Origin of the sequence: Curtobacterium sp. MCLR17_044 (assembly GCF_003234435.1) — a bacterium.
GTDB classification, from domain to species: Bacteria; Actinomycetota; Actinomycetes; order Actinomycetales; family Microbacteriaceae; genus Curtobacterium; species Curtobacterium flaccumfaciens.
Genome location: NZ_QKTC01000020.1, coordinates 1 through 82,873, shown reverse-complemented (window position 1 = coordinate 82,873; position 82,873 = coordinate 1). Strand labels below are relative to the sequence as shown.

Genomic DNA, 82,873 nt, shown 5'->3' with positions numbered 1-82,873 from the left:
AGGCTGTTCAGCTCGTAGCCGAGGATGACGATCAGGAAGATCCCGTCCTTCAGCAGCGGGGTCCGCGTCTGCGGGCGGCGCCCCTGACCGACGGTGAGTGGCACCGCCTGCACCCGCTCACCCCGCTGCTCAAGGGCGGGATCTTCCTCATCGTCATCCTCGGCTACGTGCTGAACAGCCTGCGGGACCAGCTCGTCGAGTTCTTCATCCCGGGCGAGCAGCAGGAGGACGGTGACCCCGTCCGGTACGTGTACGAGCACGGCGTCGTCGGCTGGGTCCTGCTCGGCATCGTGGTGCTGCTCCTGGTGCTGATCGGGCTGTTCTACCTGTCCTGGCGCATGCACGAGTTCCGCGTCACCGGCGAGATCGTCGAGGTGCGCTCGGGCGTGCTGTTCCGGAACCACCGCAAGGCCCGGCTCGACCGGATCCAGGGCATCAACATCCAGCGGCCGCTCGTGCCCCGGGTGTTCGGCACCGCCAAGCTCGAGATCGCGCAGGCCGGCAACGACGCCAACGTGCAGCTCGCCTACCTCGGGGCCCGCGCCGCCGACGACCTGCGGCAGCGCATCCTGGTGCTGGCGTCCGGCGCGAAGGACGACGACGGCCACGGTGGCTCGTCGCGGCAGTCGCACGGAGCGCTGCAGGACCGCGTCGACGAGATGTTCTCGCCCGAGCTCGACCCGGCAGCCGTGCACGCGACCCGCATCGTCAGGGTGCGCCCCGGTCGGCTCATCGCGTCGATGCTGCTGTCCGGCACGACGCTGTTCCTGCTGCTCGTCATCGCCGCGATGATCGTCAGCGTCGCCGTCACCGGTGAGTACGGCCTGCTGTTCGGGCTGTTCCCCGCCGTGCTCGGTGCCGGTGGTTACTACGTCCGCAAGTTCTCCCGTTCGCTGCAGTACACGATCGCCGAGACCCGCGACGGCATCCGGATCGGCTTCGGGCTGGTCTCGACGTCGAACGAGACGCTGCCGCCGGGGCGCATCCACGCCGTCAGCGTTGCGCAGCCGCTGCTGTGGCGCCCGTTCGGCTGGTGGGACATCCGCATCAACCGTGCGACGAGCGCCGGCAACGGGGCGTCGAGCAACCAGCAGGTGTCCTCGATCGTGCTGCCCGTGGGCACGACGGCGGACGTCCGCGAGGTCCTCGACATCATCCTGCCCGGGCTCGTCGGCACCGTCGTCGCCGGCCCCGAGGCGTCGCAGGAAGCCCTGCGCGAGGGTGCCGCCGAAGCCGTGGACGTCGTCGACGACAGCCTCACCACCTCGGGCGACCGCGGCGGCTTCGTGCACTCCCCACGCCGTGGCGCCTGGCTCCGTCCGTTCGCGTTCCGCCGCAACGGCTACCGGTTCGTGCAGGGTGCGGTGCTGCTGCGGCTCGGTGCCGTGTGGCGCTCGCTCGTCATCGTGCCGCTGCCCCGGGTGCAGAGCGTCAAGGTCGAGCAGGGTCCGCTCGAGCGTGCCCTGCGGCTCGCAGCCGTCCACGTCCACACCGTGGCCGGCCCGGTCTCGGCCCGCGTCGGCGCGCTCGACGCGCGGGACGCGCAGCGCCTGTGGGCGGAGACGACGCAGCGTGCCGTCGAGGCGGCCGCGGTCGACACGACGCACCGCTGGCGCGAACGGGAGGCCCGTCCCGCGACCGCCACGCACGCTGCGGCCGACACCGTGCCCGGGTCCGGAGCCCCTGCCGGACCGACGGCGGACCACCGGCCCGGTGCCGTCCCCGCCGGCTGGGGCGACGTCCCACCGACCGGAGCCGCACGATGAGGGCCGGGCGCCTCGGGGTCGGCATCGTCGGCGCCGGACGGGTCGGCCCCGTCCTCGGAGCAGCCCTGGCGAACGCGGAGCACGCCGTCGTCGGGGTGACCGCCGTGTCCGACGAGGGCCGTGACCGCGCCGAGGCCATGCTGCCCGGCGCCCCGGTGCTCGCGACGCCCGACCTGGTCGAGCGGAGCGAACTCGTGCTGCTCGCGGTGCCGGACGACCAGCTCGCCTCGCTCGTGCAGGGGCTGGCGGATGCCGGGATCTGGCAGCCGGGGCAGCTCGTCGTGCACACCAGCCCGGACCACGGCGTCGGCATCCTCGCCCCGGCGATGGCGGCCGGTGCCATCCCGTTGGCGATCCACCCCGCGATGGCCTTCACGGGCACGAGCGTCGACCTGTCCCGGCTGCGCGACGCGTACTGCGCGGTGACCGCCCCGGCGCCCGTGCTGCCGATCGCGCAGGCGCTCGTGGTCGAGATGGGCGCCGAACCGTTCGTCGTCGCCGAGGCGGACCGGCCCGCCTACGCCGATGCGGTGCGGGCCGCCGTGAGCTTCTCGACCGCGATCGTCGACCAGTCGGCGGGCACCCTGTCCGGCATCGGCGTCGAACACCCGGGTCGTGTCCTCGGTGCGCTCGTCCGCTCCGCCGTCGACAACGCGCTCACCGCCGCCGACGGGCAGTCGGCGCTCTAGCGGTTCGGGGGCGGGACCGCGGCGCGGGTAGCATTTCCCCCGACCCCCACGACCATCGGAGCCGCACCCGCATGACCGACGAGACCGTCACCCCCGACACCGCGATCGCCGCCGCCGCCGCACTGGCCGAGCAGGAGACCAGCGAGCAGCGACAGGTCCGACTCGACAAGCGGGCGAAGCTGCTGGAGTCGGGCATCGAGGCGTACCCCGCCGAGCTCCCCATCACCACGACGATCCCGGCCGTGCGCGAGCAGTACGCGCACCTGGAGACCGGCGAGGAGACCCAGGACGTCGTGGGCATCGCGGGGCGTGTGGTGTTCTCACGCAACACCGGCAAGCTCTGCTTCGCGTCCCTGCAGTCCGGCGACGGCTCGCGCATCCAGGCGATGGTCTCCCTGGCCGAGGTGGGGGACGAGTCCCTCGCCCGCTGGAAGGAGTTCGTCGACCTCGGCGACCACGTGTTCGTGCACGGACGGGTGATCTCCTCGCGCCGCGGCGAGCTGTCGATCATGGTCGACGACTGGGCGATCGCGGCGAAGGCGATCCTGCCGCTGCCCAACCTGCACAACGAGCTCAACGAGGAGACGCGGGTCCGCCAGCGCTACCTCGACCTCATCGTCCGCGACGAGGCCCGCGCCACCGTGCGTGCCCGCGCTGCCGTGATGGCCTCGCTCCGTCAGACCTTCACCGCGCACGAGTACCTCGAGGTCGAGACCCCGATGCTGCAGACCCAGCACGGCGGCGCCTCGGCCCGACCGTTCGTGACGCACTCGAACGCCTTCGACACCGAGCTGTTCCTGCGCATCGCACCCGAGCTGTTCCTCAAGCGCGCCGTCGTCGGTGGCATCGACCGGGTGTTCGAGATCAACCGGAACTTCCGGAACGAGGGTGCCGACTCGTCGCACTCGCCCGAGTTCGCGATGGTCGAGGCGTACCAGGCGTACGGCAACTACGAGCAGATGGCCGACCTGACGCAGGAGCTCGTGCAGAACGCGACCCGCGCGGTCACCGGTGGTGCGCTCGAGGTCACCCTGCCCGACGGCAGCACCTACGACCTGGGTGGCGAGTGGCCCCGCATCGACATGTACGGCTCGCTGTCCGAGGCCGCGGGGCGCGAGATCACCCCGGAGACCCCGCTGTCCGAGCTGCAGGCGCTCGCCGAGGCCGAGGGCGTCGAGGTCGCCCACGCCACGCACGGCAAGTACGTCGAGGAGCTCTGGGAGCACTTCGTCATCGACTCGCTCGACCGCCCGACCTTCGTGATGAACTTCCCGGTCGACACCTCGCCGCTCACCCGGCAGCACCGCACCCGTCCGGGCGTCGTCGAGAAGTGGGACCTGTACGTCCGCGGCTTCGAGCTGGGCACGGCGTACTCGGAGCTCGTCGACCCGGTCGTGCAGCGGGAGCGGTTCGTCGAGCAGGCGAAGCTCGCGGCCGGCGGTGACCTCGAGGCGATGCGCGTCGACGAGGACTTCCTGCGGGCCCTGGAGCACGCGATGCCCCCGTCGGGCGGCATGGGCATGGGGATCGACCGCCTGCTCATGGCGATCACGGGCCTGGGCATCCGCGAGACGATCCTGTTCCCGCTGGTCAAGTAGCTCCCGGTCCACCGGGGTACGATGCTCGGGTGCCTGAAGGAGTCGTAAGCGGGATCGTCTTCGCCCTGACGCCGACCATCGTCGTCGGCCTGATCTTCTGGTTCGTGATGCGCGCGATCATGCGTGCTGACCGGACCGAGCGAGCCGCGTACGCCAAGGTCGAGGCCGAGGAGCGCGCCCGCTTCGAGCGTGAGCACGGTCGCCCCGCACCGGCTCCGACGTCGGCCGAGTAGCCGCCCGCGCACGATCCACTTCACCCCGTGTTCACCGCGCGGTGTGATCCTGTCGCGCATGCCCACCATCCCGGAGTCCGCCGCCGGCGTCGATGACCTCGACGACCTCGACGTGGAGGACGCCTTCGGACACCCGGCGTCCGGGGCGTCCGTCTCGCCCGTCGGCAGTGACGACGGACCCCTCGACGACGAGGGTGACGTCGACGACCTCGACGTCTGAGCGCCGACGGACCGACACACACCGTTCACCTCGCCGACGCGTGCCGGGGTGAGCATCGTCCGCATGGCAACCACCGCACATCCCTTCACGGGCCGCAGCCTCGTCGGTGACATCGAGAGCGAGTACGACGAGTTCGACCGAGACGCAGACCTCGAGGTCTCCAAGCGCCGGGACGGGTGGCTCGAACCCTCCTGGTGACCCCCACCCATTCGGTATTCGGGGTACGACGACCAGATCGCACTGATCCGGTCGGACGTACCCCTTTTGCATGTCCGGAGTACGCAGTCGCCTGGGGTACACGATCGGAAACGCTGGTGAAACACGCCTGCAACGCCGGAAACACGGCGTTATCCGCTTGATCCAGGGCCGATTGGGGGACCAGACTGTCGGTGGGCTGTACCCCGCGGGGGACGCTTTCGATGATGAAGCACGGAGAACCCTGAGAATCGCTCCGAACGATTTGTGGGGTACACCTCCGGGCCGCTTTACTCATCAGCACCCCCCGGCAACGCCCCACGAAGCCATCACCGTCGAACGCAGGGAGAAACACCATGACGATCGCAACGGCTGCACCCAGCACCACCCGCCGCACCGCCACCAAGAAGGCATCGGCATCGAAGACAGCGACCGCCGAGTCCGCCACCACCTCCCTCGACACCGAGGTCGAGGCCGACGAGCAGCTCGCCGGTGTCCGCGGCGCCTCGGTCGACCAGGTCGGCGACTACCTCCGTCACATCGGCCGTCTCTCGCTCCTCACCGCCGAGGAAGAAGCGCAGATCGCACGCCGCATCGAGGTCGGGCTCTTCGCCGAAGAGAAGCTCGCCACCGAGAAGGGTCTCGCGAAGACCCTGCAGCGTGAACTCCGCTGGCTCGTCCGTGACGGTGAGCGCGCCAAGGAGCGCATGATCACCTCGAACCTCCGCCTCGTCGTGAGCATCGCCAAGCGGTACTCGCAGCGCGGCCTGCCCTTCATGGACGTCATCCAGGAAGGCAACCTCGGCCTGGTCCGTGCGGTCGAGAAGTTCGACTTCACGCAGGGCTACAAGTTCTCGACCTACGCCACCTGGTGGATCCGCCAGGCCATCTCGCGTGGTCTCGCCGACAAGGCACGCACGATCCGCATCCCGGTGCACACCGTCGAGCTCATCAACAAGATCTCGCGCACCGAGCGTGACCTGACCGTCGACCTCGGCCGTGCGCCGATGCCGGACGAGGTCGCCGCCGAGCTGAGCATGAGTGTCGAGGAACTCGTCGACCTCAAGGGCCGCTCGCACGAGCCGGTCTCGATCCACACCGTGGTCGGCGACTCGGACGACAGCGAACTCGGTGACTTCATCGAGGACGAGGACGCCGCGAGCCCGAACGAGCTCACCGAGACGACGCTGCTGCACCGCGACATCCGCTCCATCGTCGCCGAGCTGCCCAGCGACGAGGCGAACGTCATCCGCATGCGCTACGGCCTGGACGACGACAAGCCGATGACCCTCGACGAGATCTCGAAGATCGTGCACACGACCCGCCAGGCCGTCAGCCGGGTAGAGTCGCGCGCCAAGCTGCGTCTGTTCGCCAAGGCGGTCTCGCAGGACATGCAGCTGTACCTGACCGACTAGGTCAGTGGACTTCGGCCGGCACGTTCACCCGTGCCGGCGCGGGGAAACCGGGTCGTTCTGTGGGAAGACGATCCGGTGGGGTGATGGGACGGCCCGCTCGAGCACTGCTCGAGCGGGCCATTCACGTTCCCGGAGCCAGGGCCAGGACCGGCCAGCGCCAGAGCCGGGGCCAGCGGCGTCAGTCGTCGATCTCGCGCCGGAGCTTCTGCCGCAGGTCACTCGGGATGAGCTCGACCAGCTGGTCGGGCCGCACCGGCAGGTCGAGCAGGCTGAGCTTCACGCGTCCGGTGCGCCCGTGCCGCTCGGCGTCGAGCCGCACCACGCTGCCGGCGTCCTTGCGGAGCCGCATGTCGATCTGCGCCCCGGTGGCCACCTCGCCGACCACGAGCCCGTCGACCTCGAGCGCGGCGCTCCTGGTGCCCTCGGCGATGTCGAACCGGTAGCGCTCCCGCGCGGCGAGCACCACCGAGCGGTCGATCCCGGCCATCGGCGCGACCGGCGTCACCACCGAGCCGGACAGCGCGGGGGAGAGCACCGGCCCACCGGCGGCGTAGTTGTACGCGGTGGAGCCGGCCGGGGTGGCGGCCACGATGGCGTCGGCGCGGTAGTACCCGTACCCGAGGCCCCCGACGCTGAGGTCGGCCGACACCTGCCCGGAGCCCGGCCGTCGCACGATGGTCAGGTCGTTGAACGCCAGGTAGTCGGTGCGGGCGCCACCCCAGGACAACCGGGCTTCGAGCGCGTGGTGCGGCTCGAGCTGGTACTCGCCGGCGGACAACCGCTCCAGCGCGCTCTCGAGCTCGGGCGGCTCGATCTCGACCAGGAACCCGACGTTGCCGTAGTTCACGCCGAGGACGGGCACCGGGCGCTTCGCCACGAGCCGCATCGCGCCGAGCATGGTGCCGTCGCCGCCGAGGGCCACGACCAGGTCGACGCGGTCGGTGAAGTCGTCGTCGTCCACCACGTCGACCCCGCCACCGATGCGCTGGGCGTCCGCACGCCGGGCGAGCAGCTCGCCCTGGCCGGACGCGTTCCAGCGCTGCAGGGTCGTCACGGACTCCTGCACGTTCTTGGTCGGGTGGACGACGAGGCCGACGACGGGCTGCTCCATGACCGGATCGTACCGAGCGGACCTCCGATGCGGGCTGTCCCTTCGCAGAGGCATGCGATATTCTGAATACATGCAGACCGCTCAGCTCTCCGTCGCCCTCCCTTCCGTCCGGCACGGCCGCGAGATCGTGCTGCTCGCCGACCTCGAATCCCACGAGTCCGGCTTCGGCTTCGTCGACGCCGAACACCTGCTGCTGGCCGCCGTCACGCTCTGCGCCGGCATGCCCCGCTTCCGCCCCGTCCTCGACGCCCACCGGATCACCCCGGACACTGTCCGCTCCGGCATCCGCGCCTTCGTCGGCGCCCACACCACCTGCCCGGGCGAACACGATCGGGTCGCGTGCACGCCCGCTGCGATGCGCGTGCTCGCCCGAGCCGCGACGATCGCCGGCCGTTCGGAGCGCATCCGACCGCCGCACGTCGTCCTCGCCGTGCTCGACTCGGTCGACGATCCGCTCGCAGGATCGGCGCACGACGTCCTCGACGCCCTGGGCGTCGACGCGCGCCGCTTCCGACGCGACCTGCGTCGCGCGGTGCGGCGCACCTGACCCAGCGCGACCGACAAGCGGACTGGAGGCCCGTGGCGATCCCGCCACGGCCCTCCAGTCCGCTTGCCGTTCGCTCACTGCGCACAAGACGCACCCTGGTCACGCCCACGGCGAACAGGGGCAGCCCCCGGGGGGAGCGCTGGTTACTCTCGAAGTACTTGGCCGGACTCACACGAGACCGGCACAGCGTCGGCTCCGCTCATCAGGGGCCAAGGGAGAGCACATGTTCGAGAGATTCACCGACCGGGCCCGTCGTGTTGTCGTCCTCGCTCAAGAAGAAGCGAAGATGCTCAACCACAACTACATCGGCACCGAGCACATCCTCCTCGGCCTCATCCACGAGGGCGAGGGCGTCGCCGCCAAGGCGCTGGAGTCGCTGGGCATCTCGCTCGACGCCGTGCGCGAGCAGGTCCAGGACATCATCGGGCAGGGCCAGCAGCAGCCGACCGGGCACATCCCGTTCACGCCGCGCGCCAAGAAGGTGCTCGAGCTGTCCCTGCGCGAGGCGCTGCAGCTCGGCCACAACTACATCGGCACGGAGCACATCCTGCTCGGCCTGATCCGCGAGGGCGAGGGTGTCGCAGCCCAGGTCCTCGTGAAGCTCGGCGCCGACCTGAACCGGGTGCGCCAGCAGGTCATCCAGCTCCTGTCCGGCTACCAGGGCAAGGAAGCGGTCGCCGTCGGCGGCGAGCAGCAGCAGAACGCGCAGCAGGGTTCGCAGGTCCTCGACCAGTTCGGTCGGAACCTCACCCAGGCCGCGCGTGACGGCAAGCTCGACCCCGTCATCGGGCGCGAGAAGGAGATGGAGCGGGTCATGCAGATCCTCTCCCGCCGCTCCAAGAACAACCCCGTCCTGATCGGTGAGCCCGGCGTCGGCAAGACCGCCGTCGTCGAGGGCCTCGCCCAGGCGATCGTCAAGGGCGACGTGCCCGAGACGCTGAAGGACAAGCAGCTCTACTCGCTCGACCTCGGGTCGCTCATCGCCGGGTCCCGCTACCGCGGTGACTTCGAGGAGCGCCTGAAGAAGGTCACGAAGGAGATCCGCACCCGCGGCGACATCATCGTCTTCATCGACGAGATCCACACGCTCGTGGGTGCCGGTGCAGCCGAGGGCGCGATCGACGCTGCCTCGATCCTCAAGCCGCTCCTCGCCCGCGGTGAGCTCCAGACCATCGGTGCCACCACGCTCGACGAGTACCGCAAGCACTTCGAGAAGGACGCCGCACTCGAGCGTCGCTTCCAGCCGGTGCAGGTCAACGAGCCGTCGCTGCCCCACGCGATCAACATCCTCAAGGGCCTGCGCGACAAGTACGAGGCGTTCCACAAGGTGTCCATCACCGACGGCGCGATCGTCGCCGCGGCGAACCTGGCGGACCGCTACGTGCAGGACCGCTTCCTGCCGGACAAGGCCATCGACCTGATCGACGAGGCCGGCGCTCGCCTGCGTCTGTCGATCCTGTCGGCGCCGCCGGAGCTCCGCGAGTTCGACGAGAAGATCTCGACGGTCCGCGGGTCGAAGGAAGCCGCCATCGAGGAGCAGGACTTCGAGAAGGCCGCCAGCCTGCGCGACGAGGAGAAGAAGCTCCTCGGCGAGCGTCTCCGCCTCGAGAAGCAGTGGCGTGCGGGTGACGTCGCCGCGTCCGGCACCGTCGACGAGGGCATCATCGCCGAGGTCCTGGCCCAGGCCACGGGCATCCCGGTGTTCAAGCTCACCGAAGAGGAGACCTCGCGTCTCGTCTTCATGGAGAAGGCACTGCACGAGCGCGTCATCGGTCAGGAAGAGGCCATCTCGGCCCTGTCCAAGACCATCCGCCGTACCCGTGCCGGCCTGAAGGACCCGAACCGTCCCTCCGGCTCGTTCATCTTCGCCGGCCCCACGGGCGTCGGGAAGACCGAGCTCGCCAAGGCCCTCGCCGAGTTCCTGTTCGACGACGAGGGTGCGCTGATCTCCCTCGACATGTCGGAGTTCGGTGAGAAGCACACCGTGTCCCGCCTGTTCGGTGCCCCTCCCGGGTTCGTCGGGTTCGAGGAGGGCGGCCAGCTCACCGAGAAAGTGCGCCGCAAGCCGTTCTCCGTGGTCCTGTTCGACGAGATCGAGAAGGCCCACCCGGACATCTTCAACTCGCTGCTGCAGGTGCTCGAGGAAGGCCGTCTCACCGACGGTCAGGGCCGCGTGGTCGACTTCAAGAACACCGTCATCATCATGACCACGAACCTCGGTTCGCAGGGCATCGCCGGTGGCCCGGTGGGCTTCCAGGTCGAGGGTGACTCGGCCGTCGGCTACGACCGCATGCGCGGCAAGGTCAACGAGGAGCTCAAGAAGCACTTCAAGCCCGAGTTCCTGAACCGTGTCGACGACACGATCGTGTTCCCGCAGCTGTCGCAGCCCGAGCTGCTGCAGATCGTGGACCTGTTCGTGAAGCGTCTGGCCGACCGCCTGCTCGACCGCGACATGACCGTCGAGCTCACGCTGCCGGCCAAGGAGCAGCTCATCAAGGTCGGGTTCGACCCGTCACTCGGTGCTCGGCCCCTGCGTCGCGCGATGCAGCACGAGGTCGAGGACCAGCTGTCCGAGCACATCCTGCAGGGTGAGCTCAACGCCGGCGACCACGTGAAGGTCGACTTCGTCGACGGTGCGTTCCACTTCGAGACCGGGCGTCAGCCGGGCCGCGAAGAGGTCCTCGCCGGTGCAGCCGCGGTCGAGGCCGCGACCGACACGCCCCAGGGCGAGATCGAGTCCTAGGACCTGACACCCCACGGACAGGAGGCTCGGTGCCAGCTGGCACTGGGCCTCCTGTCCGTTCTCGGGTCGCGTTCGGATCCCGCATCGCCGATCTGCGCGTCCTTGCGGCCACGGACCCCCGTCCGGGGGTACTGTGATGACAACGCGCGAGACGTTCCCCCCAACTCCTCGCGCGTCGCGCTCGATCGGTTCCCCCCAACGGATCGAGACGCAGCCGGCCCCGGTCTGTTCGCAGACCGGGGCCGTTGCACGTTCGGGGACGGTGTCGGTCGTCCGTGCGGGCGGGCGCCCGTGGCGTCAGGCGGCGTCGGGCAGCTGTGCGGCGAAGTCGCGGACGGCGCGCTCCCAGCGCTCCGGGTCCTCGTTCCACTCGAGCGTGTGCGGTGCCGTGCGGAACGTGACCGTGGTGGCGCCCTGCCGCGCGGCGACGTCGTCGGCCGCGACCAGGGCGTCGGCCTCGGAGTGGATCAGCAGCGTCGGTGTCGACGAGTCCTGCCAGGTGGTCGTCGTGACGGGAGTCGGGGCCGCGGCGAGCCGCGACAGCACGTTCGTGGTCGCGATGCGGGCGGCGACGGTGCCGACGAACGCGGGCAGGTGCGCGCCCCGGACGGCTCCGCGGAGTGCCGAGGCGACGTCGAGCAGGGGCGAGACGGCCACGAGTCCGTCGACGTCGACGCGTGCGGCGGCGACGGAGCAGGCGAGCGCGCCGGCGGACCAGCCCTGCAGCACGACGCGCTGAGCACCACGGGCCCGGGCGGCGCGGACGGCGGCGACGATGCGGTCCGCTGCCCCGGCGTCGAGGGAGCGGAGCGGCAGGGCGGTGGTGTCGACGACCTCGGACGAGGCGCCGAGCGAACGCCAGACCCCGACACCGCGCAGGACCTGGCGCGGGCCGAGGGACTGGCCGTGCACGTGGACCACGTGGGTCGTGGCGGCCTCGGGCTCGGTACCGGGCACGTCGTCCGGTCCGTCGTACCGCAGGGCGTCCCAGCCCCACGCACCGGTCGCCACGGGGACGGTGACGCTGCGGCGGACGGTGTCGCCGTCGCTGCCGGCCCCGGTCTCCGTGCTCGCGGTGGTGATCGCGCCGACCTGCACCCGGGTGTCGTCGCGCTGCAGGTCGTAGGTGCCCGGCAGGCGGGTGTCGCGGGTGGCGGTCAGCTCGACCTCGGTGTCCGTGGCGCTGCGGACCGTGGCGGTCGCCGTGTACGGCGTCGGGAACAGCAGCCGCCGTGCGACGAAGGCACCGAGTCCGAGCGTGCCGACCGCTCCTGCCGCGGTACCGAGTGCCGTGATGCGTGCGCCGGTCATGTGATCTCCCTGAGTCGTGCCGTGGTGAGCGTCGCAGCGGCCGGGACGTCCTGCCCGGCCTCGCGCGCGCGGTCTTCGATCTCGACGGACAGTCGGTGCTGCCGACTCCGCCACTGGCGACGCTGCCACACGATCGTGAAGTAGAGCCCGGTGTTGCCCGATGCCGTCTCGAGCCGCCGGAGTTCCGGTTCGAGCACGCGGAACCGGCGTCGGGCGGCCCGCCAGTCGCGGAACTCCCGCGCGGCGTCGGGCAGGACGCCGCCGGCCGCGCCGACGGCGAGCAGGACCATCGAGCCGAGGAACACCGGGGTGTAGAGCTTCGACAGGACCCCGACCGCGCCGTCCGCGCCGGCGACGTGCACGGCGTCGAGGGCGATCGCGATGCCGGCGAGCAGCACGAGGCCGGCGGCACCGACGACGAAGAGCCAGTACAGGCGGCCGAGCCCGTCGCCGCTCCGGAACCCACGCAGCACGGCGACGGCCGACCGGGCGATCACGATGGCGATGTAGGTCATCTCCACCGCCGAGTAGAGCGCGGTCGGCAGCTGGTCGCCGTAGGCCACCATGAACTGCGCCGTGGGCGTCGGTGCGTCGATCAAGCTGAACAGCACGACCAGGGCGACGAGCACGAGCACGCAGCCGATGATGCGGCTGGCGCGCAGGAGCTTGGCGGAGCGTGCGGCGGCCTCGACCGACTGCGCGAGGGCGAACATGCCGCACACCATCAGGCAGCGGCCGATCAGGTCGGCGATGTTCGGCACGTGCGTCACACCGGCGAGGAACGTCGTGACGTCGGGCTGGTTGATCGTGAGTCCGACGGCGACGCAGCTGCAGCAGACCATCAGCCAGGTGACGCTGGCCGACTGGGTGCGCACCAGGAGCAGCCGGGCGACCAGGACCGCCAGGATCAGCCAGACCGGGATCGACCCCCAGACGTGCAGCGTCACCGCGTCACCGGAAGATCCCGGGCTGGCCCTCGGGGTCGAGCAGCCCGATCCGCAGCGCGAGCTGGTCGGCGACGAGCTCGACGGCCTGTTCGTGCGGAGTGTCCAGCGAGCGGGTGAACGCCGTCCGGCCGCTGAGCAGCCCCGTGTACGCCTGGTGGTCGCAGCCGGTGTCGTCCATGAACACGTGGGCGAGCTCGTGCAGCACGCACGCCACCCGCGAGCGCTCGGACAGCCCGGGACGGGTCTCGAGCAGGGCGTGGTCGGTGCGCTGGATGAGCCGCGCGGACAGGTCGCCCGGCAGCTCCGTGGTGCGCACGTGGATCGGCTTGCCGAGCGCCGCCTCGGCACGGGCGGTCAGCTCCGGCAGGGACAACCGACGGGGGAGCCCGAGGCGCTGCACACGGCGACGGGCCTCGGTCTGCCGACGCAGGGCGTCGAAGCGGTCGCGGTACCCGCTCACGGGGTGCCGCCCGATTCGTCCAGGCGACGCAGGTGGTCGGTGAAGTCGCGGATCTCGTCCGCCGAGGCGAACTCGCCCAGACGCCGGGTGGCGAACGCGACGACCTCGCGCTTGCGGAGTTCGAGCACGAGCTCCAGCTGCGCCTGCACCCGCTCCGGCACGTCCGTGTTGCCGGCCGCGTCGGTCAGGTACTCCGCCGGGACACCGAAGTAGGTCGCCAGGGCGGCCAGGAGTCGCTGGTCTCGGACGGCCGGACCGTTGCCGCCGAGCATGTAGCCCCAGCGCGGTCGACTCATCGACGCACCCTGCGCCTCGATCTCGGCGGCGATCTCCTTGTACGGGGGTCGCTGGCCCGAGTTGGCCTCGACGACGTCCATCAGGAGCTGCAGTTTGCGCGACAGTTCCCGACGGTGTGCGTCGTCGTCGTTGTACTCGATCACGTGTCCCCACTCTCACATCTGTCTCAGACATGATAAAACTGATCCAGCGCGTCGGCCGGTGTCACCACTCTGCCAGGCTCGCGCTCGCTCGTCAGGTCGGCATTTCGATGGGGGGATGCCGAACGGGGGACGAACGAACGGGAGGCGCGGTGCCAGCTGGCACCGCGCCTCCCGTCCGTCGTGTGGTGCGGACTACGCCTGCACGTCGCCGCGCCAGCCCGGCTGGGTCGGTGCGTTCTCGACGCGCTCCTTGTAGTTCTGCAGGTCCTTCTTGACGGCGTGGCCGCCGACGCCCACGACCGAGCCGAGCTTCTCGAGGATGCCGGAGGGCTCCCAGTCGATCTGCACGGTGACACGCGTCTCGGCGTCGGAGAGCTTGTGGAAGGTGACGACACCGGCGTGGTCGGTCTCGCCGTCCTTCACGGTCCAGGCGACACGCTCGTCGGGGTGCTGCTCCGTGATGAGGGCCCGGAACTCGCGCTCCTGGCCGGCGATCTTCACGGTCCAGTCGGTGGTCTTGTCGTCCACCTGGACGATCTTCTCGACCTCGTCGAGGAAGTGCGGGAACTCCTCGAAACGGGTCCACTGGTCGTAGGCCTGGCGGACGGGGACGTTGACGTCGACGGTTTCGATGATCTGAGGCATGCACCGGACGGTAGGCCGATCGACCTGGGCGGCACTCAGCAGCGCTGTCCCCCTGCGGCTTCGGCGGATGCGGGTCCGTCCGTCGCTGCGCAGTAGTGTGGGGCGGATGACAGAGCACGGCAAGCACGCGTTCCACGAGCGCGACGACCACGGGATCCTCGTGCGTCCGGCGCTCGCCTCGGACGTCCCGCACATCCAGCGGCTCATCGCCCCCTACGTCGACCGGCGCATCCTGCTCGGCAAGGAGAACGTCGCCCTGTACGGCTCGATCCAGCAGTTCCGGATCGCCGAAGGGCCCGACGGCACCCCGATCGGGTGCGGCGCACTCGCCGTGTTCTGGGACGACATCGCCGAGGTGCGCACGCTCGCCCTCGACGAGCAGTGGATCCACAAGCGCGTCGGGCACCGGATGCTCGAAGCGCTCGAGCACGATGCCCGTGAACTCGGCGTCGCTCGGATCTTCTGCCTGACCTTCGAGGTCGACTTCTTCGCGAAGCACGGGTACCTGGAGATCGGCGAGAGCGTCGTCTCACCGGACGTCTACGCCGAACTGGTCCGCTCGTCGGACGAAGGGGTCGCGGAGTTCCTCGACCTCGCCCGGGTCAAGCCGAACACCCTCGGCAACACCCGCATGCTGAAGAACCTCTGACGCTTTCCCGTGCCGCCCGGCGGGGTGGCCGTGTGCGGCCCGCGCCGTTGTCTACCCTGTGCGCATGTCGTCGTTGCGTCACCCCGTCGGGCCCGAGAAGCCGGTCGTCTACTGGCGCCGCCGGGCGCTCGTGCTCGGGGCGCTGCTGGTCGTCGTCCTGGTCGTCGTGCTCATCGTCGTCGGGCGGGGGAGCGGGGCCACCTCGGCGGCGCCGAGTGCGTCGGCCTCTGCTGGTGCCGGGTCTGCTGCCGGCGCATCGTCGGACGGGTCTGCGGCCGGTTCCGGGTCCTCGCGGTCTGCTGCGCCGAAGCCGTCGGCATCTGCCTCGGCTTCTGCGTCGAAGCCCGCTGCTGCCGACGGGTCGACCTGCACGAAGGACCAGATCGTCCTGACCCCGGTGCTCGACAAGTCGGCCTACGGCCCCACCGAGGACCCGAAGATCGCGATGTCGATCAAGAACTCCGGCACGAACTCCTGCCACCTGGACCTCGGATCGGCGCAGCAGGTGCTGACGATCAGCTCCGGCCAGGAGCAGTACTGGTCGTCGAAGGACTGCCAGACCGGCGGCACGAACCAGGACGTCACGATCAAGTCCGGTCAGACGCTCACGACCCCGGCGATCGCCTGGGACCGCACCCGCTCGTCCACGTCGACGTGCGACTCGTCACGGCCGGCGGTCACCGCGGGAGGCGCGAGCTACCACCTGCAGGTCGCCGTCGGGAACCTCGAGTCGAAGAGCTCGGTGCAGTTCATCCTGCAGTAGGCGGCGGGTGTGTTCCCGGTTCCCGGTTCCGATCCGTTCCGGCTGGGCTGTGCCGAGCAGAGGCCCGGGGAACAGCAACAGGCCCCGTCGTCCGAAGACGACGGGGCCTGTTCAAGCTGATGTGATCAGCCGAGGACGGTGATGTTCTCCGCCTGCGGGCCCTTGCGGCCCTCGGTGATGTCGAACTCCACCTTCTGGTTCTCCTCGAGCGACTTGTAGCCGTTGCCAGCAATCGCAGAGAAGTGCGCGAAGACGTCAGCGCTGCCGTCGTCCGGGGCGATGAAGCCGAAGCCCTTTTCGTTGTTGAACCACTTGACGGTACCGGTAGATGCCATGATGGCGTTTCCTTAGCTTTCTTGCTTCCGCCAAGGTGCAGATGCACCGACGGAGACCCCGACGTACGTCGACGGGGGTGATGCGCCACGCGGGCAGGTGCCGGCGGGACGGGTTCGGGGCCAGGCCTGTCGGCCAGTGACCCTGGGGCCCGGGTTGAGGGGCAAACCACCTCGCCCGGACGTTGAGCGCCGCCGAAGCGGTTCCATCAGGCTAGCGTGCTCTGGGCCGACTGGCTACCCGTGCGTCACGGAACGACGAAAATCTGGTGGAATTGAGCTGATGGCAGACAAGGAACAGCGCTTCCGGAGCGAACAACTCGAGGAAGCCCTCGCGAAGCAGGACGTCGCTGCGGTGGCGTTCGCGCTCCGCCACGACATCGTGATCGTCCCCCGACTCGTCACCGGCAAGAAGGACATGCAGGTGCGGGTGTTCGGCCGTGAGGGGTCGGACAAGCGCATCCTGCTGCTGTTCTCGTCGGCGGACGCCTACACGGCGATGGTGCCGGACGAGAAGATCCGGCAGGTCATGGTCTACGACGGGCCGCGGCTCGAGGAGTTCCTGGCTGCCCACCTCGACATGCTCGAGGGCGTGTTCTTCGACATCGCCGGCCCGCACACCATGCAGGCCGCGCCGGCGGACCTGCTGGCCGCTTTGCGCGCGTAGCCGCTCAGAACGCGCGGTCGAGCTCGCGTTCGCGCGGGGACTGCGTCATCGAGAACGCCACACGCAGGGCTTCGCGCAGGTGCCCGGAGTCCGAGCCGAGCACGGTCGTGAACCCGAGGCGGGTGGCCTCGTTCACGCGCTGCTTCGTGCCCGTGGCCGGACGGATCTCGCCGGCGAGGCTGATCTCGCCGACGGCCGCGAGCGTGTGCGGGTACGGACGGTCTCGTGCGGCGCTCGCGAGGGCCAGTGCGATCGCCAGGTCGGCGCCGGGCTCCGTGAGCTTCATGCCGCCCACCGTGGACACGTAGACGTCGGCGTCGGACAGCTTGAGGCCGGCGCGGCGTTCGAGCACCGCGAGCAGCATCGCCACGCGCGAGGCATCGACACCGTTCACGACCCGGCGTGGCTGTGGCGCCGAGCTCGGGACGATGAGGGCCTGCACCTCGACCGGCAGCGCGCGACGCCCCTCGAGTGCGACGGTGACGCAGGTGCCGGACACCGGCGTGGCGTTCTTCGACATGAAGAGGCCGCTCGGGTCGGGGACCTCGTGGATGCCGTCGCCGCCCATGTCGAAGCACCCGACCTCGTCGGTGGGGCCGAAGCGGTTCTTGAGCGCCCGGACGAAGCGCAGTGCCGTCTGCCGGTCGCCCTCGAAGTGGCAGACGACGTCGACCAGGTGCTCCAGGAGCCGCGGGCCGGCGATCGTGCCGTCCTTCGTGACGTGGCCGACGATGAGGACGGGCAGGGCGCGGTCCTTCGCGATGCGGATCAGGGTCGAGGCGACCTCGCGCACCTGGGACGTGCCACCCGCGATGCCGTCGATCGAGCTCGACGAGATGGTCTGCACGGAGTCGGCGATGAGCAGGTCGGGCTGGACCTGGTCGATCTGGCCGATGATCACGCCGAGGTCGACCTCGCTCGCCAGGTACAGGTCGTCGTGCATCGCCCCGGTGCGTTCGGCACGGAGCCGGACCTGGTCGACGGACTCTTCGGCGCTGACGTAGAGGACGCGCTTGCCCGAGGCTGCGGCTCGGGAGGCGACCTCGAGCAGCAGGGTCGACTTGCCGACGCCGGGCTCGCCGCTCAGCAGGACCGCGGCACCCGGCACCACGCCGCCGCCGAGGACGCGGTCGAACTCGCCGATGCCGGTCTGCCAGCGCTGCACGGAGGTGCCGCGGGCTTCGGTGATCGGTCGCGCGGCCCGGGCACCGGTGACGGCGACCGCCGACGTGCCGCGGGTGCTCGCCGACGCCGCAGAGCTGTCCTCGACGGTGCCCCAGGTCTGGCACTCACCGCACCGGCCGACCCACTTGATGCTGGTCCAGCCGCACTCGGTGCAACGGTAGAGGGACTGCGGGCGCGCCATGTCGTCGAGGCTAGGCCGTACGGCCGACATCACCGGCGTGGCCGCCCGGCTCGTCTGGCTGGTCTCGGTCATCGGGCAGCGCGATCGACCCGGTCATCCGGTGGCGAAGTCGCTCGACCGGCCCCGGGCCCTGGCGCGAGGCGTGGTCGAGTGCCTCGGCGCCGTCGGTGTCCTGCTCGGCGCGGGCGTTCGCGACCGCCCCGGCTTCGCGACCGAGGTTCTCGGCCTCGCGCACGGACAGGTAGTGCCGGATCGCCGCCACCGTGTCGACCCGCGCGTCGACCGCCGGCTCGAAGGCGCTCGCCCAGACCTCGTAGCCGCGGTCGTTCGGGTGGAACAGGTCGCCGTAGCTGTTGAAGAAGGTGCGGCGGACCCCGACGCGCTTCGTGATGGTGTGCAGCGGCGCCACGGTCAGCCCGAACTCGTCGGCCACCCGGTGCACGATCTCGTTCGCCACCGCCACCTTGCGCTCCCGGTCCGGTACGAACATGCACGGCAGCTCGGCCACCACGGCGTGCGAGGGGACCGCGCCGTAGATCGCCCGGATGTTCCGCTCGAACTTGTCCGGGTCGAAGTCGGCGATGTCGTTCGCCCCGATCGACACCGTGCAGACGTCGGGCGCGTAGTGCCGGAGCTTCGGCAGCTGGTCACGTTTTGCGCCCCACGTGGTCGAGCCGGAGACGCTGAGGTTCACCACCCGCACCGACATGTGGGAACGGTGCCGGATGCGCCGTGCGAGCAGCCCCACGTAGCCACGGCCGGGTGCCGTCGCACCGACGCCCTGCGCTGCCGAGTCACCGATCGCCACGTAGAGCAGCTGCCCCTCGTGCTGCTGTCGTTCGCGCCACCAGTCGGCGTGGATCGGGAGCATGTCGACGACCCGTTGCGCCGCTGCCCGTTGGCCCTTCACGCCGGCGCGGGCACCGACGGCTGCGGCACCGACGACGCCGAGGCTGCCGACGACGGAGGTGAGGAGTGCGATGAGCGTGCGGGATCTCATGCCGTGGACGGTACGCCCGCCGGTCTTGCCGGAGACGAGGAGGACCTGTGGGTGTGGGGAGAGCCCTGCAGGTGACCCCCTGTGGAGGGCGACCCGGCCCGGGGTGTCATCACGGGCCTCCCGGATCGTGTAAACTTTTTCCCGGTACCGTGTCCGAGCGGCCGAAGGATCATGTCTCGAAAACATGTGTGGGGGCAACTCCACCGTGGGTTCAAATCCCACCGGTACCGCCAACGCGAAGAGCCCCAGATCCCCGTCACAACGGGGATCTGGGGCTCTTTCGCTCTGTCCCGGGAAGGTGTGAGCAACCGCAACTTCCGGGCCGTTACTCGGTGGCCGTCGTCTTCCTCGACGAAGGTGACACCCGACTCCGTTGCGGTCGTGGGCTCCGGAACTTGCGATAGGTGGCACTATGCGTTGGTTTGAGTCCCACCCTTTGAAGTGACCTGATGCTGCGTCTGTCTGCGGATATCGACGACGTCGATCGCTCCGGCGGTGGTCGGTCGAGTGCCCGCGGCTCCTAGGCTCGACGCATGGGGATGCACAGGGACCAACGACTCGCCGTGATCATCGGGAGCGCCACGGCGGTGCTCGTCGGTGGCGGGCTGATCATCGCAGTGGCTCTCGGCCTGATCGGCTCGTAGCCTGAGCAGCGAGCACGAGGAGGGGTGATGGCGCAGACGGCAGAACCGCCGGCGGCCGCGGATGGTCATCAGCAGCTCGGCTCGAGGCACAAGAACGGCGATCGTCGCTTCGGTGTCGCGGGGCTCATGGCAGGTGTGTACGCCGGCCGAGGAACGCCGATGCTGTCGCGCCTGTACCACTCGACGGTCACCGAGCACATCGGATCAGTCCGCGTCGGCGACGAGCTCCACGTCGAGTGGCGAGGGACCCACTGGTGGGCGTCGTCGGACGAAGGCGCCGTCGGCCTGCTCTCCTGGTCGAAGGGGCTTCGCGAGCAGACGGCGTACGCACCGGACGGGCCCAGCCCCTACGACTTCGACGACGGGACGCTGTACGTGCAGCACGTCACGGTGAACGCCGCCGGCGAGGTCGTCGACTGCGGCGGGTACGTCGTTCCGGACAACTACGAGCCGTCGGACTGGCCGATGACGCCGATCCCGGACCCTGCGGAGCGCGAGCTGACCATCACGATCGGCGCGCCGGCGCCCATGACTCGGCCCGTGCCGGCGGCGGGGAGTCACCACCCCAGGCGAGTAGCGAGACCACTACGCGCTCCGGCTGGCTTCGGCGGCTGCGCGGGCGCGGCTGAGAGGGAGAGCAACCGATGACGACGTACACACCGCGAGAGCTGGCAGCCGAGCTCGGCTACACGAACGAGTCTCGTCCGGGGCGGGCCGTGCGGGCCTACCTGCGGGAGCGTTACCCGGAGCACACCGGATTCTGGGTACTCGACGAGGCGCAGGCCGACGACGTGCGCGCGAACGTGCCCCGCGCGTCGTGACGTGCGTCAGCCGCTGCGACGGTGCAGAGCTCGCCCGTCCGAGGGCTTCACGGCGCGGCATTCGGACACGTCATCGGAAGCCGACGAAGGTATCCACCTTGCTGGTGCTGCGCATCCACGACCGATAGACAGTGAGCCACGTCCAACGAAGGAGTTGTCGATGCTGGTTCAGGTCTGTGGTCTTCCCGGTGCAGGGAAGTCGACGCTGTCTGCTGCGATCGCGGAGCTGACACCTTCACTGACGCTTCGCGTTGATGCGATCGAGGGCGCGATGTGGAAGTACCAGATTCCGCCCGAGCAGTCCGGGATCGCCGCCTACTCGGTCATGCATGCCATCGCGGTGCCGAATCTGCGGCGAGGACAGGTGGTCATCGCCGACGCGGTGAGTGGTGTGGAACCCGCTCGCGCTGGATGGGCGTCGACAGCGGAAGCCGCTGGGGTTTCGCTGCGCGTGATCGAGGTCGTGTGTGCGGACGTCAACGAGCACCGTCGCCGGGTGGAGCAGCGTGCGAATGACCTGCCTGGGTTCACCTTGCCGACGTGGGACGAGGTACAGCGCGTCGCCGACGAGTACGAGCCCCGTACGGACGATCGACTCGTCATCGACAGCACCCGCCCGCTTGAAGAGACGGTGCGCCAGGCCCTTGACTACCTCGAGCTCCACGTCCGGTAACGGACAGTTCAACGGTCCGGCAGGAGTGACGGGTGCGCGGCTACTTCCTCTCGTACCTGCTCCAGGAGCGCGCGAGCGCCGCCTGACCCGGTCGCGCCGTTGTGAACAGGAGCAGAGCAAACCCGACGAAGATGACGAGAACCGCCGCCAGACGGTCGAACCTGCCGGCCGAGTGGGCCATCGACACGAAGCCGATGATGATGACCAGCAGCCCCAGCGTCATGAGTACAACGCGTCGAGGGGTCACGAGTGCGAACCCATCGTCGCCGTACCCGGAGGCGTCCGTGGTGAGCAACAGCAGCGAGTACGGCAGCGGTTCACGCACCTGCCACTTCCGGTTCACGGGCCTGCGCCACGCTTCTGCTCTGTGTCACCGAATCGTGTGACCACGCCCCGAGTGGAGAGAACGCCATGCGCCGGTTCCTGATCGCTGTTCCGAGACGTCGGGCCCGCACGGTGCTGGGGGTCCTGGCGGTGGCGTGCGCCGTGTCCTTGATCGCTCCGGCGGGAGCGTCCGCGGCGACATCGCGAACCGCGCCGCGTCCAGGGGACTACGGGTACTTCGTGGACACCTACAAGACGAACACCCCTGCCGCCACGACGCCGGAGACGAACGCCGCGACCGGGGTGCTGTCGCAGTTCGGCACCCTGTGGCGCCCGGGATCGTCGTGGGACAACGGGGTCGCCACCAGTGCTGCAGCGCAGCGGATCCTGGACTCGAACATCGCGCAGGCAGCGCGGACCACGCAGACCCGCACGGATGCGCAGGGGCACGAGGCGTACCTGATCGACCGACGGAACCAGAGCTACTCGGCCATCGCGGGTTTCGGTGACCTGTCCGACGCGGTGCGGACCGCGACGAACGCCGGCACCACGATCCCCGACGAGATCCCGGCGGACGCCACGACGAAGCAGTACGTCGACCAGGGCAACGCGAAGGGCTCGTGGGCGGACACCGATTCGGAACTCGGCGAGGTCGTCCAGCTGGTGAACACGCTGCGGGGCGACTACTCCTCGGCCAGCAACGCGAAGAAGTACTACCAGTACGCGCGGCCGTACCGGCAGAGCCAGGACGTCAAGGTGCTGCCGCAGCTCGTCCCCGAGAAGTCGCCGACGCCCGCCACCGACGGCGGGTTCCCCAGCGGACACACCAACGCCGGCTACCTGGCCTCCCTGGCGTTCGCGTACGCGTACCCGGAGAAGTACACCGAGCTCCTCGCCAACGGCTCGGAGATCGGCAACAGTCGGATCGTCGCGGGGATGCACTCACCGCTCGACGTCATGGGGGGACGAGTCCTGGCGACTGCGCTGGCGGCGGCCGTCCTGAACGACCCGGCCAACACGCAGCTCGAGCAGCAGGCGCACCAGCAGGCGGAGAAGGTGCTCGCCGCTGCCGGCCCCAGCGCCGTCGATCGGGACGCGGATTACGCAGCGGACAAGAAGGACTACCGCGGGCGTCTGACGTACGGGTTCACGCGGACCGGCACGAAGACGATCTCCGCCACGGTGCCGAAGGGTGCCGAGGCGCTCCTGCGGACCCGCCTGCCGTACCTCAGCGACGCCCAGATCCGAGAGGTGCTCCGGACGACCGCGCTGCCGTCGGGCTACCCCCTGCTGGACGACGCGGAAGGGTGGGGGCGACTCGACCTCTTCTCGGCAGCGTCCGGCTACGGAGCCTTCGACAGCGCGGTGACGGTCTCGATGGACGCCGCCGAGAAGGGACTCGACGCCGCCGACACCTGGCGCAACGACATCGGCGGGAACGGGTCACTGACCAAGCGGGGGACCGGCACCCTCGCCCTCGCCGGCTCGAACCGCTACACCGGCGGCACCGTCGTCCGCGGTGGGACGCTGATCGCGGACTCCGCTGCTGCCCTGGGCAAGGGGTCGGTGACCACTGTCTCCGGCACGCTCGCCGAGGCCAGCACGAGGGTGATCCGCATCGGCGGCAAACTGACGCAGCGCTCGCACGCCGCACTGTCGCTGAGTGTCTCCGGACCCCGTCCTGCCCTGCGCGTCGAGGGCACGGCGTCGTTCGGTGGAACGCTGCGGGTGCGCGTCGCCAAGGGCACGGCCGTGGCGAACGACCTGGTCCTGATCACGGCGGACCGGATCGCGAAGGGCTCGAGTTTCAGCCGGGTCCGCGTCGCCGGCCTGCCCGCCGGGTACAAGCCCGTGGTGGAGCGCCACGGCAACGAACTGCACCTCGTCAACGCCAACGCGACGAAGCCCGGCCACGGCCGGGGCCACGGCGCCGCCTGAAGCGGAGCGCGTCAGGTCGTCTCCGAGTGCGTACGCCTGGCTCACGCTGGTCGGTGGTGCCCTGGCCTACAGCCTCTGGTTCCGAGGCGCACGGGCGCTGCCGTCGGCCCGGATCGCGTTGTTGGGCGTCCTCAGTCCGTTGACCGCTGCGGTGCTCGGGTGGGTTGTCCTCGGCCAGGCGCTGTCGCCGCTGCAGATCGTCGGCTTCGTCGTCGCGCTCCTCGGTTCCCTGGGTGGGCAGCTCGGACAAGCGGGGTCTCGGGGGCGTTCCTCCGAGCCGCTCAGCCGTAGATCGAGTCCGGGATCTCCGGGCAGGCGGTGACGAGCTCGTAGTACTGGGACTGCGGCAGATCGACCGACCGGTACGGCGACCACGCCCCGTCGCTGTCGACGAACTCCTGCTCGCTCGGGCCGCGCCCCACCGCGATGCCGTGGTCCTGCAGGCACTTCGTGAGCTCGCCCGTGGAGTAGCGGTAGAGCCACTCCAGCTGGGACTCGTTGAAGGCAGTCTGGTACTTCGCGGCCATGGGGTACTCGACCCCGCACGTGTACTCAGCGACCGCGAACGCCTCGGACCGTGCGTCCGGGACCTGCCCGGAGGTGAGGCTCGCATCGGGCATCGCCTTCGCCTGCGGGAACCCCGCCGCGGTCATGCACCGTTCCTGCGTCGGGGCCCAGTCGGCGTGCGAGACGGTCCGGACGCGGTCGACCACCGGCCGCTCGAGCCCCGGATGGCGTGACGCGACCAGCTGCCATGCCTGATCGGCGTTCGCGTCGAGGATGGTCTCCGCTCGCACTGCGCTCAACGCATCGGGCTCCGGCCCGGAGGCAGCCCCAGGCGTGGCACATGCGGACACCCCGGTGACCACTGCGATGCAGACCACGCCCGCTGCTGCAGTGAGGAGCTGATGGTCTCGTCGTCGCAAGGGTCCCCCAAAGAGTTGCGATCGTCAGAACTGCCGGTTCGCCACATCCGCCCGGTGCGACACCGCCAGTATGTCCCGCAGCCGCTCGGCCGGCAACGGTGCTCCCCGATCCGCCAGGTAGTCCGCCGCGAATCCCTCGGCACTCGCCGCGTAGATCCCCGTGTACGCCCCGGACTCCGGCTCGAAGCGCCACGAGTCGGCCAGGGTGCCGGCGTCCACGGTGTCGAACCCGAGCAGCTGCACGAGCTCGCCGACCACGGCCTTGGCCTGCTCGTCGTTGCCCGCGATCGGCAGTGCGGTGCGGGGCGTGGAGCCGGCGAGGTTCGGGATGTGGTGCGCGACGATGTTGTTGAACGCCTTGACGATCCGCGTGCCGGGCAGGAGCGTCTGCTCGTACTCCGCCGTGGTCGTCGCGAGGCTGTCGAGCTGCTCGATCCGGCCGTCGCGACCGGGGTAGTAGTTGCCCGTCGACAGCACGGTCCGCCCGGCGAAGGCGTCGAGGTCGGGGGCGAGTGCCGGGTAGGCGGTGAGCGGGATCGCGAGGACGGGCACGTCGCCGAACTCGACGGCCTGGCGCACGGTGCCGGCCTGGGCGCGCGGGCCGAGCTCGGCGACGAGGTCCTGCAGCGACTCGGGGCCGCGCGAGTTCGCGATCAGGACGTCGAGGTCGGCGGCGACGGCCAGGCGTGCGATCGCGGTGCCGATGGCGCCGCTGCCGATGATGCCGATGCGGTTCATGTGGTGCCCTTTCAGGGAGGTGGACGTCAAGGGAGGATCGGGGCTTCCCAGCCGCGCCGCGACAGGGCGGAGAGTGCGGCGGACGACGAGTCGTCGGCCATCGCGGCACCCCGGACCCAGCTGGTCGCCAGGGCGGCGAGGAACAGGTCCCGCGCGCGGACGTCGGCACGCGCACGACCGGAACGCTGGGCGGCGCGGAGGAACTCGTCCGTGGTGGTGATGAACCCCTGGCACGTCAGGGCGAGCGGCGACGAGTCGGACGACGCGGCGGCACGGAGCGGTTCGGGCAGTCCGTCGAACGTTCCGGCCCACTCGGTGACCGCGTCGAGCCAGCCGTGCAGGGCATCGCCGGTGTCCACGGAGTCGTCGCGCAGTGCCTCGCGACGGGCCACCAGGTGCTCGTCGCGCGCGGCGAGGAGTTCGGCGAGCAGGGCCTCGCGCGTGGGGAAGTGCCGGTACAGGGTGCCGGCGCCGACACCGGCCCGCTTGGCGATCGCGTCGAGCGAGCCGGTCACGCCGTGCTCGGTGAACGCCCGCTCCGCGACCCGCAGGATGTGGTCCCGGTTCCGCAGCGCGTCAGCGCGCGGGGCGCGCCCGGCGGGAGCGGTCTGCTCGGGCATGGCGGGCCTCCAGGCTGCGGCGTCGAGTACCGGAGAGGCTCTCCGGAATCACCACAGTACAGGAGACCCTCTCCGTTTCGTCGCGGAAGCGCGACGCCCGGGCGTCAGGACTCCTCGGCAGCCTCCGCCGCGTCCGCCAGGTCCGACCGCGTGTTCGCGTGGATCGGCTCGCTGTGCCCGAAGGTCTTCGCGGCGGCGCGCAGCCGCCCGACGAACTCCCCGTTGTCCATCTCGAGTTCGTCCTCTTCCGCGTCCTCGATGACGATCTCGCTCGAGGGTCCGATGAGGATCTTCGTGGTGGTCATCGTCCCGTCGTCGGCGACGGCGGGCACGTCGACGGTGTCCGCTCGGTCCCCGCCTGCGAGGGCCGCGGCGTACTCGATCACGGCGTCGGCGACGTCGTCACCGACCAGGATCGTGGTGGCGTCGTAGTGGATGTGCTTCATCGCGTACTCCTTCCCGGACCCATACAAACGCGCGGCGCGGGAACCGGCTTCAGGATGACCGCTGCACGCGGTGGTCCGGGTCCGGGGACTCCAGAGCGTTCCACACGTCGGCCCAGATCAGCTCGAAGTCGACGGGGCGGATGCGGTCGGCCCGGAGCGCCTGCTCCAGGATCGACAGCGCGTCCAGGGAGCCGGTGAGCAGGCGTTCGTCGCCGTGGACCTCGCGGCGGCCGTCGCCCAGGAACGTCGTCACGGTGACGGACCGCACGCGCGGTCGCAGCGAGCGGGTGGCGCGGGCGAGGACCGCGAAGCCGCCGCCGTAGAGGAGCAGCGCGGTCGTCGTGCCGACGGCGGGGACCGAGACGGCGAGCACCAGGGCGGCGAGGGCGACGACCGCCCCGACGGCCGGCCAGACGTGCCAGGCACGCAGCAGCAGGCGCTCGCCGGTGGTCGTGCCGGGCGGGAACACGACGAGGGTCCGCGAGCTCCACAGCGTCCGCCCGACGGGTCGGATCGTGTACCGGCCCCACAGGTGGGTGCCGTCGAGCAGCCGGGTGCGGACCGGCAGCGCGACGGTCATCGATCAGCCGGCGCGAGTTCGGTGCGCACCGGCGCGAGTTCCGCCCGGACCGGCTCGACGACGTCGCGGTGCCGGACGGTCGCCAGGCACGGGAAGCAGACCAGGTCGCCTTCGCGGACGTCGGCGGGCAACGGAGCCGGGAGGCGGTGGAACGGACCGTCGGCCTGACCGTCACAGCGGGTGACGACGTACATCGGGGAGAGGGGAGCGGTGCTCCGGCGTCCGATCAGGCGCACCTGGTCGAGCACGGCGCAGTTCGGCAGGACCGCGTCCAGTTCCAGGAGCACCACCCCGGTGCGCGGTCGCCGCACGCGGGTGACCGACGCGACGGCGACGCTCACGTCGCGGGGTGCCCAGCCGCGCGGGCGGTACCGGGGCGGGGACTGCTCGGCGGTGTGCACCGTCGGGGTGCCGGTGAGGTCGGCGAGCCGGACCATCGAGATCGCCGAGACCAGCAGGTCGTCGGTGGTCGCGACGGTGTGGGCCGGCCAGAGGAACGGGTCCATCGGATCGGGGAGCGACGCGCGGAGCGTCGGCATGATCGCAGTCAGTGTCACGACCACACGCTCTCGCGCGATCGAACGGCGCGGAAGGCCTCCTGACGGAACCCCTACGGCCGGGGGCGGAGTCCTGACGGAGCGCTCACCGGCGGGTGGCCGAGCGCAGGGCTGCGGTCCACCCGAGCGAGATCACGCCGGCGCCGATCAGGGTCTTCACCACGCCACCGAGGACGAACGGGTAGAGCCCGTACTGCAGGGTCTGCTGCAGGTCGAGGCCGAGTGCCACCGCGAGCCAGGCCATCCCGGCGACGAAGGTGACGACGGTGCCGAGGGCGAAGGACAGCAGCGCGTTCCGCAGCGGGCGGTCGCCGAAGCGCTCGGCGACCCAGCCGACCAGGGCCGCGGCGGCGACGAAGCCGACGATGTACCCGCCGGAGGGGCCGACGAGCACGCCGACCCCGGCCGAACCGTCCGCGAAGACCGGCAGCCCGACGACGCCGAGCACTGCGTAGACGAGCATCGACAGGGCACCGCGACGGGCACCGAGGGCACTGCCGACGAGCAGCACGGCCAGGGTCTGCCCGGTGATCGGGACGGGCCAGATCGGCACGGACACCTGCGCGGCACCGGCGGTCAGCAGCGCGCCGCCGAGGACCAGGGCGGTGCTGACGACGGCGGTGCGGGGGAGCAGTGCGTCGGCGAGCGGACGGTGTGCGGCGGGGGTGATCGTGGTCATGGTGACTCCTTGCAGAGGGGAGAGGGAGGGTCAGACCGCGACGGCGGCCAGCAGGGACTCGGCGTCGCGCCGGGCCTCGGCCACGGCGGCGGTGTCGAGGCCGCAGGCGCGCAGGCAGGTCGCGACGAGGGCGTCGCGATCGGCGTCCTGCACGGGGCCGGACCGGCGGAGCTGGATGACGGTCTCGGTGATCTGGATGAGCACCGCACCGAGACGCGACGGCGAGACGCCGGCGGCGACGTCCGGGGTGGCAGCGCGCGAGCCGAGGCGCCCGTAGGCCTCCTGCAGTTCGACGCGCTCGGCCCGGAACCCGTCGTAGCGCTCGCCCTGCACCTCGGGCAGCAGGTACAGCGTGCCGATGTTGTGCGGCGTGCGGGCGAGGGTGTCCACGTCGGCGACGACCAGCGCGGCGAGGGCACCGGCTGCCGAGGCCGACTCCGGCACGAGCTGCTCGAGGCCGCGGACCAGCTCGAGGCTCGGGCGCACCGAGGTCGTGAGCAGCTCGACGAGCATGTCGTCCTTGCCGGCGAAGTGGTAGTACAGCGAGGCCTGCCGGATGCCGACCCGTTCGGCGATCGCCCGGGTCGAGGTCGCGCTGATGCCGTTCTCGACGAACAGCGCGGCGGCGGCGTCGAGGATCTGGTCGCGCGGGCTCAGCGCGGAGTCGGCGTTCGGCACGACCCGCGGTCGGCCGGGGCGCACGGGCCGGTCGTCGGGGGTCATGCCCCCATCCTGACAGCCGGTGTCCGTCACGACTGCTCCCGGTACGCGCGCCAGCCGCCGTGGGGGGTGATGTCCTCGGCGCCCTCGACCGCGAACGGCTCGACCAGGAACCCGGTGACCTCGGTGCTGTCGTCGAGCGCCACGGTGCCGATCGCCATCGGTGCCGGCAGGGCCGCGACGAAGGTGCCGAAGCCGGCGGCGGGCAGGCGCCAGACCTCCCCGACGATGCCCGAGCCCGAGCCCGAGCCCGAGCCCGAGCCCGAGCCCGAGCCCGAGCCCGACCCAGGCGCAGCAGCGCCGGACGGGACCGGACCCATGCGGACCAACCCGGGCTTGGGCGGCACCGTGTCGAGGGCGTACAGCCGGTAGTCGGACGCGGTGCGGGCCTCCCGGACGAACGATCCGCCGGACGCGACCAGCTGCCCGTTCAGCGGCTGACCGCGCAGGTGTGCCCCGACGACCAGCAGGTCGACGGTCGGGGCGGCGAACGCGGACGCCAACGCCGCCAGGCGCCGGTCGCTGAACGCCGGGCCGGTGAGCATGACGCCGAACGGCAGGCCGTCGACGAAGCCGGCGGGCACGGCGAGCGAGGCCATGTCGAGCAGGTTCGCGAAGTTCGTGTACCGACCCATCCGGCTGTTCGCGCCGATCGGGTCGGCCGCGACCTGCTCGAGCGTCGGGTGCCACGTCGTCGTCGGGGTGAGCAGGGCGGTCGTGCCCTCGAGTGCTGCGCGACCCGCTGCCCCGAACGCGTCGAGTCGTTCCTGGTCGGCGAAGAGCTCCGCGGCGGTCGGTCGTGCGCCACCGAGCACGATCGCGGCGACCGACGGGTCGAGGTCGGCACCGACCTCGTCGCGGTGGGCCTCGATGTGGGCGCCGACGGCCGCGTACCGCTCCGCGACGAACGCGCCGTCGTAGAGCAGCGACGCGGCGTCGAGCAGGGGTGCGATGTCGACCTCGACCACCTGGTGTCCGAGCGCACGGAACCGGTCGACGGCCGCGGCGAACGCCTCGGCCCAGCCGGGTGCGAGCCCCTGGAGCTGCGACGGCAGCGGCACCGCGATGCGCGGGACGGCCGGCAGGTCGGCGAGGGCGAGGTCGGGCCGCGCGAGCGGGTCGACGCCGTCCGGACCGGCCATCAGCTCCGCCGCCGTGCGCGCCAGGTCGAGCGACCGGGCGAACACCGTGACGCAGTCCTGCGACCGGCAGGCGGGGACGACCCCGGTGTTCGGCACGAGCCCCTTCGTCGGCTTCACCCCGACCAGGTTGCCGAGCGCGGCGGGCACCCGGCCGGACCCGGCGGTGTCGGTGCCGAGCGCGAAGTCGACGATGCCCAGGGCGACCGCCGTGGCGGAGCCGCTCGACGAGCCGCCGGATATCCGCGTCGGGTCCCAGGCGTTCCGGACCGCGCCGAAGGGCGAGCGGGTGCCGACCAGGCCGGTGGCGAACTGGTCGAGGTTCGTCTTGCCGACGACGACGGCGCCGGCGGCGCGGAGCCGGGCGACGGCGGTGGCGTCGGCGGCGGGGTCGTGGGCGTAGGAGCGGGCGGCTGCGGTGGTGGGCAGGCCGGCGACGTCGATGTTGTCCTTCACGGCGAACAGCAGGCCGGCCAGGGGCAGCGTCGGGTCGACGGCTTCGGCCTCGGCCAGCACGTCGGCACGGTCGCGCAGGGTGATCCAGACCTCGGGGCGGTCGACGGCGTCGATGCGGGCGAAGGCGTCGCGGACGCGGGCGGCGGCGGCGACGGCCCCGCTCACGCTGCCGCTCCGATCGCGGCGAGGACCTGGCCCGGCGCGACCTGGTCGCCCGGCTTGATGTACACCTCGAGCACGTGGCCCGGAACGGGTGCGTGCACCATCGACTCCATCTTCATCGCCTCCACGGCCAGCAGCTTCTGCCCCTCGTCCACACGGTCTCCCGGGCGGACGTCCACCTGCCACACGGTCGAGGTGAAGGGGGCGTACACGGCGGTCGACCCCTCCGGCACGGTCACGGCGTCGGCCACCACGGCGGCCGGTTCGTCCCGGACGTCGAACTCGCCCGATGCCCGCCACCGCTCCTTCTCCTCGCCGAACGCCTGTGCCTGCTGCGCCCGGAAGTCCGCGATGGACCCGGCGTTGTCGGCCAGGAACCGGTTGTACGACGCGATCGAGAACTCGCCCTCGACGGTCTCGAACGAGCCCCGTCCGGCGTCCGTCTCGGCGCGCAGCTCGAGCAGCTCGTCGGCACCGACCGGGTACCACTCGATCCGGTCGAAGAACCGCAGCGCCCACGGGTTCTCCTGGAACAGCCCGCCCCGGCGGAACCGGTTCCAGATCTGCACGGTGCGGCCGACGAACTGGTAGCCGCCCGGACCCTCCATGCCGTAGATGCAGAGGTACGCGCCGCCGATGCCGACGGAGTTCTCGGCGGTCCAGGTGCGGGCCGGGTTGTACTTCGTCGTGACCAGGCGGTGCCGGGGGTCGAGCGGGGTCGCGACCGGGGCGCCGAGGTACACGTCGCCCAGGCCGAGCACCAGGTAGCTCGCGTCGAACACGGTGCGGAAGACGTCGTCGACGCTCTCCAGCCCGTTGATGCGACGGATGAACTCGATGTTCCACGGCGTCCACGGGGCGTCGTTCCGGACGCCGTTCATGTACCGCTCGATCGCCAGGCGGGTGGCCGGGTCGTCCCACGACAGCGGCAGCTTCACGGTGCGCGACGGCACGACGAGCTGGTCGGTCGGCGGGATCTCGTCCTCGAGCTCGCGGAGCAGCCCCGCCACGTCCCGCGCCTTGAGCACGGACGCGTCGGTGTGCACCTGCAGCGAGCGGATGCCCGGCGTGATGTCGAGGATCCCCTTCGGCGTGTGCTCCTGCAGCTTCGTCATGAGCGCGTGCACGCGCATCCGCAGCGCGATGTCGAGGGTCATGTCGCCGTACTCGACGAGCACGTTGTCGTCGCCGTCGCGTCGGTACGCGACGCTCGGTCGCACGTCGGTCGCCTCCAGGCGGGCGATCACGCCGTCGTCGCCGTCGGTCCCGGTGCGCGGCACCGTCCTGGAGGCCCGGTGCGCGTCGAGCGCGGCGGCGTCGGCTTCGCGGACGGGGACGAACCGGACGGTGTCACCCGGTCGGAGCTGGCCCAGCTTCCACAGGTCGCCGCTGGCGACCACGGCGGGGCAGACGAAGCCGCCGAGCGACGGCCCGTCCGGTCCGAGGATGATCGGGGTGTCCCCGGTGAAGTCGATCGCACCGACGGCGTACGGGGTGTCGTGGATGTTCGACGGGTGCAGACCGGCCTCGCCGCCGTCGGTCCGCGCCCACTCCGGCCGCGGCCCGATGAGCCGGATGCCGGTGCGTGCCGAGTTGTGGTGCACGGCGTAGTCGGTGGCGTAGAAGACGTCGAGGTCGGCGCGGGTGAAGAAGTCCGGTGCGGCGTGCGGCCCCTCGGTGACGGCGATCTCCCACGCGTCGGTGAGCGCGGTGCGGCGGTCGGCCGGGGTCGGACCGCCCACCAGGCCCAGACGGGTCCCGGACGGGAACGCCGGGTGCGGGGCGTCCGAGTCCGGGGATCCAGGGCGCAGGACGTCGCCGGCGAGCAGGGCCCGCCCGGCGTGGCCGCCGAAGCCACCGAGCGTGAAGGTCGCGGTCGAGCCGAGGTAGGTCGGCACGTCGAAGCCGCCGCGGACCGCCAGGTAGGTGCGGAGGCCCGGACCGGGTGCTGTGCCGATCGCCAGGGTCTGCCCGGCGCCGACCTCGACGGGCTCCCACAGCGCCACGGGTTCGCCGTCGAGGGTGACCGGCGCCGGCGCACCCGTGAGCGCGACCACGGCGGCGGCCGAGAAGCGGAGCGTCGGGCCGGTGGCGGTGACCTCGAGCGCGGGGGCACCGTCCGGGTTGCCCACGGCGCGGTTCGCCTCGGCGAAGGACGCCGCGTCGAACGGGCCGCTCGGCGGGACGCCCACCTGCCAGTACCCGACCCGGCCCGGCAGGTCCTGGATCATCGTCATGGTGCCTGGGGCGACGACGTCGATGCGCGGGTCCGGGTCCTCGGTCGCGTCGAGCGTCGAGGTGGAGTGCGTGGCGGTGCGGAGCTCGAGGTCGTCGGTCAGCGCGCGGAGGAGCCCGGCGTTCGTGACGATGCCGTCGATGCGGGTGGCCGCGAGCCCGTCGCGCAGCAGGTCGAGGGCGTCGTCGCGGGTCTCCCCGGTGGCGATCACCTTGGCGAGCATCGGGTCGTAGAACGCGGACACCTCGGAACCGGTCTCGACCCAGCCGTCGACGCGGATGCCGGTGCGCTCGCCGGATCCCGTGGTCGCGCTCGGGAACACGGCCTGGGTGACGAGGCCGCTCGAGGGCAGCGAGCTCTTCGCCGGGTCCTCGGCGTAGACGCGGGCCTCGACGGCGTGGCCGTTCGGGGTCCAGGTGCGGTCGAACACGTCGGGGTCGATGCCGGCCGCACCGTCGCGGGCCAGGCGGAGCATGAGCTCGACGAGGTCGACGCCGAACACTTCCTCGGTGACCGGGTGCTCGACCTGCAGGCGGGTGTTCACCTCGAGGAACGACGCCTCTTCGCGCACCGGGTCGTAGACGAACTCGACGGTGCCGGCACTGCGGTACCCGACGCTCTCGGCCAGGCGGCGGGCGGACGCGTGCAGCTCGGCGCGGACGTGCTCGGGGAGTGCCGGTGCCGGGGCCTCCTCGATGACCTTCTGGTTGCGGCGCTGCAGGGAGCAGTCGCGGTCGCCGATCACCGCGACGCGGCCTTCGCCGTCACCGAAGAGCTGGACCTCGACGTGCCGGGCCGGCCGGACGAGTCGTTCGAGGAAGATGCCGGCCGACCCGAAGTTCGCGGTCGCCAGACGGACGACGCTCGTGTAGGCCTCGCGGACCTCGTCGAGGGTCGAGCACGCCTGCATGCCGATCCCGCCGCCGCCCCCGGTGGCCTTGAGCATGACGGGCAGCCCGATGCGCTCGGCCTCGGCCACGGCGTCGTCGACGCTGGCGAGCAGTCCGGTGCCGGCGAGCATCGGGACCCCTGCTGCGGCGGCCAGCTCGCGGGCGGTGTGCTTCGCGCCGAACCGGACGATCTGGTCGGCGGTCGGCCCGACGAACCGGATGCCGGCGTCCTCGCAGGCCCGGGCGAAGTCGGTGTTCTCGGACAGGAACCCGTAGCCGGGGTGCACGAGTCCGGCGCCGGTGTCCTTCGCGGCCTGCACCACCGCGTCGATGCGCAGGTACGAGTCGCGGGCGGGTGCGGGACCGAGCCGGACTGCGGTGTCGGCCTCGCGCACGTGGGGTGCCGCGCGATCGGCGTCCGAGTAGACGGCGACGGTGCGCATGCCGAGCGCCTTGGCGGACCGGATGATGCGGCGGGCGATCTCGCCGCGGTTCGCGACGAGGACGGTGTCGGTGCTGAGGGGGGTCTGGTTCACGGTGGCGGTCCCGGTGGGGTCGGGCGCGGCGGTCACGGCTGGACCACGATCATGCGCAGCGGTGTGCAGGAGAAGTCGTTGCAGGGGTTGTTCATCTGTGGGCAGTTCGAGACGACGACGAGCACGTCCCGCTCGGCACGGATCGCGACCCGCTTGCCGGGGGCGCTCATGCCGTCGACGATCCCGAGGGCGCCGTCGGCCTCGACCGGCACGTTCATGAACCAGTTGAGGTTCGACACGATGTCGCGGGCACCGAGTCCGTGGCGGCCTGCCTCGGCCAGGAAGTTCTCGCGGCAGCCGTGCTGGTACTGGGTGTGGTGCCCGTACCGCAGGGTGTTCGACTCCTTCGAGCACGCGCCGCCGATGGTGTCCTGCCGGTCGATCTCGTTCGCGACGACGGTCATCAGCGGGCGGCCCTCGTTCGACATCAGGACGGTGCCGGTCCTGACGTACGCGTTGCCCTGTGCGGCGAGGGTGTCCGGCACGCTGTACCGCTCGTCGGGGTCGTGGGCGTCGTAGAGCAGGCAGTCGGCGCTCTGGTTGCCGCCGACGTCGACGATGGTGAGCACCTCGCCGGCGCGGACCACGGTGGACCACGGTGCGAGCGGGGCGACCCGGTCGTCGCGGACCACGGTGCCCGGCACCAGGGACTCGCTCCAGTCGAGGGCGACGTCCGGGTCGTGGACGGCTCCGACCGGGACGGTGGAGGTGGGGGTGTGGGTCGTCGTGTCGGTCATCACAGGCCTCGGGCTTCCGCGTGGTCGATCGAGTTCAGGTAGGCGCGGGTGAGCTCCGGCGTCGCGGTGAACCGCTCGTCGGCCGCGGTCGTCGGGGCCCCTCGCCAGGCGTGCACCCGCAGTGGTCCGACCAGGTAGTCCGGGCGCGGGTCGATCGGGTGCGCGACGTTCGCGACCAGCACGAGCAGCGGCAGCTCGGCGACGAGCGTGACGTGGGTGCCCGCGCCGGCCGAACCGGTGAAGGTCATCGCCCCCTCGGCGTCGATCCGCACACCCTGGAAGAACGAGATGCTCGGCGGCAGGTCCCGCTTGGTGAGCCCGTGCTTGGCTGCGGCCTTCGCGAACAGCGACCGACCGCTCGGGGTGCGCCCCTCGGGTGCCGCGTCGCCGTACTTCCGCTCGTTCCAGGCGTCGGTCGAGGTGCCGCAGAACGCGTCGTGGTGCCCCGAGGTGTCCTCGAGCACGGTCGCCAGTGCCCGACCGTCCCCGCTCATCAGGGGCGAACCCTGGCCCAGGTACGCCTGCCACGGGATCTTCTGGGTGTCGGCGACGTTGAGCCGCTCCCACGGTTCGAGCGCGTTGAACACCAGGACGTTGGCGCAGGCCTGACCCGTCGGGTCGTCGAACCGCAGTCGTGACCCGCGGGCCAGCACCTTGTGCGTGTACCCGCCCGGCGCCACCGTCTCGGCCCAGACGAGTTCTGCGGGGTCGACGCCCTCGGGGGCGAACGGTGACGACGACGCCGGCAGGTACGGCATGTACTCGGACTGCGAGCCGGCCTGGGCGCGTGCGTCGGACCGGGAGGCGAGCACGCTGTCGGTCTGGTGGAGGTCACGCATGGGGTTCCTTCCGGATCAGGCTTCGACGGAGGCGGCGGTCGGGCTCGCCGCAGTCGCGGCTGCGGGGACGGGCACCGCCGCGGTGGTGGGGACCTCGGCCAGGGTGATCGGCCCGTGCGTGCGGTGCCGCCAGCTCGACCACGCCCAGCCGACGAGCAGCACGCCGCCGATGAAGAGCAGGGCGCTGTACTGCAGCCACCACGAGGTGCCGGTCAGGTCGTAGATCTCCGGCCGGGGCCAGATGAGGTTGATCGCCATGCCGATCTGGAACGCCACGGCCAGGGCGTTCAGCGGGATGCCCCAGCGACCGAGGGTGAACAGCGGCTTGCCGTCCTCGTCGACCCCGGTCGGCAGCCCCGTGCGACGGAGCTTGATCCGCTGGACCAGCAGCGGCCCGGTGACGCCGAGGTAGGCCAGGTAGAGCATCGCGATGCACAGGCTCGACAGGGCGGTGAAGATCGCGGACTGCCCGATGTTGACGGCGAGGGCCAGCCCGGCGCCGACCCCGACGACGATCGACGCGGCGATCGGGGTGCCGGTGCGGGGCGAGACCCGGGCGAGGGTGCGGTGGAAGGGCAGCGCCTTCTCGCGGGCCATCGAGTAGACCATCCGGGCTCCGGCGGTCTGCACGGCGAGGGTGCACGCGAAGACGGCGACGGCGACGGTGCAGAGCAGGAGCCGGCCGAAGACGTCGCCGAGGGTCGAGGTGATCACCCAGGCGAGACCCTGGGTGGCGAGCTTGCCGTCGGTCAGGCTCGGGGCGGCGACGAGGGCGCCGATGATGAGCAGCCCGCCGCCGAGGCCGGAGACCGTGAGTGCCCGGACGATCGTCTTCGGGGTGGTCCGGCGCGGGTTGTGGGTCTCCTCCGCGAGCTCACCGGCCGAGTCGAAGCCGACCATCACGTACGCGGCCATCAGCGAGGACGCCAGGAACGCCCACACGTACGGCTCGGTGCTCGTCGACCCGGTGGTCGTGAACACCACCGATGCGCTGCGGTGCGGCAGCAGGAACAGGGCGCCGATGAGCACGACCACGCCGATGATCTCGATGAGCACGCCGAAGCTCGTCACGCGGGCCATCAGCCGGACGCTCGTGATGTTCACGATCGTCGTCACGGCGAGCATCACCAGCCCGAGGACCACCGCGTTCGCGGCACCGGTCGGCGACGCGACGGACGGGTCGGCGCCCGGACCGCCGACGACCTGGAACCCGTCCCAGATCGCGGGGAGCACGGCCTGCACGGCGATGGCGGCCACCGCGACGGTGAGGATCTGGCCGATGATCATCGTCCAGCCGGTGAACCACCCGAACCGGGCTCCGGCCAGACGGCTCGACCACTGGAAGATCGCGCCGGAGATGGGCCAGCGGGCCGCGAGCTGCGCGAAGTTCAGCGCGACGAGCAGCTGGCCGCCGAAGACGAGCGGCCACGCCCAGAAGAACGCAGCACCGCCGAGCCCGAAGCCGAGTCCGAACAGCTGGAAGACCGTGGTGAGGATCGAGACGAAGGAGAAGCCCGCCGCGAAGGAGGAGAACGAGCCGACCCCGCGGTGGAGTTCCTGCTCGTAGCCGAGGCGGGCGAGCCCCTGGGTGTCGACGTCGGACGTGGCGCGCGGTGCGTGGAGCGGTGCTTGCGGAGAACGCATGACTGCAGACCTTTCGCGGAGTACCTGTCGGGTGACAGGTAGTGCGACAAGTGTCTTGCGGCCCTGTGTCGTCGCCGTTGCCCGTCTGTTTCGAGTGCGTGACGGCAGGCCTCGGCGTGTAAACGTTCCGAGTCGGCGGGCGGATCAGCGGCGGGGGATCACCGGCGAGGGATCACGGGTGAGCGGGGCAATCACTCGACGTCGACGTCCCGCTTGCCGCGGCGGACGATGAGCGGGTCCGGCTTGCCGATGACGTCGGCGGCCTTGTCCGGGTAGTCGAACTGCGTCAGGAAGTACCGCATGGCGTTGAGCCGCGCGCGCTTCTTGTCGTTCGACCGCACGATCGTCCACGGCGCGTAGCGCTTGCTCGTCCTGGTGAACATCGCCGTCTTCGCCTCGGTGTAGTCCTCCCACCGGTCGAGCGACAGCAGGTCGATGTCGGACAGCTTCCACCGTCGCACCGGGTCGAGCTGGCGCATCGCGAACCGGGTCCGCTGCTCGCGCCGGGTCACCGAGAACCAGAACTTCGTCAGGTGGATGCCGGAGTCGACGAGCATCCGCTCGAACTGCGGCACCTGGGTCATGAACGACTCGTACTCGTCGTCGCTGCAGAATCCCATCACCCGTTCGACGCCGGCACGGTTGTACCAGGAGCGGTCGAACAGGACCATCTCGCCGGCGGCCGGCAGGTGCTGCACGTACCGCTGGAAGTACCACTCACCGCGCTCGCGCTCGGTCGGCTTGCTCAGCGCGACGACCCGCGAGGTCCGGGGGTTGAGGTGCTCCGTGAACCGCTTGATCGTGCCGCCCTTGCCCGCGGCGTCACGACCCTCGAAGAGCACCACGACCTTCTGGCCGGTGTCCTCGAGCCAGTACTGGCACTTCAGCAGCTCGATCTGCAGCAGGTACTTCTGGTACTCGTACTCGTCCCGCGGCAGGCGCTCCGAGTACGGGTAGTCGTCCTGCCAGGTGAGCACCGGGTTGCCGTGCGGGTCGATCAGCTCCGGGTCGGCCGTCTGACCGTCCGCGACGCTGTACCCCTCGGTCCGCAGCTGTTCGATGTACTCCCGCAACGGCTGCGAGTACGGCGCTGTGTCCACGGTGTCCTCCCTCTGCGAGCCGATCGGCTGTCGGCCCAAGGGCCATCCTGGCCCGGCCACCCGCACGACCGCCCCACGCCTCGCCCTGGACGCGACCCGATGACGGCCTGGAGGCGCGGTGCGGGCCCGCCCCGTGCCTCCCGACCGCATGTGGCCCTTCACAGGCATGATGGGGCCATGACGGACCAGGCCGAGATGATCCACCCCGAGATCGCACCGAGCGGAGACGGGTGCGTCGAGTGCGACGCGACCGGTTCGTGGTGGGTGCACCTGCGCCGCTGCGCGGCGTGCGGCCACGTCGGCTGCTGCGACGACTCGCTCAACACGCACGCGACGCGGCACTGGGAGGAGACCGGGCACGCGGTCATCCAGAGCTACGAGCCCGGCGAGACCTGGGCGTGGGACTACCGCGACGACACCCGCTCCGAGGGGCTCGAGCTCGCAGCACCCACCAGCCACCCCGTGACGCAGGCAGTCCCCGGGCCGGCGGATCGCCTTCCCGGGGACTGGTTGGAACTGCTCGGCGGATCACGCTGATCCGCGGCGGTCGTCAGGTCAGACGGCCGCGGCCGCCTCGTCGCGGTGCGGGAGCTTCCAGCCCGGACGCACGAAGTGGCAGGTGTAGCCGTGCGGGTTCTTCTCGAGGTAGTCCTGGTGCTCGTCCTCGGCCTCCCAGAACGGGCCGGCCGCAGTGACCTCGGTGACGACCTTGCCGGGCCAGATGCCCGACGCGTCGACGTCCGCGATGGTGTCGAGCGCGACCTGCTTCTGCTCGTCCGAGGTGAAGAAGATCGCCGAACGGTAGCTGCGACCGATGTCGTTGCCCTGGCGGTCCTTCGTCGACGGGTCGTGGATCTGGAAGAAGAACTCCAGCAGGTCCCGGTACGAGATCTGGGACGGGTCGAAGACGATCTCGACCGACTCGGCGTGGTCGCCGTGGTTGCGGTACGTCGCGTTCGGCACCTCGCCGCCGGAGTAGCCGACGCGGGTGCTGACGATGCCGGGGCGACGACGGAGGAGCTGCTGCGCTCCCCAGAAGCATCCGCCGGCGAGGATGGCGGTCTCGGTGGTGGTCATGGTGGCCTCCTGGGCTCTCGTGTCACTGGCTGCGACACCGTGTGGTGCAACCGGCAACAGGGACGATCTGTTCCCGTCGTCAGGTCCGCTGTGGGGCACGGACCCACTCGGGTGTGCGGTCGGTACGACTCGACCCTACGAGTCCGTGCTCCGTGTCACCCCTGCGGTACGGTCAGCCTCACATGAAGCGGTCATCCATCGACGAAGTCCAGCGCCGTCCACGTGGTTGGTGGCTGCTCGGACTCGCGTTCTGTTTCCTCGTCTTCCTCGAGGTCTTCGTGGCGATCGGCTCGCTACCGGGGATGGTCGCCGCGCAACTGGAGCAGTACACGCCCTGCGCTTCCGACGTGACGTTGCAGTGTTCGTACGCCGTCGGGGAAACCGCGCAGTTCCTCGTGCCGCTCCTCGCACTCGTCGTCGCGATCACGACCTGGGTCATCGGGGCGTCTGGTGCTCCCACGGTGCGGCGACAGGTGCTGATACCCACGATCGGCCTCGTGGTCATCGTCCTGGTCTTCGTGCTCGGTGTCGTCGCGATCAATCTGTCGATCAGGTGACCGTCGTGAACCGAACTCGCCGCCACACGCTCCTGAGGACCTGATGCCGTTCACTCCAGATCGGTTTCGAGACAGGGTCGACTGCGAGGTGGATGGCGTCGTCGACGGACACAGGAGCGCTGGTCTCGGTGCCCGATAGCCGATCGGCTAACGAGACGGGGATGCGGCTATGCCGCCGGAACGATCATCGTCGTTGGGCGAGCACTCCGGAGACAGCGAGCAGCAGGAGTGCGACTGTCGCCATCACCGCGACGGCGAAGGGCGTGCCCGCGGCCGCGATGAGGACCCCCGCCAGCGCGCTGCCGATCGCGCCACCGACGTTGTGGCTCGTGTTGACCCAGGTGGTCGCTGCGTTCTGACGGTGCTCACCACCGGCAGTGTGCGCGGCGATGTACGCCACGATCATGACGGGGGAGAAGAAGACGCCGGCGGCCGCGACCACGACGCTGACCGCCACGGCCCCGGTGACCACCGCGATGAGTGACGAGAGGGTCAGCAGCCCGAGCGCGAGTGCGATGAGTTGCCGTGCCGGGGAACCCGGCACCTTCACCGCGCCGTAGACCAGTCCACCGACTGCGCTGCCGCCCGCGAAGAGTCCGAGCGCTACGCCGGCCGCGGCGGCGCCCCCGTGGTCGACCAGGACCGCCGGCACGGCGACGGTGAGGCTGCCGGAGATGCTGCCCGCGACGAGGGCTGGTAGCAAGACGGCGACGAACCGACGTTCTGCGAGCAGGGAACGACGGCGTTCGGCGGTCTCGCCACGAGGGCGCCCGCCCATCGATCCGACAGTTGGAGTCGCGACGAACAGGAGACCGCCGACGACGACGAGTACGGCCGGGACGAACAGGGCAAGTCCCGGGTCGATCACCGCGAGCGCCAGTCCGGCGACGGCCGGACCGACGAGGTAGAGCAGTTCCTCGACGACGGCATCGAAGCTCAGTCCCTTGCGCAGCAGGTCCCCTTCCGGGAGGAGCGCTCCCCAGGCGACGCGCATGGTCGGTCCGATCGGCGGAGCGACCGCGCCCGCGGCAACGGCGAGGATCATGAGCAGCGCGCTCGGACCGTCCGCCAGCGACGTGATCGCCAGCGCGGCGACCGCCCCGCCGAAGAGGAGCACGAGAATCCCGAGGACCAGGCGGGCACCGTGCCGGTCGATGAGCCATGCGCGGGCAGGTGCCAGGAGACTCGCTCCGGCGCCGTAGAGGGCGACTGCGACGCCGGCCTGCGCGATCGAGCCGCTGGCGTCGGAGACGGCGTAGAGCAGCGGGAGGAGGACGAGGGCGTACGCCGCGCGGCCGAACAGTGCAGCGGAGAAGGTCGGGAGGACGTGTGGTGTTGCGAGCGCGTCACGAAGACGCGCAGTCCGAGTGGACATGAGCGTGGGGCTCCAGGGGAACGAGCACGCCCTGGGGGCGTGCTGAAAAAGTGGATCAGAAGGCCTCGCGCTCAGAGACGAGCACGGCTCCCGATCAATCCCCTGCAGTGAGCATCCCCGAAGCCTATCGACTGCCTCGACGCGACCGTGTCATGTCAGGTAGTCGATCGGCTGTCGGACGCAGTTCCGTCGCGTGCGGTCGCGCGTTAGCTGGTGACCGCAACCGGCACGAGGCAGTCAACCTCTCTCTCGCCGGTAGTACTCGATGTGCGGCCGGGATCACCAAGGGGTCGAAAGCGCGTCCGGTAGAGGATGACCGAGACCACCCCAGAAGCTGCCGCTGCCAGGGTGACTCTCCGCCGCGCGATCGGACTCATCAATGGGCTCGGCCTCGCGATCGTCGCGCGCCGCTGGCGCCGCTGGAAGCAACACCACTAGCGACTCCGAGCGAACGTCAGCAGTGGCGCTCGGCCTCGTGCACCTGAGCTCGGAGGTCCTTGTCACGCGAGCGTGACCACCCCACTGGCTAGCGCCCCCGGTCGACTCTCTCCCGACCGGGGGCGCTTACCTGTCCGCGGGATCTTGCGCGCCGGGCCCGCAGTGACGGGACCCACGTCAGCGCGAGCACCACAGCGAGGACCACCCAGTTGAGCACAGCCCCCGGCAGCTGGCCTTCGCGCATTCGCCCCTTACCCCCTGAGCCTCTGCTTTTAGAGGTCGTTGATGTAGCTGTTCATCGCGATGTTGACCACGTTGGCCGTGTACACAGTGCTGCCGCTTACGGAATCGCGGTAGCAAAGCTTCTGATCATCCTCCCCAAGGTTGGCCCAGAAAACAGTGCTCAGGTATACCGGCTTCCGCCAACCTCGGCCGGCCTCATGAGCGAGGTGAGCTGCACTGTTGACAACATCGCCCATGTACACCACGTCATTGATCGCGCTGCCGTTGTAGCCAGCCTTGATCATAAGTGCGCGTCCATAATCGACGCCGATTCCGATGGCCAGAGGATCAATCCCCCTCGCTGTGAGGTGGTGGTTGAGCAGGTCCTTTACCGAGTTCGCCTGCGCAACGATCGAGAACACTTCTTCTATATTTGAGGTCCACCGCGTGTTGTAGACAGCCCAGACGCAATCCCCAACGATGTTAACCTCTCGAACGAAAGACGCGGAATTGAGGACCGCAACCATCTCCGAGATGAAGGAGCGGTAGATCTTCGCTAGCTGGGGTCGCTTGTGCTTGTCGGTGAGGCCGGACGAGTCTCGAATGTCGATGAACACCGCAGTGCACAGGCTGTAGAACCCGTTCGTGAAAGTGAGTTGATCCCGGTCCGGCAGTGAATCCTTCTCCTCGAAAGTGCCGACCGGCTTGTCGAGGATCTCTTCCATACGTGCGGAACTGGCCTTATGGTCATAGGGCTTGTAGTTGCCATCCATGTTTACTCCTATCCGGCGACGGTGCCGATTGTTATGGCCACTAGGCCAATCATGAGCCCTGCCCCGAAGCCGAAGCGTATGGCCCATTTGACAACGCGCGCTTTGCTGGTTGCGATGCGAGCATTGGCGTGGACCTGGTCTGCTAGATCTTTGACGAGTTCTGACGGACTTGCGGTCAGTGTATGCAGTACGTTCGCGTACTCCGGTCGCTTTCCCGAATAGTTGTCTGCGATGCTGGCATAGAAAAGCCGGTTGATACTCTCAGGATCTGCGTCTTTGTCATTGATTCGCGGTGCCAGAGTCAAACCACAGAGTGCCGCGGTTATGATTAGTAGTGCACACGCCACGACCACGATGACGTCAATGAAGGTGGAGCGCTGTTCAATAACGCGAACTAGATTGAATAGTAGGGTAGCCATGGCACCGGTGAAAGCGAGAGTGACTGCTGCTTTGGTATCCGAGTGGCGAATCCACTCATTGACTAGAGTCAGCAGTTTCCAGGCGTGATCCGGATTCGGGGTGGTCTGGTCGCTTGCTGCGCGGAGTGGTCGCCGGGGGAAGCGAAGGCGGCTCATGTCAGAAGGCTACCCAGCGCCGCCGACGCATCGCCGCAAACGATCGTTTCTGAGCAGGTGCGGCACCGGCGCCAACACGCCGCCTCTATGCCTGTCCAAAACTCGTTGCCTGTGAGCAGCTTCGCTCTGTGTCGTCCTTCTCGCTTCGCTCTGTGTCGTAATCGCGTCTCGGTAGCCGATCCCTCTGCGGGAACGGCGCACGGTAGCTTCGGAGCATGCCGGCCTCTCAGTACGTTCGATTGCTGCGCGAGCGGATTGGGAGCAGCTACCTACTCCTTCCGGGCGTGACCGCGGTCATCCGAGACGACGATCGGTTCCTCCTGGCGCGGCAGCGCGACTCCGGACGATGGAGCCTGATAGGGGGCGGCATCGAGCCCGGCGAGGACCCCCGCGTGGCTCTGCTGCGGGAAGTGCGAGAAGAACTCGGTGTGGGCAGCGACGTCATCCGGATCATCGGGGCTTACGGCGGCGCCGCCCTCGAGAACGTCTACCCCAACGGCGACCAAGTTGGGTACGTGACGGTGGCGTACCTCTGCTCACTGCATACGTCGTCGTTCCTCCTCGACGAGGACGAAGTGCTCGAAACCCGGTGGGCGACTCTCGCCGAGCTCACCGAACTCGATCATCACGAGTGGATCGACCAGGTGCTGATCGACGCCACTCGGTAGTGGATCGCCTACCGGGACGGCGGAGCTGAGGGTGATTGGCTGAGTGCCGTGACGGCCCCCGAAGTGATCCTCGTTCACGGCTTGTACCACCAGCCGCAGCACATGCAGCCACTCCAGGCAGCTCTCGAAGAGCGGGGCGCGATCGTGCATGTTCCTCGTCTGCACCGTGGGTCTCTCGCCGCAGACACCGGTGCCGTGCAACAAGTCGTCGACGCCCGTCGGAGCAAGCCGGTCTTGGTCGCCCACAGTTACGGCGGGGCGGTCGCCGCCGGTGTGCGGGAGCTGCCTCGTTCGTCTTCATGGCAGCCTTCGCACCCAACGTCGGGGAGAGCTGTGCGCAGCTTGGTGGTGCCGACGCACCGGTGAACGCCTTCGTGCGACCGCACCCGGAAGGCGGCACGTTCATCCCTGCCGAGGCGGCGGCCGAGTTGTTCTACGCGGACTGTGACCCGCAGGCGGCGCAGCGGGCGGTGGACCTACTCGTGCCGCAGGCCTCCGGGCACGGAAGAGGTGTCGTAGAAGCAGCCCCGTGGAAGCGTGCATTCAGCCGCTACATCATCTGCTCCGACGATCGCGCGATGAGCCCCGCGCTGCAACTCCGGATGGCGATGCGATGCAGCAGCCACGAAGTGCTCAGCGCCAGTCACTCCCCGTACATCTCACGACCTCAACAGGTAGCAACCTCGGTGCTTGGTAGCGCCGCTGCCCGGTAGCCGGTGCCTCACCGCTACACCCCAATCGTCACCTTCGACGCCTTCCGTTGCCTACTGCCGCCTGACCAGGGGTATTCCCATATACCTGTCCCGCAAAAATGCCCGGTGAAGGGGCGCCAAACGCTACACGCCACCCCAGGCGACGAAGGCCAAGGAACCCGCGCCGACATCCTTCTCGACAACGGCATTGCCGTGACGGTCACGGACGCCCCCGGCGACAACCTCGAGCAAGAGGACCGGAACTTCGTAGCCGAGATCACGGTGCGTCCGCACTGTGGCTGAGCCTCGCCCGTGACTCGGCCGTGTACCGACCGGAGGCGCGGTGCCAGCTGGCACCGCGCCTCCAGTCCGGGGTGGGGTCGCGTCAGCTCGCGGTGTCCTCGAGCGCGTCGAGCGCGGCCACGTCCTCGGCGGCGAGCACGAAGTCGACGTCGGCGTTCTCGGCGATGCGCGACGGGGTCGTGGACTTCGGCAGGGGCAGGACGTCCTTCTCGAGCAGGTAGCGGATCGCGACCTGGGCGACGGTCTTGTCGTACTTCGCCGCGATCTCGGCGATCTGCTCGTTCTCGAGCAGGCCTCCGGTGGCGAGCGGGGAGTACCCCTCGGTCAGGATGTCGTGCTCGCGGTCGAAGGCGGTCGTCTCGTCCTGGGTGTTGCCGATGAACCAGCGGATCTGGTTGGCGTGCGGGACGACGTCCGTGCGGCCGAGCAGGTCCTCGAGGTCGGCGACGGCGAAGTTCGAGACACCGATGCTCTTGGTGCGGCCGGCGTCGTAGAGCTCCTCGAAGACCTTCCACACCTCGACGTTGCCGTCGCGGTGGTCGGAGCCCATGTCACTCCAGGGCCACGGTGCGTGGATCAGGTACAGGTCGACGTGTCCGAGGTCGAGGTTGCGGCTCGACTCCTCGAAGGCGTCACGGGCGCCCGAGGCCGTCTTGATCTCGGCCGGCAGCTTCGTGGTGATGAAGAGTTCGTCGCGGGGGATGCCGCTGTCGCGGACGGCCTCGCCGACGCTCGCCTCGTTCCCGTACGCCAGGGCGGTGTCGATGTGGCGGTAGCCGAGGTCGAGGGCGGTCTTCGTGGCGTCGTACGCGTCGGAGCCGGACGGGATCTGCCAGGTGCCGAAACCGATCTTCGGGATGTGCAGACCGTTGGACAGGGTGAACGTGTCGATGAGTGCGGGCATGCAGCGGACAGTACGCCGGTCGGGTTCAGCCACGGTCACGGTGCGGAACGCGGTGCCGCCGCGCGTCGCGCCCCTGTTCGGGCATCGCGCCCCGACTCACAGGGGCGCGATGCCCGCCAGGGGGCGCGAAGGGGCCCAGCGACGGACGGGAGGCCCGTGGCGGTGTCGCCACGGGCCTCCCGTCCGGTGTGTGCTGCGGTTCAGCGCGCGGTGCGCGTCCCGATCCGCGGCAGGACGAAGCCGAGCATGATCATCGCGACGGCCAGGAAGGCGTGCAGCACGTTGTCCGCGCTGTTCAGCGGCACGAAGTTCGCGCCACCGGCCATGCCCGCGGTGAAGAGCCCGTAGACGAAGAGCACCGCGTAGACGATGCCGCCGGCGACGAGGTACAGGCGTGCGGAGGCTGCACGGCGGGCGGCGAGCAGCCCGACGATGCCGAAGAGCAGGTGCACGATGTTGTGCAGGACGGACACCTGGAACAGGCCCAGGAGCAGGGCCATGGAGCCGTGGCCGGCCATGGACATCGAGCCCATGTCCATGGTGAGTCCGGGGATGAACCCGGCGATGCCGACGATCAGGAAGACGACACCGAAGACGAACGCGCCCCGCTGGGTCCACGTCGAACCGGAGGTGGTGCGTGCGGTTGCTGCGCTGCTGGTCATGATCAGCCCTCTTTTCTGTACGCGCCGCAGTGTGCGGCACACATGACATTCGGAGCGCTTCCCCGGTCGGTTTGCAGGTCAGTGCTCGGCGGTCACGGCGGCGGTCTCGACGGCGGTCACCGCGGTGGTCAATCCGCGCACCAGCAACGCCCGTGATCGGGCGGTCGCGGTGCCGTCCGGATCGCTCCACGCGGCGCGGGCGAGTCCGTCCACCAGGGTGATCACGGCGTCGGCGACCACGGGCACCGGCTCGGACGGCGTCGCCCCGTGCCGTGCGGTCCAGCGCTCGATCCCGGCGACCACGCCGTCGCGCCAGAGCCGTCGTTCGGCGTCGAGCAGGTCCCCGTCGCCGTCCGGGGCGAGGGCCGTCGCGCTGAGGGCCTCGAGTACCCGGAAGCGCTCGGGCTCGCGCCGCACCAGGTCGAGGTACGCGGAGATCCCCGCCTCGAGCGCGGCGGCGAGGTCGTCGTGCTCGTCGGCGGCCGCGAGCACCGGCGGCAGGACCGCACGCGCCTGCCGTTCGAGCAGCGCGACGACCAGGTTGCGTCGAGCACCGAAGACGTAGTGCACGACACCGTGTGCGACGCCGGCGCGAGCGGCGACGGCCCGGGTGGTGAGGCCGCGCAGGCCGTCGTCCCGCACGACCAGGGCGGCGGCGTCGAGCAGTTCCGCACGGCGGTCCTGTCGGCTGCGGTACCCGCGCGACTGCTGGTCCTCGGTCATCACAGGAAGCGTACGGGGCGCGTGCAGGACCGGCCGCGAAGATGAAGTCGGCCACATGGCCAAATCATCGAACAACCGAGGAGTCAGCATGGAGACCGTCGTCCGAGCAGCAGGACCCGCCGAGCTCGAGGCGGCCGCGGCCGTCCTCGCCGAGGCCTTCGCCGACGACCCGGTGCTCGCCGAGTTCCGGCCGCCGCGATCCGGTGAGGACCGCCCCGCCGTGCTGACCGGGCTGTTCGCCGCGCTCATCCGGTCGGTGCCGATGCCCGCGCGTCGGGTGGACGTCGCCACGATCGGTGACCGGGTGGTCGGCGCCGCCTTCTGGCAGGCACCCGGTCGGCAGCCCGGAGGCGTCCGGGCCTTCGTACGGCAGGTGCCGGCGTTCCTCCGGACCCTGGGGCTCAGCGGGGCGCTCCGCGCGGTGGCCCACCTGCGCCGCATGGAGCGCGCCCGACCGGTCACCCCGCACTGGTACCTCGCCGAGATCGGGGTGTCGGCGTCAGCACGTGGTCGGGGCATCGGCGGACTGCTGCTCGGCCACGCACTCGAGCGCGCGGACCGGACGTCGGACGGCGCGTACCTGGAGTCCTCCACCCCGGTGAACCGCCGGCTGTACCGACGGCACGGGTTCGCGGACGGCGCGCCGATCGCGGGGTTCCGCGCGGCGACCCCGATCAGCATGTGGCGTCCGGCCGCCGGCTGACCCGGCGCCGGGGGACACCGACCCTGTACCGGCGTGCACGCGCGCTGCCTACCGTCCACGGCACACCACGACGAGAGGAAACACCATGGCAAGTGGAGTCGCAGCAGTCTGGGTCCCGGTCAGCGACATGGAGCGCGCCGTCGCGTTCTACCGCGACACGCTCGGTCTCACCGTCAAGGACCAGTCCGACGACTGGAGCGAGATCGACGCCGGCGGCCTGATGATCGGCCTGAACGGGCGCGAGTCCGCCAGCCAGGCGAGCGACGGCGGCGCCGTCGTGTCGTTCCAGCCGGACGGCAGCATCGAGGACGAGGTCGCCGCGCTCAAGGAGCGCGGTGCGGACATCCAGGGCGAGATCAGCGAGCACCCGTGGGGCAAGATCATCCCCTTCAAGGACAGCGAGGGCAACGACCTGCAGCTCTACTCGCCGCCGCAGGGCTGACCCAGCGGGTGCGGGCCCGCACCCACGGACGGACTGGAGGCCCGTGGCGACGCCGCCACGGGCCTCCCGTCCGTCCTGCGGCCGGCTACGCGGACCCGCGCCAGACGACCTCCGTCGGCAACAGCAGACCGCGTGGACCGTCGTCGGTGCCGCCGATCTGCTCGAGGACCTGGTGTGCCGCCTGCTCGCCGAGCAGGCGCGCCGGCTGCCGCACCGTCGACAGCTGCGGGTCGCACCGCAGCGCCCAGGCGCTGTCGTCGAACCCGACCACGCCGACGTCACCCGGCACGCTCCGGCCGCTGCGCTGCAGGACGTCCATCGCGCCGGCGGCGACCGCGTCCGACGCGGCGAACACCCCGTCGATGTCCGGGGCTCGCTCGAGCAGCTCGCGCATGCCCTCGGCGCCGGCGGTGTAGCTGAACAGCGGGTTCCGGGCGACGAGGTCGGGGTCGAAGCGCTCGCCGAGTGCCGCGGTGAACCCCGCCAGACGGTCCTGGCCGGAGTCGCGGTCGAGCCCGGACGCGAGCATCCCGATCCGGCGTCGACCGGTGTCGACCAGGCGCCGGGTGATCTGCTCGGCGGCGGCGCGGTTGTCGATGCCGATGTACGAGATGTTCGCGGCGTCGGACGGGTGCCCGACGAAGCACGCGGGCATGCCGATCTCCTCGATCGCGCCGGTGATCGGGTCGCCGTCACGGGCGGACAGCACGATGGCGCCGTCGACGAACCCGCCGCGCAGGTACTCGACCACGCGCTCGCTGTCGCGGGCGGAGTCGACCATGATCGTGACGAGCTGCTGGTCGGCGTCGGACAGCACGGCGTTCGTGCCGATCAGGATGTTGCCGATGTTGGGGTCGTCGAGCACCACGACCGAGGGTTCGTGGACGATGAGCGCGATCGCCCCGGACCGCCGGGTGACCAGGCTGCGGGCGGCGGCGCTGCGCACGTAGCCGACGCGTCGGACGGCGTCCTGCACGGCCTCGCGCGCCTTCGGCGACACGTACGGCTCGTCGTTGAGCACCCGTGAGACGGTGCCGCGGGACATCCCCGCTTCGTCGGCGACGTCCTGGATCGTGGCGCGCTGACGAGCGGATCGGACCTCGGACATGGGGCAACCATATCCGCCGCTGAGGGGCCCTCGGAACGCCTCGCAGTTGACAGGGTGCAGCCGCTGGTGTTTGATCTGGGAGCGCTCCCAGAAACATCAGGCCCCGATCGGCTGGTGCGGACTGGGAGCGCTCCCAGAACACTGGGTGGCCTTCGCCGTCGAAGGGGTCGCACGCGACCGAGGCGGCCGGGGTCGCCCCGATCAGCGAGGATCCCCGTGACGACCACCACCCTGCCGACGACCGCCACCGGCGCGCTCGGCCTCGGCTCGACGGGCCTCGCGTTCGGGTGCGACTACAACCCCGAGCAGTGGGACCCCGAGGTGTGGGTCGAGGACGTCCGGCTCATGCGTGAGGCCGGCGTGAACCTCGTCGCGATCAACGTCTTCGGCTGGTCGCACGTCGAACCGCGGCAGGGCGAGTACGACTTCGCCGCGCTCGACACCGTCATCGACCTGCTGCACGGCGCGGGCATCGGGGTCGACCTGGGCACCGGCACCGCCTCGACCCCGCCGTGGCTCACCACCCGGTACCCCGAGGTCCTGCCCGTCGTCGCCGACGGCACCACCCGCTGGCCCGGCGGCCGCCAGGCGTTCTGCCCGAGCTCGCCGATCTACCGTGAGCACGCCCTCGCCCTGGTCCGCGCCACCGCCGAGCGCTACGGCGACCACCCCGCCGTGCGGCTCTGGCACGTGTCGAACGAGCTCGGCTGCCACAACGCGCACTGCTACTGCGACGTCTCCGCCCAGGCGTTCCGCGGTTGGCTGCAGGCCCGGTACGGCACGGTCGACGCGCTCAACGCCGCCTGGGGCACCTCGTTCTGGAGCCAGCGCTACTCCGCGTGGGAGCAGGTGCTGCCGCCCCGCGCGACGCTGTCGTTCACGAACCCGGCGCAGACCATCGACTTCGACCGGTTCTCCTCCGACGAGCTCCTCGGCCACCACCGCGCCGAGGCCGCCGTCCTGCGCGAGCTGAGCGACAAGCCCGTCACGACGAACTTCATGGTCGCCGCGCACATCACGGCGCTCGACTACTGGTCGTGGGCCGGCGACATGGACGTCATCGCGAACGACCACTACCTGGACCACCGCCTGCCTCGGCCGCACGTCGAGCTCGCCTTCGCCGCCGACACCACCCGTGGCCTGGCCGGCGGCGCCCCCTGGCTGCTCATGGAGCACTCGACGGGTGCCGTGAACTGGCAGCCGCACAACGTCGCGAAGGCCCCGGGGGAGATGCTCCGGAACACCGCGGCACACATCGCCCGCGGCGCCGACGGGGTCTGCTTCTTCCAGTGGCGCGCGTCCGTGCAGGGCAGCGAGAAGTTCCACTCCGCGCTGCTGCCGCACGCCGGGACCGAGTCGGGGACCTGGCACGACGTGGTCGCGCTCGGCGCCCTGGTCGAGCGGCTCGGCGAACTGCGCGGGTCACGCGTGGTTGCCGACGTCGCGCTCGTGTTCAGCTGGGAGAACCAGTGGGCGGCCGACCTGGAGGCCCACCCCAGCACCGCGCTCCGCTACCTGGAGCAGGTCCACGCGTTCCACGCCGCGCTCTGGGACCTCGGCGTGACCGTCGACGTCGTCGCCCCCGGGGCACCGCTCGACGGGTACGCGCTCGTCGTCGTCCCCGAGCTGTACCTGGTGCGCGACGAGCACGCGGCCGTCATCGCCGACCACGTCGCCGGCGGCGGGCACGCGATCGTCAGCTGCTTCAGCGGCATGGTCGACGAGCGCGACCGGGTCCGCACCGGCGGCTACCCGGGCGCCTTCCGTGACCTGCTCGGCGTGCGCGTGGACGAGTTCCTCCCGCTCGCCGCCGACGCCACGATCGCACTGTCCGACGGCACGACCGGCAGCGTCTGGTCGGAGCCGGTCGAGCTGCGCGGTGCGACGAGCGTCGTCGACTACGCCGAGGGCTCGCTCGCCGGCCGCCCTGCCGTCACCCGCAACGAGCACGGCGCCGGGACCGCCTGGTACACGTCCACGGTGCTCGACGCCGGTGCGCTGGGCGGCTTCGTCCACCGCGTCCTCGACGAGGCCGGGGTGCGCGCCGACCCCGCCGTCCGCCCCGGACTCGAGGTCGTGCGTCGCCGGGACGACACCCACGAGTGGGTCTTCCTGCTGAACCACTCCGACCGCACCGTCGAGCACCACGAGGCCGGCCACGAGCTCGTCGCCGACCGCCCGGTCACCGGCACCACCGCCATCGCCCCCGGCGGGACCCAGATCATCCGCACCGACAGGAACCGCTCATGACCACCACCGCACAGTCGCCCAGCGCGACCCGACGACGCCGGGGCGGCGGGTTCCGCTACCGCCGCGCCATCGCGATCTTCGTCCTGCCGTTCGCCGTCCTGTTCACGGCGTTCTACCTGGTCCCCATCCTCTACGCCGTGTGGGAGTCGCTGCAGAAGATCGAGCGGCAGGGCACGTTCGGCGCCCCGACGCAGGTCTTCGGCGGTCTGAGCCAGTACGCCCTGGTGTTCCAGGACGGCGAGTTCTGGAGCTCCGTGCTCCGCGTGCTGCTGTTCGGCGTCGTGCAGGTGCCGGTGATGCTCGGGCTCGCGCTGCTGTTCGCCCTGCTGCTCGACTCCCCGCTGCTGCGCGGCAAGCGGTTCTTCCGCCTGGCGTTCTTCGCGCCGTACGCGGTGCCCGGCGTCATCGCCGCGATCATGTGGGGCTACCTCTACGCCCCCGACCTGTCGCCGTTCTCCGCGGTGACCTCGCGGGTCGACCTGCTCGGCGGCAGCACCGTGCTGTGGGCCGTGGCCAACGTCGTGACCTGGGTCTACGTCGGCTACAACATGCTCATCATCTACTCGTCGCTCCTCGCGATCCCCGCCGAGGTGTACGAGGCGGCGAAGCTCGACGGTGCGTCCCAGCTCCGGATCGCCCTGTCGATCAAGATCCCGCTCGTGGTGCCGGCCATCGTCCTCACCGCGGTGTTCTCCGTCATCGGCACGCTGCAGCTGCTGACCGAGCCGACCGTGTTCCGCCAGTTCACCTCGACCATCTCGTCGACGTTCACGCCGAACATGCTCGTCTACTCGACGTCCTCGGTGCCGAACTTCAACCTCGCCGCGGCGTTCTCGGTCGTCCTCGCCGTCGCCACGTTCGTCCTGTCGATCGGGTTCCTCCGACTGACCCAGCGGAAGGCCGCCGAATGACCGTCAACGCCCCGTCCCAAGGTGACCTCGTCCGCGACGTCGGCCGACCGCTCGAGCCGAACCGGGCCTCCCGTCCGCACCAGCGCGGAGCGCGCGGTCCCCGTGAGAGCGTCATCTCGCGCAGCGCCGCGATGATCGTGATGGGGGTCTTCACCCTCTACTTCCTGCTGCCGATCTTCTGGCTGCTGGTCTCGTCCACCAAGACCGCCGCGAACTTCAACTCGACGTTCTCGCTGTGGTTCAGCGCCACCTCGGTGCAGGACTTCTTCGGCAACCTCGTCGAGCTGTTCACGCGGCAGGACGGCATCTACCTGCGCTGGCTGCTGAACAGCATCGCCTACGCCGGGGTCGCCGGCCTGCTCGGCACCGTGCTCTCCGCGATGTGCGGGTACGCCCTGGCCAAGTACCGGTTCCGCGGCCGCGAGGTCCTGTTCAACGTGTTCCTCGGCGGCGTGCTCGTGCCGGCGACCGCCCTGGCCCTGCCGCTGTTCCTCATCTTCAGCCAGGTCGACCTGACCGACACGTTCTGGTCGGTGTTCCTGCCGAGCATCGTCAGCCCGTTCGGCGTCTACCTGTCGCGGTTGTTCGCGGCGTCGAGCGTGCCCGACGAGATCATCGAAGCGGCCCGCATCGACGGCTCCGGCGAGGTCCGCACGTTCTTCACCGTGGCCGTCCGGCTCATGTCGCCCGCGCTCGTGACGATCTTCCTGTTCCAGTTCGTCGCCGTGTGGAACAACTTCTTCCTGCCGCTCGTGATGCTCCGCGACTCGTCGCTGTTCCCCGTCACCCTCGGCCTCTACACGTGGAACTCGAGCGTGAACCAGTACCCGGACCTGCGCACCCTCGTGCTCATCGGGTCGTTCGTCTCGATCATCCCGCTGCTCATCGCCTTCCTGAGCCTGCAGCGCTTCTGGCGCTCCGGCCTGGGCTCCGGCGGCCTGAAGTAGCCCCTCGACCCGCACCCCTTCCCGCACCAGCTCTCCCCACACCACATCCGAACGGAAACAGCATGAAGACAACGAAGTTCCTCAGCGTCGCCGCGATCGCCGTGGCCGCCACCGTGGCCCTCGCCGGCTGCAGCACCGGTGGCAGCAGCAGCGGCGGTGGATCCGACACCGCGGCCGCCAGCTGCAAGCCCTCGGACGGCAAGGTCACCCTCGACTTCACGACCTGGGTGCCGAACATGGACAAGGTCGTCGCGATCTGGAACAAGGCCAACCCGGACATCCAGGTCAAGGTCTCGATCGTCGCGAACGGCAACAGCGGCACCTACCAGAACTTCTTCAACCAGCTGAAGGCCAAGCAGGCGCCGGACATCGGCCAGGTCGAGTACGACACCCTGCCGGCGTTCCGCGTGCAGGGCGGCCTCGAGGACATCGGCGCGTGCGCCGTCATCAGCGACGCGAAGAAGGACTTCTCCGACGGCCTGTGGAACCAGGTCACCTTCGGCGAAGGGAAGTCGGTCTACGCCGTGCCGCAGGACTCCGGTCCGATGGCGCTGTACTACCGCAAGGACCTGTTCGAGAAGGCCGGCCTCGACGCCCCGAAGACGTGGGAGGAGTACGCCGAGGACGCCGTCAAGATCAAGAAGCTCGGCGGCAACATCACGAACTTCGCCAAGGGTGACGTCAACCAGTTCGCCGGGCTCGTCTCGCAGGCCGGTGGCCAGTGGTTCGAGAACTCGGGCCAGGACTGGAAGGTCAACCTGGACGACGCCGCGTCGAAGAAGGTCGCCGACTACTGGCAGGACCTGATCGACAAGAAGCTCGTCAACACCCTGCCGAGCTTCACCGACCAGTGGAACAACGCCTACGACAGCGGCAAGGACTGGACCTGGGTCTCCGCGGTCTGGGGTGCGAACACCATCTCCAGCGGTGCGCCGTCGACCTCGGGCAAGTGGGCCGTCGCCCCGATGCCGCAGTGGAAGTCCGGCGAGACCAAGTCGGCCGCCTGGGGCGGTTCGTCGAACGTCGTCTTCGCGGGCAGCAAGCACCCGGCCGAGGCGTCGAAGTTCCTGGTCTGGCTGAACACCTCGACCGAGGCGCTCTCCGCACTGAACAAGGAGGCCAACCTGTACCCGGCCTCGACCACCGGCGCCGACCTGCCGGCCCTGACCGAGGGGCTCGACTTCTACGGCGGCCAGAAGATCTACGAGGAGTTCGCGACCGCGGCGAAGGACATCCAGCCCTTCACCTGGGGTCCGACGATGACGCAGACCTACTCGGACGTGTCCGACGGCTTCGGGCAGGCGGCGTCCGGCTCGGGCACGCTGAGCGAGGCGCTCGAGTCCGGGCAGTCCAAGACCATCGCGGCGCTCAAGGCGCAGTCGATCCCGGTCAAGGGCTGACGGACGGCGGCTGACGTCGCGCGGTCCACGCGCTGACAGCGGACAGGAGGCCCGTGGCGGGATCGCCACGGGCCTCCTGTCCGTCTCGGGGTCGTGTTCCGGACCCCGCCGCGCGCTCGCAGCGCGCTCGTCTTGCTCGTCGCTACGCGACCGCGATCTCGTTGGGCACGCCCGGCAGCTCGTCGCTCGAGGCGATGACCTTCCCGGTGGTGAGGTCGACCGCGTGGATCTTCTGCTCGGCGGGGTCGGTGACGTAGGCGATGTCACCCTCGACCTTCAGGGCCGGGTGGGCGTCCTGCCACTCGGTCGGGCCCTCCCACGCGTCGATCACCGGGTACGACTCCAGCTGCTCGCCGGTCGTTTCGTCGAAGGTGTGCAGGGCACCGTCGTCGCCGAGCACGACGGCCTCGTCACCGGGGCCGCGAGCCAGGTCGCGGAACGTGAAGCCGACGCCGTCGGGCATGTCCGCGACGGTGTACTTCCCCGAGGCCACGTCGATCAGGGCGATCTGGTCGAGCAGGTACCCCTCGCTGTCGGGGTCGTCGTTGTAGTCGCCGACGGCGACGGACGAGTCCTCGGTGGTGAACAGGTTGCCGGTGCGGCCGTACTCGGTCGGGGCGTCGATCTTCTCGAACGCGCCGTCCTGGTAGACCAGGGCGCCGTCGGTGCAGCCGAACACCGCGACCTCACCCTTGACCGCACCCTCGCCGTGCACGTCGGGGCACTCCTCGGACCGGGTGATCTCCGTGCCGTCGGCGTCCAGGGCGCGCACGCCGGAACGGCTCTCCTCGGTGCCGATCGTCGTCAGGAGCGTGCCGTCCTCGAGCTCGATCGCGACGCCGTGGTGGGCGGCCTCGGACTTCGTCGTCTCGACCTCGGGCAGGTCGGCGCCGTCGAGCTCGGTGTGGTCGAACGTCGTCACGTCCCCGGTGCCGTCGGCGAACAGGGCGGTGCGGTCGCCGTGGACGACCGCGTGGCCACCGGTGTCGGCGGGGAACACCGCGTCGGTCAGGGCCGGCTCGGCCTGGGTGTCGAGGACCCGGAAGCCCTCGGGCACGGTGACGAGCACGTGGCGTCCGTCACCGGCGGGGTTGACCCGGGTGAAGCCGTCGATCGCGTCGTCGGCCACCACCTGCAGGTCCTGGTCGAGGACGAGCAGGCCGCCGTCGTAGGTGAGGGTGATGCGGGTCCCGTCGGCCTTCGGGGTCGCAGTGGTGTCGGACCCGGCGTCGGTGTTCGTGGCGCACCCGGTCAGGGCCAGGGTGGCCGCGCCGAGCAGGGCGGCGGGCCACGCGGCCCGGAGCGTCTTCGTGTTCGTCATGTCGCTAACTGTATTGATTCTCATTCTCAATTACCAGTCGACAGGCCGTCGACGATGGCCTCGGTGTTCGAGCGCATCATGCCGAGGTAGGTGGAGGCGTCGCCGTCCTCGGTGAGGGACTCCGTCGCCAGCGGTCGGATCTCGACGTGCAGGTCGACCTCTTCCGCGAGCACCTCGGCCAGTCGTGCGGGCTGCGAGGCGTCGGCGAAGATCGTCCGGACCCCCGCCTCGTCGATGGCGTCGGCCAGGTCGCGCAGGTCGGCGGCGCTCGGGGAGGCCAGCGTGGTCCCGCTCGGGATCACCGCCCCGACGACCCGGAACCCGTAGTGGTCGGCCAGGTACCCGAACACGTGGTGGTTCGTGACGAGCGCCCGGCGTTCCTCGGGCACGGTCCGGAACGCGGTCGTCATCGTGTCGTCCAGGTCGCGGAGCTCGTCCAGGTAGGCGTCGGTGCCGGTCGGCTCGATGCCGGCGTCGCGCAGGTCCTGGTCGAGGGCCTCGACCACGTCGACCATCCGGGCGGGGTCGGTCCAGAAGTGCGGTTCGGGGCCGCTGTCGTCCTCGGTGGTCCACTCCAGCGGGTCGATTGCGTCCCCGGCGGTGGAGACCGGCACGCCGTCCTCGGCCGCCGCCGCGACGTGACGGGCGACCCCTTCTTCGAGCCCGAGCCCGTTCTCGACCACCAGGTCGGCGCTCCGCAGTCGTGCGGCTTCCTGCGCGGAGACCTCGAACGAGTGGGGGTCGGCGCCCGGGGGCATGAGGACCATGACGTCGGCCTGGTCCCCGACGACTTCGCTGACGACGTCGCCGAGGATGTTCGTCGTCACCGCGACGAGGGGGCGGTCGGAGCCGGCGGTGGTGCACCCCGTGGCGACGAGGGCGAGCGCTGCGGCGGCGAGGCCCGCGGTCAGGGCCCTGGTGCGCATCACAGTCCGACCTCGGCGAAGGCGACGGGGGTGACGGGGAGCTCGATCGTGCGGGCGACCCGGGCGCCGTCGGCGAAGTCGATCTCGTGCACGGTGCCGTCCGCGGGGTCGGCCAGGTAGGCGCGCTGGGCGTCGAGCTGCAGCATCGGCGCGGGGCCGTCTGCGCCGGTGTCGATGAGCGCCTTCGTCGTGGCCGCCTTCCCCGTCGAGGCGGTCACGACGACCACCCGCCCGGAGTCGTCGAGCCCGACCACGTGCTCGTCCTCGTCGTCCACCGCGACCACGGCGCGCAGGGGCCGTTCGGTCGGCACGAGCCGCCACGAGCCCTGTCGCACGTCGAGCAACCAGAACCCGGTGGTGCCGGCCAGTCCGGCGACGGTGGGCCGGCCGGCGCGTGCGGCGAAGGCCGTCGGACGCTCGGCGCCGTCGGGCAGGTCGACGAACGAGGTCTCGCCGGCGTCGTCCACCACGACCGCTCCGTCGGCGCAGCCCACGACGGCACCGGCGCGGGTGACGATCCCGCCGGCGGGGTCGGTGCAGGTCTGTGCGGTGCCGGCGGGGTCGGTCGCCTCGCCGTCCGCGTCGAGCACGCGGACCGTGTCGCCGTCGGCCGCCACGAGCTGCTGGCCCATCGGCAGCAGGACGCTCGCGTCGATCCGGGCGGTCTCGTCGACCTCGCCCTGACCCAGCGCCTCGCGGTCGAGCACGACGGCCTCGGCGCGGTCCGGCCAGGCGATCGTCGTCATGGTCTCGGACGAGTGCACCTCGACCCGGCCGCCGCCGTCGATCGTGCCCACCACCCGCGGCTCGGCGGCGTAGTAGTGCGTGTGGTCGCCGTGGTCGACGGTCCAGGACCCGCCGTCGACGATCGTCGTGCGGTCGGCGTCGCTCGTCACGAGGAACCGGCCGTCGGTCGCCGAGTGCTCCGGTGCGTCCACGTCGTCGAGTTCGGTGGTCTCCTCGGTGAGCAGGTCGTGCACCGCGGTCGCGCCGGATGCCGACACGGCCAGGAGGCGCACCTGGGGTTCCTGGGACTCGCTCGCGCCCGCCACGTAACCGTGGGGACGGGCGGTGCCGGTCGAGCCGTCGGCCGACGGGGTGCCCGTGGAACAGGCGGTGACGGTGAGGGCCAGGCCGGTGGCGAGGCCGATGGTGGACAGGAAGCGCGCGGGGGCGCGGCTGGTGGTCGAGTGCTTCATGCTCCCTCTCGAGACGGTGCGGCGGATCGTGGTGCTGCCGGCGCGGCCGCGCGCGCCGGTGTGGGGATCGGGGTGCGCCGCAGGACGACGGCGGCCAGGGCGCGTGAGACCACGACGCTGGCGACGGCGACCGCGGCGATGCTCGCGCCGGCGGCGGTGCCGGCGTGCCAGGACACGAGCAGCCCGACGAGCACGGCGGTGGCACCGATGCCGGCACCGAGAAGCATCGTCGAGGCCACGTGCCGGGTCCAGGCGCGGGCGGCGGCCGCCGGCGCGAGCAGCAGGCCCACGACGAGCAGGGTGCCCACGGCCCGGTACGAGGCGACGACCGCCAGGGTGACGAGCCCGATGAGCACGACCTCGGCCAGTCGTGGGTGCAGGCCGAGCGTCGTGGCCTTGCGGGTGTCGAACGCCAGTGCGGTGAAGGGCCGGTGGAACGCCACGGCGACGGCCAGGGCCACGGCTGCGGCGATCGCGAGGCCGCCGACGTCGGCCCGGGTGACGGCGAGGACGTCGCCGAACAGGATCGCGGTGACGTCGGTGGCGAACGACCGCGAGGACGACACGATGATCACGCCGAGTGCGAGCATCCCGACGAAGAGCAGGCCGATCGATGTGTCGTACGACAGTCGTGCACGACGACGCAGTGCCCCGACGCCGAGCACCATCACGCCCGCGCTCACCGCGGCACCGAGCACCGGCGGGATCCCGGTGAGGGTGGCGATCGCGACGCCGGGCAGCATGCCGTGCGAGAGCGCCTCGCCCAGGAACGCCATGCCCCGGACCAGCACCCACGTTCCGACCACGGCGCAGAGGACCGCCGCCAGGGAGCCGCCGACCAGGGCGCGCACCATGAAGTCGACGGAGAACGGATCGGTCAGCCAGGTCACGGTCCGAGACGCTACATGAAAACGAGTATCGATACTGATAGCGTGCTCAGGTGCCTGCGACCGAGCCGACCGACCCCGCCGAGCCCCGATCCGCCGTCCACCTGGACCGGGTGACGGCCGTCCTCGGCGACCGGACCGTCCTCGACATGCTCGACGTGACGTTCCCCGCCGGGGTCGTCACCGCGCTCACCGGACCGAACGGATCCGGCAAGTCGACGCTGCTCGACGTGGTCGCGGACGTCGTGCGACCGACCGCCGGGCGGGTGACGGGCCTCCCGTCCGACGGCGTCGCCTACGTGACCCAGTCCGTACCGCCGACCACGCTCCCGCTCACCGTCCGCGCGGCCGTCACGATGGGGCGGTGGCGGCACCGCGCGTGGTGGCGGCCGCTCGGACGCGCTGACCGGGCCATCGTCGACGCGCAGCTCGAACGGATGGCGATCACGGACCTGGCTGACCGGCCGATCGAGGAGCTCTCGGGCGGGCAGCGGCAGCGCACGCTCGTCGCGCTCGGGCTGGCGCAGCGTGCCGGGGTGCTGCTGGTGGACGAACCGACCGCGGGGGTCGATGCCGAGTCGGCGGCGCTCGTGGTGGCGGCGCTCGCCGACGAGGCTGCGGCCAGCGTCGTGGTCGTGCACGCGGCCCACGACCCGGTGGCGATCGCTGCGGCCGACCGCATCGTCACCCTGACCTGACCCTGCTTCCGTCGTGCCGATTCCGCAAAACACCGGTGTTCACCCGTTGAACCGCGGTTTGCGCGTGTTCAGAGCACGAACACCGGTGTTCCGCGGGCCCCGGAACGGCGGTCAGGGGCAGGCGACGGCCACCGGGCCGGTCGGCGTCGGGTCGGCCGCGACCGGCTCGACCGCCAGCACGGCGCTCGACTTCCGCAGCCCCATCGCGACGAGCACCACGGCACCGACGATCGCGACCCCGCCCGCCAGCCAGAAGTCGGCAGCCAGACCGAACGACGACACCGCGGCCCCACCGAGCACCGAACCGGCGGCGATCGCGAGCTGGATCGTCGTGACGAACAGCGCGAGCCCGGTCTCGGACCCGGCCGGCGACGCCGTCGACATCCACGTCTGCATCCCGAGCGGCAGCGCACCCCACACCAGGCCCCACACGACGAGCAGCACGAAGACCCCCACGACGGAGTGGGCGAGCAACGGCAGCAGCACGACGGCCGCCGCGAGCACGAACTTCGACGCCCCGATGGTGCCGAGGACACTGCGGTCGAGCGTGAAGCCGGCGGCGAAGTTCCCGACGATGCCCGCGACGCCGAACACCAGCAGCGCGATCGTCACGGTGTCCGGGCCGACGCCGACGAGCTGCTGCAGGTACGGCGCGATGTAGGTGTACGCGGCGAACTGGGCCGCGAAGACGAACGCCGCGGCAATGAGCCCGACCCGGGCGCGGGGCACGCGGAGCAGCGACCCGAGCGTGGTGAACCGCACCCGCTGCTGCGCGGGGATCCTCGGCAGCATCGCCAGCTGCAGGACGAGCGCGACGAGACCGAGCGCCCCACCGATCACGAAGCCGAGGCGCCAGCTGGCGAGCGACGACACCAGGGCGCCGAGCGGCAGGCTCACGACGGTCGCGACGGAGACGCCGGCCGTGATGAGCGAGGTCGCGCGGATCGTCAGCTCCGGCCGGACGAGTCGCCCGGCGATCCCGGCGCCGATGGCCCAGAAGCCCCCGATGCCGACACCGAGCAGCATCCGTGCGATGAGCAGCACCCAGAACGACGGCGCGATCGCGGCGAGGCCGTCGGCGACGACGAGCAGCACGGTCAGGGACACGAGCACCACCCGGCGGTCGAGCCGCGATGTCAGGACGGTGACGACCGGTGCTGCGACGGCTCCGACCAGTCCGGTGGCGACGACCATCAGGCCGGCGGTGCCGATGCCGACGTCCAGGTCGTCGGCGATGGCGGGGAGCAGCCCGATGGGCAGGAACTCGGACAGGACGAGCACGAACGACCCGAGTGCGACGGACGTGACGCTGAGCCACCCGCGGCGCGCTGCTGACGATGTCATGGGGGCGTCAAGCGGGTTCCGACGGCCGCCATTCCCGTGTGACGGCGAGCGGGTCAGGCGTCGAGCGCGCGCCGTGCGGCCGCGACGACCTCGGCGTCGGTGACGAAGTGCGCCGAGCCGTCGTCCCCGGCGCCCATCGGCACCCCGGTGTGCGTGCTGTCCGCGGCCGGACGCTTGGCCGACAGGTGCACGGCGGCGGCGCCGGTGGCGAGCAGTGCGCGGACGTCGGCGGGGGTGACCCCGGCGCCGGCCATCACCTGCACGGGCCCGGCGGCCTCGACCATGCGGGCGATCGTCTCGGCGCCGGCGACCGCGGTGGGGGCGGCGCCCGAGGTCAGGACGCGGGTGAACCCGAGCGCGGCGAGCGACCCGGCGGCGGCGACGGGGTCGGTCGCGTGGTCGATCGCGCGGTGCAGGGTGACCTCGGCGGTGGCGCTGACCGACCGGGCGGCGTCCACGAAGCGGCGGAGGGCGTCCTCGTCCAGGGTCCGGTCGGGGCGCAGGGCACCGACCACGACACCGGCGGCCCCGGAGCGCAGGACCGTGCGGACCTCGCGCACCATGAGCTCGACCTCGTCGGGGGAGTGCACGAACCCGCCCGGGCGGCAGCGGACCAGCGCGTGCGCCGGGATCCCGGTCTCGTGGGTCGTCTCGACCAGGGCCTGCGACGGGGTGAGCCCGCCGAGCTCGAGCCCGACGCAGAGTTCGACGCGGTCGGCGCCGCCGTCCCGCGCGGTGATCGCACCCGCCGGAGAGGTCACGGCGATCTCGAGTGCGGCGGTGGTGCTCATGCAGGGGCTCCGAGCGGTTCGTTGGAGGCGGGGACGATGCGGGCGCGGAGGTCCGGTGCCGTCGGGAACACTCGATCGTAGGGGAACATCGGGCGCTCGATCCTGTGGTGCCCGAGGCGCAGCAGGTCCTGGTCGACACCGCCCGGGGTGAGCGCGAGCATCCAGTCGGCGGACATGTCGAACAGCTCCGGTTCGAGGTACCCGATCTTCACGATGACGACGTCCGCCTGCCGCGGTGCCAGGTCGAGGTCGGTGAAGTCGTGCTCGTGGTGGTACGGCTTCCGCAGCTTCGTCAGGATCGCGAAGACGCTGCCGACCTGCAGCACGACCTCGGTCTCGGCGTCTCGGTCGCCGTGCTTGATCGCGTGCACCCGCCCGGTCATCGTGATCGGGCCCGCGTGCACGTGGTCCACCGACGCACCGGCGGTCACGGTGATCGTCGCACCGACGCCGGCGTCCACCGCTGCGGCGACCGCGGACGGTCCGGGCACGCTCGCGTAGATGACGGTCGGGCCGGACGGGTCCTGGAACTCCGGGCGGGCGAGCACCTGCGTCAGGCCCCACGTCATGTCCCCAGAGCCGCCGGCCGTGGGGTTGTCGCCGGAGTCCGAGACGAAGTACGGCTTCGCGGCGCCCGGGGCGAGTGCGGCGTCGAGGCACTCCTCGAACGTGCCGGTGGGGGCGACGAACACGAAGTCCTCGCGGACGTCCCAGAACGCCGCCGCGAGCCGTTCGGCACCGGCGGCGACGGCGGCCTCGTCCCACCCGGTGACGACGGTGACGGCCTGGTCGCGGGGCTGGTCGGCCCAGGCGTACCCGACCCAGATCGCGGCGTCGAGCACGCCCTCGGTCTGCTCGACGAGCGGGACCTGCGCGTACAGGGACTTCGCCGGCTCGAGACGGGTCGAGGTCTGCTCGCCGGGCAGCAGGACGGGGATCGGGATCCAGGCCTTCACGGGTCGCTGCGCACCGACCGGTCGTTCGGTGAGCACGTCGACGAGGTTCCGGACGGCACGCTCCTTCGTCTCGAGGGTGTCCTCGTGCGGTGCCATCCGGTAGCAGGTGACGAGGTCGACCTGGTGGGCGAGCTCGCGCGTGACGTTGCCGTGCAGGTCCATCGACGCGGACACGATGACGTCGGGGCCGACGACCGCGCGGATGCGACCGAGCAGGTCCGTCTCCGCGTCGTCGAGCCCCTCGACCACCATCGCGCCGTGGATGTCGTACCAGAGGCCGTCGACCGGACCCATCGCACCCAGCCGCTCGACGATCTCGTCGGCCAGGGCTTCGTACGACGCCCGGTCGACGATCCCGCCGGGCAGCGCGTGCCCGATGAGCGCCCCGCGGAAGTCCGCCCGGTCGGCCATGGTCGCCAGGAACGGGTAGCGGGCGACGGCTTCATCCCCGCGGTCCGGGTGGAACGCGGGGGCGTGGGTCCGGGTCGGCGTGAACGTCGACGTCTCGATGGCGAGCCCGGCGATGGCGATGACCGGGCGACGGGCACCAGCGGTGCTGGCGGGGACGGCGGGGGTGACGGGACCGGTCTCAGACACGGACGCTCCTGTTCCTGGTGGTGGACTGGGGGATGGGCGCGGAGAGCTCCTCGAGCGAGGCGGCGAGGCCCCGCTGCAGGGCGAACTGCCCGGCGCCGACGAGCCCGGCATCGGCACCGAGCGACACCGGCTCGATGGCCAGGTGCTGGGTCATCAGCGGGTGGCAGCTCTCGTAGAGCTGGCTCCGCACGGCGGCGATGAACGGGTCGAGGGTCGACAGGATGCCGCCCAGGTAGACGGCGTCCGGGTTGAAGAAGTTCACGTTGGCGGCGAGCACCTCGCCCAGGTACTTGCCCGCCATCCGCACGGCACGGGTGGCCTCGGGGTGCGCGTCCGAGGCGAGCCGGACGACGTCGGCGGTCGAGGCGACGTCGACCCCGGCGTTCGACAGGATCCGGACCAGGGCGGCGCCGGACGCCACCGTCTCCAGGCATCCGGTGTTGCCGCACGAGCACGGGGTGTCCCCGGCGGCGTCGATCCGCACGTGGGTGATGTCCCCGGCGGCCCCGGTCGACCCCCGGTAGAGCCGACCGTCGATGACGATGCCCGCGCCGATCGCCGACCCGGCCTTGATCGTGATGGTCTGGCGTCGAGCGGGATCCTGGACGGTCTGCTCACCCGCCGCCATGCAGTTCGCGTCGTTGTCGACGATCGCCGGCAGCCCGAACCGGTCGCTCAGCCACGCGGCCACGGGGAACCCGTTCCACCCCGGCATCCGGCTCGGCAGGTCCACGACCCCGGCGACGACGTCGACGGGCCCGGGCAGGCTGAGCCCGACGCCCCGCAGCCCTTCGCGACCACGGTCGTCGGCGAGCCGCTCGAGCATCGCGGCCAGGCGCTGGAGCCCGGCGGTCGGACCGTCGGAGAGCGCGAACGGGACGTTCGCGACCGACTCGAGCGCGCCTCCAGGCAGGACCACACCGATGCGCGCGTGCCCGCCACCGACGTCCGCGGCGACCGCGTACTCGTCGACGCCGCCGATGCGGAGCACCTTGCGGGGGCGCCCGCCGGTCGAGACGTCGGTGCCTTCCTCGGCGAGGATCCCGTGCTCCAGGAGCTGGCCGACGACGTGCGAGACGGTCGAGGGGGCGGCTCCGAGCACCTTCGCGATCTCGGTCCGGCTGGCGGCCTGCCCCGATGCGACGAGCTCGAGGACGCGGGCGCTGAGATCGGCCACGACTTTCTCCAATCCGGGCGGAACGGGAGCGGAACACCGGTCGGTGGTCCGTTCTGCCGCGAGCCTACGGGGCGGATCGAGCGGTCCACCCTTTCGTCCGTTCCGCAGTAACGCAGTTTTTACATCGAGATGTTTGTTTTTCCAATCGCTTTGGTCCTTGACTGTCCTCGTGCCGCTCGGCACCCGTGCTCCACCTCCCCGAAGTCCCTCGCACAAGGAGACACCGCATGTCCAAGCCCCGTCGCTGGGCGCTCCTCACCGGAGCTGCGATCGCCGTGAGCGCGCTGCTCGCCGGCTGTTCCGGAGGCGGCAACGCCTCGCAGGGATCGACCGACGAGATCGACTACGCGCTCCCCGCCAACTTCACGCCGAACTGGATCCTGCCGATCGGCACCGCCGCGCACCTCAACACGAACAACGGCTCCATCGCCCAGTCGCTGTACGAGCCGCTCGTCGCCTACGACGGCTCCACCGGCAAGATCGCGTGGAACAAGGCCGGCTCCGTCGCCACCGACGCGAAGTTCGCCGACGACGGCAAGAGCGTCACCATGACGCTCGGCGACCGGCACTGGTCGGACGGCGAGGCGATCACGAGCCGCGACGTCGGGTTCTGGTTCAACCTGATCAAGGCGAACAAGGACCAGTGGGGCTCGTACTCCAAGGGCAAGGCGCCGGACAACTGGACCTCGTTCAAGGCCGTCGACGACACGCACTTCACCATCACGTTCGACAAGGCCTACAACTCGGACTGGATGCTCGCCAACCAGCTGAGCCACATCATCCCGCTGCCCCAGCACGCCTGGGACAAGACCAGCGCGACCGCGAAGGTGACCGACGCCGACGAGACCACCGCCGGCGCGAAGCAGGTGTGGAAGTACCTCAACACCGCCGCAGGCAAGATCTCCGACTACGCCACCGACGACCTGTGGAAGACCATCTCCGGCCCCTACGGCGTCAAGACCTTCACCACCGCCGGCAAGGTCACCCTGACGGCCAACAAGAAGTACGACGGTGGCGAGAAGCCGTCGATCACCACGGTGAACCTGCTCCCCTTCACCACGGCCGACGCCGAGGTGAACGCCGTCCGCTCGGGCGAGGTCGACTACGGCTACATCAACGCCACCGACATGGACCAGAAGGCGTCCTTCACCGGGAAGGGCTACTCCGTGGAGCCCTGGACCGGCTGGGCCATCACGTACATGCCGTACAACTTCAACAACCCGACGATGGGCGCCGTCTTCAAGCAGCTGTACGCCCGTCAGGCCGTCCAGATGTCGATCGACCAGACGTCGCTGTCGAAGGTCGTCTTCAACGGCACCGCCACCTCGACCTACGGTCCGATCCCGCAGGCACAGGAGTCCGACTACGTCTCCGACGTGCAGAAGTCGAACCCGTACCCGTTCAGCACCTCGAAGGCCAAGGACCTGCTGACCAGCCACGGCTGGGAGGAGCAGGGCGGCACGATGGTCTGCACCGACCCGGGCGCGTCCGCCAGCCAGTGCGGCGAGGGTGTCAAGGAGGGCACGAAGTTCTCGATGCAGGTGCTGTCGCAGTCCGGTTCGACCGTGACCGACAACATGATGAGCGCGATCCAGTCCTCGCTCGCGAAGACCGGCATCGACTTCACCATCAAGACCGCGCCGGTGTCGAGCGTGCTGTCGCAGACCCCGACCTGCACCTCGGACGAGGCCAGCTGCGACTGGGACCTGTCGTTCTTCGGCACCGCGGGCAGCTGGTACTTCCCGGCCTACCCGACCGGTGAGTCGCTGTTCCAGACCGGCGGTTCGGCGAACTTCGGCAGCTACTCGAACAAGGAGGTCGACTCCCTGATCGACGCGACCACCACCTCGACCGACGCCACCGCCGTGCAGGACTACAGCGCCGCGGTCGCGAAGGACCTGCCGGTGATCTGGCTGCCGAGCCCGGACTACCAGATCTCGGTGGTCAAGAAGGGCCTGTCCGGCTTCGACCAGGACTCGCTCGCCAACTTCCACCCGGCCCAGTGGAAGTGGACCAAGTAGGAAACCGACCCTGGAGGCGCGGTGCGCGACCGACGCGCACCGCGCCTCCTCCCCGGCTCACGTCTCCAATCCGACCATCGGAAGCCGCATGACCACAGCTCTCTACCTCACCAGGCGCGTCCTGCAGGCGCTCGCGGTGATCCTCATCGTCACCGTCGTGGTGTTCTGCCTGCTGCACGCGCTGCCCGGCGGCCCCGCCCGCGGCGTGCTCGGCGTCTCCGCGACCCCCACGCAGATCGCCCAGTTCAACCAGGCGCAGGGGCTCGACCAGCCGCTGCCCGTGCAGTACCTTCGGTTCCTCGGTCGTCTGCTGACCGGCGACCTCGGCACCTCGTACACGCTCAACGAGCCGGTCTCGCAGCTCATCGCCGAGCGCCTGCCGAAGACCCTCGTGCTCACCGGCATCTCCGCGGTGCTCGGACTCGTCGTCGCGATCCCGGTCGGGATGCTTCAGGCGGCCCGCCGCAACGGTGCGGTCGACTACGCCGCCACCGCCCTGGCCTTCGTCTTCTACTCGACGCCCGCGTTCTTCCTCGGCCTCGTCCTGATCATCGTCTTCAGCCAGCAGCTGCCGTGGCTGCCGTCCCAGGCACCGAGCGGCACCACCCTGGCCGAGGTGTTCCAGGACCCCGCCGGCCTCGTGCTGCCCGTGGTGACCGGAGCCCTCGCGATGATCGCGGTGTTCAGCCGGTACATGCGCGCCTCGACGCTCGAGAACCTGCAGGAGGACTACGTCCGCACCGCCCGTGCCGGCGGCGCCTCGACCGCGACGATCCTGCGACGGCACGTGTTCCGGAACTCGCTGACCCCGGTCGTCGCGATGCTCGGGTACTACCTGCCGGTGCTGTTCGGTGGCGCCCTGGTGACCGAGCAGCTGTTCAACTACCCCGGCATGGGGCTGCTGTTCTGGAACGCCGCACAGTCCTCCGACTACCCGACGCTGCTCGGCTGCGTGCTCGTCATCTCCATCGCGACCGTCATCGGCACCCTGCTCGCCGACGTCGCACAGTCCTTGATCGACCCGCGAGTGAAGGCGAGCCGCGCATGACCGACACGTCCGTCATCGACACTGCGTCCACCCATGACGTGAAGGCGAGCCGCGCATGACCGCCGTCCAGATGGCCCCCGAAGCCCCGGGCGCCCCCGTCACCGTCGCGGCCACCGGGTTCCGGCTCGCCGCCCGCCGGTTCCGGAGCAACACCCTCGCCGTGATCGGCCTCGCCCTGATCGTCGTCATCGTGCTGTTCTGCTTCGTCGGCCCGTTCGTGTACCCGACCGACCAGACCCACACGCTGCTCGAGCAGGCCAACCAGGGCCCGAGCGCCGCGCACTGGCTCGGCACCGACGCCGTCGGCCACGACGTCCTCGGCCGCCTGATGTACGGCGGCAAGGTCTCCCTGATGGTGGGCATCGCCGCCGGGGTCCTGGCCACCGTCGTCGGCACCCTGTGGGGTTCCGTCGCCGGGTACGTCGGCGGCTGGGTCGACGCCCTGATGATGCGCGTCGTCGACGCCGGCATCGCGATCCCGGCCCTGTTCATCCTGCTCGTCATCTCGGCGATCACGAACCCCGGCGTCGGCGGCCTCATCGTCATCCTCGGCCTGGTGTCCTGGCTCGTGCCGTCCCGCCTGATCCGCGCCGAGACCCTGACGCTCAAGAACCGCGACTACGTCCTGACCCTGCGCGCGATCGGTGGCTCGCACGCCCGCGCCATCGGCAAGCACCTGCTGCCGAACTCGGTGTCGACGATCGTCGTCGCGGCGACGTTCCAGGTCGCCGACGCGATCCTGCTGGTCGCCTACGTCTCGTACCTCGGGCTCGGCGTGCAGCCGCCCGCGACGGACTGGGGCGGCATGCTCTCGGCGGGACTCACCGCCGCCTACTCCGGACGCTGGTGGCTCATCGTGCCGCCGGGTCTGGCCGTGATCCTGGTCGTCTGCGCGTTCAACGCGGTGGGCGACGGACTGCGGGACGCCTTCGACGTGCGGGGCCGCTGATGACCAACGAACCGATCCTGCGGACGACCGACCTCGGCGTCTCCTTCAGCACCGAGTCCGGCACCGTCGACGCCGTGCGGGGGGTGTCCCTGTCGGTCGCCCCCGGCGAGACCCTCGCCCTGGTCGGCGAGTCCGGCTCCGGCAAGTCCACCGTCGCCCTCGCCGCGATGGGCCTGCTCTCCGGCAACGCGACGGCCTCGGGCAGCGCCGTCGTCGCCGGACACGAGGTCGTCGGCGCCCCCGAACCCGCGCTCCGGGCCCTGCGCGGCTCGACCGTCTCGATGGTCTTCCAGGAGCCCGCGACCGCCCTCGACCCACTCACCCGCGTCGGTGCCCAGATCGCCGAGGTGATCCGGAACCACCGTGACGTCTCCGCGTCCGCCGCCGCGGCCGAGGCCGTCGACCTGCTGCGCCGCGTCGGCATCCCCGACCCCGAGTCGCGCACCCGGTCGTTCCCGTTCCAGCTGTCGGGTGGGCAGCGTCAGCGCGTGGTCATCGCGATGGCGATCGCGAACGCACCGAAGCTGCTCATCGCGGACGAGCCGACCACGGCCCTCGACGTGACCGTCCAGGCCGAGATCCTCGAGCTCCTGCGCGCGCTCGCCGTCGAGACCGGCACCGGCGTGCTGCTCGTCACGCACAACATGGGGGTCGTCGCAGACTTCGCCGACCGGGTCGCGGTGATGCTCCAGGGCGAGATCGTCGAGACCGGCGGGGTCGAGGACGTCCTGCTCCGCCCCGAGCACGAGTACACCAAGCGGTTGCTCGCCGCGGTGCCGCGGCTCGACGTGGCGGGCGATCGTCCGCCGGCTCCCGTCACCGACGCGGAGACCGAGCCGGCCGGGAGGCCCGGTGCGGCCCCGGTGGTCGACCTGCGGGACGTCTCGGTGACGTTCGGGCGCGGGGCGCGCGCCGTCCACGCGCTCGCGGGCATCGACATCGCGGTGCACGCCGGTGAGACCGTCGGCCTGGTCGGCGAGTCCGGCTCCGGCAAGTCGACCGCGGCCCGGGTGGCGCTCGGGCTCATCAAGCCGACGTCCGGCACGGTGTCGCTGTTCGGGCAGGACCTGCGGACCGCGAAGGGGCGTGACCGTCGTGCCCTCCGCTCCGGCATCGGCGTCGTGCTGCAGGACCCGGTGGCGTCCCTCGACGCCCGGATGTCCGTGGCCGAGTGCATCGCGGAACCCCTCGCCGTGCACCGTCGCGGGATGTCCTCGGCCGACCGCCGTCGCCGGATCGACGAGGTGCTCGACGCCGTCCGGCTGCCGCGGACCCTGGCGTCCCGTGCCCCGCGCGAGCTCTCCGGCGGGCAGCGCCAGCGGGTCTCGCTCGCCCGGGCGCTGGTGCTCGAACCGCGGTTGCTCGTCGCCGACGAACCGACCTCGGCGCTCGACGTCAGCGTGCAGGAGACCGTGCTCGAGGTCCTCGGCGAGCTGCAGGACGACCTGGGGTTCGCGTGCCTGTTCGTCTCGCACGACCTGGCCGTCGTGCAGCACTTCGCCGAGCGCGTCGTGGTGATGCGCCAGGGCGTCGTCGAGGAGCAGGGCACGACCGGCACGACGCTGCTGCACCCCACCACCGACTACACCCGTCGCCTGCTCGCCGCGGTACCGGTGCCCGACCCCGTGCTGCAACGGCAGCGTCGGACGGAGCGCCTCGCCTCACTCGCGGCGGTGACCGCGTGACCCGGGTCCTGGCCGGGGTGGACGTCGGCGGCACGAACACGAAGGTCGTCCTGACCACGCCGGACCTCGAGGTCATCGACCGCCTCGACCTGCCGACGCCCGCCCACGCGGGCGGGGCGGCGATCGTGACGGCCGCACTCGGGGCCGTGACGGGTCTGCTCGAGACGCACCGGGCCTCCTTGGCGGGTGTCGGGGTGGGCGCGGCCGGCGTCGTCGACCGGACCACGGGGACCGTCCTGGTCACCGGCAACTCGTTCACGGGATGGGCCGGGTACGGCGTGACCCGCGCGGTGACGGACGCCCTCGGCGTCCCCGCGACCCTGGACAACGACGTGAACGCGTTCCTGCTCGGCGAGATCGCCACCGGCGCGGTCGTGGGGGAGTCCGACGTGCTCGGGATGACCCTCGGCACCGGCGTCGGCGGCGCGCTCGTGCTCGACGGACGGCTCTTCGCCGGCCCGCGCGGAGCCGCCGGCGAGATCGGCCACGTCCCCGGCTTCGGCGACGCCCGGTGCACCTGCGGGCAGACCGGGCACCTGGAGACCATCGCGGGCGCACGCGGCATCGCCGACCGCTACGCCGAACGCTCGGGGCGGATGCTCTCGGCACGGGACGTCGCCGTCGCCGCACGCGGCGGGGACGCCGACGCGGCCGCCGTCTTCGCCACCGCGGGGTGGGGCCTGGCCCGTGCCGCACTGCTGACCGCGGGGATCCTCGACGTCACCACCGTCCTGATCGGCGGCGGGATCGCACGGTCCTGGGACCTGCTCGAACCGGCCATCACGGCGGCGATCGCCGCGGAACCGCCGGTCAGCGGGGCGACGATCCGGCTCGCGCAGTCGACGCTCGGGTCCGACGCCGTGGCACTCGGCGCAGCGGCGCAGGTGCGAGCGCGCGTGCTGGAGCCGGAGACCGCGTAGCGGGGGAGCGCCCGGTCAGGGCACCCAGACGACGATGCCGCGCAGGTCGTGGAGCACGGCGGCGAGGCCAGCGCGCAGGCCGCGGGCCGCGCGGTCCTCGGTGAAGGTCTCCGGGTCGTAGTGACTCGACGGCCCGAGGCCCTCGCCGCGGAACCCGCCGCCCGTCCAGTCCGCCGCCGTGACGTTCGACGTCGGCTCCGCGATCTCGGCACCGACGACCAGGAACTGCTGGTGGAGCGCGGTCGGCGAGACGGCCGCGAGCGGGTCGACCATGTGGTTGCCGACGGTGATGACCAGGTCGGGCTCGGCGTCGACGGCGCGCAGGACCGCGGCGATCCGGTCGTCGGGGCCCTTCGCCGAGACCGGGGTGACGGTGACGTCCTCGTCCGCGGCCCACGACTCGACGGCGTCGAGCAGGGTCCGGGTCGGAGCGTCAGCGGCGTCACCCGCGTCGGAGAGCAGCACGACGTCGTAGCCGGCGGGGGCGTGCACCCCGGACCACGAACCGGGCTCGGGGTGGATGGTGGCCTCGGGTGCCGGCGGCTGGTCGGGGTCGGAGAACCCGGTGCCCAGGACCCCGGCCGAGGCGTGCGCCGACGCGGTCGCCGTCGGGGCGGTGCCGCCGGTGGCGCCGTCCGACGTCCCGGAGCAGCCGGCCAGCAGAGCGGTGCCGGCCGCGGCGAGGGCGACGGCGGTCAACAGGGAGGTCGTCCGGGTGGCGGGGCGGATCACGGCACCATGCAAGCACGCTCGACGGCCGCTCCGGGCCGGTCCGGGGACCTGTCCAACCGCCGTCCCGTTGCTGGTCACCGGTTGTTCACCTGCCGGTCGTCTGCGGGCCGGATCGTCTGCGCGTGCCCTCCGGAACCACCGCCGCGCTCCTGCGCGCCCGCCCTGCCCGCTCCTTCCCCATGTTCGCGCTCGTCGCACGGGTCGTCGCCGCGCTCGTCCTGCTCGGGGTGGTCGTGATCGGCGTGCTCGCGGGGGCGTCACCGGCGTCGGCGCACGGCTTCAGCTCGGTGGTCTACGCCGACGTCACGTCCACGAAGCCGAACGTCGTGCAGGCGAAGCTCGGGCTCGAGTACGACCTGATGCTCGTCTCGGTGGCCACGAGCGAGCACGACGACGCGCTGCACGAGCAGGGGCAGCATGCCTGGGACGACGGGGACTTCCCGGGGATGGTGACGGCTGCCGAGGCGCACACCGACGCGATCGGGAAGTACGTGTTCGACCGGTTCCGGGTGACCGGAGCCGGTGGGCAGGCCTGCACGGGCACGCTCGACGACACCGTCACGGTCGACCTGCAGGACGAGGTGCCGTACGCCCACGTGACCGCGGACTTCACCTGTCCGGAACCGTCGGAGACGCAGTCCGGGCACGTGGTGTCGTCGGAGCTCTTCCCCGACGACGAGACCTTCGTGCGCGACACCAAGACGATCGTCACCTACGACGTCGACGACCGGACGGGTTCGGCCACCCTCGACGCCTCGCAGCGCACGTTCTCGACCGAGCAGTCCGCGGGTGAGCGCTTCTGGGAGTTCTTCCGGCTCGGCGCCGAGCACCTGCTGACCGGGATCGACCACATCCTGTTCCTCGTGGCGCTCATCGCCGGGTCGCGTCGTCTGCGCGAGGTCGTCTACACGGCGTCCGCGTTCACGATCGCCCACTCGATCACGTTCATCCTCGCCGCCCTCGGTGTGGTCAGCCCGCCCGCGATCGTCGTCGAGCCGCTCATCGCCCTGTCGATCGCCGCGGTCGCCGGCTGGTACCTGTGGCGGCTCTGGCGTCGTCGATCGCGGGCCGACGAACTGGTGGTCGGCGAGCACGGACACTTCTCGCTCGACCGCGCCGGCTGGACCCGCCTGGCCGTCGTCTTCGCCTTCGGGCTCATCCACGGGCTCGGGTTCGCCGGGGCCCTCGGTATCCACGAGGCGTTCTCGTGGCAGCTGCTGGTCTCGCTCCTCATCTTCAACGTCGGCATCGAGGCCGTGCAGCTCGCGATCATCGTCATCGTCTTCCCGCCGCTCTCGCTGCTGCGGAGGAAGGCGCACCGGGTGTCGCTCTGGGTGACGGGCGCCGTGACCGCCGGCGTGTTCGTGATGGGGATGATCTGGTTCGTCGAGCGGCTCGCGGCGGGCTGACGCTCGCCACGGAACTGCCGGCACGTCGCGTTCGTTCCTGAACAGCGACGAACCGTCACTCAGCGTTTACCAAGACGTTTTGCAGTGCATGCAGAGTCTTCCGTGCTGCACCATCCCACGTCTGAGAAACGGACCAACATGAGTCTCCTGTCCGGCGCCACTACCCGGCGCAGAACCACCACCCTCCGCGTCTGCGGAGCCGTCCTCGGGGCCGCGCTCATCGCCGGTGCCTCGATGGTCGGCACGAACGCCGCCACCGCTGCGACGAACACCCCCACCACCAACATCTCGACCGGTGGCCCGATCCACATCCTGCTCGGCGTCGGCGCGACCGAGAGCCAGCGCATCGCCTCGTGGTACTTCCCCACGAACGTCGCGCAGTCGCTCGAGATCCAGAAGACCGCGTCCATGACGGACGGCGTCTTCACGGACGCCAAGCAGACGGTCGCCGCCTCGGAGGCCGCGAACACCGCAGCCGACTCGAGCGCGACCGACTCGAACACCAAGAGCATCCCGGGCATCGCTGCCGAGTCGGGCTACATCAACGCCCACGCGACGATCTCGGCCCTCGAGCCGAACACCTCGTACACGTACCACGTCGGTGCGGCGGACGGCTCGGCCTGGTCCGCGTCGTACACCTTCACCACGAAGAGCTTCTCCGGCGACTTCGACTTCCTGTTCTTCGGTGACCCGCAGATCGGTTCGTCCGGCTTCACCGACGACGACGGCGCCGGCTGGGCGGACACGCTCAAGTACGCCACGTCGACCGAGCCGGACGCCGAGCTCCTGGTCTCCGGTGGCGACCAGGTCGAGCACGCCAACAACGAGTACGAGTGGGGCGCGTTCGCGGACAGCAGCGACGTGCTGAAGCGTTACCCGTGGGCCTCGACCATCGGCAACCACGACGTGGGTGGCAAGGCCTACGAGCAGCACAACCAGGTGCCGAACTCCCTCAAGGTGCCGGACTTCTACCCGGGCGGCAACACCACCGCGAACTCGGGTGGCGACTACTGGTACATGTACAAGGGCGTCCTGTTCATCGACATCAACTCGAACGCCTACGCGGCCGGTTCGGACGCTGCCCACGTGAACTACGTGCGCGACGTCATCAACCGCTACGGCGACGACGCGAAGTGGACGACGCTGGTCTACCACCACTCGATCTACTCGCCGGCCGACCACGCGAACGACCGTGACAACCAGCAGCGCCGGTTCGACTTCACGCGTTCGTTCTCGGACATGGGTGTCGACCTCGTCCTGCAGGGCCACGACCACTCCTACTCGCGCAGCTACGCGATCAAGAACGGCAAGAAGGCCAACGTCAACGAGCAGCCCGCTGCTCCCGAGGTCTTCTCCGGCCCCGGCGGCGTCATCTACATGACGGCGAACTCGGCCTCCGGCTCGAAGTACTACGACCTCACCACCCCGGACGCCACCCAGGGCTACGGCGCGGACCCGCTCGACCCCAAGGGTGAGCGTCACTTCGCCAACTCGGTCGAGAACCAGGAGCACGTCCGCACCTTCGTGAAGGTCTCGGTCACCGACGACAAGCTCGCCGTCGAGAACATCCGCGCCAGCGACTGCACCACGCTCAACTCGGCGGTGCAGCACGGCAAGGTGGACAGCTGCGGTGTGACCCTCCAGCCGACGGCCACGGCCGACCCGGCTGCGATCGGTTCGACGGTCGACAAGTTCAACCTGCACGCCACGCTGCCGACGACGACCACCACGCTCACCGCGTCGGCCGCGGAGCAGACCTACGGCACCGCCAAGCCGGCCACGGTCACCGCGACCATCGCCGGTGGCATCGGTACCCAGCAGGGCACGGTGACGTTCAAGGACGGCAGCAAGGTCCTCGGCACCGCCCCGGTCAAGGACGGCGCGGCCAGCATGACGCTGCCGAAGACGCTCGCCATCGGCAAGCACGCGGTCACGGCCTCGTTCGTCAACGCGGACCCGGTCTACTCGGGAACGGACTCGAAGACGGCGAAGGCCATGACGGTCACCGTCGAGAAGGCCCCGTCCCGCACCGCCATCAAGTACAGCGGTGGCAAGGCGACCGTCCAGGTGAAGGCCACCGGCTTCAGCGTCGACGGCACCGCCCGGATCTACCAGGGCTCGAAGCGCCTCGCCACCGTCACGGTGGACAACGGCGTGGTCACGTCGAAGCTCCCGCTGAAGAAGGGCACGCACAACCTGCACGCCGTCTTCGCCGGGACCTCGGAGCTCAGCACGAGCACCAGCCCGACCATCAAGGTCGTCATCAAGTAGCACCCGGCACCAGCAAGGGCCCCGCGATCCCGATCGCGGGGCCCTTCGCCGTGTGTCCGGGGGTGGGCGACCGGTCCTACCCGGGACCGGCGCCGCACCGGCTGACGGGAGACCCGAACTCCCTACCCGTCCGCTGGTGAGAGCGGCCGGTCAACCTGTGGTGAGCATGCGCTCACAGGCCGGGATCGCCTAGGCAGCCAGGCCAACTGCCAGGCTTTGGGCGAATGTTCAGACATTCCTAGGTAATCACTGTGGAGAAGCGCATACTTCGAGCCACCGAGAATGCGCGCTCGTCGCCGACGTCACCCCGCCTCTCCTTGCAGGAAGCGGTCGGACCGTGCAGGCTCGCCATCTCAGACGCAGTTCCCTCCTGGTCGTGTCGGCGGCTGCCGTCGCCGCGCTGGTCACCCTCGGGACCGGTGGCGGAGCATCCGCCGCGACGGTCATCGACGGTCCGGTCAACCTCGGCACCGCATCGACCTACGGTGTCCTCGGCGCGAGCGCGGTCACGAACACCGGCCCCTCCGTGATCAACGGCGACCTCGGGTTGTCGCCGGGCACGTCCATCACCGGCTTCGGCGGCGCACCGAACGGCGTCGTCAACGGCACCACGCACCAGACCGACGCCGCGGCCGCACAGGCCCAGCGCGACACCACCACCGCGTACAACGTCGCCGCGTCGCTCTCCCCGACCCAGACCGGTCTGACCGAGCTGAACGGCCTCTCGCTCTCACCCGGCGTGTACTCCGGCGGCGCCCTCGCCCTGGCGAACAACGGTGCGCTGACCCTCGCCGGCAGCGCGAACTCCGTCTGGGTGTTCCAGGCCGCGTCGACCCTGACCATCGGGTCCGCCAGCCAGATCGTGATCACCGGCGGCGCCAGCTCGTGCAACGTGTTCTGGCAGGTCGGCAGCTCCGCCACCGTCGGCACCGGCGCCCAGTTCCAGGGCACCGTCCTGGCGCAGCAGTCCGTGACCGCCACCACCGGCGCGACCGTGCAGGGCCGACTGCTGGCCCGCACCGGCGCGGTCACCCTCGACACGAACACGATCACGGCCTCCAACGGCTGCCCCGCACCGGGCACGCCGTCAGAGTCGCCGACCATCACCTCGGGCACCCCGTCCGACGGCACCGTGGACGTGCCCTACTCGTCCACCGTCACCGCGACCGGTACCCCGAACCCGACCTTCACCGCCACGGGCCTGCCCGACGGCCTGACGATCGACAGCACCACCGGCGTCATCTCCGGCACCCCGACCACCCCGGGTACCTCGACCGTGACGATCACCGCGTCGAACGGCACCAGCCCGGACGACACCCAGACGGTCACCATCACGGTCCGCGCCCCGGCACCGGTGCCCACCGCGACACCCACCCCGACGGCACCCGCAGTGGTGCCCACCGCCACCCCGAGCGGCCCCGCAGGCGCCGGCGGCGGCGGTGGCGGCGGAACCGACCAGCCCACCGGCGAGCTCGCGTTCACCGGCTCGGACCCGACCGTCCCGCTGAGCATCGCCGCCGCACTGCTCGCCGCGGGTGCAACGCTCATGGTCCTGCTGCGTCGTCGTCGCCGCACCGTCGGCCGCATCTGATCGACCCGCACGATCGACGGCCCCGCGACCCTGGTCGCGGGGCCGTCTGCGTGCCGTCGGGCACCCGGTGGTCGCACCCGTGAGGACCTTCAGGTACTCAGCCGTCACCTCATCCTCCAGGACGATCCGCGGCGAGCAGCGCGCTCCCTACTGTTGGCGACGGAGCGTGCGGTGGCGCATGCCCGTCGCACCAGGGGAGATCCGACGTGAACCGTTCGCCGAGACGCCGTTCCACCATCGCGCTGCAGATCGCGTGTTCGACACTCATCGCCGGGGCGCTCGCCGTCTCCGGCACGATCGCGGCGTTGCCGGCCACGGCCGCGCCGGGCGACGGGTCCACCGCCGCGACGGGGACGACCACGATCACGACCCCGGGCACGCCCGTCGCGCAGGGTGACGACTGGACGGTCACGCCGACCGACGGCGGGTACACCGTCGTCCTGACCCTCGCCGACCCCCTGCCGCTCCGTGCGGCGGCCCCCGTCCTGCTCGTGGACGGCACCGACATCGGCGTCGCGCAGACGAGCCTCGACCAGCGGCAGCTGACGGTCACCACGACCGACCCCGCGGTCGCCGATGCCCGCAGCGTCGAACTCGGCTGGACGGGCGAGACCGACCTGCAGGGCAACCGTCAGGCCGCCACCGCGCCGCAGACGGTCGCGCCGAGCGAAGCCCCGGCACCCCTGACCGACGACCCGGCGGCCGCGGGCCAGTACGCGGTCACCCGGGCCGACTACGACCTGGGCAACGAAGCCGAGACGATCAAGGGCTTCGGGCGCAAGGGCGAGATGCGTGCCGCGGTCTTCGTGCCGAAGGACGCCCCGGGCAAGCGTCCGGTCGTGGTGTTCCTGCACGGCCGCCACGAGGCCTGCTACGGCGGCACGTACAACCCGAAGGCGTGGCCGTGCGGGAAGGGCCAGACCGACATCCCGAGCTACCTCGGCTACAACGCGGCGGCGACCGCGCTGGCGAGCCACGGCAACGTCGTCGTGTCGATCTCCGCGAACGCGATCAACGCCCTCGACGGCAGCTACTCGGACGACGGCGGAGCGGTGGCCCGCGGGCAGCTCGTCCTCGACCACCTCAGCCTGCTGCAGCGGGCGGACGCCGGACAGGAGCCCCGGCTCTCGCCGCTGCTCACCGGCAAGCTCGACCTGCAGGACGTCGGCCTCATGGGTCACTCACGCGGCGGTGACGGCGTGGTCCGCGCGGCCCTGCTCAACACGCAGCGCACGAACCCCTTCGGCATCCGTGCCGTCCTGCCCCTGGCACCGACCGACTTCGGGCGCATGACCCTGCCGGACACCAACACGGCGGTCGTCCTGCCGTACTGCGACGGCGACGTGTCCGACCTGCAGGGACAGCACTTCTACGACGACTCTCGCACCGCCTTCGGGGACGACGTGCTGCGCTCCTCGGTGCTGGTGATGGGTGCGAACCACAACTTCTTCAACACGACGTGGACGCCCGGCAAGTACGCGAAGGCGTCGTCGGACGACTGGTACGACGAGTCCGACGCGGTCTGCGGGGCGAAGGCGAAGCACACCACGCGGCTGTCGTCCGACCAGCAGTACGCCGTCGGCACGAGCCTGATCAGTGGCTTCTTCCGCCTGACGCTCGACGGTGAGCAGCAGTTCCTGCCGATGTTCGACGGCACCAACCGCCAGCCCGCCGCCCTGGGCGCGGCCGACATCCGGGTGAGCGCTTCCCAGCCCGGCGCGAGCCGCCGTGACCTCGCCCTGTTCGACACCGCGAACCCGCCGATCACCACGACCGGTGCCCTGACGGCGAAGACCTGCGCGAGCTCCGACAGCCTGCCCGCGAAGCAGATCCTGCCGGCGTGCGTCTCGATCTCGTCCAACGCCCCGGACTACACCCCGGCCTACCTGGCGTCCTCGGTGCCGGCCACCCCCGCCCTGCACGTCTCGCCCACCAAGGCGGCGACCGGCGGCCAGGTGCACGTCCCGGTGGCTCCGGCGGCCGGTGACTTCGCGGGGTTCCAGGCGCTGTCGCTCCGCCTCACCCCGGACGACACCGCGACGACGAACGCGAACGTCTCGATCACCCTCCGCGACGCGACCGGTGCCGTGGCGACCCGACGCCTGTCCGACACCAGCCGTGCCGGACAGCTGCTCCCCGGTACACGGATGGCCCCGCGCAAGACGATCCTGCAGCAGGCGCGCATCCCCCTCGACACGTTCACCGGCATCGACCTGACGTCGGTGCGCGAGGTGACCATCGACGTCCCGCAGAAGAACAGCGGGGTCCTGCTGAGCGACCTGTCGCTCGTGCCCGCTGCGACCCTCGGTACCCCGGTGGTCACGAAGCGTCCCGCCGCACGCATCGCGGACCGGTTCGTCGACGAGGGCCGCACGCGCACGGTGGTGCGGGCAGCGGTCGTGCTCTCCCGACCGGCCGAGCAGGCCACCACCGTGTACTTCGACCTCGACCAGGCGTACGACGGGCGCATCCGCCCGGCGGTCCAGCCCGTCACGTTCCAGCCCGGTGAGGTCTGCCGCGCGGTCGCGGTCTCGGTGAACGGTGACCGCACCCCGTCGTTCTCGCGGACGTCGGACTACGCGATGACCCTCAGCAACACCCAGGGCGGTTCGGTGATCGGTGACTCGGTCGGCACGATGCGCATCCGCGAGGACGACGGCGTGCGCAGCGTGAACGGACGGCCGACCGCGTCCGCTCCGGCGGTCGGGACCCCGGGTGAAGCGTGTACCGAGGCGCAGGCGACCAGCACGGCCATCGCCGTGACGCCGACGAGCAGCCGGAAGGGTGCCAAGGTCGCGATCTCGGCGACGGGGTTCCGTGCCGGCGAGTCGGTCACCGTCAGCATCGACGGCGGTCGGGCCACCCGCACGACGGCCAACGCCGACGGCAAGGTCCGTCTGAAGATCACGAAGGCCGTGGCGGCGCTGGCACCGGGCACGCACGTGGTGCACGCCCGTGGCTACGGCTCGGACCAGCGGGCCCGGGGCACCTTCACGACGACGAAGTAGTCGTGCGCGGTCCGGAGCGTCCCGAGCGAACCCTCAGGACGCTCCGGCCCCGATGAGGTCGGCGAGTGGGACGTCGTCGCGCGCCACGGCGGCGGCGACCTGGCTCAGCGAGCGCTGGTGGGCGCGGGCGTAGCGACGGATCATGCCGAAGGCCTGCTCGACGTCGACCCCCGCCGCACGTGCGAGGTACCCCTTGGCCTGTTCGATGGCGACCCGGCTGTCGAGCGCACGCTGGAGCTGCTCCGCGGTGAGGGTCGCGTGCTCGAGGGTCCGTTGCTGCAACAGGCTGATGGTCGCGACGTCGGCGAGGGCCTGCGCGGCTCGGGCATCGGCTCCGTTCAGCGCCCCCTCGGTCTCGCGGAACAGGTTCAGCGACCCGACGGTGGTGTCCCGCAGCCGGAGCGGGATGGCGTGGACGCCCGCGTACCCGCGCGCCCTGGAGGCCTCGGCGAACCGCGGCCAGTGCTGCCGCAGGTCGTCGGCGTTCTCCGAGGTCACCAGCCGGCCGGTGGTCACGGCGGTGATGCAGGGCCCCTCGCCAGCGTTGAGCTGGAGCAGACCGATGAAGCTGCTGCGCTCGCTCGTCGACGCGACGACGCGCAGCTCGTCCTGCTGGTCGAGCAGGTGGATCGCGCCCGCGGCGGCGTCGAACAGCTCGACTGCCCGGTCGACCAGCGTCTGCAGGACGTCGACCACGTCGTAGTCCGCCACCAGGCTGTCGGTGAGGGTCACGAACGTCTCGACCAGTCGTGCTTCGCGTACCTCGGTCATGTGGGGAGCGGTCCTTCCGTCGAGCAGGCGGGACAACCGTAGCCGAGCAGCGGACACGCGGACCTGTGGCTTGCACCGAGGAGCGCGGCGGCTCTAGCGTTGGACCAGCAGCCCAAGACCCCGGCCGCCGGAACGATCCTCCATTCCGATGACGACCAGGGAATCCATGACCACGCAGCACGCCGGTACCAGCCCGCAGCGGGAGACCAGCTCGAAACCCCTCACCGGCGGCTACCGGAAGACCGGCTCCCCGGCCGGGCCGCGGACCGGCGGCACCTCGTCCTACTCCGCGCTGTTGGCGCAGGTGAAGGAAGCCGGGCTGCTCGAGCGCCGTCGGGGGTTCTACTGGGCGCTGTTCTCCGCGCTCGTCGTGGCGACGGCCGCGTGCTGGGTCGCGTTCGCGTTCCTGGGTGACTCGTGGTTCCAGCTGATCGTGGCCGGGGCGCTGGGTGTGCTGTTCACGCAGTTCGCGTTCCTGTCGCACGAGGCCGCGCACCGTCAGGTGTTCGAGTCCCAGAAGTGGAACGACCGTGCGGGCCGCTGGGTCGGCACGTTCCTGGTGGGCCTCAGCTACTCGTGGTGGATGAACAAGCACACCCGTCACCACGGCAACCCGAACACCGTCGGCAAGGACCCGGACATCGCCCCCGACGTGATCCGGTTCCTGCCCGAGGACGCCGCCGCCGTCAAGAACGGGCCGCTCCGGGTGTTCGTGCAGTACCAGGGCTGGCTGTTCTTCCCGTTGCTCACGCTCGAGGGCATCAACCTGCACCGGGCTGCGGTCATGTCGGTGCTCCGCGGGACGGGTGGGCGCAATGACGTCCGGGGGCGGGTCCTCGAGGGCATCCTGCTGGTGGCACGGTTCGCGATCTACCTGACGGTGGTGTTCTGGTTCCTGCCGTTCGGGATGGCGTGTGCGTTCCTCGGGGTGCAGCTGGCCGTGTTCGGCGTGATGATGGGCGCCTCGTTCGCCCCGAACCACAAGGGCATGCCGACCATCGCCCACGACGCGAAGGTCGACTTCTTCTCCCGCCAGGTGCGCACCTCGCGCAACATCCGTGGCGGCTGGTGGGTGTCGTTCCTGATGGGCGGCCTGAACTACCAGGTCGAGCACCACCTGTTCCCGTCGATGCCGCGTCCGGCGCTGAAGCAGGCCCGCCTGCTCGTGCGTGACCACTGCGACACCCTCGACGTGCCGTACACCGAGACCACGTTGCTGCGTTCCTACGGGATCGTCGTCCGGTACCTCAACCGCGTCGGCCTCGGCGCCCGCGACCCCTTCGTCTGCCCGATGGTGTCCGAGCTCCGAATCCACTGACACGCCCACCCCGTTCCACCCC

80 protein-coding genes, 1 tRNA gene and 1 pseudogene are annotated in these 82,873 nt (G+C 70.7%); 40 read left to right on the top strand and 42 right to left on the bottom strand.

Going from position 1 to position 82,873, the window contains the following annotated elements; genetic code table 11:
* From DEJ04_RS14780 to DEJ04_RS14760, 7 genes are all read left to right on the top strand, one after another.
* On the top strand, nucleotides 1-1,766 hold a 1,766-nt coding region (locus DEJ04_RS14780), incomplete at its 5' end, for a PH domain-containing protein (protein ID WP_146248733.1).
* Nucleotides 1,763-2,455, top strand: coding sequence for a Rossmann-like and DUF2520 domain-containing protein (locus DEJ04_RS14775; RefSeq protein ID WP_071404512.1), 693 nt, complete (start codon nucleotides 1,763-1,765; stop codon nucleotides 2,453-2,455). The genes DEJ04_RS14780 and DEJ04_RS14775, both read left to right, overlap by 4 nt.
* Nucleotides 2,456-2,526: 71 nt before the next feature.
* Nucleotides 2,527-4,053 (top strand): lysine--tRNA ligase, encoded by a 1,527-nt coding sequence (gene lysS, locus DEJ04_RS14770; RefSeq protein WP_110858514.1) that lies wholly within the window; start codon nucleotides 2,527-2,529, stop codon nucleotides 4,051-4,053.
* 29 nt (nucleotides 4,054-4,082) lie between these two features.
* Nucleotides 4,083-4,286 (top strand): hypothetical protein, encoded by a 204-nt coding sequence (locus DEJ04_RS14765; RefSeq protein WP_071245264.1) that lies wholly within the window; start codon nucleotides 4,083-4,085, stop codon nucleotides 4,284-4,286.
* Between the two features lie 58 nt (nucleotides 4,287-4,344).
* On the top strand, nucleotides 4,345-4,506 hold the full coding sequence (locus tag DEJ04_RS18535; protein WP_163343079.1) for a hypothetical protein: 162 nt from the start codon (nucleotides 4,345-4,347) through the stop codon (nucleotides 4,504-4,506).
* A 63-nt stretch (nucleotides 4,507-4,569) separates the two neighbouring features.
* A complete protein-coding gene (locus DEJ04_RS18750) occupies nucleotides 4,570-4,704 on the top strand; it encodes a hypothetical protein (protein ID WP_258320880.1) in 135 nt (44 codons plus the stop codon).
* Between the two features lie 353 nt (nucleotides 4,705-5,057).
* Nucleotides 5,058-6,116 (top strand): sigma-70 family RNA polymerase sigma factor, encoded by a 1,059-nt coding sequence (locus DEJ04_RS14760; RefSeq protein WP_111028721.1) that lies wholly within the window; start codon nucleotides 5,058-5,060, stop codon nucleotides 6,114-6,116.
* Between the two features lie 178 nt (nucleotides 6,117-6,294).
* Here the strand turns inward: DEJ04_RS14760 and DEJ04_RS14755 are convergent, their stop codons facing one another.
* Complete coding sequence (locus DEJ04_RS14755) at nucleotides 6,295-7,227, bottom strand: NAD(+)/NADH kinase (RefSeq protein ID WP_071404515.1); 933 nt, start codon at nucleotides 7,225-7,227, stop codon at nucleotides 6,295-6,297.
* A gap of 70 nt (nucleotides 7,228-7,297) precedes the next feature.
* On the opposite strand from DEJ04_RS14755, the gene DEJ04_RS14750 reads away from it, so the two are divergent.
* A complete protein-coding gene (locus tag DEJ04_RS14750; RefSeq protein WP_181437843.1) occupies nucleotides 7,298-7,774 on the top strand; it encodes a Clp protease N-terminal domain-containing protein in 477 nt (158 codons plus the stop codon).
* Nucleotides 7,775-7,997: 223 nt separating this feature from the next.
* Nucleotides 7,998-10,517, top strand: coding sequence for an ATP-dependent Clp protease ATP-binding subunit (locus DEJ04_RS14745; protein WP_027467068.1), 2,520 nt, complete (start codon nucleotides 7,998-8,000; stop codon nucleotides 10,515-10,517).
* Nucleotides 10,518-10,814: 297 nt separating this feature from the next.
* Here the strand turns inward: DEJ04_RS14745 and DEJ04_RS14740 are convergent, their stop codons facing one another.
* The 5 genes from DEJ04_RS14740 to DEJ04_RS14720 all read right to left on the bottom strand — a co-directional run bounded on the left by DEJ04_RS14740 (nucleotide 10,815) and on the right by DEJ04_RS14720 (nucleotide 14,320).
* Nucleotides 10,815-11,828 (bottom strand): hypothetical protein, encoded by a 1,014-nt coding sequence (locus tag DEJ04_RS14740; RefSeq protein WP_111047578.1) that lies wholly within the window; start codon nucleotides 11,826-11,828, stop codon nucleotides 10,815-10,817.
* Nucleotides 11,825-12,775: a hypothetical protein gene (locus tag DEJ04_RS14735; RefSeq protein WP_111047577.1), complete on the bottom strand. Its 951-nt coding sequence runs from the start codon at nucleotides 12,773-12,775 to the stop codon at nucleotides 11,825-11,827. The genes DEJ04_RS14740 and DEJ04_RS14735 overlap by 4 nt, the downstream gene beginning before the upstream one ends.
* Before the next feature lie 4 nt (nucleotides 12,776-12,779).
* Nucleotides 12,780-13,235, bottom strand: coding sequence for a hypothetical protein (locus tag DEJ04_RS14730; RefSeq protein ID WP_111024020.1), 456 nt, complete (start codon nucleotides 13,233-13,235; stop codon nucleotides 12,780-12,782).
* Nucleotides 13,232-13,675 (bottom strand): hypothetical protein, encoded by a 444-nt coding sequence (locus tag DEJ04_RS14725; RefSeq protein ID WP_035809351.1) that lies wholly within the window; start codon nucleotides 13,673-13,675, stop codon nucleotides 13,232-13,234. The genes DEJ04_RS14730 and DEJ04_RS14725 overlap by 4 nt, the downstream gene beginning before the upstream one ends.
* Nucleotides 13,676-13,867: 192 nt before the next feature.
* The gene (locus tag DEJ04_RS14720) at nucleotides 13,868-14,320 is read right to left on the bottom strand and encodes an SRPBCC family protein (RefSeq protein WP_071245255.1); all 453 of its coding nucleotides are present in this window, start codon (nucleotides 14,318-14,320) and stop codon (nucleotides 13,868-13,870) included.
* A gap of 106 nt (nucleotides 14,321-14,426) precedes the next feature.
* Here DEJ04_RS14720 and DEJ04_RS14715 point away from each other — a divergent pair, with 106 nt between their 5' ends.
* Together DEJ04_RS14715 and DEJ04_RS14710 are read left to right on the top strand one after the other, a co-directional pair.
* Nucleotides 14,427-14,969 (top strand): amino-acid N-acetyltransferase, encoded by a 543-nt coding sequence (locus DEJ04_RS14715; RefSeq protein ID WP_071245253.1) that lies wholly within the window; start codon nucleotides 14,427-14,429, stop codon nucleotides 14,967-14,969.
* Between the two features lie 64 nt (nucleotides 14,970-15,033).
* On the top strand, nucleotides 15,034-15,732 hold the full coding sequence (locus DEJ04_RS14710) for a hypothetical protein (protein ID WP_111047576.1): 699 nt from the start codon (nucleotides 15,034-15,036) through the stop codon (nucleotides 15,730-15,732).
* Nucleotides 15,733-15,857: 125 nt separating this feature from the next.
* On the opposite strand, the gene DEJ04_RS14705 is transcribed toward DEJ04_RS14710, so the two are convergent.
* Nucleotides 15,858-16,067: a cold-shock protein gene (locus DEJ04_RS14705; protein ID WP_017887662.1), complete on the bottom strand. Its 210-nt coding sequence runs from the start codon at nucleotides 16,065-16,067 to the stop codon at nucleotides 15,858-15,860.
* 280 nt (nucleotides 16,068-16,347) lie between these two features.
* Here DEJ04_RS14705 and DEJ04_RS14700 point away from each other — a divergent pair, with 280 nt between their 5' ends.
* Nucleotides 16,348-16,731, top strand: coding sequence for an SseB family protein (locus DEJ04_RS14700; protein ID WP_017887661.1), 384 nt, complete (start codon nucleotides 16,348-16,350; stop codon nucleotides 16,729-16,731).
* Between the two features lie 4 nt (nucleotides 16,732-16,735).
* Here the strand turns inward: DEJ04_RS14700 and radA are convergent, their stop codons facing one another.
* Nucleotides 16,736-18,097: a DNA repair protein RadA gene (radA, locus tag DEJ04_RS14695; RefSeq protein ID WP_027467076.1), complete on the bottom strand. Its 1,362-nt coding sequence runs from the start codon at nucleotides 18,095-18,097 to the stop codon at nucleotides 16,736-16,738.
* A 10-nt stretch (nucleotides 18,098-18,107) separates the two neighbouring features.
* Entirely contained in the window at nucleotides 18,108-19,097 is a 990-nt protein-coding gene (locus DEJ04_RS14690) for an SGNH/GDSL hydrolase family protein (RefSeq protein WP_111047575.1), read from the bottom strand.
* A 143-nt stretch (nucleotides 19,098-19,240) separates the two neighbouring features.
* Between DEJ04_RS14690 and DEJ04_RS14685 the strand changes: the two genes are divergently transcribed.
* The 4 genes from DEJ04_RS14685 (at nucleotide 19,241) to DEJ04_RS14675 (ending at nucleotide 21,235) form a co-directional block, all read left to right on the top strand.
* Nucleotides 19,241-19,330 (top strand) — tRNA-Ser (locus DEJ04_RS14685).
* Nucleotides 19,331-19,768: 438 nt separating this feature from the next.
* Nucleotides 19,769-20,389 (top strand): hypothetical protein, encoded by a 621-nt coding sequence (locus DEJ04_RS14680; RefSeq protein WP_146248732.1) that lies wholly within the window; start codon nucleotides 19,769-19,771, stop codon nucleotides 20,387-20,389.
* The gene (locus DEJ04_RS18530) at nucleotides 20,386-20,562 is read left to right on the top strand and encodes a hypothetical protein (RefSeq protein ID WP_159557109.1); all 177 of its coding nucleotides are present in this window, start codon (nucleotides 20,386-20,388) and stop codon (nucleotides 20,560-20,562) included. Before DEJ04_RS14680 ends, DEJ04_RS18530 begins: the two co-directional genes overlap by 4 nt.
* Nucleotides 20,563-20,722: 160 nt before the next feature.
* Complete coding sequence (locus DEJ04_RS14675; RefSeq protein ID WP_111047573.1) at nucleotides 20,723-21,235, top strand: ATP-binding protein; 513 nt, start codon at nucleotides 20,723-20,725, stop codon at nucleotides 21,233-21,235.
* A 40-nt stretch (nucleotides 21,236-21,275) separates the two neighbouring features.
* On the opposite strand, the gene DEJ04_RS14670 is transcribed toward DEJ04_RS14675, so the two are convergent.
* On the bottom strand, nucleotides 21,276-21,578 hold the full coding sequence (locus DEJ04_RS14670; protein ID WP_111047572.1) for a hypothetical protein: 303 nt from the start codon (nucleotides 21,576-21,578) through the stop codon (nucleotides 21,276-21,278).
* A 221-nt stretch (nucleotides 21,579-21,799) separates the two neighbouring features.
* On the opposite strand from DEJ04_RS14670, the gene DEJ04_RS14665 reads away from it, so the two are divergent.
* Complete coding sequence (locus tag DEJ04_RS14665) at nucleotides 21,800-23,497, top strand: phosphatase PAP2 family protein (RefSeq protein ID WP_111047571.1); 1,698 nt, start codon at nucleotides 21,800-21,802, stop codon at nucleotides 23,495-23,497.
* Between the two features lie 46 nt (nucleotides 23,498-23,543).
* Entirely contained in the window at nucleotides 23,544-23,819 is a 276-nt protein-coding gene (locus DEJ04_RS14660; RefSeq protein WP_375334736.1) for an EamA family transporter, read from the top strand.
* On the opposite strand, the gene DEJ04_RS14655 is transcribed toward DEJ04_RS14660, so the two are convergent.
* The 14 genes from DEJ04_RS14655 to ppk2 form a co-directional block, all read right to left on the bottom strand.
* Complete coding sequence (locus DEJ04_RS14655; protein ID WP_146248731.1) at nucleotides 23,779-24,303, bottom strand: hypothetical protein; 525 nt, start codon at nucleotides 24,301-24,303, stop codon at nucleotides 23,779-23,781. The two genes, DEJ04_RS14660 and DEJ04_RS14655, sit on opposite strands and share 41 nt — an antisense overlap.
* 144 nt (nucleotides 24,304-24,447) lie before the next feature.
* Nucleotides 24,448-25,161, bottom strand: coding sequence for an NADPH-dependent F420 reductase (locus tag DEJ04_RS14650; protein WP_111047569.1), 714 nt, complete (start codon nucleotides 25,159-25,161; stop codon nucleotides 24,448-24,450).
* Nucleotides 25,162-25,187: 26 nt separating this feature from the next.
* Nucleotides 25,188-25,781: a TetR/AcrR family transcriptional regulator gene (locus tag DEJ04_RS14645; protein ID WP_111047568.1), complete on the bottom strand. Its 594-nt coding sequence runs from the start codon at nucleotides 25,779-25,781 to the stop codon at nucleotides 25,188-25,190.
* A gap of 104 nt (nucleotides 25,782-25,885) precedes the next feature.
* The gene (locus DEJ04_RS14640; protein ID WP_071404752.1) at nucleotides 25,886-26,227 is read right to left on the bottom strand and encodes a hypothetical protein; all 342 of its coding nucleotides are present in this window, start codon (nucleotides 26,225-26,227) and stop codon (nucleotides 25,886-25,888) included.
* A gap of 49 nt (nucleotides 26,228-26,276) precedes the next feature.
* Nucleotides 26,277-26,807 (bottom strand): DUF6611 family protein, encoded by a 531-nt coding sequence (locus DEJ04_RS14635; protein WP_111047567.1) that lies wholly within the window; start codon nucleotides 26,805-26,807, stop codon nucleotides 26,277-26,279.
* Nucleotides 26,804-27,364, bottom strand: coding sequence for a hypothetical protein (locus tag DEJ04_RS14630; protein WP_146248730.1), 561 nt, complete (start codon nucleotides 27,362-27,364; stop codon nucleotides 26,804-26,806). Before DEJ04_RS14630 ends, DEJ04_RS14635 begins: the two co-directional genes overlap by 4 nt.
* An 85-nt stretch (nucleotides 27,365-27,449) precedes the next feature.
* Entirely contained in the window at nucleotides 27,450-28,043 is a 594-nt protein-coding gene (locus DEJ04_RS14625) for a biotin transporter BioY (protein WP_111047565.1), read from the bottom strand.
* Between the two features lie 30 nt (nucleotides 28,044-28,073).
* Entirely contained in the window at nucleotides 28,074-28,766 is a 693-nt protein-coding gene (locus tag DEJ04_RS14620) for a TetR/AcrR family transcriptional regulator (protein WP_111047564.1), read from the bottom strand.
* Nucleotides 28,767-28,792: 26 nt separating this feature from the next.
* Nucleotides 28,793-30,523, bottom strand: coding sequence for an allophanate hydrolase (gene atzF / locus DEJ04_RS14615; RefSeq protein WP_111047563.1), 1,731 nt, complete (start codon nucleotides 30,521-30,523; stop codon nucleotides 28,793-28,795).
* On the bottom strand, nucleotides 30,520-34,218 hold the full coding sequence (gene uca / locus DEJ04_RS14610; protein WP_220035573.1) for an urea carboxylase: 3,699 nt from the start codon (nucleotides 34,216-34,218) through the stop codon (nucleotides 30,520-30,522). The genes atzF and uca overlap by 4 nt, the downstream gene beginning before the upstream one ends.
* Entirely contained in the window at nucleotides 34,215-34,919 is a 705-nt protein-coding gene (locus DEJ04_RS14605) for an urea amidolyase associated protein UAAP2 (protein WP_111047562.1), read from the bottom strand. The genes uca and DEJ04_RS14605 overlap by 4 nt, the downstream gene beginning before the upstream one ends.
* Nucleotides 34,919-35,758, bottom strand: a complete 840-nt coding sequence (locus DEJ04_RS14600) for an urea amidolyase associated protein UAAP1 (RefSeq protein ID WP_111047561.1) — start codon at nucleotides 35,756-35,758, stop codon at nucleotides 34,919-34,921. Before DEJ04_RS14600 ends, DEJ04_RS14605 begins: the two co-directional genes overlap by 1 nt.
* Before the next feature lie 15 nt (nucleotides 35,759-35,773).
* Nucleotides 35,774-37,402 carry an APC family permease gene (locus DEJ04_RS14595; RefSeq protein ID WP_111024045.1) on the bottom strand — a complete coding sequence of 543 codons (1,629 nt, stop codon included), beginning with the start codon at nucleotides 37,400-37,402 and terminating at the stop codon, nucleotides 35,774-35,776.
* A gap of 191 nt (nucleotides 37,403-37,593) precedes the next feature.
* Nucleotides 37,594-38,502 carry a polyphosphate kinase 2 gene (ppk2, locus tag DEJ04_RS14590; protein ID WP_027467245.1) on the bottom strand — a complete coding sequence of 303 codons (909 nt, stop codon included), beginning with the start codon at nucleotides 38,500-38,502 and terminating at the stop codon, nucleotides 37,594-37,596.
* A gap of 177 nt (nucleotides 38,503-38,679) precedes the next feature.
* Between ppk2 and DEJ04_RS14585 the strand changes: the two genes are divergently transcribed.
* Complete coding sequence (locus tag DEJ04_RS14585; protein ID WP_071404761.1) at nucleotides 38,680-39,039, top strand: UBP-type zinc finger domain-containing protein; 360 nt, start codon at nucleotides 38,680-38,682, stop codon at nucleotides 39,037-39,039.
* 18 nt (nucleotides 39,040-39,057) lie between these two features.
* Here the strand turns inward: DEJ04_RS14585 and msrA are convergent, their stop codons facing one another.
* Nucleotides 39,058-39,579, bottom strand: coding sequence for a peptide-methionine (S)-S-oxide reductase MsrA (gene msrA / locus DEJ04_RS14580; RefSeq protein WP_111047560.1), 522 nt, complete (start codon nucleotides 39,577-39,579; stop codon nucleotides 39,058-39,060).
* Nucleotides 39,580-39,761: 182 nt separating this feature from the next.
* Between msrA and DEJ04_RS14575 the strand changes: the two genes are divergently transcribed.
* Complete coding sequence (locus DEJ04_RS14575; RefSeq protein WP_111047559.1) at nucleotides 39,762-40,136, top strand: hypothetical protein; 375 nt, start codon at nucleotides 39,762-39,764, stop codon at nucleotides 40,134-40,136.
* A gap of 184 nt (nucleotides 40,137-40,320) precedes the next feature.
* Here DEJ04_RS14575 and DEJ04_RS14570 read toward each other — a convergent pair whose 3' ends face one another.
* The 3 genes from DEJ04_RS14570 to DEJ04_RS18255 form a co-directional block, all read right to left on the bottom strand.
* Nucleotides 40,321-41,511, bottom strand: coding sequence for an MFS transporter (locus tag DEJ04_RS14570; RefSeq protein WP_111047558.1), 1,191 nt, complete (start codon nucleotides 41,509-41,511; stop codon nucleotides 40,321-40,323).
* Nucleotides 41,512-42,221: 710 nt separating this feature from the next.
* Entirely contained in the window at nucleotides 42,222-42,944 is a 723-nt protein-coding gene (locus DEJ04_RS14565) for an adenylate/guanylate cyclase domain-containing protein (RefSeq protein ID WP_111047557.1), read from the bottom strand.
* A gap of 8 nt (nucleotides 42,945-42,952) precedes the next feature.
* The gene (locus tag DEJ04_RS18255; RefSeq protein WP_146248729.1) at nucleotides 42,953-43,519 is read right to left on the bottom strand and encodes a Pycsar system effector family protein; all 567 of its coding nucleotides are present in this window, start codon (nucleotides 43,517-43,519) and stop codon (nucleotides 42,953-42,955) included.
* Between the two features lie 215 nt (nucleotides 43,520-43,734).
* Here DEJ04_RS18255 and DEJ04_RS14560 point away from each other — a divergent pair, with 215 nt between their 5' ends.
* From DEJ04_RS14560 to DEJ04_RS14550, 3 genes and pseudogenes are all read left to right on the top strand, one after another.
* Nucleotides 43,735-44,187 carry an NUDIX domain-containing protein gene (locus DEJ04_RS14560; RefSeq protein WP_111047556.1) on the top strand — a complete coding sequence of 151 codons (453 nt, stop codon included), beginning with the start codon at nucleotides 43,735-43,737 and terminating at the stop codon, nucleotides 44,185-44,187.
* Between the two features lie 48 nt (nucleotides 44,188-44,235).
* Entirely contained in the window at nucleotides 44,236-44,553 is a 318-nt protein-coding gene (locus tag DEJ04_RS18895) for an alpha/beta fold hydrolase (protein ID WP_111047555.1), read from the top strand.
* Nucleotides 44,484-44,900: pseudogene (locus DEJ04_RS14550) on the top strand (alpha/beta fold hydrolase); the annotation flags it as partial. The gene DEJ04_RS18895 and the pseudogene DEJ04_RS14550, both read left to right, overlap by 70 nt.
* 364 nt (nucleotides 44,901-45,264) lie before the next feature.
* Here DEJ04_RS14550 and DEJ04_RS14545 read toward each other — a convergent pair.
* The 3 genes from DEJ04_RS14545 to DEJ04_RS14535 form a co-directional block, all read right to left on the bottom strand.
* On the bottom strand, nucleotides 45,265-46,086 hold the full coding sequence (locus tag DEJ04_RS14545) for an aldo/keto reductase (RefSeq protein ID WP_111047553.1): 822 nt from the start codon (nucleotides 46,084-46,086) through the stop codon (nucleotides 45,265-45,267).
* Between the two features lie 200 nt (nucleotides 46,087-46,286).
* Nucleotides 46,287-46,748, bottom strand: a complete 462-nt coding sequence (locus DEJ04_RS14540; RefSeq protein ID WP_111047552.1) for a DUF4383 domain-containing protein — start codon at nucleotides 46,746-46,748, stop codon at nucleotides 46,287-46,289.
* Nucleotides 46,749-46,826: 78 nt separating this feature from the next.
* Complete coding sequence (locus DEJ04_RS14535) at nucleotides 46,827-47,471, bottom strand: TetR family transcriptional regulator (protein ID WP_181437841.1); 645 nt, start codon at nucleotides 47,469-47,471, stop codon at nucleotides 46,827-46,829.
* 88 nt (nucleotides 47,472-47,559) lie between these two features.
* Between DEJ04_RS14535 and DEJ04_RS14530 the strand changes: the two genes are divergently transcribed.
* A complete protein-coding gene (locus tag DEJ04_RS14530) occupies nucleotides 47,560-48,174 on the top strand; it encodes a GNAT family N-acetyltransferase (RefSeq protein WP_111047550.1) in 615 nt (204 codons plus the stop codon).
* Nucleotides 48,175-48,259: 85 nt separating this feature from the next.
* Nucleotides 48,260-48,616: a VOC family protein gene (locus DEJ04_RS14525; protein WP_027467232.1), complete on the top strand. Its 357-nt coding sequence runs from the start codon at nucleotides 48,260-48,262 to the stop codon at nucleotides 48,614-48,616.
* 85 nt (nucleotides 48,617-48,701) lie between these two features.
* On the opposite strand, the gene DEJ04_RS14520 is transcribed toward DEJ04_RS14525, so the two are convergent.
* The gene (locus tag DEJ04_RS14520) at nucleotides 48,702-49,724 is read right to left on the bottom strand and encodes a LacI family DNA-binding transcriptional regulator (protein ID WP_071245173.1); all 1,023 of its coding nucleotides are present in this window, start codon (nucleotides 49,722-49,724) and stop codon (nucleotides 48,702-48,704) included.
* A gap of 216 nt (nucleotides 49,725-49,940) precedes the next feature.
* On the opposite strand from DEJ04_RS14520, the gene DEJ04_RS14515 reads away from it, so the two are divergent.
* From DEJ04_RS14515 to DEJ04_RS14500, 4 genes are all read left to right on the top strand, one after another.
* Complete coding sequence (locus tag DEJ04_RS14515) at nucleotides 49,941-51,974, top strand: beta-galactosidase (protein ID WP_111047549.1); 2,034 nt, start codon at nucleotides 49,941-49,943, stop codon at nucleotides 51,972-51,974.
* On the top strand, nucleotides 51,971-52,885 hold the full coding sequence (locus tag DEJ04_RS14510; RefSeq protein ID WP_027467229.1) for a carbohydrate ABC transporter permease: 915 nt from the start codon (nucleotides 51,971-51,973) through the stop codon (nucleotides 52,883-52,885). Before DEJ04_RS14515 ends, DEJ04_RS14510 begins: the two co-directional genes overlap by 4 nt.
* Entirely contained in the window at nucleotides 52,882-53,832 is a 951-nt protein-coding gene (locus tag DEJ04_RS14505) for a carbohydrate ABC transporter permease (protein ID WP_228516621.1), read from the top strand. Before DEJ04_RS14510 ends, DEJ04_RS14505 begins: the two co-directional genes overlap by 4 nt.
* Nucleotides 53,833-53,894: 62 nt before the next feature.
* Nucleotides 53,895-55,232, top strand: a complete 1,338-nt coding sequence (locus tag DEJ04_RS14500) for an ABC transporter substrate-binding protein (RefSeq protein WP_111047548.1) — start codon at nucleotides 53,895-53,897, stop codon at nucleotides 55,230-55,232.
* A gap of 142 nt (nucleotides 55,233-55,374) precedes the next feature.
* Here DEJ04_RS14500 and DEJ04_RS14495 read toward each other — a convergent pair whose 3' ends face one another.
* The 4 genes from DEJ04_RS14495 to aztB are packed head-to-tail and all read right to left on the bottom strand — an operon-like array spanning nucleotide 55,375 to nucleotide 59,568.
* Complete coding sequence (locus DEJ04_RS14495; protein WP_111047547.1) at nucleotides 55,375-56,553, bottom strand: hypothetical protein; 1,179 nt, start codon at nucleotides 56,551-56,553, stop codon at nucleotides 55,375-55,377.
* A 26-nt stretch (nucleotides 56,554-56,579) separates the two neighbouring features.
* Nucleotides 56,580-57,479, bottom strand: a complete 900-nt coding sequence (locus DEJ04_RS14490; RefSeq protein WP_181437840.1) for a metal ABC transporter substrate-binding protein — start codon at nucleotides 57,477-57,479, stop codon at nucleotides 56,580-56,582.
* Complete coding sequence (locus tag DEJ04_RS14485) at nucleotides 57,479-58,678, bottom strand: ABC transporter (protein ID WP_111047546.1); 1,200 nt, start codon at nucleotides 58,676-58,678, stop codon at nucleotides 57,479-57,481. The genes DEJ04_RS14490 and DEJ04_RS14485 overlap by 1 nt, the downstream gene beginning before the upstream one ends.
* Nucleotides 58,675-59,568 (bottom strand): zinc ABC transporter permease AztB, encoded by an 894-nt coding sequence (aztB, locus tag DEJ04_RS14480; protein ID WP_111047545.1) that lies wholly within the window; start codon nucleotides 59,566-59,568, stop codon nucleotides 58,675-58,677. Before aztB ends, DEJ04_RS14485 begins: the two co-directional genes overlap by 4 nt.
* Nucleotides 59,569-59,618: 50 nt before the next feature.
* Between aztB and DEJ04_RS14475 the strand changes: the two genes are divergently transcribed.
* Nucleotides 59,619-60,263 carry an ATP-binding cassette domain-containing protein gene (locus DEJ04_RS14475; protein WP_258371391.1) on the top strand — a complete coding sequence of 215 codons (645 nt, stop codon included), beginning with the start codon at nucleotides 59,619-59,621 and terminating at the stop codon, nucleotides 60,261-60,263.
* 111 nt (nucleotides 60,264-60,374) lie between these two features.
* Here DEJ04_RS14475 and DEJ04_RS14470 read toward each other — a convergent pair whose 3' ends face one another.
* From DEJ04_RS14470 to DEJ04_RS14455, 4 genes are read right to left on the bottom strand one after another with little or no spacing between them, the layout of a single operon-like run.
* Nucleotides 60,375-61,607, bottom strand: a complete 1,233-nt coding sequence (locus DEJ04_RS14470) for an MFS transporter (protein ID WP_111047544.1) — start codon at nucleotides 61,605-61,607, stop codon at nucleotides 60,375-60,377.
* A 53-nt stretch (nucleotides 61,608-61,660) separates the two neighbouring features.
* Entirely contained in the window at nucleotides 61,661-62,398 is a 738-nt protein-coding gene (locus DEJ04_RS14465) for a copper homeostasis protein CutC (RefSeq protein WP_111047543.1), read from the bottom strand.
* Entirely contained in the window at nucleotides 62,395-63,951 is a 1,557-nt protein-coding gene (locus DEJ04_RS14460; protein ID WP_111047542.1) for a M81 family metallopeptidase, read from the bottom strand. Before DEJ04_RS14460 ends, DEJ04_RS14465 begins: the two co-directional genes overlap by 4 nt.
* Complete coding sequence (locus tag DEJ04_RS14455; protein ID WP_084740782.1) at nucleotides 63,944-65,128, bottom strand: ROK family protein; 1,185 nt, start codon at nucleotides 65,126-65,128, stop codon at nucleotides 63,944-63,946. The genes DEJ04_RS14460 and DEJ04_RS14455 overlap by 8 nt, the downstream gene beginning before the upstream one ends.
* A 227-nt stretch (nucleotides 65,129-65,355) precedes the next feature.
* Between DEJ04_RS14455 and DEJ04_RS14450 the strand changes: the two genes are divergently transcribed.
* The 5 genes from DEJ04_RS14450 to DEJ04_RS14430 all read left to right on the top strand — a co-directional run bounded on the left by DEJ04_RS14450 (nucleotide 65,356) and on the right by DEJ04_RS14430 (nucleotide 71,751).
* Nucleotides 65,356-67,149: a peptide ABC transporter substrate-binding protein gene (locus DEJ04_RS14450; RefSeq protein ID WP_111047541.1), complete on the top strand. Its 1,794-nt coding sequence runs from the start codon at nucleotides 65,356-65,358 to the stop codon at nucleotides 67,147-67,149.
* A gap of 88 nt (nucleotides 67,150-67,237) precedes the next feature.
* The gene (locus tag DEJ04_RS14445; protein WP_027467218.1) at nucleotides 67,238-68,197 is read left to right on the top strand and encodes an ABC transporter permease; all 960 of its coding nucleotides are present in this window, start codon (nucleotides 67,238-67,240) and stop codon (nucleotides 68,195-68,197) included.
* 55 nt (nucleotides 68,198-68,252) lie between these two features.
* Nucleotides 68,253-69,146, top strand: coding sequence for an ABC transporter permease (locus DEJ04_RS14440; RefSeq protein ID WP_111024068.1), 894 nt, complete (start codon nucleotides 68,253-68,255; stop codon nucleotides 69,144-69,146).
* On the top strand, nucleotides 69,146-70,831 hold the full coding sequence (locus DEJ04_RS14435; RefSeq protein WP_111047540.1) for an ABC transporter ATP-binding protein: 1,686 nt from the start codon (nucleotides 69,146-69,148) through the stop codon (nucleotides 70,829-70,831). Before DEJ04_RS14440 ends, DEJ04_RS14435 begins: the two co-directional genes overlap by 1 nt.
* Nucleotides 70,828-71,751: an ROK family protein gene (locus DEJ04_RS14430; RefSeq protein WP_027467215.1), complete on the top strand. Its 924-nt coding sequence runs from the start codon at nucleotides 70,828-70,830 to the stop codon at nucleotides 71,749-71,751. The genes DEJ04_RS14435 and DEJ04_RS14430 overlap by 4 nt, the downstream gene beginning before the upstream one ends.
* 15 nt (nucleotides 71,752-71,766) lie before the next feature.
* Here DEJ04_RS14430 and DEJ04_RS14425 read toward each other — a convergent pair whose 3' ends face one another.
* Complete coding sequence (locus DEJ04_RS14425) at nucleotides 71,767-72,483, bottom strand: hypothetical protein (RefSeq protein WP_111047539.1); 717 nt, start codon at nucleotides 72,481-72,483, stop codon at nucleotides 71,767-71,769.
* Nucleotides 72,484-72,605: 122 nt separating this feature from the next.
* On the opposite strand from DEJ04_RS14425, the gene DEJ04_RS14420 reads away from it, so the two are divergent.
* The 4 genes from DEJ04_RS14420 (at nucleotide 72,606) to DEJ04_RS14405 (ending at nucleotide 80,762) form a co-directional block, all read left to right on the top strand.
* Nucleotides 72,606-73,892 (top strand): HupE/UreJ family protein, encoded by a 1,287-nt coding sequence (locus DEJ04_RS14420; RefSeq protein WP_181437839.1) that lies wholly within the window; start codon nucleotides 72,606-72,608, stop codon nucleotides 73,890-73,892.
* 138 nt (nucleotides 73,893-74,030) lie between these two features.
* Nucleotides 74,031-76,163 (top strand): Ig-like domain repeat protein, encoded by a 2,133-nt coding sequence (locus DEJ04_RS14415; protein ID WP_111047538.1) that lies wholly within the window; start codon nucleotides 74,031-74,033, stop codon nucleotides 76,161-76,163.
* Nucleotides 76,164-76,539: 376 nt separating this feature from the next.
* Nucleotides 76,540-77,754, top strand: coding sequence for an ice-binding family protein (locus DEJ04_RS14410; protein ID WP_239001383.1), 1,215 nt, complete (start codon nucleotides 76,540-76,542; stop codon nucleotides 77,752-77,754).
* Nucleotides 77,755-77,960: 206 nt separating this feature from the next.
* The gene (locus DEJ04_RS14405; protein WP_111047537.1) at nucleotides 77,961-80,762 is read left to right on the top strand and encodes a hypothetical protein; all 2,802 of its coding nucleotides are present in this window, start codon (nucleotides 77,961-77,963) and stop codon (nucleotides 80,760-80,762) included.
* 33 nt (nucleotides 80,763-80,795) lie between these two features.
* On the opposite strand, the gene DEJ04_RS14400 is transcribed toward DEJ04_RS14405, so the two are convergent.
* Nucleotides 80,796-81,533: a GAF and ANTAR domain-containing protein gene (locus DEJ04_RS14400; RefSeq protein ID WP_111047536.1), complete on the bottom strand. Its 738-nt coding sequence runs from the start codon at nucleotides 81,531-81,533 to the stop codon at nucleotides 80,796-80,798.
* A gap of 166 nt (nucleotides 81,534-81,699) precedes the next feature.
* Here DEJ04_RS14400 and DEJ04_RS14395 point away from each other — a divergent pair, with 166 nt between their 5' ends.
* On the top strand, nucleotides 81,700-82,851 hold the full coding sequence (locus DEJ04_RS14395) for an acyl-CoA desaturase (RefSeq protein ID WP_111047535.1): 1,152 nt from the start codon (nucleotides 81,700-81,702) through the stop codon (nucleotides 82,849-82,851).
* The last annotated feature ends 22 nt before the right edge of the window (nucleotides 82,852-82,873 follow it).

Excerpts from the sequence above, each read along its gene's own strand:
- DEJ04_RS14510 (WP_027467229.1), top strand. The coding sequence starts at position 51,971 with ATGACCACCACCGCACAGTCGCCCAGCGCGACCCGACGACGCCGGGGC.
- msrA (WP_111047560.1), bottom strand. The coding sequence starts at position 39,579 with ATGACCACCACCGAGACCGCCATCCTCGCCGGCGGATGCTTCTGGGGA.
- DEJ04_RS14635 (WP_111047567.1), bottom strand. The coding sequence starts at position 26,807 with ATGACCGTCGCGCTGCCGGTCCGCACCCGGCTGCTCGACGGCACCCAC.
- DEJ04_RS14470 (WP_111047544.1), bottom strand. The coding sequence starts at position 61,607 with ATGACATCGTCAGCAGCGCGCCGCGGGTGGCTCAGCGTCACGTCCGTC.
- DEJ04_RS14645 (WP_111047568.1), bottom strand. The coding sequence starts at position 25,781 with ATGCCCGAGCAGACCGCTCCCGCCGGGCGCGCCCCGCGCGCTGACGCG.
- DEJ04_RS14400 (WP_111047536.1), bottom strand. The coding sequence starts at position 81,533 with ATGACCGAGGTACGCGAAGCACGACTGGTCGAGACGTTCGTGACCCTC.
- DEJ04_RS14505 (WP_228516621.1), top strand. The coding sequence starts at position 52,882 with ATGACCGTCAACGCCCCGTCCCAAGGTGACCTCGTCCGCGACGTCGGC.
- DEJ04_RS14715 (WP_071245253.1), top strand. The coding sequence starts at position 14,427 with ATGACAGAGCACGGCAAGCACGCGTTCCACGAGCGCGACGACCACGGG.
- DEJ04_RS14710 (WP_111047576.1), top strand. The coding sequence starts at position 15,034 with ATGTCGTCGTTGCGTCACCCCGTCGGGCCCGAGAAGCCGGTCGTCTAC.
- DEJ04_RS14755 (WP_071404515.1), bottom strand. The coding sequence starts at position 7,227 with ATGGAGCAGCCCGTCGTCGGCCTCGTCGTCCACCCGACCAAGAACGTG.
- DEJ04_RS14445 (WP_027467218.1), top strand. The coding sequence starts at position 67,238 with ATGACCACAGCTCTCTACCTCACCAGGCGCGTCCTGCAGGCGCTCGCG.
- DEJ04_RS14450 (WP_111047541.1), top strand. The coding sequence starts at position 65,356 with ATGTCCAAGCCCCGTCGCTGGGCGCTCCTCACCGGAGCTGCGATCGCC.
- DEJ04_RS14585 (WP_071404761.1), top strand. The coding sequence starts at position 38,680 with ATGACGGACCAGGCCGAGATGATCCACCCCGAGATCGCACCGAGCGGA.
- DEJ04_RS14545 (WP_111047553.1), bottom strand. The coding sequence starts at position 46,086 with ATGCCCGCACTCATCGACACGTTCACCCTGTCCAACGGTCTGCACATC.
- radA (WP_027467076.1), bottom strand. The coding sequence starts at position 18,097 with ATGGCGCGCCCGCAGTCCCTCTACCGTTGCACCGAGTGCGGCTGGACC.
- DEJ04_RS14620 (WP_111047564.1), bottom strand. The coding sequence starts at position 28,766 with ATGACCCCCGACGACCGGCCCGTGCGCCCCGGCCGACCGCGGGTCGTG.
- DEJ04_RS14625 (WP_111047565.1), bottom strand. The coding sequence starts at position 28,043 with ATGACCACGATCACCCCCGCCGCACACCGTCCGCTCGCCGACGCACTG.
- DEJ04_RS18255 (WP_146248729.1), bottom strand. The coding sequence starts at position 43,519 with ATGAGCCGCCTTCGCTTCCCCCGGCGACCACTCCGCGCAGCAAGCGAC.
- DEJ04_RS14465 (WP_111047543.1), bottom strand. The coding sequence starts at position 62,398 with ATGAGCACCACCGCCGCACTCGAGATCGCCGTGACCTCTCCGGCGGGT.
- DEJ04_RS14395 (WP_111047535.1), top strand. The coding sequence starts at position 81,700 with ATGACCACGCAGCACGCCGGTACCAGCCCGCAGCGGGAGACCAGCTCG.
- DEJ04_RS14690 (WP_111047575.1), bottom strand. The coding sequence starts at position 19,097 with ATGAGATCCCGCACGCTCATCGCACTCCTCACCTCCGTCGTCGGCAGC.
- DEJ04_RS14570 (WP_111047558.1), bottom strand. The coding sequence starts at position 41,511 with ATGTCCACTCGGACTGCGCGTCTTCGTGACGCGCTCGCAACACCACAC.
- DEJ04_RS14720 (WP_071245255.1), bottom strand. The coding sequence starts at position 14,320 with ATGCCTCAGATCATCGAAACCGTCGACGTCAACGTCCCCGTCCGCCAG.
- DEJ04_RS14575 (WP_111047559.1), top strand. The coding sequence starts at position 39,762 with ATGAAGCGGTCATCCATCGACGAAGTCCAGCGCCGTCCACGTGGTTGG.
- lysS (WP_110858514.1), top strand. The coding sequence starts at position 2,527 with ATGACCGACGAGACCGTCACCCCCGACACCGCGATCGCCGCCGCCGCC.
- DEJ04_RS18535 (WP_163343079.1), top strand. The coding sequence starts at position 4,345 with ATGCCCACCATCCCGGAGTCCGCCGCCGGCGTCGATGACCTCGACGAC.
- DEJ04_RS14600 (WP_111047561.1), bottom strand. The coding sequence starts at position 35,758 with ATGCGTGACCTCCACCAGACCGACAGCGTGCTCGCCTCCCGGTCCGAC.
- DEJ04_RS14490 (WP_181437840.1), bottom strand. The coding sequence starts at position 57,479 with ATGCGCACCAGGGCCCTGACCGCGGGCCTCGCCGCCGCAGCGCTCGCC.
- DEJ04_RS14750 (WP_181437843.1), top strand. The coding sequence starts at position 7,298 with ATGCAGACCGCTCAGCTCTCCGTCGCCCTCCCTTCCGTCCGGCACGGC.
- DEJ04_RS14650 (WP_111047569.1), bottom strand. The coding sequence starts at position 25,161 with ATGAACCGCATCGGCATCATCGGCAGCGGCGCCATCGGCACCGCGATC.
- DEJ04_RS14605 (WP_111047562.1), bottom strand. The coding sequence starts at position 34,919 with ATGACCGACACGACGACCCACACCCCCACCTCCACCGTCCCGGTCGGA.
- DEJ04_RS14530 (WP_111047550.1), top strand. The coding sequence starts at position 47,560 with ATGGAGACCGTCGTCCGAGCAGCAGGACCCGCCGAGCTCGAGGCGGCC.
- DEJ04_RS14495 (WP_111047547.1), bottom strand. The coding sequence starts at position 56,553 with ATGACGAACACGAAGACGCTCCGGGCCGCGTGGCCCGCCGCCCTGCTC.
- DEJ04_RS14760 (WP_111028721.1), top strand. The coding sequence starts at position 5,058 with ATGACGATCGCAACGGCTGCACCCAGCACCACCCGCCGCACCGCCACC.
- DEJ04_RS14485 (WP_111047546.1), bottom strand. The coding sequence starts at position 58,678 with ATGAAGCACTCGACCACCAGCCGCGCCCCCGCGCGCTTCCTGTCCACC.
- DEJ04_RS14640 (WP_071404752.1), bottom strand. The coding sequence starts at position 26,227 with ATGAAGCACATCCACTACGACGCCACCACGATCCTGGTCGGTGACGAC.
- DEJ04_RS14525 (WP_027467232.1), top strand. The coding sequence starts at position 48,260 with ATGGCAAGTGGAGTCGCAGCAGTCTGGGTCCCGGTCAGCGACATGGAG.
- DEJ04_RS14675 (WP_111047573.1), top strand. The coding sequence starts at position 20,723 with ATGCTGGTTCAGGTCTGTGGTCTTCCCGGTGCAGGGAAGTCGACGCTG.
- DEJ04_RS14700 (WP_017887661.1), top strand. The coding sequence starts at position 16,348 with ATGGCAGACAAGGAACAGCGCTTCCGGAGCGAACAACTCGAGGAAGCC.
- DEJ04_RS14740 (WP_111047578.1), bottom strand. The coding sequence starts at position 11,828 with ATGACCGGCGCACGCATCACGGCACTCGGTACCGCGGCAGGAGCGGTC.
- DEJ04_RS18530 (WP_159557109.1), top strand. The coding sequence starts at position 20,386 with ATGACGACGTACACACCGCGAGAGCTGGCAGCCGAGCTCGGCTACACG.
- DEJ04_RS14745 (WP_027467068.1), top strand. The coding sequence starts at position 7,998 with ATGTTCGAGAGATTCACCGACCGGGCCCGTCGTGTTGTCGTCCTCGCT.
- DEJ04_RS14705 (WP_017887662.1), bottom strand. The coding sequence starts at position 16,067 with ATGGCATCTACCGGTACCGTCAAGTGGTTCAACAACGAAAAGGGCTTC.
- DEJ04_RS14680 (WP_146248732.1), top strand. The coding sequence starts at position 19,769 with ATGGCGCAGACGGCAGAACCGCCGGCGGCCGCGGATGGTCATCAGCAG.
- DEJ04_RS14415 (WP_111047538.1), top strand. The coding sequence starts at position 74,031 with ATGAGTCTCCTGTCCGGCGCCACTACCCGGCGCAGAACCACCACCCTC.
- DEJ04_RS14595 (WP_111024045.1), bottom strand. The coding sequence starts at position 37,402 with ATGCGTTCTCCGCAAGCACCGCTCCACGCACCGCGCGCCACGTCCGAC.
- DEJ04_RS14560 (WP_111047556.1), top strand. The coding sequence starts at position 43,735 with ATGCCGGCCTCTCAGTACGTTCGATTGCTGCGCGAGCGGATTGGGAGC.
- DEJ04_RS14435 (WP_111047540.1), top strand. The coding sequence starts at position 69,146 with ATGACCAACGAACCGATCCTGCGGACGACCGACCTCGGCGTCTCCTTC.
- DEJ04_RS14565 (WP_111047557.1), bottom strand. The coding sequence starts at position 42,944 with ATGGATGGCAACTACAAGCCCTATGACCATAAGGCCAGTTCCGCACGT.
- DEJ04_RS14500 (WP_111047548.1), top strand. The coding sequence starts at position 53,895 with ATGAAGACAACGAAGTTCCTCAGCGTCGCCGCGATCGCCGTGGCCGCC.
- DEJ04_RS14540 (WP_111047552.1), bottom strand. The coding sequence starts at position 46,748 with ATGACCAGCAGCGCAGCAACCGCACGCACCACCTCCGGTTCGACGTGG.
- DEJ04_RS14535 (WP_181437841.1), bottom strand. The coding sequence starts at position 47,471 with ATGACCGAGGACCAGCAGTCGCGCGGGTACCGCAGCCGACAGGACCGC.
- DEJ04_RS18750 (WP_258320880.1), top strand. The coding sequence starts at position 4,570 with ATGGCAACCACCGCACATCCCTTCACGGGCCGCAGCCTCGTCGGTGAC.
- DEJ04_RS14520 (WP_071245173.1), bottom strand. The coding sequence starts at position 49,724 with ATGTCCGAGGTCCGATCCGCTCGTCAGCGCGCCACGATCCAGGACGTC.
- DEJ04_RS14775 (WP_071404512.1), top strand. The coding sequence starts at position 1,763 with ATGAGGGCCGGGCGCCTCGGGGTCGGCATCGTCGGCGCCGGACGGGTC.
- DEJ04_RS14440 (WP_111024068.1), top strand. The coding sequence starts at position 68,253 with ATGACCGCCGTCCAGATGGCCCCCGAAGCCCCGGGCGCCCCCGTCACC.